This window comes from Lachnoclostridium sp. Marseille-P6806 (genome assembly GCF_900625025.1).
Lineage (GTDB): Bacteria > Bacillota > Clostridia > Lachnospirales > Lachnospiraceae > CAG-791.
Genome location: NZ_LR130579.1, coordinates 57,672 through 171,047, shown reverse-complemented (window position 1 = coordinate 171,047; position 113,376 = coordinate 57,672). Strand labels below are relative to the sequence as shown.

Below are 113,376 nucleotides of genomic sequence, written 5' to 3'. Positions count from 1 at the left end.
ACAAGAGAAAACAAAAGATTTTGTCAAGCTTTCACAAAATAAAAAAAGCCAGCAATTACGCTGGTTTGAGAGATATGGCCTCTGAATAAAGTCCTAAACTATTATAGTGCTAAATCCGAAAGACGGGTGGATATGCTGCTGCGCCGCGCGGAGGGGGACAGGCTCTACGCGCCGCAGAAAACCGAGCTGTTCGTTACGCTGAAGGAGGGGGAGTCCGTCCGGGATCTGCGGGAGGAAGCGCAGCAGCGGTCGGAGAGGGAAAGGCTCTGCGGATGGTGATGAAAAGCGAAAGGCGCGTTTTGACGTGCTTCTTTTTTATCCATAAGAACGAAACGATTCGCGCAAAGAAAAACAGACACTGTCCGGTGATAGCAAAGAAAATCCGGTTCTGCATGTAAATTCCAGTCAAAAAGCCATAAAAACATGCCGGAAAAGATAAAAATATCACAATAAGTCCTGACAGCATATGGCATAATGCTCAAAAAAGATGGGATAAATTCGCAATATTATACAATTGACAGAGCGAAACGTTTATAATAGCATAAGTCTATCAAAACTTACGCCTGTGCGGGCGCTCTGCACACGGAGACGGCGGGGTGCGGCGGTGAAGGGACTGGAGGGTATTGTGGATAAGATAAAGCAAAATCCGATCGTCAGAAAATTGGGATTCAACCGGATCATCCTGTTTTTTGTACTGATCCTGATGTACATTCTGTTCTCGGTCGCCATACCGGGCTTTTCGAGCATGGCGCGGGTGCGGGATATTTTCAACTACATATACTTTCTCGGGTTCCTTTCTCTGGGAGTTACCTTCGTCATTGCGACGGGGGGCATCGATTTCTCCATCGGCCCGGTCATGTTCTGCTGTGCGCTGATCTCGGGCTACTGCCTGAATTCCTATCACGTGCCGCTGGCGCTCTCGATGCTGATCTCCATTCTCATCGGCCTTCTTTTCGGTGTATTCAACGGGTATCTCGTCGCCTACTGGCGGGTGCCGCCGTTCATCATCTCCATGGCCTCCATGAACATCGCCAAGGGACTTGCTTCCGTGTTCACCAAGTCCCAGTCGGTCAGCTGGCCGCAGTCAGGCGATGCGGGCGGGGCGGGCGTGTTTCGCAATATTGTCAGTGTAAACGGCTTCCCGACGGGGCTTGTCATCTTCGGCGCGGCAGCACTTCTGTGCGGTATCGTGCTCTATAACACCAAGGCGGGACGCTATATTCTGTGCCTCGGGAGCAACCGTGAGGCGGTGCGCCTGTCCGGTGTTGACACGAAGCGCTGGGAGATGCTGGCATATGTGATCTGCGGAACGCTGGTCGGCATCGCGGCGCTGTTCTTTGTGGCGGCCTACACGACGGTGCAGCCGGGCTACGGGGATCAGTACAACAACGAGGCGATCGCGGGCTGTGTCATGGGCGGCACCTCCATGGTCGGCGGCCTCGCGTCCATCGGCGGAACGGTTCTGGGCGTGTTCATCATTTCGCTTCTGCAGGAGGGAATCCTCGCGTTCGGCATGGGCAAGGATGTGCAGCTCATCCTCACGGGCTTTATCGTCATCGCAGCGGTGTACGCGGACGTGCTGGCGCGCCGCAGGAAGAACTGACGGCGGTGTCTGACAACAGGTGTTTCGGCAGGAACGGAGGCTATATATGGGAGAAGTAATCCTGACAATGCAGGACATCGACAAATCCTTTCCGGGCGTTCACGCACTGGATCATGTCCATTTCGATGTGCGGCGGGGAGAGGTTCACGCGCTGATGGGGGAAAACGGTGCGGGAAAATCCACGCTGATGAAAGTGCTCACCGGCATCTATACCAAGGATTTGGGGAGCATCATCTACGAGGGAAAGGAAGTTGAGTTCCACAATACGAGAGAGGCGCAGGATGCCGGCATTGTCATTGTCCATCAGGAGCTGAACATGGTCGGCGATCTGACGGTGGCGCAGAACATTTTCATCGGGCGCGAGTTCATGAAAGGCTTCCGCATCGACGACAGGCGGATGATCGAGGAATCGAAGAAGCTCTTCGACGAGCTCCATATCGACATCGACCCCTCCACGAAGATGAGCGATCTGACGGTCGGAAAGCAGCAGATGTGCGAGATTGCCAAGGCGATCTCCCATGAATGCAAGGTCATTATTTTCGACGAGCCCTCGGCGGCGCTGACAGAAAAGGAGATCGAGGACCTGTTCGTGATCATCCGTGATCTTCGGGAGAAACAGCTCGGCATTGTCTATATTTCTCACCGGATGGATGAGATCAAGGTCATAACGGACCGCGTGACGGTCATGCGCGACGGAACCTATGTCGGAACGCTGATCACAAAGGACTGCAGCAAGGAAGACATTATCAACATGATGGTAGGCCGTGTGATTTACGAGGAGCCCAAGACGAAGAGCATGTGCCCGCCGGATGCGCCGGTAGTGCTTCGGGTCGAGCATCTGAACGCGGGCAAGATGGTGCAGGATGTGAGCTTTGAGCTGCGCAGGGGCGAGATCCTCGGCTTCTCGGGGCTTATGGGGGCCGGGCGAACCGAGACGGCCCGGGCGCTCTTCGGAGCGGATCCGAAGCAGAGCGGAGATATCTATATCAACGGCAGCAAGGTGGAAATCAATTCGCCGCAGGACGCGGTGAACGCCGGGATCGGCTATCTCTCGGAGGACCGCAAGCGCTACGGCCTCGTCGTGCAGAAGTCCGTTATCCAGAACTCGACCATGGCCTGTCTGGAGGAGTATATCAGCGGCGGCTTCATCAACAAAAAGAAAGAGCGGGATGTCACAGAGAAGTATATTGCCGAACTGGCGACCAAGACGCCGAGCGCAGAGCAGCTCGTCGTGAATCTTTCGGGCGGTAATCAGCAGAAGGTCGTCATCGCGAAATGGCTGGCCAAAAACTGCGATATTCTGATCTTTGACGAACCGACGCGCGGAATTGATGTCGGTGCGAAGAACGAGATCTACAAGCTGATGTCCTCGCTGGCGGCGCAGGGTAAATCCATTATCATGATTTCATCGGAGATGACCGAGATCCTGCGGATGAGCGACCGGATTGTCATCATGTGCGAGGGAAAGAAGACCGGAGAGCTCGGCATCGAAGAGGCGACGCAGGAGCTTATCATGGATAAGGCGACCCGGAACATTGCGTAGGAGGCGGAAATGATCAAGAAGAAATCCAAACTGTTGGCGGATCAGCGCTTCATCGTTCTGCTGGTCATTCTGGGGCTGATCATCGTATACATGATTTTCAGTCAGGAGTTCCGAAAATACTCCTCGGTTCTGAGTATGCTGGACTTTTCCTACTATGATGTACTGATGGCGGTCGGCGTCACCTTTCCGCTGATCACCGGTGGTGTCGATCTGTCGATCGGAACCGGCATGGTCTGCTATTCGCTGCTGGCCGGTACGCTGGTGCGCAATTACAATTGCCCCGTTATCGTGGCCATGCTCCTGTGTGTCATTTTCGGCATGTGCATCGGCCTGCTGAACGGCGTACTGGTGTCGGTTATGGATCTGCCGCCTTTTCTCGCGACGCTCTGCACCTGCATGATCACGCGCGGGATCGGTTCCATGATGACGGCGACGCCGTGGCCCACGCTCAAACAGCCGGGCGGGTGGTTCCATTCCATCTTCAAGCTGACGTTCGGAAGCGGGCGCAGCGCGACCAAGCTCCCGATCGGCTTTCTCTGGATGATTTTGATCGTTCTGCTCATGGAGTTTATCCTCAATCACACGAAATTCGGCCGCTACACCATCGCGATCGGCAGCAACAAGGAGGCGACGCTCCTTTCCGGCATCTCGGTGAAAAAGTATCACATTGCGGTTTATGTTGTCAGCGGCCTGTTCGCGGGGCTTGCGGCCATCGCTTATTCGGCGGTCGTTCCGACCGTGCAGCCCGGCACGGGCGCAGGTCTTGAACTGGATGCGATCGGCGGCGTGTTTGTCGGCGGCGTGTCGGCGACCGGCGGATACGGTTCTGTGATCGGAACGCTGCTCGGCGTTATGGTCATTGTGCTCCTGAAGACGGGTCTGCCTTATATCGGACTCCAGTCGAACTGGCAGCAGATCATCACCGGTTTTGTTCTGATCGGTGCGGTCCTGATCGACATCATCAAGAAGCGCCGGGCGGCTTCCTCCCGGACGAGCTAAGCTCTGGAGCGCGCAGGGAATCGGGTACGGTTATATGCGGCGCAATTCTGCGCCGCTGTAATATACATTTCACAATTTTTCAAGGAGGACAGAAAATGAAAAAGAAAATCCTGTCGATGGTTCTGAGCACTGCCCTTATGGCGTCTGTGCTCGCGGGCTGTGGAAGCGCGGCGGCTCCGACCGCAGATACAAGCGCTCCGGCAGCAGAGGAGAAAGCGGAGGAAAAGGCCGAGGAGAAGCCCGCGGAGGAAGAGGCGGAGGAAGAGGCGGAGCCGGAAGCGGAGACTGCCGAGACGAAAGACGGCGGGAGCGCGACGGGCGGCACGGCGCAGTTTGAAGGCGTTAAGGCCAAGGAGGCCTATAACTTCCCGATCATTGTCAAGTCGTTCCAGTCCACCTACTGGCAGGCGGCCATCAAGGGCATGGATATGGCGGCAGAGGAGCTGGGCGTCACCTATTCGGCACAGGGACCCAACTCCGAGTCTGATATTGCGGATCAGGTCAATATGATCAACAGCGCGATCAACGGCAAGCCGGCCGGTCTCGGTCTGGCGGCCTGTGATACCAGCTCGGTTCTCGACTCTCTCAAGACCTGTGCAGAACAGGGCATTCCGGTCGTCGCCTTTGATACGGGCGTAGCGGATGCGCCGGAGGGCTCCATCGTCTGCACGGTTGCGACAGACAATACGCAGGCCGGTGAGGTTGCGGCAGAGAACATGTATGCGGCGATCAAGGACGTCATCGCGGCGGCAGACGCGCAGGTCCGTATCGGTGAGGTCAATCAGGACGCGACGGCTCTGAACATCCAGCAGAGAGGGCTCGGCTTCGTCAACAAGATGATCGAGCTGATCACGGCGGACGGCAAGACTGTGGCGGTTACCGGTAACGAGTTCTATGTTAACAAGTGCAAGGACAAGGGCGACGAAGCCAGCGCGGATGTTGTGATCGAGGTGAGAGTCCCGGCGCAGACCACCGTTGAGCTCTGCTCCACCGAGGCACAGGCGGTTCTTTCCAAGGAAGACACCATCGCGATCTTCGGCTCCAACCAGACGGCGGCAGAGGGCGTTCTCGCAGCGGATGCGAACCTCTCCGTTCTCGGCACGGATGCGGCGGCAGGCGATGTGATTGCGGTCGGCTTTGACGCGGGCTCCACGATCAAGGGCGCGATCTCTGACGGAACCATGTACGGCGCGGTTACCCAGTCTCCTCTGATGATGGGTTACTACACGCTGTACGCTCTGACGATGGCGGCGAACGGCGATGCGCTGGAGGATGTTCCCACCGACGGCTACTGGTACGATGCGAACAATATGGGCGACGACACCATCGCGCCGAACCTTTACGACTGATCGTTCTGCGGTTCATGCAGGGCCCGCAGTGACATGCGGGCCCTTTTTATCATCCGGTGCGCGCGGCATGATGCGGCACAGGAAAGGCTTCCGCTTCATGAGCTTCTTGTGAAGCGGCGGCAGAAGTTTTATTATCAGCACAACAACAGTATTGGAGGCATAGCTATGGCAGCAAACAGGTACATCGGCGATTATCCTGTCATTGGAATCCGCCCCACGATCGACGGCCGGCGGGGCGTGCTCAAGGTCAGGGAGTCATTGGAGGAGCAGACCATGAATATGGCGCGGTCTGCGGCGAAGCTCTTTGAGGATAACCTGAAATATTCCAACGGAGAGCCGGTCAAGGTCGTCATTGCGGATATGACCATCGGCCGTGTGGCAGAGTCTGCGGCCTGCGAGCAGAAGTTCCGCAGGGAGGGCGTCGCGATCACGCTCACGGTCACTCCCTGCTGGTGCTACGGCGCGGAGACCATGGATATGAACCCGCTCACCATCAAGGGGGTGTGGGGCTTTAACGGAACGGAGAGACCCGGCGCGGTCTATCTGGCGTCGGTTCTTGCGACCCATGCGCAGAAAGGACTTCCGGCGTTCGGCATCTACGGCCATGACGTGCAGGAGGCGGACAGCACCGAGATCCCTGAGGACGTCAGGGAAAAGCTCCTGCGCTTCGGACGGGCGGCGGTTGCGGCGGCCTCGATGAGAGACAAGTCCTACCTGCAGATCGGCTCCGTCACCATGGGCATCGGCGGTTCCATCATCGACCCGGCATTCATTGAGGAGTATCTCGGCATGCGCGTGGAGTCCATTGATGAGGTGGAAATCATCCGCCGCATGGAGCAGCACATCTACGACGAGGAGGAATATCAGAAAGCGCTCGCGTGGACAAAGGAGCACTGCAAGGAGGGCTGGGACAAGAACCCTGACTTTATCCGCAGGTCTCCGGAGCAGAAAGAAAAGGACTGGGAATTCACCGTCAAGATGATGTGCATCATCAAGGACCTCTACAACGGCAATCCGAATCTGCCGGCGGGCTGCGAGGAGGAGGCGGTCGGACACAATGCGATCGCGGGCGGCTTCCAAGGGCAGCGCCAGTGGACGGACTTCTATCCGAACTGCGACTATCCGGAATCGCTGCTCAACACCACCTTTGACTGGAACGGCGCGCGAGAGCCGTACATCCTCGCGACGGAGAACGACTGCCTGAACGGTCTCGGCATGCTGTTCATGAAGCTGCTGACGAACCGCGCGCAGATGTTCGCCGACGTCCGCACCTACTGGAGCGAGGAGGCGGTGAAGAAAGCGACCGGCTATCAGCTTGAGGGCAAGGCGCTCGAGTCGGGCGGCTTCATTCATCTCATCAACTCCGGCGCATGCTGTCTTGACGCCTGCGGCGAGGTCAAGGATGCGGACGGCAACGGCATCATGAAGGAGTGGTACGACATCACCGAGGAGGATATCGAGACGATCACCTCCCACAGCGAGTGGTGTGCGGCGGATAACGGGTATTTCCGCGGCGGCGGCTTCTCCGCGCGCTTCCTGACGAGAGCCGAGATGCCGGCGACGATGATCCGCCTGAATCTGGTCAAGAACCTCGGCCCGGTGCTGCAGATCTGCGAGGGTTGGACGGTCAATCTGCCGGATGCGGTCTCGGATCAGATCTGGAAGAGAACGGATTATACATGGCCCTGCACATGGTTTGCGCCCCGCGTCTCCGGAAAGGACGACGCGTTCCGCACGGCCTATGACGTCATGAACAACTGGGGAGCCAACCACGGCGCCATCAGCTACGGCCATATCGGCGCGGATCTCATCACGCTGGCCTCGATTCTCCGCATTCCGGTGTGCATGCACAACGTTCCGCAGGACAAGATCTTCCGCCCGGCGGCGTGGAATGCGTTCGGAATGGACAAGGAGGGGCAGGATTACAGAGCGTGCAAGGCGTACGGCCCGATGTACAAGACAATCCGGTAAGATTTTTCAGTAACGCTTTTTTTCCGGCGGCGGGGTCAGAGTGACCGGGCGGGATTTTTGGGGGTCCCGCAAGAGCACTCTGCCCCGGACGCCGGTTCCGGCATCAGACACAACGAAAACAAAAATACCGGCTTCAGAACAGAAAGAAAAGGGGCGTCTGTGCTGCCGGCGCGGGCGCAGAAAGGCAGATTATGTTAAAAAATATTCCGAAGATCCTTTCGCCGGAGCTTCTCAAGGTGCTCTGCGAGATGGGGCACAGCGACCGGATCGTGATTTCGGATGGAAATTTTCCGGCGGAATCCATGGGGAAAGATGCCATCGTGATCCGCGCGGACGGGCACGGTGTTCCGGAGCTTCTGGATGCGATTCTCACGCTGTTCCCTCTGGACAGCTATGTGGAGCACCCGGTCAGTCTGATGGAGGTCATGCCCGGAGATCAGGTCGAGACACCGATCTGGGATGAGTACAAAAGGATCGTCAGCGCACACGATGAGCGCGGCGAAAAAGCGATCGGGACCATTGAGCGCTTCGCGTTCTACGAGGAAGCGAAAAAGGCCTACGCGATCATCGCCACGGGAGAATCGGCGCTTTACGCCAATATTCTCCTGCAAAAGGGCGTAGTGACGGATTGACAAATGAAAAGAGAGGCCTGCGGCACGGCCGCAGGCATTTTGCGTTTCAGCGGCGCGGAGGGCGGAGCATATGAACGAAACGAAATATTATCTGGCGGTCGATATCGGGGCCTCCTCGGGGCGCCATATTCTGGCGCATATGGAGGACGGCCGCATGGTTCTTGAGGAGGTACACCGCTTCTGGAACGGGAGCGACAAAGCGGAGGTGAACGGAAAGACGCACCGTGTCTGGGATACGGACCGGCTGCTTCGGGAGATTATCGCCGGCATGAAGAGCTGTGCCGCGATGGGGAAAATACCGGTTTCCATGGGAATTGATACATGGGGCGTCGATTACGTTCTGCTGGGAGCGGACGGAAAGCGTCTGGGGAACTGCTATGCCTACCGGGACGACCGGACGCAGGGCATGGAGGACGAGGTGTACCGCCGCGTTCCGGCGGAGGAGCTCTACCGGAGAACCGGTATTCAGTTTGCGATCTACAACACGATTTTCCAGCTTGCGGCGCAGGAATCGGAGGAGCCGGAGCTCCTTGCGCAGGCGGAGTTTCTGCTCATGATGCCGGACTATTTCCACTATATGCTGACCGGCGTGCGCAGGCAGGAATATACGAATGCGTCCACATCGCAGCTCCTGGATGTCAGGACGGGGGACTGGGACAGAGAGCTGATCGGCCGGCTCGGCTTCCCGCAGAAGCTGTTCGGACCGCTCTCCATGCCGGGAACGACGGTGGGCGAGCTGCTGCCGGAGATCGCGGAGGAAGTCGGCTTTTGCTGCCGCGTGGCGCTGCCCGCAACGCATGATACCGGGTCCGCCGTCATGAGCGTTCCCTCGGAGGCGGAGGATACCCTCTACATTTCCTCCGGGACATGGTCGCTCATGGGCTGCGAGCTGCAGGAGGCGAACAGCAGCGAGGCGGCACGGCAGGCGAACTTTACCAATGAGGGAGGCTACCGGAAGAGATACCGCTTCCTCAAGAACATCATGGGTCTCTGGATGATACAGTCGGTGAAAAAGGAGCTGGAGGAGGGCTATCCCTTTGAGGGGCGCACCGGAGACGAGGATTTCTCATTTGGAAATCTGTGCGACAGGGCATCCCGGGAGAGCATCGCATCCCTCGTGGCGGCTAATGACCAGCGCTTTCTCGCGCCGGTCTCGATGATCGAGGAGGTGAAAGCGGCCTGCGCCGAGCAGGGAATGCAGGTTCCGCAGTCTCCGTGGGAGCTCGCCCGCGTGATCTACCGCTCGCTTGCGGTGTGCTACCGCGAGGCGGCGGAGGAGATCGAAGCGCTGACCGGGAAGCATTTTGACGCGGTCAATATCGTGGGCGGCGGCTCCAACGCCGTGTGGCTCAACCAGCTCACCGCGGCGGAGACGGGCCGGACCGTGCTCGCCGGTCCCGGCGAGGCGACCGCGATCGGGAACCTCGGCGCGCAGATGATCGCGGACGGCGTCTTTGCCGATCTGACGGATTTTCGCAGGACGGTGTACCGCTCGTTCGGGGTGAAGGAGTACCGCTGAGCGGCAGACTCGCCTCGGTAAGAAAAGACAGAAGACGGCCGGCAGGCCATGACATATGCCCGGATTTCCGGGGATATGTCAGAGCTGCCGGCCGCTTTTGGGTTTTGCGGTGGATTACAGCTGTCAGATGATTCGGTTCTTCAAGTGAATGCCCTGCATTCCTCCCCGATTACCAGCTCCGCGCCTGCGAGCTCGTCGCAGCGCGCGGTAATATGGAGCGGCCTTTGCGGGGAGCTCCGGCGGACGTAGGCGATAAGGCGGCCGTGAAAGCTGGCGCGAACCGGGCCGGTGTAGTCCGTGACATCGGCAATATCGCCGTTTTCAAGACCAAGGAGCGTCCCGCCCTGAACCTCAACGGAAATCGGATATGCGCCGGAGAGGATCAGGCTGCCCTCGGAGTCGCAGACAGAAATTTCAATCTGTTCGATCGGAGCATCCGGATCAGAGCAAGATTCTGCGGGGACTTCAAAGCGTTCAAGCCGCAGCCTTGTCGGAAGCGAGGCGGTGCGGAGAGAATCGAAGACTTCATACTCCTTTGTTCCGCGAACAGCAGGCGGGAGCGTCGTGAGCAGTCCAAAGGCCCGGACGGAGAGCGTGCCGGGGGCAAAGGGCAGGATAAAGGAGATGGAATCCTCGTCGTCGCTGCGCTCTCCTGCGGCGATCAGGGCTCCGTCGAGAAACAGCTCGGCGCGGGAGAGATTGGTGTAGACGAAGACCCGGACATCCTCGCCGGGACAGTAGTTCCAGCTCTCGGAAAAGAAATCCGGACGCACGCCGCTGTCGTGTCGGAGGCGGGCAGTGGCAAGGTGCGCCATGGGCTCTGCGGACCAGAAGCTCCGGCGGCGGTAATAGCCGGTTTTTTCATATCCCGCGAGGGTCATAAGCCCGGCGCCGGAGGCGCGGATGGGCCAGCCGCGGGCCTCGCCCAGATAGTCGATGCCGGTCCAGAGGAACTGCCCGCAGATATATTCACGGTCGCGGACGACCTTCCATGCCTCCCAATCGTGTCCGTTTTCGCTTCCGAGGAAAGGGAGCGAGGGAAAGCGGGCATGGCTTTCCTCATACAGCTGCTCCTTGTAATTGTAGCCGGCGACATCCAGAGCGTCGAGGAAGCCAAGCCGGGCCGAGAGCTCCGGAAATGCCGCGGCAAGTGTCACCGGACGGCTGGGATCCATGCGGCGCACCTCTCCCGCAAGCATGGCGGCGAGGGGCGCGAGCCGCTCCGCGTTCGGCCGGTCCGGGCTGTACATGCGCTCGGCGGCGGGCTTGTCGGCATCGTTGTTGCCGGTCATCTCGGTGAACAGCGGATGACAGTAGGGGTCGTTCGGATAATCGATTTCATTTCCGATGCTCCAGAGAATCACGCAGGGATGATGGCCCGCGCGGCGCGTCATGGCGCGCAGATCCTCCTCATGACAGGCCGGGAAATCGTGGTAGTAGCCCTCGTGGCGGGGCGGGTAGACATTGTGGCCCGTGCTCCACTTGTTCTTGGGCCCCTCCCATTCGTCAAAGGCCTCGTCGATCACGAGGAAGCCCAGCTCATCGCAGAGATCATACAGTTCGTCCATGTGGGGGTTGTGGCTCATGCGGACGGCGTTGCAGCCGGCCGCCCGAAGCTTTGTCAGGCGGCGGTACCAGATCTCCTTGGCGGAGGCGGAGCCGAGCGCCCCGCAGTCGTCGTGCAGACAGACGCCGCGGAGCTTCATATTTATGCCATTCAGCGAAAACCCATAGTCCGGATGGAAAGCAAAGCTGCGGATGCCGACGCGCTGCTCATCGGCAAGGTATTCAGGACCGCCGTTTACCGAAAGAAAGGTGCGCAGAAGATAGAGCTGCGGTGTCTCCGGGCTCCAGAGACGCGGCGCGGCGAGCGGGACGGCCTCGGCGGAGAGAGAGGCGTGCTCTCCGGGCTTCAGCTCGGCCACAGTGGAGGAGACCTCCAGAGTCGGCGTGGAATCTTCGCAGGACAGCTGCCAGCGGGCGGCGACTTCGGCAGGCGCAGGGCTGTCGTTCACAACCCGGGAGAGGAAGCCGAGCTCGGCGCAGGCAGCGTCGGCATGGAGAACGGTAAAGGAAAGGCCGTATTCTTCGCAGTGCACCGGGGCCTCTTCGATCAGCCGGACGCGCCGCAGGAGGCCGGAGCCGGTGAACCAGCGGGAATCGGCGATATCCCTGTGATCCACCCGGACCGCGATCACATTGTCCGCATTGCCGAAGCACACGTCGTCCGTGATATCATAGGCAAACGGCGTGTAGCCGTTTGCATGAAAACCCTTGTAATAGCCGTTTACCCAGACCTCGGAATGCTTGTATACGCCGTCAAAGGACAGGCGCAGGCGTCTTCCGCGGCTCTTCTCGGGGAGCCGGAAGCGTGTGCGGTACCATCCGATGCCGCCGCATACGTAGCCGGTGCCGGAAGAATTTTCGCGGGAAAAGGGATAATGCACGGACCAGTCGTGAGGGACGGATACGGGAGAAAATTTGCTTTCATCGCAGCTTTTCTGCCAGCTTTCCGGAAGCTCTCCAAGATGGAAAAGCCAGTTTTTTGAAAGCGTGTTCACAATTGTATTTTCAGTGTTTTCAGGCATTTCTTTACCCATGTCGAGCTCCTTTTCATATCCTATCCGTCTGTGGGATGAAAGCCGGCGGACGAACGTGCTTCTGGTGCGCGGCGCGGTCAGTCCGCGGCCCGGCTCCCTGTACATCATTATAGGATAAAAAAGGCGGAAATCCATGGAAATCAGAGTCATTTATGGTAAATGAGCGACTCTGTAAAAACGATGCCCCGGTCCTGTACAGAGATGCTCCTCAGGGGCGCTTGCCTTTGAGAGCGGAAAGCCTTATGATGAAACAGATTTTATGAAAGTGCTTTCAACAGTGCGGTACAAGGGGGGGGAGGTATGAAACGGGGGATCAATATTTATCAGATTGCCAGCGAAGCCGGGGTGTCATCGGCGACAGTATCCCGCGTGATGTCGGGGAATCCGCATGTGAGCGAGGAAAAGCGCCGCAGAGTGGAGGAGGTGATCCGCCGCTATGACTACCGCCCGAACGCGCTGGCGCAGGGGCTTACCATGGCCCGGACAAGGATCATCGGTGTGGTGGCGGCGGATGTGCAGAATCCGTATTATGCGCAGATTGTCGCCACGCTGGGGCGGCGGATCGACGAGCTGGAGTACAGCGCGCTGATCTTCAATACTTTTGGCAGCGCGGAGCTGGAGGTCAGAGGGCTCCAGAAAATGTTCGATATCCGGGCGGACGCCATCATTCTGATGGGCGGGAGATCGGACCGGCTTGTCACAGACCCCGATTATGCCGACCTCATCAATCGGATTTCGGATACGGTGCCGGTCGTGACCACCGGCAAGGTGGACGGCGCCCGCGTTCATCAGGTGTGCATCGACGAGATGCTCGGTGTGGATCTTGCGATGGAACATCTGTTCTCGCTGGGACACCGGCATATCGCCATGCTCGGCGGCCGGTCGGATGTGAAGTCGACTTATGAAAAGCGGGCCCGATACCGCAGTGTCCTGCGGAGCCGCGGAATCACCTACCGAGAGCGTTATGTGATTGATTCGGACTATAACATGAGCGGCGGCTACCGGGGAATGAACGAGCTGTTTGCCTCGAACATTGGCCGCACCATGCCGACAGCGATCATGGCGATCAATGACTTTTCGGCCGTCGGCGTCGTGCACGCGATCCGGGAGCGCGGGTTGTCTGTTCCGGAGGATATGGCGGTGCTCAGCTTTGACAATACCTTTCTGACGGAAACGGCTCTGCCGCAGCTTACGAGTGTGGGTTATGACTATGAGGTGTTCGGTCGGGCGCTTGCAGACACCGCGATCGATCTTGTGGAGGGGCGGGAGGTTCCGGCATCTCGCGTCATCTCGTCCGGCCTGTATGCGAGGGCCTCGACCAAGGCGAACACACCGCCGATGTTCTGAAAATAAGGAAATAAGAAGACAAAGAAAAAGCAATACAACAGAATACAGCAGCGAGAGAGTGTGAAACAATTTTCATGATTCCCTGCGGCTGTATTCTGTTGTGCACAAAAAAATGCGGCAAAAAATGTGCACATGGACGAAACCGGGCGATAAGAAAACAAAATAGTTGAACGCCGCTCGTCATAGTGCTTTAATAATAGTGATGAAAGCGCTTACAATAAGTGGGTTTTCACGATCGACACAGAGACGCGCCGGCAGAAGACAGAAAAGACAATCGATGGATGATAGAGAGCAAATAGAGTAAGTGAAAGAGCAGGCGGCAGTGAGAGGGTGATTCAAAGAAAGACGGAGCGCGGCAGCGCTCTGCCAGGGGGGATTCGCATGAAAGATATTTCCGCAGGACCTTTGGGAAAAAAGAAGACATGGTATCAGGTCTTCTGGCGTTATCGTGTTCTGACGCTGATGTGCATACCGGCGATCCTGTTTTTCTTTTTCTTCAGCTATATGCCGATGCCGGGGATCTGGGTGGCCTTTGTCGACTACAAGTACCGGAAGGGCGTTTTTGGAAGTCCTTTCGTGGGGCTGCGCAATTTTGAGTTTCTGGCGCAGTCGGGCAAGCTTTGGACGTTGACGCGCAATACGATTCTGTACAATCTCGCATTCATTATTCTGGGAAATCTCTTTGCGGTGTTCATTGCGATTCTGCTGAACGAGATTCAGTCGAGGCGCTTCAAAAAGCTGTCGCAGACGATGATGTTCCTGCCCTATTTCATCTCACAGGTTCTGGTCGGAATTCTGGTATTCAATCTGCTCAATTATGACACGGGCTTCGTGAATGAGGTTCTGCGGGCGCTTGGCAAGACACCGTGGCAGCCGTATTCCAGCCCCGGGGCATGGCCGGTACTGATGGTCATTATCTATCTCTGGCAGCAGACCGGCTACAATTCCGTGGTCTATTTCGCCTCGATCTGCGGTATTGATGCGGAGATTATCGAGGCCGCCAGGGTGGACGGGGCGAACGCCTTTCAGAAGATCCGCTATATTCTTCTTCCGATGCTGAAGCCGACGATCGTCATTCTCCTCCTGTTTGCGCTCGGTGGGATTGTCAAGGGAAATTTCGGCCTGTTCTACAACGTCATCGGCCAGAATCCGATGCTCTACGACACGACGGATATCATTGAAACTTATGTGTACCGGTCCACCATCGCGGACTTTAACTTCTCGAGCGCCTCGGCGGTCGGCCTGTATCAGTCCATTGTCGGGTTTGTGATCGTTCTGTGCGCGAATGGAGTCATCAAGAAGATAGAGCCGGATTACTCGCTGTTCTGAGAAAAAGCGATGTGCGGCGCACGGATGCGCCGGTATGGAGGAAGGCTATGAGTTCCAGTACGAATATGACAAGACAGGAACGGAAAAGAGAGGAAAAGCTCGAGGCGATGAGCTCGGCGGCCAGAGTGAAGCTCGGGGTGTCCGATATCATTGTCCGGACGCTCGGCTATGTGATCGTGAGCTTCTATGCGCTGTGCTGTATTTTCCCGTTTCTTCTGATCGTCGGCACTTCTTTTTCGGACGAGGCGGTGATCCGCCGTGCGGGCGTGCAGCTCATTCCCCGCGGCTTTACGACGAGAGCCTATCAGATGATCATCAGCGGCGGCACGATATGGAAATCCTATGCACTGACAATTACGCTGACGGCGGTGGGAACTTTTCTGGGGCTGGCGATCATCTCCATGACCGGCTATGCGCTCCAGAGAAAGGATTACCCTTACCGCAACGTGATTTCTTTCTACATTTATTTCACCAGTCTTTTCTCGGCGGGGCTCGCGCCTTACTACCTGATGATGGTGCAGACCTATCGGCTCAAGGATAACTATCTGGCGGTGCTGCTTCCGCTGATGATGAGCCCGTGGCTGATCATTCTCATGAAGAACTTCGTGAAGCAGATTCCGCACGAAATCACAGAGGCCGGCAAGATCGACGGCGCGGGGGACATGACGGTGTTCACACACCTGATCCTGCCCATGATGAAGCCGGCGCTCGCAACCATCGGACTGTTTCTGGCGCTGGGGTACTGGAACGAGTGGTATCAGTCCTCGCTGTTCCTCTCATCCAAGGTGGAGGTGAAGCCGCTCCAGTATACGCTGTACGAGCTGGTCAACAAGATTGCGGCGCTCAAGAACTCGGTGGCGGGACAGTATATCGCGCTGTCGGATTTCCCGCAGGAGACGGTGAAGATGGCGAACGCCGTCATGGCCACGGGCCCCATAGTCCTTTTGTATCCTTTTGTACAGAAATATTTTATCGGGGGCATCACTGTCGGCGCTGTCAAGGGCTGAGCGCGGAAACCGGCGAGCGGAACCGGCGGAATGTTCTGCCGGGGAAAAGATGACAGCTGTCCTCGCCGTTTCGGCGAGGCTGTTATATAAACACTGCAAACACAGAGATTGGAGGACTTTTATGAAGAAGGTACTAGCGGCATTTCTTATCACCACCATGGCGGCGTCTCTTGCGGCCTGTGGCGGCCAGGGGGGGCGCACCGCGCCGGACGGAAGCGGTACGGAGACGGATGCTGCCGTAGACGGCGGAGCAGCGGCATCCGGTGATGAAGCGGCGGCGATCGACACGTCGGAGCATGTGGTGATCAACTACATGGTGACAGGCGATCCGCCGGAGGGAGAAGCGAAAGAAAATCTGAACAGGATGATGGAGGAGCTGAACGGCATCCTTACGGAAAAGGTCAATGCGGAGCTGCAGATTTACTACATTCCGTGGACGGACTGGCTTGCGAATTACAATCTGACGCTGGCGCAGATGGACGGCTCGGTGGATCTTGTCGGCACGGCCTCCGACTGGCTCGACGCATGGCCGAACGCCAAGGACGGCGCGTTCCTTGAGCTGAGCGAGAACATGCTGAAAACCTATGCACCCAAGACATGGGCGAGCGTTTCTCCGGAGCACTGGGAGCTCTGCAAGTACAACGGCGAAATCTATCTCATGCCCGAGGACAATTATGCACAGTGGACCAATCACGGTTTCATTTACCGCGCGGACTGGGCGAAAGAGGCCGGTCTTGACGAGGTGAAGAGCTGGGAAGATATGACGGCGTATTTTGCCTATGTCCGTAAGGCATATCCGGATATCATGGCGTGGGATTCCGACGGAACGGCTTACGGGACGCTGGCAGGCGGCTGGACGGCGTCGCACAGCGATTTTGTCGCCATTGACGGCATCACGGCTAACGCGCTCTGGGGAGGAACCAAGTCGGATCCCTACACCATCACGGTTCCTCAGTATGACGATACGGATATGATGGTCGCGTTTGCAAAGGAAATGGCGAAGTGGGATGAAATGGGCGTCTGGAGCACCGACGTTCTGAACAAGACCACGACGGCAAACCGCGACGACTATCGGATCGGTAAGGTCGCGGCAGAGCAGCATCACACGCAGACATGGACGGATCTTTGCTCCCACACGGACAACAACAAGATCTACACGGACGACAGTGACGCGGAATCCGGCTTCTTCTGGTTCGGCGAGGAGACGGGAAATGTGGTCCGGCTCAGCATTACGCACGGCGCGATGGCAGTTTCCGCGGCATCGGAGAATCCGGAGCGTGCGCTGATGGTGTACGATCTCATCCGCAACGATCCGGACTGCTACCGCCTGTTCAACTATGGAATCAAGGGCGTTTCATGGGATGTCAATGAGGACGGCCTGCGCATCACACCGGAGGGTTACAATCCGGACACGCAGAATATCAACGGGATGACCAACTACTGGTGGGGCCGGAACGACGATCTGGAGATCCGGGACGCGTCCAGAAACTGGGATGTTATCGAGCCGATGTATGAGGAGCTGGATGCGGCGGCGATCGATTATCCCTACGGGCAGTTTGTGCCGGATGTGGATGCGATTCAGGCGCAGATCAACAACGTCAACGAGGTCTATACCAATGATATGAAGCTGATTGCCTACGGCAAGTTTGATGATCAGGGCATGACGGCGGAGGAAGCGGTGCAGAAGCTCCATGACGATCTGCAGAAAGCCGGGATCGAAACGGTCACGGAGGAGCTGCAGAGACAGTTTGACGAGCTGTACAAATAGGCGAAAGGACAGGTCATGACGGCGGAACGGAAACAGGAGAGCAGCTATTATCTTCTGAACAGCGGGGTGCTTCCCGCGGTCCGGCTGATCGGAGAGGAGCACCTCGAGCCGCCGTACATTCACAGAAGAAGACGCCCGGGAGAATATATCCTGTATTTTCTGACGGCCGGCTCCATGGAGCTGGAGGAGGACGGCGTCCGCTTTCATCTGAAGCCGGGTGATATTCTGATTCTGGATCCGGACAAGGTGCATGTCGGCAGAAGAGCGACGGCATGCACCTATTTCTATGTCCATTTTATGTGGGAGGGCATCGAAAAAAGGAGAGAAAGCCGCGAGAAGCTCTGCGAGCGCATGATGCGGGCCCGGACGGAATCGCTCCGGAGCGACCCCTGCGACGTTTCGTCTGAGCTGTGCCCGCGTCTGCTTCTTCCGAAGTATGCGAACTACGCGGGCGGTGTGGGCTTTTCCGAGCTGAAAAGCCGGATCGGAGAAGCGCTGTCTGTTCATCGCGATCGCCGAGAGGGTTACAAGGCGCTCGTGGCCTGCGAGTTTCTTGCTGCGCTGATTCTTGCGTCGCGACAGTATCTGAGCCTTGCGGCAGAGACGGCCGGGGGAGAGCCGATCCGGCGTCTGCACAGCCTGATCAATTACCTCAATACGCACTACGGAGAGGAGATCAGTGGCGCGGGGCTGGAGGAGCGCTTCGGAGGAAGCTTCGATTACATGAACCGCCAGTTCCGGAAAGCGACGGGGAGGACGATCTTTGCCTATCTCTGCACGATACGGATTGCGGGAGCCTGCGAGCTGATGAAGACGGGATCGCTCCGCATCTCGGATATCGGGGAGAGCGTCGGCTTTCATGACAGCAGCTATTTCAGCAAGGTGTTCCGGAAGCGTGTGGGAATGTCGCCCTCGGAGTACCGGGAGCAGGCGGGAGTCTGATTGACAGTCCGCGGGGATGTGGTACGCTGTGAGTAAAGAGCCGGCGGGGACAGAAGAGGGATTTCTGACAGGAAGAGTTCCGGCAGGAGGTGTCCATGAGAGTACTGGAATCGAAGTTCGTCAACGACTTTATCGACATGGCGCAGGAGGGCTATGAGCAGGGGTGGCATGAGCGGAACGGGGGAAATCTTTCCTACCGGATCCGGGCCCATGAGGTAGAAGCCATCCGGGAGCGCTTTCAGGAAAACGCCGCATGGTCGCCGATCGGCGCGGCGGTGCCGGAGCTTGCCGGGGAGTTCTTTCTTGTCACGGGAACGGGGCGCTTTTTCCGCAATATCAGACCGGATCCGGAGGCCTGCCTCGGGATCATCGAGATCGACGGCACGGGCGAGAACTACCGTCTCTGCTGGGGCTATGTGGAGGGCGGAAGACCCACCAGCGAGCTGCCGACGCATCTTCTGAACCATCAGGTCAAAAAGCGCGTGACGGGCGGCCGGCACCGGATCATCTATCATGCGCACACGACGAACATCATCGCGCTGTCCTTTGTCCTGCCGCTGAAAGATGAAATTTTTACGAGAGAGCTGTGGGAGATGGCGACGGAGTGCCCGGTGGTCTTTCCGGAGGGCATCGGCATGATCGACTGGATGGTCCCGGGAGGCCGGGAGATCGGCGTTGCAACGAGCCACCTGATGGAAAAATACAATGCAGTCATCTGGGCCATGCACGGCATGTTCTGCTCCGGCGCGACCTTTGACGAGACGTTCGGCCTGATGCACACGATCGAGAAATCGGCGGAGATTCTTGTCAAGGTGATGTCCATGACGGATAAAAAGCGCCAGACGATCACGCCGGATAACTTCCGCGCGCTGGAAAAGGGCTTTTCGATTACGTTGGACGAGCGCTTCCTGTTTGAAAAGAACGGCGGGGCGGACTGATGACGCGCGTTCCATGCTTGTCAGGCGCCATTGAGAACCATCTCCGGATGCCGGTTCACGATCAGCTCCTCCGGGTATTGCAGCTCGCGGACCAGCGCCTCGGCCAGGGGCGCCTCCCCGATGTGCCTGTTCCCGTGGGAATCGCTGGAAATCAGTATTTTCACCCGCTGCTCCCGGCAGAGCGCAAGCAGGCGGCGGTAATTGTCTTCGTTGGAGATGCCGGGAATCTGGTGCCAGCCGCCGGGGATGAGGGAGGCGTTGTTGATCTCCATGATGACGCCGTTTTTGGCGGCGGCGGAGACGATGCGCTCATAGTCCGCGGGAAACTGTGAATTATCGCAGTGGCCGATGACCCGCACGAAAGGGTTTTCCATGGCTTTCAGGTAGTCGGCGGTATTGCTCTCCGCGGTACCGGAGGTCAGAGAGCCGCGGGATCTGCGGCGCGGCGGCATGTGCATGGAGGCGATCACGTAGTCGAGGCGCGCCAGCACGGAATCGGGCAGGTCGAGCGCGCCGCCCTCCAGAATACTGACCTCCGCGCCGTACAGAACGGCGACGCCGCAGCGCTCTCTGGGGGCGCTGCCAAGATTCATAAAGTAAGATGCAGAGGCGGCCCCGCAGGTGGCAGGCCCGTGATCGGTGATTCCGAGAACGGCCATTCCCCTTGCGGCGGCTGCCTTTGCCATGTCGGCGATGGTGTCGCGCGTGCCGTGGCCGCTGGCAATCGTATGCGTATGCAGGTCGACAATCATATCCATATCCCCAGTCTGTCTGTTCCGGAAACTCCGGTTCAAAATGCCGGTCCGAATCCATTCTCTCACGCGGAATAACAAAATTCAACAATGCAGGCGGCAAAAAGCCCAAAAACGGCACAAAGCAACACGAAATAACGACAATCTATGTTGACTTATGACGGATTGCTTTCTATAATAAAGCGGAAGACAACACAAAACCACAACCCGTCGATGCGCACAGCGTCATCGATTTTGATCACAGAGAAGAATTCGCCTGCGCGGAATTCTCCTCGCGAGTGCCGCAAAGGACGCGGCAAAGGGGTATGCGAATGAACAGGTATTATTCGACAGAGCTGCCGAAATCCGGACGCATTGCGGAGCTGGTTTCCGATCTGTTTGCGAAGATGCCGGAGATCGAGTCCGCGAGAGCGGTCCTTCTTACAGAGTCCTATCGTGCGACAGAGGGGAAACCGATTGTCCTCCGCCGCGCCATGGCGCTGCACCATATTCTGAAGCATCTTCCGATTGTCATTCGTGACAGGGAGATGGTGGTCGGCTCCACAACGCTGGCACCCCGCGGCTGCCAGACCTATCCCGAATTTTCGTGGGAGTGGCTGGAGGCGGAGTTTGATACGGTCGAGACGCGCGAGGCCGACCGCTTCCGCATTTCGGAGCAGACGAAGCGGGAACTCCATGAGGCGAACGCCTACTGGAAAGGAAAGACCTCCAGCGAGCTGGCGGACGCCTACATGACGCCGGAGACGCACAAGGCGATCGAGCACAATATTTTCACAACGGGAAATTATTATTACAACGGCATCGGACATTATACCTGCCAGTATGAAAAGGTACTGAACGCGGGCCTGCGCGGGATCAGCGACGAGGCGGCGGGGAAGCTCGCGGCCATGCAGCCGGGCGATCAGGACTATGTCCGCAAGTCTACTATGCTGCAGGCGGTCATCATTTCCTGTCAGGCGGTGATCGAGTATGCGCGGCGCTATGCGGCGCTGGCTTCTGAGCTGGCGGAAAAGACCGCGGATGCGGCGCGCCGGACGGAGCTCATGACGATTGCGGAGAACTGCCGGCGCGTTCCGGAATACCCGGCGCAGAGCTTCGGGGAGGCCTGTCAGAGCTTCTGGTTCATTCAGCAGGTGCTTCAGATCGAGTCCTCGGGACATTCCATTTCGCCGGGGCGTTTTGACCAGTATATGAATCCGTTCCTGCAGCGTGACCTCGAGGCGGGGCGGATCACCAGAGGGGCGGCGCAGGAGCTGATCGACTGCATCTGGGTCAAGCTGAACGATCTCAACAAGTGCCGGGATGCCGCGAGCGCCAAGGGCTTTGCCGGATATTCCCTGTTCCAGAATCTCATTGTCGGCGGGCAGACCGGAGAGGGGGAGGATGCGACGAACGACGTTTCGTTCATGTGCATCACCGCGTCGAAGCATGTGTTCCTCCCGATGCCGTCGCTGTCGATCCGCGTCTGGAACGGCTCTCCGCACGACCTGCTGATGCACGCGGCGTCGCTCACGCGGACGGGCATCGGACTGCCGGCCTACTATAACGACGAGGCGATCATTCCGGCGATGATGGACCGCGGCATTTCTCTCCGCGAGGCGCGGAATTATTCGATCATCGGCTGCGTGGAGCCGCAGGTTCCGGGCAAGACGGACGGCTGGCACGACGCGGCGTTCTTCAATATGTGCAGACCGCTGGAGCTGGTGTTCTCGAACGGCCGCGATCTGGGAGAGCAGATTTCGATCCGGACCGGAGAGGTCGAGGAGATGCAGTCGTATGACGAGTTTTTCCGGGCATATCAGGAGCAGATGAAATATCTGATCAGCCTCCTCGTCAATTCCGACAACGCCATCGACGTCGCGCATGCGACGCTGACGCCGAACCCGTTTGAATCCTGCCTGATCGACGACTGCATGGACAAGGGGCTCTGCCTCGAGGAGGGTGGCGCGCACTTCAATTTCACAGGGCCGCAGGGCTTTGGCATCGCCAACGTGGGGAACGCGCTCTACGCGGTGAAAAAGCTCGTCTTCGATGAGAAGACGGTGACGATGAAAGAGCTGAAAAAGGCTCTGAAATTCAATTTCGGGCAGGGGCTTGACGCCGACGGCGCGGCGGCACTTGCGACCGAGGCGATCCGCGATATGCGGGCGCAGGGGCAGAATGTTTCCGAGGAGAGTATCCCGGCGGTCGCGGCCGCGATCCTGCGGGAGGGTATTTCCGAGGAGGAAAAAGCGCGATTCACGGAGATCTGGGAGATGATCAAGGCGCTGCCAAAATTCGGCAACGACGACCCGGAGGTGGATGCGTTCGCGCGGGAGGCGGCGTACTGTTACTCGAAGCCGATCGAAACGTTCCGGAACCCCCGGGGCGGTCAGTATCAGGCGGGGATGTACCCGGTCTCGGCCAACGTTCCGCTGGGGGCGCAGACCGGAGCGACGCCGGACGGGCGCCTCGCGCACACGCCGGTGGCGGACGGCGTTTCGCCCTATGTGGGAACGGACGTGAACGGCCCGACGGCGGCCTGCAATTCGGTGGCGAAGCTCGATCACATGATCGCCTCGAACGGCACGCTGTTCAATATGAAATTTCACCCGTCGGCGCTGTCCGGAGAAAGCGGGCTGGATAATTTCATCAATATGATCCGCGGCTTTTTTGACCAAAAGGGTTTCCATATGCAGTTCAATGTCGTAGACCGGGACACGCTGCTGGACGCCCAGAAGCACCCGGAGAATTATCAGCATCTGGTGGTTCGTGTCGCGGGGTACAGCGCGCTGTTCACCACACTCTCGCGCTCGCTCCAGGACGATATCATTTCCCGGACGGAGCAGGCGTCGACGGAATAGAGAAGCGAAAGGGCGAACATGGCCGAGGATTACTTACAGACAAAGGGCCGGATCTTCGACATACAGCGGTATTCGATCCATGACGGGTACGGAATCCGGACGATTGTGTTCCTGAAAGGCTGCTTTCTCCGCTGCCGCTGGTGCTGCAATCCCGAGTCGCAGCACTACGATGTCGAGACGATGACGGTGCAGGGAAAGCCGAAGACCATCGGCCGGGACGTCACCGTCGAAGAGGTGATGGAGACGGTGCAGAAGGACCGCCCCTATTACCGGAGAACCGGCGGCGGACTCACGCTGTCGGGCGGGGAGATGCTGTTTCAGCAGGAATTTGCAAGGGATCTGCTCCGGGCGTCCAAGTCCGCGGGAATCAGCACGGCGGCGGAGAGCACGGCCTTTTCGGAGTACCGGGCGATTGAGGAGCTTCTGCCGTATCTCGATCAGTATCTTCTGGATATCAAGCACATGGATTCGGCAAAGCATAAGCGCTTTACGGGTGTTCCGAACGAGCGGATCCTTGAAAACGCGAGACGGATCGCAAAGTCCGGGATGACGGAGCTCTCGATCCGGGTGCCGACAATCCCGACATTCAACGACAGCCCGGAGGAGATCCGGGCGATCGCGGAATTTGCGGGGAGTCTCCCGAATGTGGCGAGGCTCCATCTTCTGCCGTATCACCGGCTGGGCCTCGATAAATACGCGGGGCTGGGGAGAGAGTACGGACTTCCGGATATTTCCCCGCCGGACAGGGAGCACATGCTGATGCTGAAAAAGATCGCGGAGGCCGGCTCGGGACTGGAATGCCGGATCGGAGGGTAACGCTATGGCGGCATTTGACGTAGAAGACCGCAAGCAGCGGATCATACAGGAGCTGGTGCCGGGAAAGCAGATTACGCTGGCCCACATCATTGCGAGTCCGGATGAAACGCTCTATATCAAGCTGGGGCTCGACCCCGCGGAGGATCACTCCCGGTCGGCGATCGGCGTCATGACGATTTCACCGGCCGAGACGGCTATTGTGATCGCGGATGTTGCGACCAAGGCCTCGGGCGCGTCGCTTGGCTTCGTCGACCGCTTCAGCGGTTCGCTCATCATCACCGGGACAGTTTCCGAGGTGGAGGCCTCGACAAACGCGGTGCTGGATTACTGCAGGGAACGGCTGGGCTTTGCGGTCTGTCCGGTCACGAAAACCTAGAGGAGCGCTGCTTGAGGAAGCTGATCCTGATCGGTCGGAGCGAAGCGGGCAAGACCACGCTGATGCAGGCGCTGACCGGCCGGAAAACGGAATATCAGAAAACGCAGTATGTACAGCTGCACGGCGCTGTGATCGACACGCCGGGCGAGTACGCGCAGACCGCGCGGCTGGGGCATGCGCTCGCGGTCTATACCTATGAGGCGGACGTTGTGGGGCTCCTGTGCTCCGCAAAAGAACCCTACTGCCTCTTCCCGCCGCTGTGCACCAGCACGGCGAACCGGGAATGTATCGGGATTGTCACACAGATCCATGACAGAAACGCAAGGCCCGACAGGGCCGAGCGCTGGCTCCGCCTTGCGGGATGCCGGAGAATTTTCCGGGTCGACTCCGTGAGCGGGGAGGGAATCGGCGATATTCTGGATTATCTGCAGGAACCCGGAGAACGGCGGGCGCGATGATCCGGTTATCCGGACGGCACAGCGGCACACGGCGCGCCGTCCCTGAATATCAGTGCAAAACATATTGGCAGCCGTAAGGAGGGCAACAGGAAATGGTCAACGAGTATGAGATCAAAAAACAGATCTGTGACATCGGCAAGAGAATCTACAACCGGAACATGGTCGCGGCGAATGACGGAAATATCTCCGTCAAGCTGAATGATCATGAGTTTCTCTGCACGCCGACCGGTGTTTCCAAGGGCTTCATGACGCCCGACTACATCTGTAAGGTCGACGAGAACGGAAATGTCATTCAGGCGAACAAGGGCTTCCGTCCCTCATCGGAGATCAAGATGCACATGCGTGTATACAAGCTCCGTCCCGATGTCGGGAGCGTTGTGCACGCGCATCCCGTCTATGCGACCAGCTTTGCCATCGCGGGCATTCCGCTGACCCAGCCGATCATGCCGGAAGCGGTCATCGCCCTCGGCTGCGTTCCGATCGCCGAGTACGGTACGCCCTCCACGAACGAAATTCCGGACAGACTGGAAAAGTATCTTCCCTACTATGATGCGGTTCTCCTTGAGAGCCACGGCGCGCTGACCTGGTCCACGGATCTGCTGGCGGCGTATCTCAAGATGGAGTCAGTCGAGTTCTACGCACAGCTCCTCTATCAGTCGAAGATGCTCGGCGGCCCTAAGGAGTTTGACCAGGCCACGGTGCAGAAGCTCTATGAGATCCGCCGCCAGATGGGACTTCCCGGCAAGCACCCGGCCAATCTGTGCCTCAACAAGGACCGCATGAACTGCCACAACTGCAGCGGAGGGTGCAGCGCGGAAAAGGCGCCGGGCATGCCTGCGGGCACATCTTCTGTACACGGCACGACAGATATGCATGTGGACAACAGAGCGCAGAGCCCGGAGGTGATCGCGGAGATCACGCGCCGCGTTCTGGAGCAGCTTGGAAAGTAATTACGGACAGAGGAGTGCAGCATGGAAATCAATGAAAGCATGGTGCAGGACATCGTAAGAGAGGTTCTGGCCAAAATGAATATTTCCAGCCCCTCCGCCGGGATGCACGGCGTCTTCCGGACCATGGAGGAGGCAATCGACGCGGCTGAGGCGTCGCAGCGGATCGTCCGCGGCCTGTCCATGGATCAGAGGGAGAAGATCATTTCCGTCATTCGCAGAAAAATACGCGAGAACGCGGAGATCATCGCGAGAATGGGCGTGGATGAAACCGGCATGGGAAATGTCGGCGACAAGATCCTCAAGCATCATCTGGTCGCCGATAAGGTGCCGGGAACGGAGGATATCAGGACGGAGGCCTACTCGGGCGACCGGGGGCTTACACTGGTGGAAATGGGGCCGTTCGGTGTGATCGGAGCGATCACCCCCTGCACGAATCCATCGGAGACGGTGCTGTGCAATACGATAGGCATGGTGGCCGGCGGCAATACCGTCGTGTTCAATCCCCATCCGCAGGCGATCAAGACATCTATCTTTACGGTGAACATGGTGAACGAGGCCTCTCTCGAGGCCGGCGGGCCGGACAACATCGCCTGCACGGTCGAGAAGCCCACGCTGGAGACGAGCGGCATCATGATGAAGTCGCCCAAGATACCGCTCCTTGTGGCAACGGGCGGCCCCGGGGTCGTCACGGCGGTGCTCTCAAGCGGCAAGAAAGGGATCGGAGCCGGAGCCGGCAATCCGCCGGCGCTTGTCGACGAGACGGCGGATATCCGCAAGGCGGCGCAGGACATCGTCAACGGCTGCACCTTTGACAACAATCTCCCATGCATCGCGGAAAAGGAGATCGTCGCGGTGGATTCCATTGCGGATGAGCTGATGAACTGCATGATCAGCGAGCAGGGCTGCTATCTGGCGTCAAAGGAGATTCAGGAGAAGCTCGTGCACACGGTCATGGATGAGAAAGGCCGTCTCAACCGTAGGTGCGTCGGGCGCAGCGCAAAAAAGCTCCTCGCCATGGTCGGTGTCGAGGTTCCGGACAACATCCGCTGCATCGTGTTTGAGGGCCCGAAAGAGCATCCCCTGATCACAGAGGAGCTGATGATGCCGATTCTCGGAATGGTCCGGGTCAGGGATTTTGACGAGGCTCTGGAGACGGCGGTCTGGCTGGAGCACGGGAACCGCCATTCCGCGCACATCCATTCCAAGAATGTGGACCGTATCACGCGCTATGCGCGGGCAATGGACACGGCGATCCTTGTGAAGAACGGCCCCTCCTACTCGGCGCTGGGCTTCGGCGGAGAGAGCATCTGCACCTTTACGATTGCGAGCCGCACCGGCGAGGGACTGACGAGTGCCAAATCGTTCACGAAAGCGAGACGCTGCGTGATGTCCGACAGCCTGTGCATCCGCTGAGGGGCGCAGCCGGATCAGAAGAAAGGAGAGATCCATGGATCAGCAGAATATAGAACAAATTGTAAGGGCGGTTCTGGAGAGCATGCAGGCTCCTGTGCATGCCCCGTCCGCGGCGTCCGCCCCGGCAGGCGGCGTGCCGGCGGTGCCGAAGACGGCGCATGTCGCGGTGCTGACGTCCACAGGACACTTTGACATCAAGGAATACCCTGTTCCTCCGCTGGGAGATGATGATATTCTGGTAAAGGTAGAGGGCACCGGCGTCTGCGGCACGGACGCCCATGAGTTCAAGAGGGATCCTTTCGGGCTCATCCCCGTGGCGCTCGGCCATGAGGGCACCGGCACGATTGTGGCGATGGGAAAGAACGTCCGGAAAGACAGCGCGGGCAAGGAGGTCAAAATCGGCGACAAGATCGTGACCTGCATGATCTTCAAGGACGATCCGGAAATCACGACCTACGACCTCAATCGGAAGAATGTGGGCGGCGCGGACGTTTACGGACTGCTTCCGGACGACGACGTTCACCTCAACGGATGGTTCGCGGATTATATTTTCATCCGCGGCGGCGCGTTCGGCTCGACGTTCTTCAATGTCAGCCATCTGGATCTGGATTCGCGCATCCTGATCGAGCCCTCGGCGGTTCTTGTTCACGCGGTGGAGAGGGCAAAATCGACCGGGATTCTGCGCTTCGCAAGCCGCGTGGTCGTGCAGGGCTGCGGACCCATAGGGCTGCTCTGCATCGCGGTGCTCCGGACGATGGGCGTCAACCAGATCGTGGCGGTCGACGGAAATCCCGTAAGGCTCGACTTTGCAAAGCGCCTCGGCGCGGATGCGGCGGTCAATTTCGCGGATTTTCCGGATGGCATTGAGCAGCTCACGGAGGGCGTGCGCGCGGCGTTCGGCGGACAGCTCGCCGATTTCGGCTTCCAGTGCACCGGCAATCCGAAAGCGCATTCCAACATCTATCACTTTATCCGCAGCGGCGGCGGTCTGTGCGAGCTCGGCTTCTTTATCAACGGAGGCGACGCCACGATCAATCCTCATTTCGATATCTGCTCCAAGGAGCTGACCATTGTGGGATCATGGGTGTACACGCTGCGGGATTACGTCAATACCTTTGCTTTTCTCGACAGGGCGAAGAAGATCGGGCTTCCGGTCACGGAGCTGATCACGCACAAGTTCCCGCTCGAGCGGATCAACGAGGCTCTCGAGACGAACCTGGCGCAGAAAGGACTTAAAATTGCGGTCATGAGCGACCCCTCGCTTGCCGACCGGTAAGCGGAGGAGGGGCGCGCAGCGCCGCGGAGGCACAGCATGGGGAACGAAGCGGTAGGCATCATTGAGGTATACGGACTGGTCACAGCGTTCTGCTGTGCGGACGCCGGCGTCAAGGCGGGCAATGTCTGGCTGGAAAAATTCGACAAAAACAAGCCGAAGAATCCCGATTCGCTGCCGGTGCCCCTGCTGGTATGTGTGAAGTTCCGCGGAGAGGTCGCCGATGTGACGGCGGCCATGGAGGCGGCGATGGCAAAGGCAGAGGAGATGGCCGGGTACGTGCAGCATTACATCATCCCCAATCCGACGGATGATACGCTCAAAATGCTCGGGATCAGCGCCTTTGACAAGCGCTAGGCGGTAAGCGTTAGAAAAGCGGCGGGACGAAAAGGCCCGTCAGAAGCAAATGTTCTGCGGATCATGCCGCTCTCCGCGGCAGACATCCGCTGACAGCATAAAAAACAAAACGAACGGTGTATAAGGCTTTCACAAGAGGAGGAAAGAAACATGGGATACGAAGCACTGGGAATGATTGAGACAAGAGGTCTTACCGCGGCGATCGAGGCGGCGGACGCGATGACCAAGGCGGCCGAGGTCAGACTGATCGGCACCGAGAAGATCGGCTCCGGACTGGTGACGGTCATGGTGCGCGGCGATGTCGGCGCGGTCAAGGCTGCCGTCGAGGCCGGCGCGCAGAGAGCGTCCTCGCTCGGCGAGATGGTCGCGCAGCACGTCATTCCGAGACCGCATCAGGATGTGGAGAAGATTCTTCCGACCATCGGATAAGACACGGAGACAGCAATGGGAAGATCCTACGGATTGATTGAAATAACGGGGGTGGTCGCTGCCGTCGATGCGCTGGATATCATGTGCAAAGCGGCGGACGTCACGCTTGCGACATGGGAGAGACGCCTCGGCGGACGGCTGGTCACGCTGATCGTCGAGGGTGACGTCTCGGCCTGTACGGAGGCGGTGGCGGCGGCAGAGGCCGGGGCGATCAAAAAACCGGTGGCCTGCGGCGTCATCGCGAACCCGCATGAGGAGATTGTCCGAATGGTGGAATTCAGCGCGCAGCGCTGGAAGAAGCAGTACGCCGCCCGTGAGGAGCTTCGCGGCGCGGCCGAGCGGGAAACAGGAGATCCGGAGGCGGACAGCTACCTGTCGCAGGTGTGACGGCGCCGCGGACGGGAGCGGACATTGCGGAAGCAGATTCATTAAGAAGCAAATGCAAAAGGCTGGATTTTATTCAAAAAACCCAAGGAGGGTAAAAGCATGACACAGGAAGCATTGGGATTGGTCGAAACCAGAGGTCTTGTCGCGGCGATCGAGGCGGCGGATCAGATGTGCAAGGCGGCGAACGTGACGCTGATCGGCACCGAGAAAATCGGCTCCGGACTGGTGACGGTTATGGTCCGCGGTGATGTCGGCGCGGTCAAGTCGTCGGTTGAGGCCGGCGCAGGAGCGGCCGGAAGACTCGGCGAGCTCATTGCGACACACGTGATTCCTCGCCCGCACAATGACGTCGAGATGATTCTTCCCAAACTGAGCTGATCGGTGTGACCGGCAGGCGGCCCTGCGCTTTGGGGCTGCCCGCTGTCGTAAGAAAAAATAAAGGATCGCAGGAAAAGAGAGCAGGTGGGGGCATTGCAGACGACATTGCAGACAAATGAGATTGAGGCCATTACAAGAATGGTTCTGGAATCCATACAGCAGAAAGAGGGAGAGGGGCAGGGTTATATCGTTCCGATCGGCGTGTCTGCCCGCCACATTCATCTGACGCAGGAGGATGTGGAGACACTGTTCGGCGCGGGGTATCAGCTCACGAAGAAAAAGGAGCTCATGGGCGGGCAGTTTGCCGCCAACGAGCAGGTCACAATCGTGGGCCTGAAGCTCCGGGCCATTGAAAATGTCCGTATTCTCGGACCGGTCCGCCGGCGCTCGCAGGTTGAGATTTCTGCGACGGATGCGGTGAAGCTGGGGATCAAGGCTCCGGTCCGCGAGTCCGGCGACGTGGCCGGAAGCGCGCCGATCGCGGTCGTGGGGCCGCAGGGTGCTCTGTATTTGAAAGAGGGCTGCATCATCGCGGCGCGGCATATCCACATGAATCCCGCGGATGCGGCGGCGGCCGGAGTGCATGACGGCGATTATGTCTCGGTGCGGGTGGACAACGACCGGGGGACGGTATTCAACCGTGTGAAGATCCGCGTGGATCCCGCCTTTACGCTCGAGATGCACATTGACACGGATGAGGCGAATGCGAGCCATATCGCGCAGGGCGATACCGCGGTCATCGTAAAGGATATTCTGTAACAGAGCAAATAACCCCTGATCGCAATCGCAAAACCGCCTGCGCGGACCTTTCAGCAAGCGAAAAATGCTGTCAGGTGGAGGGATGGCATGAGCCGCAGAGCGGCTCGGCAGCCTGCGCGCCGGTGCAGGGTGCTTTTGCGTTGCGTGCCTCGCCGGGGAATGCTTCGTCATTGGAGAATACCATGATAGTAGGAAAAGTGGTGGGAAGTCTGATCTCGACCCGCAAGAGCAGCAACCTTGTCGGCAGCAAGTTTGCCATTGTCGAGGCGCTTGACGTTATGCACAGCGGCGGTCAGCGCATGGTGGCGGTCGATACGATCGGCGCCGGCGTGGGAGAAATGGTTCTTGTGGCTACCGGAAGTGCGGCGCGCATCGGCTGCGGGCAGGACACATCGCCGATTGATGCGGCAATTGTCGGCATCGTCGATGAGGAGAACGGTCTGGGATAATCATGGACATCAGAGAACTGAGCGGAATCATGAGGGAGAACGGCGTCGTCGGAGCAGGCGGAGCAGGCTTCCCCAGCTATGCCAAGCTGAACGCGGAGGCCGACACGATTCTCCTGAACTGTGCGGAGTGTGAGCCGCTTCTGAAGCTCCATCGGCAGCTCTTCGGAGCCTATCCGGAGGAAATACTGGAGACCTTTTCGCAGATCGTGCAGGCGGTCGGTGCGAAAGAGGGCGTCATCGGCATCAAATCGGAGTACCGGGAAACCATCCGGGCAGTCCGGACGCATATCGACCGGTTCCCGGAGCTTCGGATTCACGAGCTTCCGGGCGTCTATCCCATGGGCGACGAGGTCGTCCTGATCTATGAGTGCACCGGCCGGCGCATCCGCCCGGGGGGACTTCCGATCGAGCAGGGCGTCATCGTATATAATGTTGAGACGGTGTTCAATGTCTGGCGCGGAATGCGGAAAGCGACGCCGGTTGTGGACAAGCTGGTCACGATCGTCGGCGAGGTGAAAAAGCCCGTCACGCTCCGTGTCCCGCTGGGCACGCCGCTGTCGGAGCTGGTGGAGAGGGCAGGCGGCGCGCTGGTGAAGCGCCCGGCCTTTCTCGTCGGCGGCCCGATGATGGGGCGCTTCGGCAGTCCCTCGGACCCCGTGACCAAGACGACGAACGCGCTTCTTGTGCTGCCGGAGGAGCATTATCTCATTCAGCGCATGAAAGCGCCGGTCTCCATCGATCTGAAAAGGGCGGCGTCGATCTGCTGTCAGTGCCGGATGTGCACGGATCTGTGCCCCCGCCATGCGCTGGGGCATCCGATCGAGCCGCATCTGTTCATGCGCAGCGCCGCGAATCAGGACTATCAGCAGGCAGAGGTGTTTCTGAATACGTTTTTCTGCTGCTCCTGCGGCCTGTGCGAGCTGTATTCCTGCCCGCAGGGACTGGCGCCCCGAACCCTCATCACGGAGTATAAGAACCGGCTGCGCGCGAAAGGCGTTAAGGCGCCGCAGGGTGTTCAGCCCGGACCGGCAGACAGCGCGAGGGAATACCGGAAAGCCCCGGAGAAGCGGCTGGAAGCGCGGCTCGGGCTTTCCCGCTACGATGTGCCGGCTCCGCTCGAGGACGAAACGATTCGGGTGAAAAAAGTTTTGATTCCGATGGCGCAGCACATCGGAGCGCCGGCAAAGCCCTGCGTCGCGGCAGGCGACACGGTGCTTCGCGGCCAGCGGATCGGGGAGCCGGGGCAGGGACTCAGCGTGCCGGTACACGCCTCCATCAGCGGCCGGGTCGCTGAGGTCACGGAACGCGGTATTGTCATTACGGAAGAGGTGCGGTGATGAGCAGAGCCATCGGGATGATTGAATTTAAGACGACGCCGTCGGGAATTGCGGCGGCGGATCAGATGGTTAAGACGGCGGCAGTGGAGATACTGGAAGCACAGACCGTATGCCCGGGCAAGTATATCGCGCTGATTGCCGGAGAGCTGTCTGCGGTAAAGTCGGCGGTCGAGGTCGGGAGCCGGAGCTTTTCCGAGCACTACATCGACAGCTTTGTGCTGGGCAACCCCCACGAGTCGATCTTCCCGGCGCTTTACGGCGCGGCGGATATCGGCAATGTGCGGGCTCTGGGAATACTGGAAACCTATGATGTTGCCTCGATCATCGTGGCGGCGGACGCGGCGGCCAAGACGGCGGTCGTGGAGCTGATAGAGCTGCGTGTGGCAAAGGGAATGTGCGGCAAGTCATTCCTTGTGCTCACGGGAGAGGTGGCGGCCTGCGAGGCCGCGATTGAGAAAGCGAAGCAGTCCGCAGCGGAGAGCGGCATGTATCTCGATTCGGTCGTCATTGCGAATCCGGATGCGCAGATCTGCGAGCGGATCATCTGAGGCGGCGCGGAACCGGAGCAGAAGAGTATGCTGGCATTGGAGAGAAGAAATCAGATCATAAGCATTCTTCAGGAACAGAGACGGGTATATGTGGGCGATCTCGCAAGGCAGTTTCAGGTATCGGAGGAGACGATACGCCGGGATCTGGACCGGCTTGACCGGGACGGGATCGCGACGAAGAGCTACGGCGGCGCGGTGCTGAACAACATGGACAGCATCGATCTTCCGTTCAATGTCCGACGGAAAAACAATGTCCCTGGAAAGCTCCGGATTGCGGGGATCGCAGCGTCTCTGATCGAGGACGGCGATCATATTTTTCTTGACGCGAGCACGACGGCGGTCTATGTGGCCAAGGCGATCCGGGAAAAGAGGCGTCTCACCGTGGTCACCAACTCCATTGAGAATATACTTGAGCTCGCGGACATCCCCGACGGGGAGATCATTTCCTCCGGCGGGCGGGTAAAGGAGGGGTATCTGGCGTTTACAGGCCCGAAAGCGGTCGAGGGGCTCGCCTCCTTTAATGCGGAAAAAGCGTTTGTCTCCTGCAAGGCGCTGAGCCTTGAGCGGGGCATCATGGAGGGCAATGAGGAGGTTACGCAGACCAAACTCGCTATGATGACTCATGCGGAGAAAACCTATCTGATGGCGGATCTGTCCAAGTTTGATAAAAAGGCGTTCTCCCGCGTATGCGGCCTCGACGGAATCACGGGGGTAATCACGGACGAGATGCCTTCGGCCGCATGGCTCGCCTGCTTTGCGGCAAACGGGATCCGACTCTACTGTCCGGAGGAGAACGGGACGCTGTCCGTGTGAAACAGGGGGCGCTGTGGATGAGCAGACGGAATACGACGGTCATATGCTTTGCGAACAACAAGGGCGGGAGCGGCAAATCGACCTCCTGCGCGAACCTTGGAAGCGCGCTCTCGCGCGCGGGAAAACGGGTGCTGCTGATCGACGGGGACATGCAGCTCAATCTGTCGCTGTCTTTTTTTGATGAGGAGCGCGTGCTGGAATATGCACAGGGCGAGCGCAACCTGTATGAGGCGCTGGTTCACGGGAGCGCTCTGGCGCCGCTCATTCTGCAAAGCGGGGCGGAGCGGCCGGACGTGATCGTTTCCTCTATGCGGATGAGCGGGATTGAGACGAAGCTTCCCGCGAAGCGGAGGAGGGAGCTTGTTCTGAGGGAGCTTCTCCGGCCCGTCAGGGAGAGCGGAGAATATGATTATATCCTGATCGACGCCCCGCCGACGCTGGGAGACTGGGTGACGAATATCCTGCTCGCCTCGGATCGTGTGATTATTCCGGTGGAGGCCACGCCGTGGGGACTCTTCGGTCTCGCGAACATGATGGATTTTCTGCATAAGATACAGAGCATGGATCCGACGGTGCAGGTTCTCGGCATTCTTGTCACCAAGGTCGACGAGCGCAAGAATTATTATCATCAGACCATGGAGACGCTGGCGGGACTGGACGACGTCCCGGTATTTCGTCAGGTGATTCACGTGGATTCGGCGGTCGAATGGGCGCAGGACGCGAGTATGACCGTGATCGAATACCGGCGGTCCGGCCGGAGTGCGAAAGAATATATGGAACTGGCAAGGGAGGTGGAAGCGTTATGTCAGTAGGAAAGGGGTCTCTGAAGCGGGTACAGGGAAAGACGGCGGCACAGCCGGCCGTACAGCCGGAGGCGAAAACCGTGAAGTCGGAAACGAAAGCCGTGAAACCGGGGACGGCGAGGAAGACGCGCAAAGGGCGCAGGCCGGCGGAGGCGAACGGCAGCGAGGCGGCGGCAGCGGTGCTCACACCGTCCGGCGGCGCGGAGCAGGTAATCTCACATCTGATCTGCGAGCTGCCGACCTATCTGCTCTGAGGGGCTCTGTTTGCCCTGCGAGGCTCTGTCTGTGCTGAGAGGCGCGCCGGAGATCATTCGCCGGGAAGAAGAATACCCTTTTCCCGGAGCGCGTCCGTGACGCGCCGAAAAGCGTCCTCGTCAGGACAGAGAATGGTATGCAGATGGATGCCCTCCGTGAGAAGAGAGAGGGGAGCCGCACTTTCGCTCCGGCAGCGGCGCAGAAATTCCTCCGCGTCGAAGCGGCTCGCGAGATGCAGCGAGCCCGTGAGCTCGCCGTAGATCGGATGCTCGACAATGACATCGAGAACCTGACAGCCGTAGTCGATGATGGTAAACAGCTCCTCTTTCATCTGCTCGGAGCGATGGCGGCAGGCGATGCGGAACGTTTTTCCCTGCGCCGCGCTGCCCGCGGGGAGCGTATAGCCGCGCGGCGTGGCGATGATTTCCGTCCCTGCGGCGCGCAGGAGCGCGACGTCTCCGACAATGATCTGACGGCTTACGCCCAGCTCTCCCGCAAGCCGTGACGCGCTGATCGGCATCCGGCTGCTTTGGAGAGCGTTTTTTATTCTGACACGGCGGTTTTCTGCGTCCATGGGAACCTCCTTATGATGAACAAAGCATACCGAAAAGAAGCCGCGCGGGCAAGCTTCTTCATCCGTGGGATGAGAAAGGGGCGAGGGAGAGCGCAGAGCACCCGAAAAGCGACGTGTGGGGAGCATTTGATGAGGCGGGGCGTCTGATATCGGCTGTTTCAACGCTGCGGCATACGATGACCTATGAGAGAGCTGTTTTATCCTGCGGCGAGCTGCACATGGTAGGAACGCTTCCGGAAACGAGAGGGAGCGGAGCCGTTCGCAGCCTGATGGGGGTTATCCTGCGGGAATACAAGGATAACGGTGATCTGTTCGCCACACTGATCCCTTTTTCCTTTGCATTTTATCGTAAATTCGGATTTGAAGCGGCTTCTGAGATGGTAGAGCAGAAGGCGGACATACAGCAGTTTTCCTCTTTCAAACAGACATTCGCGGTTAACCGGATATTGTCCCAGGAAGCGGTCGACGAGGCGCATGCGCTTTATATGAATTTCATCCGGGACTATAATCTGGCGGATACCGGGACGGATGAAAAGTGGATCTGAGCGTATTGCTGCCGGAGTGCGACAGTCTGGATCGAAAGCTGTGCGGCCATTTTACCGCCCGCGCTCTCAATATTGATAAAATTCTGTCTGTGATGCGTCATGCCTGCCGGCAGGGACAGTACAGTATTCATGTTGCAGATTATTTTCTTCCGGAAAATACGGGCACATATACCGTGATTTTTGACAGCGGGAAAGTGTTGTCCATTGTGCGGAATGATGCGGATGCCGATATGGATGTGACGGTGGAAACGTTCTGCCAGCTGGCTGTCGGGCGGATCGATCGGGATATGGCACGGTATCGGGAGGGAACCGTGCTGTACAGCAATGAGGCGCTTCTCAGAGAACTGTTTGTAAAGAAACCGGTGCTGCTGAAATGATGTCATGAGAGGAAAATTCTGAATACGGATATTTTAAGCAGAGCTTCAAAAAGAGACCGGACGGCTGATTTTTCTTTGCCGCGGATAAAACAGAAAAAGCGGATAAAACGAATAAAATGGAAAAAGCGTCTTTCCCTGCCGGAGGCGCTTCTTCTGTGTGTCCTGCTCTGCCTCCCGGTGCTGTCTTCCGGATGCGGCGCGAAGCCGTCACAGGAATACGGGGTATTTCTCGGCATCGGAGGCGAAGAGGCGGAACGCCTGCAGGATTATCGCATGGTAGTCATTGAACCGTCGGAGTTTCGGGAGGAGCAGCTCCGGGAGCTCCACGAGGCGGGAAAAACGGTATACGGTTATCTCAATATCGGAGCCCTTGAGGAATACCGTCCCTATTACAACCGTTTCCGGGATATGACGCTCGGCGTCTATGAGGACTGGCCGGATGAGCGCTGGGCGGATGTTTCCCGCCCGGAGTGGCAGCGCTTTGTTGCCGGCGAGCTGGGCGGACAGTATGCGGAGATGGGCTTTGACGGCCTTTTTCTGGACAACGCGGACGTCTATTACCATTACCCGGCGGACAGTACGTTTCAGGGACTCTGCGCGATTCTGCAGGAGCTGAAAGTCTATGATATTCCACTGCTTATAAACGGCGGCGATACGTTTGTCAAAAGGTGCATGGATGAGGGAAGCGCCCTCTCCCTCTTTGAGGGAATCAATCAGGAGAGCGTCTTTACGGGCATCAATTTTGCGGACGGAAGCTGCATAAGGCAGCAGGAGGCGGAAACGCTTTATTTTAAGGATTATCTCGCAAGAGCAAAGGACTGCGGCCTGTCGGTATATCTTCTGGAATATGGCGCGGCCCCGGCGCTCGCCGGAGAGATCGAGAGCTATTGCAGGGAAAACGGCTTTCTGTGGTATAACGCGGAAGGGCCGGCACTTCGGTGAAGAGGGAGGATGGAAATGAAGACGGTTCTGCTGCACGGCTTAGGGCAGACAGCCCGGGACTGGGATCATGTTATCATGCGGACCCTGGCCATGGATGCGGAGCGCCCGGAGCTGTTCGACGCGGGCGGCTACGTGGACTATTTCTCGATTCTGAACCGTTTGGAGCAGAGGTATGCGGATGCGGCAGAGCCTTTTCGTATCTGCGGTCTTTCGCTGGGAGCGATTCTTGCAATGGATTTTGCGATCCGCCACAAGGATAAGACGGCTTCGCTGATCCTGATCGGAGCGCAATATAAGATGCCGCGTCATCTCATCAATTTTCAGAACATCCTGTTCTGGTGCATGCCGGACCGGATATTCCGCGGCATGGGGCTTTCAAAGAACGATGTGATCAGGCTGACCCGTTCCCTGCGGTCATTGGATTTCAGAGATGCCCTGCATGAGATCGTGTGTTCGGTAACGATTCTGTGCGGAGAAAGGGACAGGGCAAATTTGAAAGCATCACCAGATTCTGTCCGCGACCTCGTGGGCATATTTCCAAGTCTCCTCATTCTTCATGGACATGGCCGTGCGGTATCCATAAACGGAGTTGATGCTGCGCGGAGGGCGCTTTGTGAATGCTCTGCCGAAGCCGATCATGACCAGCGGACAGATCAAATCCGAGATAAGCATGAAGATCTAAAAGCCCGTGGCGTCAAAGCTCCTTTGTCAGAAAATAAATGACAGCATATATTGGCAAGGCTATTGTAGCATACAGAATTAAGCGGTTGACCCTCACGCTGCGTCATAGATTAAAGTGGTCTTATCAGGAACGGGAGGGGAGGTTACGAACTTGAGAACGGCAAAGGAAATATCCGATATGGCAGGGGTCAGCGTGCGGACGCTTCATTATTATGATGAGATCGGATTATTGAAGCCGACCGGAAGAAGCGGATCGGGATACCGGCTTTATGATGAGGCAGCACTGGAAACGCTACGGCAGATTTTGTTTTTTCGTGAATTCGATCTTCCGCTGAAAGAGATCAAAGCGGTGATAGACAACCCGGCTTTTGACAAAAATCAGATTTTACGGATGCAGCGAAGCATGCTGGCTGCAAAAAAAGAGCGAATGGAACGCCTGATCGCCAGCATTTCACTGAAAGCGCGGGCGGTGAAGCGGCGCAGAAAAATTTCCGGAAAGCCGCCGAGTGGTACGGCGGGAAAGAGCAGGCGCTGGAAGCAGCGCAGCACCCGAACCGTCAGGAGGACTTTTCCAATCACCAGAAAGAACTTGAAGCAGTCATAAAGAAGCTGGCGGAAATGAGAGGGGCCGATGTTCTTTCCCCCGAAGTGAGAGCATTGGCAAAGGAATATGATCACATAACAAAACAGATGTTTCAGCTTCCGGATGAGATGGATATGGTTCTTGAGATGGCTTCGGCCTATCGGACAAATACAGAAATTCAGATCGCTCAGGATCGCATTTACGGCGATGGGACAACCGAGTTTGTCGGGAGGGCTATCGAAGCCCTTTATAAAAAATGACGATAATGAAATATCAGCCCCCATTGGCGACTTCGTCCGGCAGGAGATCGGAAACGATTTCCTGCTTTTTCTTATCCGGAGCGCTGCGCCTGCTTTTGCGGACGGATTGCCGGGAATGGTCATAATTTATTGGCGGCTCTGTGTTATGATGACTGCAAGTATATATGAATTGCAGGATTATTTCGATTCCATCCGGCTGGATATTGCTGAAGCGGCAGAAAGAATTACGGAGGAGACAATGTATCTGACGCTGAATTTAGCAAGAGTGCTTGCGTATAAAAGTGAAAAAATTATTTTGTCCAAAAAAGAGGGAGGAGAGTGGGCGCTGAAGAACTTACCCTCCGAATATTACCCGTTGATTGGGAGCGCCTTGCAGGAATCCATGGAAGCCGAAAAGGTTATTTATGATAAAGAGTATGCCGTAAAATATGCGGAATATATGCTGAGCGAGATTGCGAAAGGATAAACGGTTACACTCTCCGGGAGTGCTTTGGTATGGAGATGAAAATGAATCAATATTTGCAGGAAACCGGAATGCTGGATTTTTCAAATCCGGACATTCAAAAACTGATAGAGCGGAAGCGTTGGAAAGAACAGAATGAATTTGATCGCATCAAAGCCATTTATAACTTTGTAAGAGACGAGGTTTTATTTGGATACAATGCAGATGACAATATTTCGGCGTCTAAGGTCCTTGAGGATGGATATGGCCAGTGCAATACAAAGGGAACCCTTTTTATGGCATTGCTTCGTGCCTGTGAAATTCCTTGCAGGGTTCATGGATTTACCATAGATAAAAAACTGCAAAAGGGCGCGATGAGTGGATTTGTTTATAAAAATGCACCTCAGAATATATTGCACAGTTGGGTCGAAGTGTACTTTGAAGATAAGTGGTATGAACTGGAGGCATTTATACTGGATCAAAAATATTTGTCAAAGCTGCAGAAAAAATTTGCAAATTGTAACGGTTCTTTCTGTGGTTATGGTGTGGCGGTAAAGGATTTTCAGCACCCGGTCATTGATTTTGACAGAAACAGCACCTACATCCAAAGCGAGGGAATCACGCAGGATTTCGGAGTATATGATTCGCCGGACGAATTGCTGGAAAAGCACCGTCAGGAGTTGTCAGGCGTCAAAGCCTTTGCGTATAGACATCTGGGAAGACATTTGATGAATTGCAATGTAAGGAAAGTAAGAAATCGCAGCTGAGGCGGTCTGCGCTGACCATATTCTCGCGGCACGCATATACTTTAAAGTAAACTTTGAATTTTGGGAGGAACCGATGAATCTGGGTAAAGAAGACGAATATCGGGAGTTCAAGGAGAGTCTGGGACAACTGGATAAAGGTTTGAAATCCATTACCGCTATGCTTAACAAACACAATGAGGCGACGGTGTATTTTGGAGTAGATGATAATGGAGACATATGCGGCCTGATGATCGGCAAGAATACACTGAGGGATATTCGGAATCGGATTCGGGATAAGATAGAGCCGCGTGTCTATCCGAAAATTGAAGCGTGCAAGGAGCAAGGGAAGAGTTATATTAAGGTTTCAGCAGCAGGATCCGATATACCGTATTCCTTTGATGGCAGATATTATATCCGTGTCGTTTCAGCAGATGAGCAGGCGGATAATACGATCTTGCGAAAAATGCTGGCATCATCTGACGCAGATATTATCAGTCAGAAAGCTGCACCCGAGCAAAAGCTTAAATTCAGATCTCTTTTTGCGTTACTTACGGCCAAAGGGTATCATCCGAATACTTCTGAAGATTTTCTGGGTAATTTTGGATTGTTGAACAAAAAGGGAAAATATAACCTTAATGCCTATCTGCTGGCAGATCATAATGAGACAAGGATTACGGTAGTTCAATTTGATGGGACAGATAAAACCGTAATGTCTAGCCGGACCGAATACGGAGGAAAATGTCTTCTGGCATCCATCGAGGAGGTAATGCTGTATTTTTCTGCATTAAATGTGACAAAGGTTGATGTAACCCAAACAAAAAGACAGGAAACGTCACTGGTTGATTACCCTAGTTTCCGTGAGGCGTGGATTAATGCCTGCCTGCATAATGATTGGAACAATGGGATTCCTCCATCAATCCATGTTTTTGATGACAGAATGGAAATTATTTCCTATGGCGGGTTACCGTATTCGCTTTCATTGGAAGGATTCTATCAGGGAACGAGCGTGCCGGTGAACAGAAATCTTCTGAGAATTTTTATCGCGGCAGGGCTAGCGGAACAAAGCGGACATGGAGTACCTACCATTGTTTCCAGGTATGGGAAGGATGCGTTTTCTTTTGCTGACGGAATGTTGGTTGTTACCATACCCTTTGCATTCGAACGTGACGATGTGCGTTTAAGGAAACGCATCTCGCTGAGTAAGAACGGCCTCAGTGATAATCAGAGGCTGGTATACGAGATTCTGCAGAAAGATGGCAGTCTTAATCTGCAGGAAGCTGCAGACAGATGTGGATTAAGTCTGAGCGGTGTGAAGAAAATATGCAGGGTGTTGCAGGAACTTGGCTTATTAAAGAGAAGAGGTTCAAGAAGAAACGGATATTGGATGGCAGAGTGAACTATACGTGTACTTTGAGTGAACTATAAGTACACTTCTGACAACGAATGCATGATCTGTTGAGGTATCGCAGCCATGGAATTATTTGATCGTGTACCGGATAAATTATTCACGATTTTGGGTTCTGCCAAGAAGTCGCTGTATGTTCAGGCGCTGTTCGTTCTACGGGAGGCTTTTCAGACAGAGCTGCAGATCTGGAAAGAGGATCTGACGGCGATGATGATGAATTCGTTGGAGAGCAGTATGCTGGAGGCAGATTTTACCGAAGAGGCAGAGGAGGAGAATGAGGATCAGTCCGAGGCAGTGGATATCTCCGGAAAGGCCCGCCTGCTCCTGAGAAAGCTGAAAGTCACCGGCTGGATCGATACCGAATATGCACGGGGGAGTTTTGATGAGTACATTACCATTCCGGACTATTCCATTGCGATCATTAATCTGCTTTACAGCCTCACAGAGGAGAGAACCCGCGAGTACAACAGCTACGTGTATGGAACCTATGCCGTACTGGAGAATGCAGAGAGAGGCAAGAGCAATTACCTCTTTGCCTTGCAGCAGGCCTATCATAACACCAATCAGCTGGTCATCGAACTGAAGACACTGTTCAACAATATCAAACGATATTTCCAGCTGGTAGAGAGGCCCGATCAGGATGTAAATTTGCTCCTGCATGAACACTTTGACGAATATAAATCCAAGATTATTGATGCCGTCTATTATCCCCTGAAGACGATGGATTCCGTTCCGCGGTTTAAGAATTCGATTCTGGAGATCTTGAATGAATGGATGGATTCGGAAACGATCCGGGAGCAGATAGTGTCAGATGGCATGAAACGGCATGTGTTTGATTCTGTTGAGACGGGAAGAGGCGAGACGGAACGGATGCTGGCCTCGGCCATTGATATCTATGATGAAATCGAGGACATGATCCGTGAGATCGACAGGAAGCATAATGAATATACGAACGCATCCGTCGACAAGATCCGTTATCTGATCAACACCGATCAGAGTGCGAAAGGCAAGCTGATTGATCTGTTGAAGAACTCTGACAATCCCAAGGTTCTGAGGGATATGTCAGAGGGTCTGCGCATTTATCAGCACAGTTATGCGGACATTCAGTCTCTCTATGAGCAGGCAAGGAGAACCCGCCGCGGTGAGGGTAAACCTCTTCCGATAGCTGAGCCACAGACCAATCCGGCACTGGTTGGTGATTTTCTCTCTGATATCCGCAGACAGTATACGAATAAGAAGATTGACCGCTATATACTGGATTCCCTGAGCAGTCGGAATGAGATGCAGACGGAGGATTTTATCATAACCGGTTCGGAAGACTTCATCCTCTTCCTCCTGGCTACCCTGCGCGGCAGGGAGCAGAACAGCCCCTATACCGTGACATTCCATGAGGGCAATACGGATGCGGATGGATGGAATCTTCCGAATTTGAAATTTACGAGAAAACATAAGGAGCAATCCGCTCATAGTACTGTGCATTGACACAGATCTTCCGGGAGTAACAGCAATGTTTGAAGAAAAATATGAGAAGCTCAACATGACCGACAAGGAGAATTTCCGCAGACTGGTCAACTATCTGCTGGGGCACAGCTTTCTGGTATCGGCAGACTTCGATTTTGAGGATAGCATCCGCAGATCGAATCCGGATTACCTGTTCATGGAACGCCACTTTGAACTGTTCGAGGAGTATCTGTCATTTGCAGGCTTCCATCTGATCAGGGATACGGGATATGGTGTCATTGCGCTCTCCAGTGAGTATGAATACAATCACTATAAATTTGATAAGATGACGACGCTGTTCATCTACTGTCTCCGCCTCATCTACGAGGAGGAGCGGGAGAAGCTGTCCCTGGCTCAGGAGGTATTCACGACAACGGGAGAACTGGTCCATAAGCTGCTGTCCGTCAATGCGGTGAGCAGGAAACCCGCCAATGTCCAAATTCGTAATTCGCTCCGGACCATGGCGAGATTTCAGATTATCAGCAAGGTAGACGGCCTGTGGGAAAGTGCGGATACACGCATTCTGATCCGTCCCACTATCCTGTTCATTGTCTCCAACGAGAGAATCGGCAATATGCATAAGCTCATCGAGGATGATACAGACGGTGTTGATGCCGGTGAGCCAGGGACAGTGGAAGAAGAAATCGAGCCGGAGAATGAAGATGTAACGGAGGGCGAGGGAGAATGAGACAGATAGAGCGCCTGCTGCTCATCCACTGGTACAGCTTCGATAAGGAACTGATTGAGTTCGGAAATGTCAATTTCCTGACGGGAAAGAATGCCAGCGGCAAATCCACGATTATTGATGCGATGCAGCTCCTCCTGCTGGGAGACTCTGCGGGCAGTTATTTCAATAAGGCGGCGAATGCCAAGTCGGTCAGAACCCTTAAAGGGTACCTTTTCGGAGAGACGGGAGACGATGGGGATACCGGCTTCCAGTATCTGAGGAAAGGTCCCTTTACCAGTTATATTTCTTTGGAATTTCTGGACACGGATAAGAAAGAACGGTTTGTCACAGGATTTACGGCAGATTGCTACAGTGATCTGACTTTCAAATTCCGCTGGTTTATTCTCAGGAAGACCGGTCTGCCCGAGAATCTGTTCATTGACCCGAAGACCAGAGTTCCTTACAGCATGGCGCAGGATTTGAAGCCTTTCCTGAATCGCACCGTTGGCAAGAACCGGTATGACTTTTACGATACCAATCATGCCTTTCAGAATGCCCTTCTCGGTGTGTACGGGCAGGTCAAGAGGAAGTATTTTATGCTCCTCAGGAAAGCAGTCCCCTTTACCCCCATTACCGATATAGAGCAGTTCATCACAGAATCGATCTGCGACATCAAGGGTCGGGTCAATGTCGAAGATATGCAGAGTGAGATCCGACAGTATAAGCGTCTGGAAGACGATGCCGCCAGGATCCGTACCCGGATCGACAGACTGGGTCAGATTCACTCCGTCAGCGATCGATATGAGCAGCAGAAAGAAACCCGCCGCCAGCAGAAATACATCGCAGACCGTGCCGAACAGGTAGAAAAACAGTCAGAGAAAGAGCGGCTGGAAAGAGATTTGCGGTGTTTACAGGATAAAATCGCAGACAATCAGGGTCAGGCGGAAAATCTGCAGAAAGAAGCAGAGAATCTTAAGACAGAAATCGATGAACTGAACAATACCTATCTTACCTCGGATCTGCGTCAGCGCCAGAAAACACTTGAGCAGAAGAGCAGCGAATTGACGGCCCGACGGGACGAATTGCTGCGCCGCCGTGATAAGGTAATTGAACGGATACGCAGTTGTGGAGAGGACTGGGCGCATACCGCAGATGAGCTGGATCAGCTGTCGACCGGATCGGATGCGGGAGGGGCTCTGTGCACCGCTGATTCGGCTGTGAAGAGCAGCATTCGGCAATTACGATCGGTAAATACAGGCACACTGACCTCTGTGCCGATTCGGGAATCCATGCAGTGCCTTTCAGATTTGAAAGAGCAGATGGCGAATACCGCCTCCGATCTCCAGGGCGGTGTACGGGCGCTGAAGAATACGATGGATGACCTGTCGGAGCGTGTTGACAAACTGCGGAGAGGGATCAAACCCTACCCCAATCATGTCGTGAGGGTTAAGGCACTGCTGGAGAGACAGCTCATGGAGCAGTCCGGCAAGACGGTCCCGGTTCATATTCTGGCAGATCTTTTGGAAATCCGTGATCTCTCATGGCAGAACGCCATTGAGGGATATCTGGACAAGCAGAAATTCTATCTTCTGGTGCCGGCTGAATATTATCGGGATGCCTTGGTAATTTACGACCATGCGAAACGGGAACAGGGCGTCTATGATGCCGGGCTCGTGGATATCGGTTCGCTTAGAAGAGATTATGAGCAGAAAAGTCGGCAGGCTCTAACCGATCCGAAAGGCTCCCTGAACAGTACGGGCAAGGCCGGCGCCCTGTCGGAGGAGATCGAAACGGACAATCCGGATGCGAGGCTCTATGTGGATCACCTGCTCGGAAACGTGATGAAGTGCGGGGATGTCATGGAACTGAATCGCTACCGTACCGCGATCACCAGATCGGGCATGCTGTATAAGGGCTATGTATCCAGGAAGATCAATCCCAGTCGATATGAGAATCCTTTCATCGGACGGGAATCCATCAAGCGGCAGCTGCAGCAGCTTCAGAAAGAGCTGAACCAGAATAAGGCTCTGTATGAACGGCAGGACAGCCTCTTTTGCACGATGAGAGCCCTGAGCCGGACCGAACTCATGTCGGACTATGAAATTACTGCGCATGAGCAGTCAATTCAGGACAGCGCCGCAATTCCGGAGCTGCAGAAAGAACAGGATGCTGTCAGAAGAGAGTATGACAGTATTGATTTCACCTATCTCGAAAGATTGAAGCGGCAGAGGGATGAGAAAAAGCAGCTCTATGACCGAAAGTCTAAGGAAAATCAGGCTCTGTTGAAGGAGAACGGCGGTCTGGAAGAGAAAGTCCGTCAGATCCGGGATGAGAGATTGCCCGAAGTGCAGCAGTCTCTTGAGACCATTGCGGACAGAATCCAATCCTGCTACGACCGGAAATGGATGGAAGCAGCTGGAGAAATCCGGTTCCAGAAAGAACTGGAGAATGAAAGAAAAGGGACAAGAGGCTCACTCTCTCTGCGTGAGAGCTTCAGCAGGGCGGCAGAAGCGACAAAGACGATCATCTCACAGGCGGAGCAGGAGAGGAGCAGACTCAGAGCCGCTTATAATGCGGATTTCAAGATGCCTTACGATATCAGTCTGGAATCCAACAGGGAATATGACAAGGAACTGCAGAAGCTCAGTGAAAATGAACTGTCCTCCTATGTGGATAAGATCAGAGATTCCCGGGAAAAAGCCTACAACCAGTTCCGGGATGACTTCATTGCGAAACTGAAGTCCAATATAGAAGATATTAAGAAGCAGATCCACGAGTTGAATGACTATCTGCGGAATAATTGTTTTGGGACCGATCGATATCAGTTCATTGTGGAGCCGCGGGCAGAATATAAGCGCTACTACGATATGATTATGGACCCGCTCCTGATGGATACCGGCGGATGGAACATTGCTTCGGAGAGCTTCAATAAGAAGTATCAGAAAGAGATCGACGAACTCTTCCGGATTCTTATCCTCTCCGACGAGGATACTTCAGAGGCCAGACGGCAGGAATATGAGAGGAACATTGAGAAGTTTACGGATTACCGCAGTTATCTGGTATTCGACATGACCGTCACCAATGAACAGGAAGAGACGCAGCGCCTGTCTAGAATGTTGAATAAAAAGTCCGGCGGCGAGACGCAGGTCCCTTTCTATATCGCGCTGCTGGCCTCGTTTTCACAGGTGCTCCGTATCCGGTCCAAGCAGAACAACACCATCCGCATGATCATTCTGGATGAGGCTTTCAGTAAGCTGGACGGCGAGCGGATCCGGCAGTGTGTGCCTCTGCTGAAGGAATTCGAGTTGCAGGCGATTTTCTCGGCTCCCACAGATAAGATTCCGGAAATCGCACCTCTGGTGGACAGGAACACTGCGGTGTACAAGGATGGTCATCATTCTTTCACCAGACATTTCGATCCGAGGGAGATCGGGGATGATCCGGATGAACGTTCAGATACGGAGTAGACACAGATTGCGTGTCAGGCTGAGTATAACGGGGGAGGCGTGGTGCAATGCCGGCTGAACAGAATTGGACGAAGTTTCTGCTGAATCAGCTGTTGGATGTGTACGAACGCAGCAGCTACTTCCGGACGGGCATATACAGCCGCCGGCTCCTCTACAAGGCGTCAACAGCGGATGACCTGATGCGGCGCATGGAGGATCCGGATGAAAAGCGGAACTTCCTGCTGATACTGAGGGAGCTGAAAGAGCGGGGCATCCTGGATTACTCATGGATGAAGTACGAGGAGGGTAATATCGTAGAAGCAATCTGGCTCTCTCCGGATGAATCATCCATCCAGGCGGCTTACGGAATGGCCGGCCGCAGACCAATGAAGTCGGTCCTGGAGAAAGTGGAAATCCTGCTGTCAGAGAACATAGAGATTCTGCTGCGACAGAAAGAGGATACGCCGCTGCCCCGGAGAGAAAGCATCCTGCACTATCTGGAGACGCAGCAAACAGCTCTTGTTCGGAAGAAAAAACTGCCTTATATTTTTACAGAAGACCTGGACTATGATGCCAGGCTGATCCGATTTCTGATGCTGCTCTCGGACAATCAGGATCTGCAGATGGAGCGTGTGATCAGCGCGAAGCTGTATGGGGACAGCAAATACTTTGAACGCCAGATGAAATCCAGGGTAGTCAGCATTCTGCGTCGGATCAGGAAGGAACGCCTGAACAAAACAGACAGCGCAGAGCTTGACGGGGGAACGTCAGAGAGCTCCGGCGACGAACTGTCGGATGAGGACCTCCTGCTGGAGTATGGGATCAGCCGCTGGCCTGAAATTTACGAGCTGTGCGGGAATCTGTCTGTTGAACTGGACAATGGTTCCGTGCTGTCTTATGAGAATGAGAAATATGGCGCGTATCTCAATTCAGATACGGTCAGGCATATCAGGAGAGTTATCGCCAAAGGGATTTCCAACATTCTGTTCATCGAGAATAAGGCCAATTATGTATGGGTGGTTCGGCAGCTGACGGATCACTCGCGGATGGTGTATTCAGACAACCGGACAGAAAGAGCTCTCGCCGGAATCGGCAATGGGCTGCTCGTGATCTATCACGGCGGCTGTTACAGCCCTATGAAAGGACGTCTGTTCCGTTCCATTGTATTGGCATGCCCTCCCACGACGTCCGTATGGCATTGGAGTGATATTGATGTCGGCGGTTTTCGCATTTTTCTGAGACTGCAGAGCGAAATTGCAACAGGTGTCAGGCCGTTTCTCATGGATCTGGATACCCTGCGGGAATATGAGTCCGTGGCGATGCCGATCACCAGTAACCAATATCTCGCCATTCTTGCTGAGATGCATGCAGATGATGAATATGGAATCTTTCATTCTCTGATAGAGTATATGATTCAGAAGAAAATCCGACTGGAACAGGAGAATGAGATCGATTGAGTGTCAGGACAACTTTCCTGTTGCAAAGCCGCTCTTTCTCAGGGAAATTGGAAAGAGAAGCTGCCTTGCCTGGTTTCGCGGCATATCCGGTTTACGATCTCTGATTTTTTGATTCAAATCATGTTTGCGCTGTCCTTTTTCTGATAAGATGCACACAGAGAAAAAGAGCAGCCAAACAGAGCAGCCCGGGGAGGCGGACATGAGAATTGCATTTTATGACACAAAGGCTTATGACAAGGAGTATTTCGACAGAGAGAACAGCCGGCACGGCTATGAGATCGTCTATCACGAAGAGAAGCTGAATCCGAAGACGGCGGTTTTTGCGAGAGGCGCGGAGGCGGTCTGCGCGTTTGTCAACGACGACCTTGGCGAGAAGACGCTCCGGGCTCTGGTCGAGAACGGCGTTCAGCTTGTGGCGCTCCGCTGTGCCGGTTACAATAATGTGGACTTCCGTTATGCGTACAACCGGATCCACGTCGTCCGCGTGCCCGCGTATTCGCCGTATGCGGTGGCGGAGCACGCCGCGGCTCTGCTGCTGACGCTGAACCGGCATCTCAACCGCGCCTACAACAGGACGCGCGACTTCAATTTCAGTCTGGTCGGGCTCACGGGCTTCGATCTTCACGGCAAGACGGCCGGGGTCATCGGAACGGGCAAGATCGGGCGCTGCTTCATTGACATCATGAAAGGCTTCGGCATGAACGTTCTCGCCTACGACCCCTATCCGGCAAAGAACAGCGATCTGCATTATGTCGGTCTGGATGAGCTGCTGGCGGAATCAGATGTCATCTCAATCCACTGTCCGCTGACCAAAGATAATTATCACCTCATCAATGCCGAAACCATTGCAAAGATGAAGCCCGGCGTTTATCTTGTGAATACCTCCCGCGGCGGGCTGATCGACAGCGAGGCTCTGCTGGACGGCCTGCTGTCCGGAAGAATCGGCGGCGCGGGCCTCGATGTCTACGAGGAGGAGGCGGATATGTTCTATGAGGACAATTCCGGCAAGATCATCGCCGATGATGTGCTGGCGCGTCTCCTTTCGCTCCCGAATGTACTGCTGACTTCGCATCAGGCGTTCCTGACGAGGGATGCGCTTGAGAACATCGCGGGGACGACGCTCGGGAACATCGACGATTTCTTTGCGGGCCGGGCGCTGGCGAACGAGGTCTGCTACAAGTGCGATCAGGAGCCGGGGGCCTGTACGCATGAAAAGAACGGCAGATGCTTCTGAGATAATATGCCGTGAGAGACACCGGCCGGGGACGGCCGGGGCGGGCGCCTGCCGCAGAATACAGAGGGAAAGGAAATTATGTTTCTGGTGCTTCCGGGACTTGTGATACTGGGGATTTATCTTTCGGCAGCGGTGCTTCCGGCATTGGCGCTGCTCCTTTACATTTACAGACAGGACCGGGTCGAGCATGAGCCGGTCGGCCTCATCGGAAAGCTCCTGTTAGGGGGTGTTTTCGCGGGACTCTGCGCCATTGTGCTCGAAACGATAGGGGAGGCGATACTGCCGCGGCTGATCGATCCGCAGCGGCCGGCGTATACGATCGCCCTCGCCTTTCTTGTCGTCGCGGGCTCGGAGGAGGGCAGCAAATATTATTTCATGCAGCGGCAGACATGGCGGAGCAGGGAATTCAACTACCGCTTTGACGGCGTGATCTACGCCGCGGCGGTTTCGCTGGGCTTTGCCGCGTTTGAAAACATCGAATATGTCTTCGGCTACGGACTCTCGGTCGCTCCGATGCGGGCGCTGCTGGCCATCCCGGGGCACCTGAGCTTTGCGGTGTTCATGGGGACGTTCTACGGCCGGGCAAAGTTCTGGCACGATCTCGGGGATGAGCGGCGGGCGAAACAGAGCAAGCGGTTCGCCTGCCTCAGTGCCATTTTCTTTCACGGCTTTTACGATGCCTGCGCCATGATCGGCACCGGCCTCTCGACGCTGGTGTTCCTCATCTTTGTCGTCGTCATGTACGTTCTGGCGTTCCGGCTTGTGAGGAGCGGGGCGGCGACGGACACGTCAGTGTAGATTCCGGAGCCCTTTTTATTCCCCTGTCTCGGTGGAGAGCAGGATCCGGTCGTTGTTGAATGCCGCGCCCGAGCTTGCGGCAAAGCGCTCGAGAAGATCATCCACGCACATGCCTCTGCGCTCCTCCCCGGAGACGTCAAAAACGATGCGCCCGGCATCCATCATCAGTGTCCGGCTGCCCAGCTCCAGCGCCTGATTCATGTTGTGCGTCACCATGAGGCAGGTGATGTGCCGCTCGGCGACGATGCGCTTTGTGAGATCCAGCACCTTGACGGCGGTGGCGGGGTCCAGTGCGGCCGTATGCTCGTCGAGGAGCAGGATTTTCGGCGTCACCATGGTCGCCATGAGAAGCGTCAGCGCCTGACGCTGTCCGCCGGAGAGGAGGCCGACCGGATTTTTCATGCGGTCCTCGAGACCCATGCCAAGGAGCGCGAGCTGCTCCCGGAAGAATGCGCGATCCCGGGCGGAAATGCGGCTGATAAAGGAGGTGTGGGCGGAAGCGCGCAGGTACGCGATCGCCAGATTTTCCTCGATTGTCATGTGAGGGGCGGTGCCCATCAGCGGGTCCTGAAACAGACGTCCGATGTATTTGCTGCGGTTATGCTCGCGGACAAAGGTGATGTCCTGTCCGTCCAGCTCAAGGAACCCCTCGTCGGGGTAAAAGGAGCCGGCAATCGCGCCGAACAGGGTGGATTTTCCGGCGCCGTTGCTTCCTACGATGGTGGCGAAGTCTCCGTCGTGCAGAGTGAGGCAGACGTGATCCAGCGCGCGCTTCTCATTGACGGTTCCGGGATGGAATGTCTTGCTGATGTGATCGATGGTCAGCATGCGGCTCACTTCCCCTTTCTCTGTGCGCGTGCGCGGAGCTCTGCGGAACGCTTTCTCTGAATGGAGAGGAGCGCGCGGAGCTGCGGCGCGGCAATGGCGACGGCGACGATCAGGGCGGAAACCAGCTTGAACGCCTCCGTGGGGACGTTCAGACGGAGCGCCAGCGAAATGATGAAGCGGTAGAGCATGGAGCCGATCAGAACGGACACGAGCTTCCAGAGCATATGAATGCTGCGGTTCGAGAACGTCTGACCGATGATGAGCGAGGCCAGAGCGATTGTGACCATTCCGGTTCCCAGATTGATGTCGCTCATCTTGTTGTACTGTCCGATGAGAGAGCCGGCAAGTCCGGTCAGACCGCCGGAGATGCAGAGCCCTACGACGATCATAAACCCGGGGTTGATCGAGGATGCCCGCACCATCGGCGAGGAATCGCCGGTCGCGCGGATGGAGAGGCCGAGCCTTGTTCCGAGGAAGAAATGCAGAACAAGGACGAGGAGCGCCGCCAGCAGAAGCAGGAGGATCAGGGCCGACCACTCCTGCCAGAAAGCACCGTCCGACAGACCTTTCCAGAGGGAGAACACGGTGGGCGTCCCGAAGATCGCGATGTTGGACTTAAAGCCCATCACAGCGAGATTGACGGTGTACAGCCCCGTATTGACAATGATCCCCGCAAGGATGCTCTGCACACGGAACGTGGTCTGGAGAATACCGGTGATGAAGCCGGAGAGAACGCCGGCCGCGATCGAGGCGAAGACGGCGAGAACCGGATGCCCCGACAGCGTCACCAGTGCGCCGACGGCGCAGCCCAGCGTGTAGCAGCCGTCCGTCGAAAGGTCACAGACGTTCAGAATGGTAAAGCTGATGAACAGCGACAGTGCGACCAGTCCGTAAATCAGACCGGTTTCGAGCGCTGTCTGAATAATCCCTGCGGTGAGAAACAAGATGCCCTCCCTCTTTGGTCTGCGTGTCCATCCGGGTGAAAAACCTCCGGAATGAAGAAGCTCAGTCAAAGTTCTGCTTGGTGGTGGTTTCAATGATCTGCGTTGCCAGCGGCCTGAATGCCGTCTTCACGGCGTCAAGGTCGAGGCCGAGGGCCGCTGCGGTTTCGGTGTTGATGGTGACGATGCCGTTGTCAAAGGTCCGGACCGGGGTGGAGGCCGGGTCGGCGCCGCTCAGAAGAAGCTCCGCGGCCATATCCGCGGTCTCGGCCCCCAGCTTGGCGTAATCGACGCCGTAGCCCGCGAACGCGCCGTTCAGCGCGAAAGAATCCGCTCCGCAGTAATGCGCGATGCCGGCTTCGGCGAGCTTTTCATAGATGGCGAGCTCGGCGGTCATGATGGTGTTGTCGGTGGGGGTGAATATCGCGTCGACGCCCTCGGCGATCAGCGCGTCGGCCGCCGCGGAAACCTCGTCATTGGTGGTCCCGGTCTTTTCAATGAAGCGGACGCCCTTTGCCTCGAGGAACGCTTTTGCGTCGGCCACCGGCTGTGTGGAGGCGTCCTCGCTCGAGGAATACAGGATGCCGATATAATCGGCGTCACGCTGGGCGGCGAAGATCAGGTTCATGATCGCCTCGGTGTTCAGCGCGTCGGAGGTTCCGGTGATGTTGCCGCCGGGAGCGTCCATGCTGGCGGCGAGCTTTGCGCCCACCGGATCAGATACGGCCGAGAATACGACCGGGATCGGATGATCCTCCGTGGCGGCCTGCATGATCTGGGCGGTGGGCGTTGCGATCGGGACGATGACGTCCACGCCGTCGGCAATCAGCTCCGAGGCGATCTGCTGGAGCACGGTGCCGTCCGCCTGCCCGTTGTAGGTATAGTCCGCATAGTCGAAGACCACGCCGTTTTTCTGTCCGAGCTCGTCGAGACGGGACTGAATGTTCTGCTGGATCTGATTCAGCGAGGCGTCGTCTACATACTGAACGATACCGACCTTGTAGGTCGTGCCGGAGCCGGCTTCCGGGGACGCGCTTTCTTCTGCCCCGCTCTCATCTGCCGCGCCGCTCTCCTCTGTGCCGCTTTCCGCTGCGGTATTTTCCGCAGTGCCGCTTTCCGCCGCCGCGCCGTCCGCTGTGGACGGCGCGGCCGTTCCTCCGCAGGCTGCGAGCGACAGAGCCGTGATCCCTGTGAGAGCCATAGCCGCAAGTCTGTTCTTCATCATTGTGTTTTTCCTCCTCGCCGAAGCGTCGTGCAGCGCGCAGACCGTATCTGCCGCTGCTGTCGTGGGCGGCTGCCTGTGATGGCGGCCGGAGTCTGTCCCCCGCAGAAATAAAAAAGCAGCTTAAGTCCCGCTATGGGACAAAAGCCGCTGCTTCTGCGATACCACCCACATTGACGAACCCGTCTGTGCATTCTCCCGGATGTATTCCGGCACCGTGCCGTGATTCGCCCACTCTGTTTACACACCATCATGTGCACCTGTCTGGTAACGGTCAGGAACCCGTCGGAGCCTACTTAGAGCCGTGGTTGTCCAGAACTGCCGCTCTCTGTTCGGTCCGCCCTCAGAAGTCCATTCGCCCAAGTTCCGCCTGCTGCAATCACACCGCCTGCAGCTCTCTGTGAGGTTTCCGGAGGGTTACTGCTCTTCCTCAAAAGTTTAAGGAAATAATACGCATCATCACGGGACTTGTCAACAGCATTTTGAAGAAAAAGTAGCGTGTACGGTGCGTTTTTCTTACCGCGTTGACGGCTGCCCGGCGTACCGCGCCACGATGTCATTCATCTGCGTCCACTTGCGTTCCATATCGCGCACCAGAGCGATCTGCGTCCGGGCGCGGACCAGATTGTGCTCGGGATAGGCCGTGTGGAAATAGACGTCTCCGTTCAGATAATCGCCGAGGAAGCGCATGCCGCATTCATAGGTCATGAGCTTCGCGCCCCATGAAAGCTGTCGTACCTCCGCCGGCGTGAGGATGCCTCCGCAGCCGGTGAGGAAGCCGCGGACATAGCTCTCATACAGAGGGAGCGACAGACCCGCAAGAGAGGCGTCCGGCTCGTCCTCCCTCGCCGTATTGGCGCCGAAGCGGATCGAATCGCCGAAGTCGTTGACGGAGAGGCCGGGCATGACGGTGTCCAGATCGATGACGCAGATCGCCTCCCCCGTGCGCTGATCCAGCATGATGTTATTGAGCTTCGTATCGTTGTGCGTGACGCGGAGCGGGAGCTCGCCGGCCTGCTGGAGACGGACGGAGACACCGCAGTCCGCCCGCCGGTCCGCAAGGAAGCGTATCTCCTCCGCGCAGGAGGCGGCGCGCCCCATGACATCCTCCTGAACCGCGCGCTCGAAATCGCGGAAGCGGCTGGGCGTGTCATGAAAATGCGGAATCACCTCCGTCAGCGTTTCGCTCGGAAAGTCGTGCAGGAGGCGCTGGAAGTTCCCGAACGCCACGGCGCTGTGATAGAAGTCCTCGGGGTTCCTCGCGGCGTCGTAGGTGACGGCATCCGTGATGAAGAGGAACATGCGGAAAAAATTGTTCTCCCCGTCGATGTAATGGAAGCTGCCGTCCTGCGTCGGAATCAGCGTCAGCGTCTCGCGGTCCGGGTCGCCGCCCTGCGCCGTGATCTTCTCGCGGAGAAAGAGCGTGACGCTCTCGATGTTCTTCATCAGGGCGAGCGGCTCGTGAAATATTTCGGTGTTGAGGCGCTGCAGAATATAGGGGCGCGCACATTCCACGAGGTAAGTATCGTTGATGTGGCCGCTGCCGTAGCGGCGGACGCTGCGGGGGCTGCCCTGTGTGAGAAAGTGCCGGGCGGCGTCCATCACTGTCTGTTCGCGTAAGGCTGTCATGAAAAATCTCCGTTTCTTAAGTCAAATACCCCGCAGCAAGCTGCGGGGTATGACCAGCTTGTTTCTGATTTGTACGTCCCAAGGGACGACTGCCATGGGAATAAATTACTGCAGCTCCCTCAGCTTTTCATTGACGCGGTTCCGGAGGGTCTGGATTCCACCGGCGCTCATGGGATAGCGGTCGATTGCCAGCTCGTTTCCGGGATCCAGAACGGCGACAGCCTGTTTCCGGCCGATTTTTTCGGCGAGGAGGTGCAGCGCGCAGTAGTCCGAGAACGCCGCGTCGATCAGCATGAGGCGCAGGGAATCGATCGGCTTTCTGTCCGGCCCCGGATAGACCAGAAAGGGATCGCCGGAGGGGAATGCGCCGCCCGCGTCCGTGCAGGAAAAGGGGTCGATCGGGTAGAACGAGTATTCGGAATTGTAGAAATTGTAGGCCCACTGCAGGAAGCCGTCGATGTTCTCCTTAAAGAGCTGCATGCCGAGTACCCGCGTGCGGTATCCGGGCTGCGCGATGAAGCGGTTGGATACCTTCTCCCACTGCGCGGTGCAGTAATAGGCGAAAAGCCTCGGCGGGCGCTTCGCAAGGAAAGGGGCGATATGGTTGGTGGCACAGATCGGCGTTTCCACGAGCCCCTTTTCGTAGAAGCTGTAATCCGAGAGTGCGTCCATGATGTGGCAGCCCGCGAGCTCGCGGCTCACGCCCTCGTAGGCGAGGCGGTAGGACTCGAGCTGCTCCATCGAAGGCTCGTCGGAGATATGGAACCAGCAGTCCTCCAGCACGCCGAGGGAGCTGAGCTCCGCCCGGAGCGCCGGGAGAAGCTGATGCAGGAAGCTGCGGTATTCCGGCCCGGCGGCATCGGTGTCCCAGCCGAAGAGCTGGCAGAGTGCGCCGTCCTTTTCGCCCATGATTTTGGGAGCCGCGACCGCGCCCCACTGGCTGAAAAGATGAGAAATCTCAAAGTAGCGGAAGCCGAGGCCGCGGCAAAGCGCGATCCAGCGCCGGAGCCTGTCGAAGCCGAAGTGATAGCTGTCGGAGCCGGTCACGGCGACATCCACGAGCTGAACCGTGCGGCGCTCGCCGCCGAACGCCGTGTCGAGCGGGGGCGTGAAAATCGGCGTGAGTATCATATTGCAGTGATGATCCGCCGCCGATTTGAGAAAGTTCTCAAGGATTCGCCAGTGCTCCTCGGAGAAAACCTCGACGCCGTAGTAATTGGCAAGGCAGTCGCAGTGGAACCACTCGGTGTGAGGAATGGGGAGGGCGGGGAGGACGTGCCGGAGCACCTCGTACTGCAGCTCTATGCTTCCGAGCGGTTCGCCGGCATCCCCGCTTTGGCGCAGATCGGGCAGACGGCGGACATCAACGCGGGCCGAGTGCAGTCCGGGCTCGGCGTCCGCGGGCACGGCGATATCAACCCAGAGAGCCCCCCATGAGCAGGAGAGCATCGGGAAGCCGCAGGCCGGGACATCCCGCAGAATATCGGGATAAAGACCGGGTTTTTCCGAGAGATAATCGCTGTCGGTTCTTCCGCCCGTGTGGCAGGGATAAGCGCAGGGCACCGAATCCACATAGCGGACGCGGACGCCCGCGGAGGCCTCTGCCGCGCCGCGAAGCAGGGTCATTCCGTCGTGGAAGTACGCGATCTGAAAGGAGATCGTCTCCCCCCGGAGGGCCGTCATATGGCCGGAGAAGCCCTCGCCGGAGGGCCTGCGGTCAGTTAAAACCTTTTCCATACATGATACGGGAATTAAGTGATACATAGCGTTCTCCTGTTCTTGTCGGTGAAATGAAAATTGTCTCAATGGCTTAAAACCATTGTAATGAATCTGCGCGGAACGTACTTGCACGATTGTTTTGATTCCTTGCAGAATTGTATCTTTATTGAGAAATATGCCTCATAATAAAGTAAAAGTCAGGAAAGGAGGCGCAGGTGAGTTATATCGGAACAAGGCTCCCGACGCTCTTCGGGGTCGGGCGGCTTTACAGCGTGCACTATTTTGAATATGCAAGGAATTTTTCCTTTGACGGGGAGAGGCATGATTTCTGGGAATTTATTTATGCGGATTCCGGGTCCGTGCGGATTACGCAGGGAGAGGCGGCGCATGTTCTGGAGCGGGGGCAGATCGCCTTTCATCAGCCGATGGAGTTTCATGATGTGCACGCGACCGGCCGGAGCGCCCCGAATCTGATCGTGGCGTCCTTTGCCTGCCGGAGCGCCGCGATGAAATATTTTGCGGGGAAAATCCTCACGATCGACGCGGAGGAAAAGCTGCTTCTGGCGTCGCTGATCCGCGAGGCGGCGGGCTGCTTTTCCTCTCCGCTGGACGATCCCTATCTGGAGAATATGTCCCTTTCTTCTTCCGTTCCTCCGGGGGCGCTGCAGCTGCTCCGCCTTTATCTTGAGGAATTTCTGATTCATATTTACAGGAGGTATCACGCTCCGGCAGGCGTGCCGGCTCCGGACGCCGTGCAGACGACGATGCAGGCCAACGACCGGGAGCGGCAGTATGTCTGCATTCAGGAGTATCTCCTCGGCCGTCTGGGGCAGACGCTCACGATCCGCCAGATCTGCCATGACAATATGATCTCGCGCTCGCAGCTCTATAAGCTGTACCGGGAAAAAGCGGGATGCGGCGTGATGGATGCGTTCGTGCAGATGAAGATCCGCGCGGCGCGCCGCATGATCCGGGAATCGGACCTGCAGTTCCAGCAGATCGCCGAGGCTCTCGGGTACAGCTCCCTCGCCTACTTTTCGCGGCAGTTCCGCGCTGTCTGCGGGAAATCGCCGTCCGAATATGCGACCTCGGTGAAAGCGATGGCAGACAAACGAGAGCAATAAAAGCGAAATCGATTACAAATGAAGATGAAGAATGTCGTTTTTGAAACCGCCTGAAAATATGAAAAGTGCACAAAAACTCCGATGAAAATTCGATCAATTATACAGTTGAACCAAAACAGAGCAAATATTAAAATGGAAGCAGTGAAAACGATTACACAAATACAGGCAGCAGGATGAACAGGAGAGGACATGATCGACGAGTCGAAATGGGAACCGATTTACCGGGAGCGCTTCGACCGCTTCCGCAGTGAGCTGCAGTGGCTTTACGGCGAGCTGTACCACGGGGATGAGCAGGCATTTGATTATTTCTGCGAGATGCTTCACCGCTGCTACACGGAGCGGCGCAGGAGTCTGCGCGAGCTGGACGAGGCCCGCGAGGTGGTGCCCGACTGGTATAAGGACGGAAGCCTTACCGGGATGCTGATGTACACGCAGTGCTTTGCCGGCACGCTGGAGGGGATCCGGAGCCATCTCGATTATGTCGGGGAGTGCGGCGTGAACTACATTCATCTGATGCCGCTCCTGCAAAGCCCGGCGGGACGGAGCGACGGCGGCTATGCCGTCTCGGATTACCGCGCCGTGGAACCCTCGCTCGGCAGCATGGAGGATCTGGAGGCTCTGGCGGACGACTGCCATGCCCGGGGAATGAGTGTATGCCTCGACTTCGTCATGAATCACACGAGCGAGGATCATGAGTGGGCGCGGCGGGCCCGCGCCGGAGAGCGGGAATATCAGAGCCGCTATTTTTTCTTCGACAACTGGGATATTCCGAATCAGTTTGAACAGACGGTGCCGCAGGTGTTTCCGCAGACGGCGCCCGGAAATTTCACGTGGTGCGAGGAGGCGGGCAAGGTGGTCATGACCACCTTTTACCCCTATCAGTGGGATCTGAACTACGGCAATCCGACCGTGTTCAACGATATGACGGAAAACATGCTCTATCTGTGCAACCGGGGCGTGGACGTCGTCCGCCTTGACGCGACGCCGTATATCTGGAAATCGCTCGGAACCACCTGCCGGAACCTCCCGCAGGTGCACACGCTCGTGCGCATCATGCGCATGGCCTGTGAGATCGTCTGTCCGGGGACGCTGCTGCTCGGCGAGGTGGTGATGGAGCCCTCCAAGGTCGTTCCCTATTTCGGGACGGTGGATAAGCCGGAGTGCAACATGCTCTACAATGTCACGACCATGGCGAGCACATGGCACACGGTCGCGACCCACGATGTCCGTCTGCTGAAGCACCAGCTCGGAACGGTGTTTGCGCTTCCCCGCGAGTATACGTTCCTCAATTACCTGCGCTGTCACGACGATATCGGCTGGGGGCTTGATTATGATTTCCTGAAGCAGTTCGGCATGGAGGAGGTCGCGCACAAGCGTTTCCTGAACGATTATTTCCGCGGCTTTGTCTATGGCGGAGACGCAAGGGGCGAGCTCTATAATGACGACCCGCGTCTCGGCGATGCGAGACTGTGCGGAACGACGGCCTCTCTGTGCGGGATTGAGGCGGCGGAATTCGAGCAGAACGCGCAGAAGCTGGACGCGGCGATCCGCCTCGATGTCATGCTCCATGCATTCCTGTTCACGCAGAGCGGCATCCCGGTGCTGTACAGCGGCGACGAGATCGGGTTCCTGAACGATTACGGCTACCATGAGGATCCCCTGAAGCGGGACGACAGCCGCTATATCCACCGCGGGAACCTCCCGTGGGAGGAGGCGGAGAAGCGCAGGAATCCCAAGACGCGGCAGGGGCGCATCTTTTCGGCGATCCGTCAGATGGAAAGTCTCCGGGAGAAGCACCCGGTTTTCCACGGGAGCGCGGACATCTGGCTGGTGGAGACGTGGAACGATCACGTGCTCGGCATCGGACGCTACTATCAGGGGGAGAAGCTGATCGCCCTGTTCAATTTCAATAACTATGACGAGACGGCGTGGATCGACGAGCATGAGGACTATGTGGATCTTATGACCGGCGAGGCGAGAGCGGCGAGAGCGGTGGGAATTCCGGCGAACGGCTTTGTATGGCTCCTCACGGATTTCCGCGGGAAGCCGGCCGGGATAGCGCCGGCAGCGGAGGCCGGAGATAAGCCGGAGGAGGCGAAAAAACCGACGCGGCGCAGAGCGGGGAAGCAGACATGACGATAAAGCAGGTGGCAGAGCTTGCAGGCGTCTCCTCCGCGGCAGTCAGCCGCTATCTTAACGGCGGTTCGCTGAGCGATGAAAAGCGGGAGCGGATCCGCCGGGCGATCGAGGAGACGGGCTATCATCCGAGCGCGGCGGGACAGATGCTCCGGACCGGCCGGGTGAATCAGATCGGCGTGATCGTGCCGCGGATCAATTCGACCGCGGTCGGGCAGGTCACGGCCGGCATTGCCGAAAAGCTCCGGAGCACGAGGTACATGATGGTGCTGGGGAGCTGCGACGGAAACGAGCAGACGGAGCTGGAATATCTTGCGTCCATGCAGGCGAATCATGTGGCGGGGATCATTCTCATGGGGACGACGTTCACGCCGGCGCATGTCGAGGCCTTTCGGCGCTGTCGGGTGCCGCTGGTGATCACGGGGCAGCGGTTTTCGGACACGCACTGCGTCTATCATGACGACATCGGGGCCGCGCGTGAGCTCACGCGCCGGATGATAGCCCGCGGGCACAGGAAAATCGGCTACATCGGCGTCAGCGAGCGGGATGCGGCCGTCGGACAGGCGCGCCGGCGGGGCGTCGAGGAGGCCATGCGGGACGCGGGCCTTAACCCTGCAATGATGCCGCGCGTATCGGGTGAGTTTGACCCACAGAGCGGCGCGGCGGGTATCATGCACCTCATCACGATGCACCCGGAAATCGACGGCGTGATCTGCGCGACGGATGTGATTGCGCTGGGCGCCATGATGCGTCTTAAGGAGCTGGGACGGAGAATACCGGAGGATGTCGCCGTGGCGGGCTTCGGCGACAGCTGGGCCGGCACCATTGTGGATCCGATGCTGACGAGCGTGCACCTCTATCACGGGCAGTGCGGCGCGGAGGCGGCGGGCATGATTCTGGAGCTTCTGGAAAACGGAGACAGGTCTCCTGTCCGGCAGACAAAGCTGGGCTATACCGTAGTGGAAAGGGGCTCTCTATGAGCGGATCGGAGCAAAGACTGATTTTTGTTGATATTGACGGCACGCTGACGCCGGCGGGGAGCAATGTTCCTCCGGACAGCGCGGTCGATGCGATCCGCCGTGCACAGGCAAACGGGCACCGCGTGTTTCTCTGCACGGGGAGGAATCCTGCGCTTCTTCGCCCTCTTCTTCGCTACGGCTTTGACGGCATGGTGGCCTGCGCCGGCGGCTATGTGAGCTGCGGCGGGCAGGTTCTCTTTGACTGCCCGATGACGGAGGAGCAGAAGCAGCTGGCGATGGACGTTCTCGAAAGAAACCACGTCTTCCGGACCATCGAGGCGCTGGATGCGACTTACGGGGACAGCGGGCTCAGTGATATCCTTGCGGCGGCTTCCGAGGGCAACAGCGAGCTGGAGCGCTGGCGGAGAACGCTGGCGGAAAACTTCGGGATTCTTCCCATGGAGGAATACGATGGCCGGCCGATCTATAAAATCGTGATCATGTGCCTCTTAGAGGAGCAGCTCACCGAGCCGCGGCGGCTCTTAGAGGAAGAATTTGAGTTCTGTCTCCAGCATGTGGCGCAGCATGCGAATTGTCTGAACGGCGAGCTCATCAACCGCCGCTTCGATAAGGGCACCGGCGTCCGGCGGGTCTGCGAGGCCCTCGGCGTTTCCGCGGACGCGGCGATCGGCTTCGGGGACAGCATGAATGATCTGGCGATGATGCAGATGGTGGGGACGAGCGTGTGCATGGCGAACGGGAGTCCGGAGCTGAAAGAGATCAGCGACATCATCTGCCCGGCGGTCACGGAGGACGGCCTCGCGCAGGCGTTCGGGCAGCTCGGACTGATCTGAATACAGCGGAATATTCTTCCGGCGGAAAGGCCTCGCCGGATCAATAGATAAGTAGAGAACAGAGTGGTTTCTTAAATTATCAGGCAAGGAGGGAAGTTATGGCACTGGATTACAGCAAGTGCGCCAGAGAGATCAGCGAGGTGATCGGCGGCGGGAAAAATGTCGTCAGCGCGGCGCACTGCGCAACGAGGCTTCGTCTGGTCATTGCCGACAACAGCAAGGTCGACAGAAAGAAGCTCGAGGATGTCGAGGGCGTCAAGGGCGTATTCGAGTCCAACGGACAGCTCCAGATCATCATCGGCACCGGTACGGTGAACAAGGTTTATGAGGAGTTTCTTTCGTTCAACGGCCTCACGGCGGCGACCAAGGACGATGTCAAGGCGGCTGCGGCGCAGAGACAGCCGGTATGGAAGCAGATGCTCAAGGCGCTGGGCGACGTGTTCGTCCCGATTCTTCCGGCGATTGTGGCCTCCGGCCTGATGATGGGCATTGTCGAGGCGCTGGGCAAGGCGGTCCCGGGCTTCGCGCAGACGGACTGGTATGCGTTTCTCGACACGGTATCGAATACCGCGTTTGCGTTCCTGCCGGTCATTGTGGCGATTTCGGCGGCGCGGGTGTTCGGCGGGAATATTTTCCTCGGCGCGGTCATCGGACTTCTGATGGTGCACACGGCCTTTATCAACGGCTGGAGCGTCGGCAGCACCGAGACGATCAACAGCTTTTTCGGCGTCACGGACGGCGTGGTTCCGAAGTGGCATCTTATCGGCGATGTTGTCACCATCCGCCGCGCGGGCTATCAGGGGCATGTCATTCCGGTCATTATCGCGGTATGGCTGATGTGCCGTATTGAAAAGTGGCTCCATAAGCATGTGCCGGAGATGATCGATCTCTTTGTCACGCCGCTGACGACGGTGTTCACCACCGCGCTTCTGGCGCTGTGGATCATCGGACCGATTTTCGCGCAGCTGGAATCGTGGGTTCTCCTCGGCGCGGAGATTCTTGTGAAGAATCCGATCGGCGCGGCGGTGATGGGCGCGGTCTACCCGTGGACGGTCGTCATGGGACTGCATCATATGTATAATGTGATCGAGGCCGGCATGCTGGCGTCGGTAGGACTGAATACATGGATGCCCATTGCCTCGGCGGCGAACTTTGCGCAGTTCGGCGCATGCCTCGCGGTCGGCATCAAGGCGCATAACAACAAAACCCGCGTCATCGCGGTTCCGTCCTCGATGTCCGCAGCTCTCGGCATCACGGAGCCTGCCATCTTCGGCGTGAACATGCGCTTCTTCAAGCCGTTCATCTGCGCGATGATCGCCGGCGCCGTCGGTGCGCTGTTCGGCGCAGTCTCAAGGATCGGTGCGACGGCCTACGGCGTCACCGGCATTCCGGGGTACCTCACAATCGACAAGCCGCTCCAGTACACGATACTGCTCCTGATCTCCGGAGGCCTTGCGTTTCTTCTCGTGTGGTTTATCTGGAAAGAGGGGGATGCCGGAGCGAAGCAGGAGGCAGCCGCCGGCGCAGAGGGAGATGCCGCGGCGGCCCCTGTATCGGAAGTTGCGGCGGACGCTGCGGAGCAGGATGCCCTCGGCGCGATGGAGCTGCGCGAGGTTATGACTTCTGAGGCGGGAGCGCTCTATGCTCCGGTGAGAGGACGGGTGATTCCCGCGGAGCAGATCCCGGATGAAACCTTTGCCGGAGGCGTTCTGGGACAGGGCGTCGGCATTGAGCCCGAGGAGGAGACGGTGTATGCCCCCTGCGACGGCACCATCAGCAGCGTCGCGGAGACGGGACATGCGATCGGCATTTCGGCGGCGGGCGATCAGGAGCTTCTGATCCACGTAGGCGTCGATACGGTCAAGATGGGCGGAAAGGGCTTTCGTACGCTGGTTGCGGAGGGAGATGCCGTGAAGCGCGGACAGAAGCTCCTGACCTTTGACCGGGCGGCCATCCGTGAGGCCGGTTATCCCGATGTCGTGGTCTTCCTGCTCACGAACAGCGACGACTACAAGGGCTTTAAGGTAACGGGAGTCTGAGCGGCCGCATGACCACAGGCAGGCGGCGTCTCTGCGCTCTTGGCAGGGACGCCATAAAACAGCAGGGAATACAGCAGAAAAGGAGAACAGCAATAATGAGAGAATTCAATTTTACCGTAAGCGATCCCGATGGAATCCATGCCCGTCCCGCAGGGCTTCTTGTCAAGGCGGCCAAGGCCTTTGAGAGCACCGTCACCGTATTCGCCGGGGACAAAAACGCCGACATGAAGAAGCTCCTTGCGCTGATGGCGCTGGCGATCAAGCAGGGGCAGACCATCACCGTTAAGGTGGAGGGAGCCGATGAGGACGCGGCGGCCGAAGCGGTCGAGAAGTTCCTTAAGGACACGTTCTGAATGGAAAGCGCGGCGGAGAGCTGCTCTGTATCGGAGAAACCGCAGCAGCGGTTTTCGCCTCAAAAATGCCTGCGGCAGAGCTGCGGGCGGAAAGGAAAGAATGCAGGTAGCAACCGGAAAAAGTATTCTGAATGGAATCGCGATCGGCAAAATCAAGGTATACCGGGCGCCCCGGCTCGTGATCAGCGATGCGATGGTGAACGACGTCGAGGCCGAGCTTGCGCGCTTTGAGAGCGCGAGGGAAAAGGCAGTCGCGCAGCAGAGCGCACTGTATGACAAGGCGCTGGTGGAAGCCGGCGAGGAGAATGCGGCGGTGTTCGAAATCCACGGCATGATGCTGGAGGACGACGATCTGATTGACGCCATCTGTGAGATCATCCAGAAGCAGCAAAAAAACGCGGAATATGCCGTCAAAACCGCCTGCGACAATCAGGCAAGAGTTTTTGCGGAGATGGATGATCCCTATATGAATGCGCGCAGCGCCGATATTGACGACATCGGCCGCAGCATGCTGGATTTTCTTATGGGAAACGACCTCAGCTCTCTGCAGGGGAGTGAGCCGTCCATTCTCGTTGCGGAGGATCTGGCGCCGTCCGAGACGGTGCGGCTCGATAAATCGCTGCTTCTCGGCTTTGTTACGCGGGAGGGGAGCACAAACAGCCACACAGCGATCCTTGCCCGCAGCATGAACATTCCGGCGCTTGTGCAGTGTGGGGAGGCGAGCGCTGACTGGGATGGGAAAACCGCCATCATCGACGGCTATAACTCCTGCATCTACATTGAGCCGACGGAGGACCTTATGGCGTCGCTGAAGAAGCGGCGCGAGGAGGATCAGGCCAAAACCGCTCTGCTGCAGGAGCTCAAGGGCAAGGACAATACGACCATCGACGGAAAAACCGTTAAGGTCTATGCCAATATCGGCGGCCCCTCGGATATCGGCGCCGTTCAGCAGAACGACGCCGGCGGCGTCGGACTGTTCCGCACGGAATTTGTTTATCTGAACAGCAAGGAGAGCCCGACGGAGGAACAGCAGTTTCAGGCATACCGCCATGTGCTGGAATCGCTTGCACCGAAGCAGGTCATCGTCCGCACCTGCGATATCGGCGCGGACAAGACTGTAGACTACATGAAGCTCGATGCGGAAGAGAATCCGGCGCTGGGCTACCGCGCAATCCGCATCTGCCTGACGCGGAAAGAGTTCTTCCGCACGCAGCTCCGCGCGCTTCTTCGCGCGTCTGCCTACGGCAATATGGGCATCATGTTCCCCATGATCATCAGCGTCCGCGAGCTCCGCGAGGCCAAGGAGATTCTCGAGGAGTGCAGACAGGAGCTCCTCGGGGAGGGAGTGAAGGTCGGAGAGTATGAGATCGGCACCATGATCGAGACGCCGGCGGCGGCGATTCTTGCGGATGAGCTGGCGGAGGAGTGCGATTTCTTCTCGATCGGGACGAATGACCTGACGCAGTACACTTGCGCGATCGACCGGCAGAATGCAAAGCTCGAGCCGTTCTCCGACACACATCACCCGGCGGTTCTGCGCCTGATCCAGATGACCATTGAGGCGGGGCACCGCCATGGAACATGGGTGGGCATCTGCGGCGAGCTCGGCGCGGACCTCAGCCTCACGGAGACATTCCTCCGCATGGGCGTCGATGAGCTCTCGGTCAATCCGAAGAGCGTGCTGCCGCTGCGAAAGACCATCCGCGGGATCAATCTGAAAAACGATCCCTGCGGCTGCGGTGGAAGCTGAGACTGCGCAGGAAATAAAACAGGGAACGGGGCAGGTATGCAGCGGGCTTGATCTTTCGGAAGCGGAAAATCAAGCCCGCTGTTTTTGCGTCAAAGAGACGGCGCCGCGCCTGCCCGGCAGTCCTCTGCGTTTGCGCAAGCCGTGTCAATCAAGAGAACAAATAGGGGAAACCAGTCGTCTCCGGAACTCATTATAATCAGGAGATGTAAGGGAACAGAGAAGGGGCAGGGCGGGGAAATTCCGGAGCGATGAAAACGTACAGGGTCATGGTGATCGGATGCGGCTATATCGGGCGGCAGCATCTGGAGGACATTTATTACAGGGACAACATCTGTGTGGAGGCAGTGGCCGATCAAAATCCGGCCGCGGCGAGATTTGCCGCGGAAAAGTACCGCGCCGCCCGCTGGGGCACGGATTACCGGAAGCTCCTTGCGGAGGCGAGGCCCGATATCGCTGTCATTGCGACAAATGCGGATTCGCACCTCTCCATACTTCGGGACTGCCTGCAGGCAGGCGTCCATGTGCTGTGCGAAAAGCCGATTGCACGCACGCTCTCGGACGCCGGAGAATTCGCGGAGCTGGTGCGCCGCGCAGAGGCGTGTGTGCTGGTCGGGCATATTCTGCGCCATAACCGGACGTTTATTCGGGCGGGCGAGCTCATCCGCGCCGGAGCCGTGGGCATGCCGCTGGTTATCCGGATTGTGAAAAACCAGCATGCGCTTGATTGGGCGCGCTATCGCAGGCTTCTGCGGGATTGTCTGCCCGTGACGGACTGCGGCGTGCATTATTTTGATATCATGGAATGGTACACGGGGGAGCATATTACGGAGCTGTCCGGCATTGGGGCCGTGACCGAGCCCGACGTGCCGGAGGGCAGATATAATTACACATTGTCTGCGGTCCGACTTTCCGGAGGGTCCGTCGGATACTTTGAGGCGGGCTGGGGAAGGAGCATGGCGCAGTCCAACGTAAAGGAATTCATCGGACCGAAGGGACGGCTCGTGATTGAGCTGGCGGCGGACCGGGGCGCCTTTCGCGAGGAGGGGGATCTCATCACGATATATCATTCGGATACCGGCGAGTATCAGAGCATCAGCAGCCGATCCTCCTATAAGCCGATGTATGCGCAACTCTCGCATCTTATTGCGATGATTGAGGGACGGGCCGGGGCCAACCCCTCGATGGAGCAGGTGATGGCGAGCCACCGGGCGGCCGACGCCGCGGCGCGGGCGATATACAGCGGTCAGCCGGTGCGGCTGACCGGTTGAGGAGAACAAATGGCATCAGATATTCTGTCCGGAGAAAACTTTCATTTCGACAACAGTTACATTGCTGCGCCGCGGCGCTTTTCGTTCGGCGAGCTTGTGCAGGCGGGAGAGCTTTGCTGCGAGAAAGGCTACGGTGTGCCGCCGCACAGACAGCAGTATCTCGAAATCAGCTACATTGTTTCCGGGAGCGGCGTGTTCGGCGTAAACGGGAAAAGCTGTGAGGTTCACGAGGGGGACATTTTCATCAATCAGCCGAACGAGATTCATTCCATTCAGGCGTCCGCGCAGGAAAACCTCTGGTTTCTGTATGCGGCGTTTGTGCTGGGCGAGGATGAGACGGCTGTCATGGAGGAGCTCCGGGCCTTCTATAACAGGCCGATTCCGCAGCGGCTGGCGCACGACAGCTTTAATGTGAAGGAGCCGTTTATGAAGATTCTTCAGGAGATCTACGCCGCGGATTCCACGTCGGAAGCGATGATACAGACCTGCCTGCTGCAGATGATTATTTTAACCTACCGCACATACACGAAATATGAGGGCCTGCAGTACGTTCCGCCGCAGTCCGCGGGCAGGTCCGACGCGGTGATTTACAGTATCCTGCGCTATGTGGATTCCCACATTGAGGAGGTCCGGAGCGTTTCCGGCATCGCGGATGCGCTGGGGTACAGCAGCGCCTATCTTTCACATCTGTTCCGTGACAGAACGGGCATGACGCTGCAGAATTATGTCGCTTACAGGAAGATCGAGTGCGGGCAGCGTCTCATCGAGAAGGGGAGGTACAGCATCACGCATATCTCGGAGCTGCTGCATTTTGAATCGGTTCCGTCCTTCAGCAGGGCCTTCCGGAAGGTGGTGGGCGTGTCGCCGTCCGCCTTTCAGAGAATGTGCTCGCCGGAGGACGGCAGGAGACACGAAACCAATGGAGGGAAGAGACGATGAAGGTAGCGGTGATCGGCTGTGGGACAATTGCCACAAATCAGCATATTCCGGCGTATATGAAGAATGAGAGGACAGAAATCAGATATTTCTGCGATATTCTTCCGGAGCGCGCGCGGGCGGCGGCGGAAAAGAACGGCGTGGGAACTGTCGTGACGGATTACAGGGAGGTGCTCCGCGATCCGGAGGTGCAGGCGATATCCGTATGCACGCCGAATCATATGCACGCGCAGATCTCCATCGACGCGCTGCGTGCCGGCAAAGATGTGCTCTGCGAAAAGCCGGCGGCCCGTTCTTACGAGGAGGCGCTTGCCATGCAGCGGGCCCAGCACGAGACGGGAAGAATCCTGAATATCGGTGTCGTCAACCGCTTTAATGACGCCGTCAACATGGTCAAATCCTTTATTGACGATGGAAAACTCGGAGAGGTCTATCATGTCATTGCGCATTTCCGGGCGCACAGAAGCATTCCGGGACTGGGCGGTCCGTTTACGGACAAGGCGATTGCGGGGGGCGGCGCGCTGATCGACTGGGGCGTCCATTATCTTGATATTGTCATGTACTGCTGCGGGGATCCGGCGCCCGTCACGGTCAGCGGGGAGACCTACTGCCGTCTGGGACGCGACATCAGGAACTACGCCTATGAGACAATGTGGGCGGGACCGCCGAAATATGACGGCGTGTATGATGTGGACGATTCCGTGTCGGCGCTGATCCGTACCGAGGGGCCGGTGATTTCCGTGGAGGGCGCGTGGGCGCAGAATATCGGCCCTGCCGAGACTTATATTGATTTCATCGGCGATAAAGGCGGCATCCGCCTCGATTATGGGGCGAAATTCACCTATTATTCGTCGATGCCCGGTGGGGAGCACGGTGCTCTGCTTGAGCTGCGGCCGGAATTTCATATGAGAAACCAGTTTGAGAATGAGATCAACGCCTTTGCAGACGCGGTGGAGAACCGCAGGCGGATGCCGTCGCACATTGATACCTTTATCCTCACGCAGAGGATCATGCAGGCGGTCTATGATTCGGCGGAGGCCCACAGGGAGCTTGTTCTTGCAGGAGGACGGCAATGAAGCTTGGATTTATTGATTATTTTCTGGATGAATGGCATGCGAATCACTATCCGGCATGGATCCGCGAGCTTTCGGGGGGCGAGATCGAGACGGCCTACGCGTGGGCGCTGCGGGATGCGCCGTCCGGAGGGCTGACCACGACGGCGTGGTGCGAAGCGTTCGGAGCGGTCCGCTGTGAGACGCAGGAGGAGCTGATCGGGAACTCGGACGGCATCCTTATCCTCGCGCCGGACAACTGTGAGCTTCATGAGTCGCTGAGTCGGCTGGCGCTGCGCTCGGGCAAGCCGGTGTATGTGGATAAAACCTTTTCTCCCGATGCGGCGGCGGCCCGGAGGATGTTTGCTGCCGCAGAGACCTCCGGCACACCGTGCTGGTCGGCCTCCGCGCTGCGTTTTGCGGAGGAATACGCGGCGCTGCGGGAGGGATGTTTCCATTCGGTAGTCAGCTCCGGACCCAATGACTTTGAGACGTATTCGGTGCATCAGCTGGAGCCGATGCTGATGCTGCTGAAAAAGAGGGCACTGACCGTGTCGGCGGTAAGGTCGGACAGCTCCTATTCCATTCAGTTCAGCTTTGAAGGCGGCGCCTTTGCATCGCTGACGGGCTATGCGGCCGGAGCGCCCTTTGCGCTGATAGCGGATGACGGCAGGCGTGTGACGCGCGTTGAAATCACCTCGGATTATTTCCGCCGCTTCACGGAGGCTCTTGTGAATTTTTTCCGCAGCGGAACGGAGCCGGTCGCGCACGCGGACACCATTGCGGTCATGGAGCTCAGAGAAGCGGGGATGCGGGCGCTGGCAGAGCCCGGGACGGTTGTCCGGCTCGCATAGACGGGCAGGGAGGGGGGTGGTGCCCCGGCGCATCCCGGCGAGCCGCTTCGGAGAGGAGGATATATGAGCAGATTTTCTATTGGCATTATGGCGGACAGCCTGAGAATTCCTTTTGCTGAGGCGGCGAGGGTGGCGCACGCACTCGGCGCGCGTGGCGTCCAGATGTATGCGGTTCAGGGGGAGTTTTCGCCCGAGCGGCTGACGGAGGAAAAAAGAGCGGAGATCAGAAGAATCCTGAACGAGAATGCGCTGGTGGTTTCTGCGCTGTGCGGCGACCTCGGCGGAGGCGGGTTTGTCAGTCGGGAAACCAACCCGGCGCGCGTGGAGCGGTCAAAGCGCATCGTGGATCTGGCGCTGGAACTGGGAACCAATATTGTCACCACGCACATCGGCGTCGTCCCGGAGGACGCGGAAAGCGAGCGCTATCAGGTGATGCAGGAGGCCTGCAATGCACTGGCGGAGTATGCCGCCTCCTTGGGGGCCTGCTTTGCGGTGGAAACGGGACCGGAGCCTGCGGACAGACTGAAGCGTTTTCTCGACAGCCTTTCGTCGAAAGGGGTCGCGGTCAACATGGATCCCGCCAATATGGTGATGGTGACAGGGGACGACCCGGTGAGAGCGGTGTACACGTTGCGTGAGTATATCGTGCATACCCATGCCAAGGACGGTGTGATGCTGCGGCCCTGCGTTCCTGAGGAGGTGTATGATCGCTTTGCGGGTATCGGTCCGGAGGGGCTGGATGTGAACGACTATTTCCGCGAAGTTCCGCTGGGAGAAGGGAGCGTGGATTTTCCCGCATGGCTGAACGCGCTGGAGGATATCGGCTACCATGGCTTTCTTACCATCGAGCGCGAAACAGGGGCGCAGCCCGAGGAGGACATTCGCAGGGCGGTTGCTTTTCTGCGCGGCATCATATAGGCTGATTTTGTGACCGGGCGGAACAGAAACAGAACAGGCAGACTTTAAGAAAGAGATCGGATAGGGCGTCGGGGCGTTCTATCCGTTTTTTGAAGCTGTTTTCGTGGGGAGTGTCAAAACAGATTCGGGAGGGAATATGGCAAAGGTTCTGATCGTGGAGGATGAGCTGCTGGTCGGTGTCGGGATCCGGAATCTGATCAGCTGGGAGAAGCTCGGCTGCGAGGTGGCCGGCATGGCGAGAGACGGGAAGGCGGGGCTTGTGCTTTACCGGCAGAGCCGGCCGGATATTATTCTGACGGACATCAAAATGCCGGAGATGAATGGACTGGAAATGATTGCCGCGATCCGGCAGGAGGATCCGGAGACGAGAATAATCATTCTGACGGCCTATGATGAATTTGATCTGCTCCATGAGGCGATGCGCTTCGGCATCACGGACTACCTGCTCAAATGGAAGCTGTCGGCGAAGGAGCTGGAAAGAGTGGCGGAGAAAGCGATACGTGAACTGTGTCAGCTTCGACCGGGGTGTTGGCAGGAATCCGTCGGAATGGAGGTGATACCGCGGAAAAAGGAGCTGCTGGAGAGCTTTGTGCTGACCGATGCCATGACGGAGGAGACGTTTGCGCGGGCGGCCGCGGAGCAGGCGCTTCGTCTGCGCCCGGAGAATCTGTACTTCTGCCTGATGGAGTTCCGCCGCGGGGGCCAGCCGCCGGATTCTGCACGGCGGCAGAAGCTCTGGAATGAGATTCCTGAGCTTCTGGAGGAACTTCTGCAGACTTATCGCAGGGGGGAGACGTTTCTTTCGTCAGATGCGCTGTACTGGTTATTGGTGAGCTTTGAGGATGTCGGGCAGGAGCAGGAGAGAGAGGCGAAGCTGACGGAAATGCTGCGTCATGTTTCGTACCTGATCCGCAGCTATGGCAATTCCGGGGTGCGGTTTGGCATCAGCGGCTGCAGGAGCGGATATTCGTCGCTGAAGACACAGTATGCGGAGGCCCTGGAGGCACTGCGGGCGCCGGAGGCGGCGGACGGTGAGCTGCACTGGTACAGCTCGGAGGAGACGGAGACGGCAAGGCCGGAGGTGAAGGACTGCAGCAGAAAGGTCAGAGAAATCTGCCGCTATATGGAGGAGCACTATCGGGAGGATATTTCGCTGCACACGCTGGCGCAGCAGGTCGCCCTGAGTCCGAATTACACGAGCAATCTGTTCAAGAAGGAGACCGGCGTCAATTATTCGGAATATCTGAATATCGTGCGGATCGAACGGGCCAAGGAGCTGATGCGGACGACGCATCTGAATGTCGCGGAAATTTCCGACCGGGTCGGCTTCTCGGAGGTGAGCTATTTCAGCCGTACGTTCATGAAATATGCGGGCATACGTCCCAAGAAATACATGCAGGCGGAGAGCGGGGAGAAAGGGGGACAGCTGTGACGGGGAAAAGGCCGCGGCGCGGCCGGAGTCTATCCGCCCAGCTGACGGCGGCTTTTTTCCTGCTGTTCGCCGTGCTCGTGATGGTCGCGTTCGTCATGACTTTTGTGATTGTGGAGAGGGTTATCCTGAACAATCAGCAGAAGTATACGGTACAGCAGTTCCGGCAGATTGACAGCAGCATCGGCGAGCTGTGCAGGCGCGTTGATCTGCAGTCGAGATCGATTGCGGGCGGCACGGGTGTGCAGAGGGTCCGCGCGTACAGGAGCATGTCCTCCTCCGAGAGGACGTACTGCGCCTACGAGATGTTTCGTCTGTTTCAGAACAGCATGAAGGAGTGCCCGCAGATCGCCGCGGTCAACTATTTTGATGCAGACGGCATTGTTCTGGGAACAGGGGTGATGGAGAACTATTACCATCTGGGCGAGGGCGCGCCGGAGGCGTGGTTCTACGGGTCGGAGCTGTATCAGGGGGCGCTGGCCGGAAGAAGAACACTTGTCTGGGAAGGGGCGCACGACAGCAGGGAATTTTCGGAGATAAGGGATGCGGAAAAATACAATCAGCCCGTTGTCCTCTGTGCGCGGCTCGCCGGGCACGGCGTGCTGGTCATGTCGGTGAAGACCTCCTCCTTTGCGGAAACGTTCCGAGGCCTGACGGAGAATCAGGGAAGCCGCATGTTTCTGGTGGATCAGAGCGGAACGATTCTTGCAGCAAACCCGGACGAAAGAATCGGGGAGCACTGCGAGCTGTTCGACGACTGCGGGGGAAGCGGGATCAGCGGCACGGTCAGGGACACGGCGGACGGCAGAATGCAGGTGGTCTGCTATCCGCTGACCGATTTTCCGGGCATGATGATCTGTGAGGTGCCGTTTCACGCGCTTATGGCCGATATCTTCCATATCCGGAACATTCTGCTTCTTCTTGTGGTGCTGTGTACCGCCGCGGCCTACTTTCTTTCCCGATTGTTCGTCGCGCGTTTTCTGCGGCCGCTGAACGTGCTGGTGGACGCTATCAACCGGACCGGCGACGGCAATCTGGGCTGCACGGTACCGGAGAAATCCGCCAACGAAATCGGGATTCTGGAACGGACCTTCAACCGGATGTCGCTTCGCATCCGCGAGCTGTTCGAGCGGGAGCAGAGGGTGGAACGGGAAAAACGGCGAACGGAAATCGACGTGCTTCGCTACCAGCTGAATCCGCATTTTATATACAACACGCTGAACACCATCAAGTGGATGGCCATGATCGAGGGGGAGGAGAGCATCGCGGACTGCGTTACTGCGTTCGGGAGCTTCCTGGAGCCGGTGTTCCGGAAAAGCGGCGCGTTCTGCACCCTTTCCGAGGAAGAGGAGCATATTTCCCATTACATCAAGGTGATGAATTACCGCTTTGCCGGGAAGTTCGAGTTTGAGGATCAGATTCCGGAGGAGCTGGCGCAGCTTCGCGTGATGCGGTTTATCCTGCAGCCGATCGTCGAAAACGCGCTGTCGCACGGTCTCAGCAATCAGGCGCAGGGCAAGGTCGTTCTGGGGGCGCGGCAGGAGGGCGGCGACCTGTTCGTGACGGTGTCGGATACCGGCAAGGGGATTGATGAGGCCACGCTGCTGGAGCTGCGGGATAAATTAAACCGCGGAGCGGAGGACACGGGGCGGCAGATCGGGATTCTCAATGTGCACCACCGGCTGCGGCTGCAGTACGGCAGAGCATACGGCCTGCAGATCGAAAGCGCGCCGAACGAGGGGACGCAGGTCGTTCTGAGGATGCCGTGCCGTGCGGAGGAGGACGGCGACCATCCGCCAAAGCCGGATGACATCTGCCGGCAGGCGGAGAATATATGTAATTAGTACAAAAAAGAGGCGCGAAGCGTAGAATTATACAAAAAATAGGTGTTAATTGCATTCATTCCGCGGAAATTATTGAATAAAATATACAATAAAGAAAGGAAAAATAAGAGAAAAAGCAAATAAATGACTAAAACCGTGCCGGAGATACGGCAGAAAGGGGAATATGAACGGGAAGCCAGTGCGAAAGTGCCGCCTCAACGGAAAAAAAATACGGGGTTATGAGTATCTGCTGCTGTCGATCCCCTTTCTGCTGCTGGTCATTGCTTTTGCGTATGTGCCCCTGTTCAGCTGGCTCTATGCGTTTGTGCATTACCAGATCGGGCACAGGCTTTCGGACATGCCGTTTGTCGGTCTCGCGAATTTTGCGAAGCTCCTCAGACAAAGGAAGGAAATTGCCAGAGTGCTCCGGAACACGCTGGCCATGAGCTTTCTGAATATTATCTGCACGCCGCTCCCGATGATTTTTGCGATCATGCTGAATGAGACGCGGCGCGTGAAGTTTCGGAAATTTGTGCAGACCATGACGACACTTCCCAATTTCATCAGCTGGTTCGTGGTGTTCGAGCTGGCCTCGGCGCTCTTTGCCTCGAACGGTCTGCTTCCGCTCCTCGAGGGAAAAATGGGGATTGTCCGTGAAGGCGGAAATATCATGGGCAATAATGATATGGTATGGATTTTCCAGCTGCTGCTGGGTATCTGGAAAGGGCTCGGATGGCAGGCGATCATTTATCTGGCAGCGATTGCAGGCATCAACGAGGAGCTCTTCGACGCGGCGCGGGTGGACGGGGCGAGCAAGCTGCAGACCATCCGTCATGTGACGGTTCCGGGCCTGATGCCAACCTACATGGTGCTCCTTCTTCTTCAGGTCGCAAATCTTCTGAACAACGGTCTTGATCAATATTTTGTCTTTTACAACCCGTCGGTGTCGGATCGCATCGAAGTTCTGGATTATTACGTATACAAAGTGGGGATTCTCGTCAACGACTACTCCTTTTCCATTGTCATCGGAATGCTTAAGACGGTGATCAGCGTGATTCTTCTGTTTACCGTCAACGGGATTTCCAGAAGGCTGCGCGGCGAGCCGCTGGTGTGATGTGCCGTAAAGCTGCGCGGGCAGCCCCCTGGGCGCATGAAAACGCGAGGAAATCAGAACAGGAAGCATGGGAGGGAAAAGAAATTGAGCGCTGTCAGAATCAAAAGCTCGCCGCAGGAGGCGCTGCTGCGCGTCGTGAATATCGGCCTGCTTTGCCTTATCACGCTGTTGTGTACCTATCCGTTTTACTATGTCGTCATCGGGTCGGTTTCCAGCGGGGACGCATTGGCGGACGGCGTGTTTCTGCTCCCCCGGCAGATCACCTTTTACACCTACAACAGAGTGTTTGCCAAAGGGGATATCGGACATGCCTTCCTCGTCTCGGCGGCGCGGGTGGTATCGGGAACGTCCGTCTGCCTGCTCTGCTCCTCTTTTTTTGCCTATCTCATGACGAAACGGGAGATGGTGGGGAGAAGAATCGTGTACCGGATCGTGATTTCCACGATGTATATCCATGCCGGTCTGATTCCGTGGTATCTGACCATGAAGATGTACGGCCTGAAAAACCATTTCCTACTGTATATTCTCCCGGGGGCGGTCAGCGCGTACTACATTATTCTGATGAAAACCTTCATCGAACAGCTCCCGGCCTCCATGGAGGAATCGGCGGCACTCGATGGAGCCGGGATTTTCAGGACGTTCTGGTACATCATTCTTCCGCTGTCGAAGCCGATTATCGCAACGATTGCAGTCTACTGTGCGGTCGGCCAGTGGAATGCGTGGGCGGACAACTATTTCCTTGTGACGGATCCGCGGTTGCAGACGGTGCAGCTGATTCTGTACAACTATCTGAGGCAGGCGGAGCAGCTTGCAAGCAGCATGCGCTCGGGCATGCTGGGCAACAGCGTGCTGGAAAATGCGATCAGTCCGACGGGGGTCAGAATGGCGATCACCGTCATCACGGTGATACCGATTATGTGCGTCTACCCGTTTCTCCAGAAATATTTTGCGAAAGGAATCATGATGGGCGCCGTGAAGGGCTGAAAACAGAACCCGTATTCAAGGGGCATCAAAGAGGAAAACATTAAGTAAGATGGGAGGGAAACACATGAAACACAGAAAACTGTTCACAGGACTTCTGTCCGCCGCGCTGACGGCGGCGCTGATCGCGGGCTGCGGCAGTACGGCACAGAGCCCGACCGCAGGGGGAGACGAGACGGTGCAGGCGGCCGGAGGCGACGCGCAGGAGGCGGGCGAGCGCAGTATGGAGCCCGTCACGCTGACGCTGGGCATCAACGCGCTGGATGAGGGCGAATGGACTGGCGGTATTGCTGATAAGATCCGCGAGGAGCTGGGCATCACCATTCAGGTGGTTAAGGTCGACAACGAAAAGGTCAAGGTGCTCGCCGCCGGCGGTGATCTTCCGGATATGCTGATTCTGCCGGAGCTCTACATGCAGGATGTGCAGAACATGATTTCTGCGGGACAGTTTGCACCGCTTGATGAACTTCTGGAGAAGTACGGGCAGAACATCATGAAGAATGAGCCGGTTGCCATGCGGTATTCCAAGGAGGTGGTCGGGAACGGAACGACATATATTATTCCCTGCGCCGTCAAAAAGGCGGACATGAATACGCCGCTGAAGAACGGTTTTGTCGGGTTTTTCTCAAGATATGATTTCTATAAGGCGGTTGGCTCTCCTGAAATCAACGGCGAGGACGACTATCTGGAGGCGCTGCGGCTGATGCAGGACTACGCCCAGTCACAGCGGACGGACGGAAAGAAAGTATACGCGCTGTCCGGCTGGACGGACTGGGGACTGTGGCCTTACACCATCGCGTACCCGTTTTCGCATGGCTATACGAACCTTGCGGGCAATTTCACGGGCAAGGATGACACCGGAGAAGTGGAGAGCCAGTTCCTGGATGAGGATGGCGTTTTCTGGAGAGGGCTGAAATTCATGAACAAGGCCCACAGGATGGGGCTGTATGATCCGGAGGCTCTGACGCAGAAATGGGAGCAGTATGTTGACAAGGTCAAGAACGGCACGCTTCTGACACAGATCCTGATGCCGCCCGACCATTCGACGGCCGCGGCGGACAATGCGGTGATGACGCTGCTTCCCGGCGCATTCCCTGTTCTTCCGGACATTTATAATTACGATCTGGCCTGCGGCTATCAGGTCAACGATTCCCGTGCCATTTCCGCGAACTGCAAATATCCGGAACGGGCGATGCAGTTCATGAATTATCTCGACAGTGACGAGGGCGCCCGTCTGATCATGAATGGCGTGCAGGGCAGGGACTGGGATTATGTGGATGGCGTTCCGCAGATCATCGGGGAGCGTCTGGCGGCCTTTGAAAACGGGACCAACAGCGACTATGATCTGGATCACGGCGGCATCGCGCAGCTTCAGTACTTCTATTCCGGCGCCTGCCAGCCGGCAGACGGTTATCCCGTCAATCTTCAGGAGTCCGAAGACTGGATTGTCTCTCATCTGAGTGACGGCGAAAAGATGTTCGCACAGGACTACGGCTGCGAATATCCCGGAAAGGTGTATGATCAGTGGATCAAAGACGGCCTGGCGACCACGCAGTCCTCTGTCGCCGTAAGTCTCCAGATCATCGGCCCATGCTCTGACGAGAACGCGCAGATTCAGTCCAATGCGGATCAGTACATGAACGCGAACATCGCCAAGGTCATTCTGGCGGAGAGCGACGAGGAGTTTGCCTCGGCCAAGGCCGCCATCATTTCTGATCTGAAAGCGATGGGCGCGGACACGGCGGATGAGGAGTTCAGACAGAATGCGGAGGAAGCGAGAGCGCTCGCGGCTTCCTTTGCGGAGTAAGTGATCACGGAATACGGGTGGGGAAGCTTCACCGGGAGGGATACATGAGAATGTGGACGGCAGAGGACAGGGCGGCGGTAATGGTGCCGGACAGACAGGCCGTCTATCACTTTACCGGCTCTGTGGAACGCGCGATGCGCTACGCGGAGCAGAAGCAGCTCATGGATCCTTCTCTGTGGAAGCGGTTTGTGGAGCAGTACAGGTGCAGACCGGACGGCGCGGACAGGGGATGGCGCGGAGAGTATTGGGGGAAAATGCTTCGTGGGGCGGCGACGGTCTGCGCATGCACGCGGAACGAGGCGCTGTACCGGATCCTGGAGGATACCGTGCGCGATATGCTGTCCACGGCGGAGCCCGGCGGGAGAATCAGCAGCTATGCGGCATCCTGCGAGTTGGACGGCTGGGATCTGTGGTGCCGCAAATATGTACTCCTCGGGATGGAATATTTTCTCGGCCTGTGCAGGGATGACGCGCTGGCAGAGGAGATCGTCCGGAGTCTGTGCCGGCAGGTCGACTGCATCATGGAAAGCATCGGCAGCGGCGAAAACCGCAGGCCGATCACGTCAGCCTCGCACTGCTGGAGGGGACTGAATGCAAGCTCGATTTTAGAGCCGGTCATGCGGCTTTATTGTCTGACGGGACGGCGGAAATATCTGGAGTTTGCGGAGCACATTGTCGCATGCGGGGGGACGGCGGTCGCGAATCTGTTCGAACTTGCTCTTGCAGACAAGCTCCCTCCCTATCAGTATCCCGTCACGAAAGCCTATGAGATGATCTCCTGCTTTGAAGGACTCCTGGAATATTACCGGGCAACCGGGGAGGAGCGCTGGAAGCAGGCGGTTCTGCATTTTGCGTACCGGCTGCTGGATACCGATTTTACGGTGATCGGCTGCGCCGGCTGCACGCATGAACTGTTCGATCACTCGACCGTCCGGCAGGCCAATACGACGAATCATCCGCTGATGCAGGAAACCTGCGTCACGGTCACTCTCATGAATTTTTTCCGGCGGGTCATGCTTGTGACGGGAGATCCGGTCTTTGTCGACGCGTTTGAGCGCTCGTACTATAATGCATATCTCGGCGCATTCAATACGCAGGGCTTTGAGGACGACCGATCGGAGCGGATGCAGGGCATTGTTCATATGGGACTGCCGTTTGACAGCTATTCCCCGCTCACGCCCGGCAGGAGAGGCATACAGGCGGGGGGCTTTCTTGTCATGCCGGACGGCTATGCCTACGGATGCTGCGCCTGCATTGCCTCAATGGGGGTAGGCCTCGTTCCGGAAATGACCCTCATGAAATCACCGGCGGGCGTGTATCTGAATTTGTACGAATCGTGCAGCATCCGGGGCGTCCGTGTCTGCGGAGGGGAACTTGATCTTTCCGTGGAGTCGGATTATCCGCGGGTGGGGCGGATCCGGATCCGCATCGAACGGGCGGCGGGAGCCGGTGAAATGCTGCTTGCGCTGCGCATTCCGGGCTGGAGCCGGAGGACGGAGCTCTCGGTAAACCGCGGAGAAGCGGAGCGGCTTCCCTTCACGGGAAAGGCCTTCTACCGGAAGCTCAGGAGGGTGTGGAGTGCCGGAGACGTCGTCGAGCTTTCACTGGACATGCGCACCTTTGCGATTCATCCGATTCCTTACGGACATGATATTCTGGTTAACGACATGCGCTTCGGACTGGATTATGAGGTGCTTCGCTATGACGAAGAGGACCCGGAGGCACGGTTTCACATTGCGCTGCAGAGGGGGCCGCTGATGCTGGCTGCGGAGGATTCTCTGGGACGCCCTGCCGACCGGCCCGTATCCATCCGGGAAAACAGGGACGGCAGCGTCAGTGCGGCGATTCCGGAAAAAGAAACCGCGCCGTATCCGCATCTGCTGGAGCTCAGGGTCGAGACGGAGGACGGCGGGGTGACGCTGACCGATTATGCCTCCGCGGGCAAGGACAAGCGGCGGCATATGGCGGTATGGATCCCGGCGGCTCACTCTCCGGGCTGATCGCCGAGCTTCGCCGTGACGCGCTCCTCTATGCTCTGCGTAAAGCGGCGCAGCGTCTCAATCTGCGCGTGGGCCTCTGCTTCGCTCCGTATTTCTCCGGTGCCGTTTTTCAGCCAGCCCACGATCTTCCGGTTGATGTCGGGAGAAAAATGCAGGGTGTCCATGTACTGATCGAGATCGGTCACAATCTCCTCCCGCCCCATGAAGCTGTAAACGCGCACGTTCGGGTGTCCGAGCAGCGCCTTCATCGTCTGCAGTTCATTCCAGAGCACGGCGTCGCGCTGACCGCTCCGGGAAATGTCGTCCCACCAGAGAATGGAATAGGGAGGAAAGAAGAAATAAAACTGCGTTTCAGGGTGCGCCTCGGCCATCCCTGTGAGCAGGGCAATATTGGCGGTGAGATTTTTCCGGTCATGATCCTCGGGGAGAATCTCAGCCGCTTTTTTTTGCCGCTCGTAATGAGACAGCGCCGCGGCTTCTCCGAAGATCTTGCCATCCTGCCAGTTGTAGGACGTTCCCTCGTCGTAGCCGGCGAGAGAGCGGGCGATCATGTAGGGAATCTTTTCAAATAAAACGTCCTTATTGAACCAGTAGGCGAAATCGTTCAGAGGATTCCTGTCATAGAGGTAAGTGGGGCAGCCGGTGGCCGTGAAGGTCGTTTCGGGCGCGGCGGACAGAGCGGCGGGATCGATGTTGTAGAACACCTGCCGGAGCGGGTGCTTCTCATAGGCGATGGAAAGAAAGCGGCACAGATCGGCCGTCCCGCCGTAGGAGCGGACAGCCTTGATCGTCCGTCCGCCGAACGCCTCGTCAAACCACGCGTTGTTGTAGTTTTCCGCAACGGACGAGCCGGCGATCAGACTGTCATACTCAAAATGACGCAGCGTCCCGACACACTGGTATTCCTTGTCGGTGAGCACCGCGCGCAGGCCGAACCACGGCCGGTGATAGTGAAAAAAGGGATCAATGCAGACGACGAGAAGAATCACGGCGCCGAGAATGAGCGCCGTGATTCCTGTGAATTTTCGGATGAAGCCTGCGGGAGTGGGAGATGTCATAATCGTAGAGGCCTTTCTTTTGTGCGGTGGCTTTTATCCGATTATGGCATTTTGCGGAGAGAGCGTCAAAATTTATTTCCGCCTGGATCATGCCCCGTAGCTTGCTGCGGGGTGTTTGTTCGAGAAGAAAGTCCTCCTCCCCGAAAAGACGCCCCTCCGCAGCTTCAAGCCCGTACCGTCGGAGCGCGGCGGAATCCATCTGCAGGGACGGGATTTCGGCGCTGCCTGTCTCCGGCTGTCCGGCCCCCGCCGAGTAAAACGGCATACCGGCGCTCTGCTCCGTGCTCCCTGGCGCAAAGGGCTGCGCTATCCTCACGAGCACGCAGGACAGGGCGAGGAGCGCACCGGATGCCGCCGCTGCGGCTGCGATCAAAGGCAATTTGTGTGCCCATAGCCAGAAAGTATCGTTGTTTACTGAAAAAATACTGTATTAACATAAATTTTTTGTTAATTGTATTCTTCATATATTATAGGATTTTTCAGCAAAAAGCAATTTTTGCAAAATCAGACAAGAGAGTACTCAGCATATCTGGTATATTCAAAGGCGGTGTTCGCCGGTGCGCCTCCGGCGGGTGAGAACAAACCCGCCGACCAAGGCGGTAAAGGGCGCGACGGTCACCAGAGCAAAGCTGCCGACGAGAGTTTGAAGAATTTTGCTGGCGATCATTTCCAGATCGATTTCATAGTATTTCGAGTGGCTGGGTTGATGGCAAAAAAACGCGGCGGGGGTCGCGTGGCTGAGGTTCACGCTGGAGATCACGCCGATGCGGTAGCCGAGCTGATCCCGGAGCTTTTCGGAAATCGTCTCGTATTTCACCGTTCCGCTCTCATCCATGTTGATGGTGCCGGAATAGGTTTTGTGCCCCGTCGACAGGGAGGTCGCCGTGGAGGCCGAACCGGGGCAGAACGAGGTGGAATCATAGGTCTGGGCGGAGCCTGCCACGGGGAAGCTGAGGGCATCCGCATTTTTGACCAGCGTTGTGCCCTGCTCCTTATCGCCCATGGAGCTGCCGTTTTCCACGGCGGTCAGGTAATTCGCCGTTTTTTGGTATCTACGAGCGATTCTGGGAGATCAGTGTAAAGCGGAACGTCATTCCGGCATCAAATTCATGTTAAACTTTTCCGTTCGGGGCGCGGAGGCCCACACATTAGAATTCAGAAATTGAAATAAAGAAAGGTGCTCACGCCGGACAGGGAAATCACGGACCAGACAAAGAGAAGCGGAAGGACAAAACAGACCCGCCGCGAGGAAACGGCGGTTTCCGCGATCTCGGGAGCGCTTCTGCGGGTGAAGATGATCCATGCCGAGAGGAGCAGGAGCAGAAGCCATCGGATGAGCGCCGCGGGCTGCGCCATGGCGGGGAAGCGCTGCGCGATGAGCTTGTTTATGACATATAGCTCCGCGGGCATGTAATTCTGCGCGGTCAGACAGAGATAGCCGGGGAAGCGGAAGCGGAGCAGCGTCCGGAACATCTCGAGGGCGGCGGCCATGCTCTCCGAGCGGAAAAAGATGAGAGAGAGCATGAAGAAGAGCATGGTGAGCGCATTGCCGAGGCCCCTTGGAATGACGAGAAGCGGCGCATGCCGAAGAAAATACCGGGGACGGCGCTTCGCTTCGCCGGACTCTGAGGGAACCATGATGCCGAGGCCGTCCCAGATCGTGAGGAGCCCGTGCATCAGTCCCCATGCGAGAAAGGTCCACGCCGCGCCGTGCCACAGGCCGCTGAGCGCAAAGACGATCAGGATGTTCCGTATGGTGCGCGCCGTGCCGCCGCGGCTTCCACCCAGCGGATGATAGACATAGCGCGTGAAGAAGCGCTGGAGCGTCATGTGCCAGCGCTGCCAGAATTCCCGTATGCTCGCCGCGCGGTAGGGCGAGCGGAAATTCAGGGGGAGGGTGATGTTGAACATGGCAGCGATGCCCATGGCCATGTCGCAGTAGCCGCTGAAATCAAAATAGAGCTCAAAGGTGTAGGACAGCAGCACCAGCGCCGTTGTGAGCGTGTCCATATACCATGTCATGGCAAAGCCGTAATTGGCCGGGACGGCCAGCGCGTCGGCGAGAAGAACCTTTTTTGCGAGCCCGATCACGAAAAGGACGATGCCGCGCGCAAAGCTCTGCGGACAGAAGCGCCGGTTCCGGAGATCGGCAAACTGCGGCATCATCTCGTCGTAGAGGACGATGGGGCCGGCGATGAGCTGAGGAAAAAAGGTGACAAAGGTCAGATATTCCGGGAAAGGGTAGTGTTTTGCCTCGCCGCGGCAGCGGTCGATCAGAAAGGAGAGCTGCTGAAAGGTAAAGAAGCTGATGCCCAGAGGCAGCAGGATGTGCCGGAGCGGGTAATCGGTGTGAAAGACGGCGTTTATGTTTTCGAGGAAGAAGTCGAAGTATTTGAAATAAAAAAACAGCGCAAGATTGAGACCGACGCCGCCGACCAGGACGACGCGGCGAAAGAGCCCTGCCGCGGGGCGCGTCTCCAGCGCGGCGAGCAGGCCGCTCAGTGTGTAGTTTACGGCGATGGAGGCGAGGATGATGAGGAGATAGGAGGGATTGAAGTACGCATAGAACCAGAGCGACATCGCGGAGAGAAAGAGGAGAGCCGCGGAATGCAGCCGCAGATGGTTCAGAAAATACCAGCCGCCCAGTGCAAGAGGGAGAAACAGAAAAAGAAAAATGTAGGAGTTGAACAGCATAGGTGACCTCGGAAAGCGGCGGCAGTGATATATACCTCAATATATGTACCTTTGTATTTTACCTGATCCTCCGGAGGATGACCAGACAGTGCGCCCGGGGCATCTGCCGGAGGCGGAGCGGTCCGTTTCCGGGATGCTTTTGCTCATTCCGGAACTTGTTCATGCCGGAGAGTGCGTTTGTATATAACGCTTCTGTGCGGCGGGAGAAATTTTGTTATAATAATACATTAAACAAAAGGGCGCGGACACAGACTCAGGCGGGATGATCGGAAACCTATGCAGACACCCATCGAATTCGGAAGAAGCTTTCTAAACGCATATTATCGGAACCGGGATACGGAGGAATGCCTCGGGTATCTCGGGGAGGATATCATTTGGGTCACGCCGGGGGATGCGGTTCACCTGCGGGAGCGGGAGGAAATTTCCCGTTTTGCAGGGGCGCAGATCGAGGCCAATGAAGAGCCTTATTATGTGGACGTGGCGGAGACGATGTCCGATCCCGTCGCAGAAAACATCCGGGCGCTTACGTATGTCTGCGCGCTGGTGCCGAAAGATCCGAGCCGCGCGAAGCAGATTCGGGTGACGCTGGTCATCCGCGGGGATGCGGAGGGCATGGCGATCACAAGTCTTCATATCTCACGCCGCTATCGGCAGTCGGACACCTCCGCCTTTACGGAGTTCCTGGAGCGCCTTCCCGATGAGCACATGGTTGTGCAGAGCCGCAGCGGACAGAATCTGAAGCTTCTCTCCTCAAACCGGAGACTGATGGAGGAGCTGGGATATCCGGAAAAGGAGTACCGTTCCCGCTCGAAAAAGGATCCCTTTTTCATGTTCCGCGAGCAGGACAGAAAGAGAATACGCAGAACGTTCTCGTCTCCGGCGGAGGGCGAGCGGAGATTCCGCGTGACGGCGAGGGAAAAGGGAGGCAGGCGGCGCGGCTATGAGCTGATCGGGCGCCTTGGCCCCGAGGAGGACGGGCGGAGAACCGCCTATCTCATCTTCTTCGATGTTACGGCGCAGAACGAGGAGCGGGCAAAGCTCGGAAGGACCATCTCCACGCTCTCGGAAATGGCGGATCATCAGCCCTGCGAGACGGCGGTGGTGCGCTGCGCTGCGGAGAAGGATGCGGAGGCGGGCGGCGCATATGCGTGCACGCCCCTCTTCCTCAGCCGGAATCTTCCGGCGCTTTTCGGCCTCGAGGCGGCGGCGTTCGAGCAGGAGCTCCGGAAAGACATGTTTTACGGGCTGGAGCTGCAGGAGGTCACAAAGGAATATTATCTCCGCCGTGCGACGGCCGGAGCGGACCGGGAGGCGGAGCTGGAAAAAACCGTCTGCCTGCACCGCGGAGACGGAAAGCCGGACCGCCGGGTGCGCCTTTCGGTATACGGCTGCGAGAGCCGGGACGAGGCGCCGTCTTCGGACGGTGGCGCCAAGGAGAGCGAGAGCCGCCCTGCATACACGGTCTGCCTCTATTTTGTCGATGTGACAGAGGACGAGCAGGAGAGGGAGCGGCTGGAATTTGACGCGAAGCGGCGGGTCCGTGCGGCGGAGGTCAGAGAACAGGAGGAGAAGCAGGCGGCGCTCCGGGCCGCAGAGGAGGCCGGGAAGCAGATCGAGGAGGCGAAGCGCTATACCACCGGGCGGCTGGCGGAGCTGGAGGAGATGCACGCGACGGAGACGGAAGCGAACCGCGCGCGCTTTGAGGAGGAGCTGGAAGCGGCGCGGCAGCAGTGCGCCCGGCTTCAGGAGATCGCCGGGACGCTACGGACAGAGAAAAAGGCCGCGGAGACAGAGCGGGATGGAGCGAAAGAGGAGGCGGAGCGCGCGCTCCGCAGCCGGGGGGATTTTCTTAGCAGAATGCACCGCGATCTCAGAGCGCCGGCGGCCGCGATTCTTTCGCTTGTGAAAACGGCGGGGGAAGCGGAGGACGAGGCGGCTTTCGCGGCCTCCATGGGAAAGATCCGGGAGGCGGCAGGGGTCATGCAGCGGCAGGTCGATCGTCTCCTTGAGATGGCGGAGCTGGAGGCCGGAGAGCGGGAGCTTGCAGAGGAGGAATTTGTCTTCCGGGATCTTATGCGGGAGCTGGAGGAGCGGGCTGCCGAGGCCTGCGGGACGGCAGGCATTGAATTTCACGCGGAGCAGGATGAAGCGATTCCCGAAATCATGCTCGGCGACCGCGCGGCGATCGCCGAAGTTCTGACGAATCTGCTCGATAATGCGGTGAAGTTCACCGGCCGGGGCGGGCAGGTGCGGCTCCGGGCCGAGCAGGGACAGCCGCAGAGCGGCCGGATCCCGCTGCGTTTTTCGGTGATCGATACCGGCATCGGCATCCGGGAGGATCTGATGCCCGTCCTGTTTGACCCGTTTGTCAGAGGAGAGCGGGCGGACGGAACGAACGAGGGCTTCGGACTGGGGCTGGCCGCGGCGGAGCGGCTTGTCCGGATGATGGACGGCGGGATCGGCGCGAGCAGTACGCCGGGCGTCGGATCGTATTTTACGGTGACGCTTTCCCTGAAGCCGTCCACGGCAGAGAGCGGCAGAACCCGGACGGCCAGAGAGCTGCGTCTTCGGCAGGCCGCGGAGGGCGCGTCCCGCCGCGGGGACGGCCTTGCGGGCCGGCGTGTTCTTCTGGCGGAGGACGATCCGCTGAATATAGAAGTGATACGGCATCTTCTTGAAAAGAAAGGCGCGATCGTGGACAAGGCGGCCGGAGGGCGCGCCGCCGCCGCGGAATTTTGCGCCGCGGAAAAGGACTATTATGATGCGGTTCTTGTGGACTATTCCATGCCGGGGACGGACGGCCTTGCGGCGGCGAGGCAGATCCGCGCGGCAGAGGCGGAGCGGGGGGCGGAGCATACGGTTCCGATCGTTGCGCTGACCGCAAATTCCTTTGAGGAGGATATGGCGGCCTCGTTTGCCGGCCTGATCGATGCGGGGCTGGCGAAGCCGGTGGAGCCGAAAAAACTGTTCGAGCTGCTGCGCGCGCTGCTGCGGCGGGGCACGGCGGCGGAAAGCGGAGAGCGAGGATGAAAGCGCAGGCGCCGGATCGCGTCCGCGGCGGCGCTTTCGGAAAGGAGGGCGACATGACAGGTAAAAAAGAAAATCATGCGGCGGGAAGAAACGGAAAAGCCATAAAAAACAGGAAAGAGACAGAAAAGACGCGCGCGGAACGGAAAAAGAGACTTCTGGGTCTTGCCGGCTGCTCGCTGGGGCTTGCCGGACTGGCGGCGACCGGAGGCGCGCTCGGCGCGGCGCAGTATTTTTACGAATTTTCGCTGATTCCGAAGAAGCATGATCCCCGGAATGACGATACGCCGTCCGAAATACCGTACCGCAGCGGACGGCTCTGGATGCAGGAGCATGTGCTCCGCGAGGACCGCTACCTCACCTCTGCGGACGGTCTGCGCCTCCATGCGAATTTCATTGCGTCCGCGGACCCGACCTGCCGGAGGTACGCGATCTGCGTACACGGCTACGGCGACGCGTCGGAGAGTATGGGGCTCTATGCCCGGCATTACTATGAGGAGCACGGGATGAGCGTCCTGCTCCCGGATCTGCGGGGACACGGCGAGAGCGAGGGGAATTATGTCGGGATGGGACTGCGGGATTCGGAGGACATCGCGCTCTGGATCCGCATGATCGTGGAGTACGATCCCGAGGCGGTGATCATTCTGCACGGGATTTCGATGGGGGCGGCGACGGTGTTGCTTGCGACGGGGCGCGGGCTGCCGGAGAATGTGCGCGCGGCGATTTCGGATTCGGCCTACACCTCGGCCTATGAGGAGTTCCGCGATGTGTACCGCACGCTTCCCGGCGCGGTGCTTCCGGCGGACATTATGCTGGAGCTGGTGCGGGGGATTGCCCGTGTGAGAGCGCACTATGATCTCAAAGAGGCGTCGCCGCTTGCGGCGGTGCGGCAAAGCGAAACGCCGACGCTGTTCATTCACGGCGACGCGGACGACTTTGTGCGTCCGGGGATGATGCCGCGCCTGTTCGAGGCGGCGTCCTGCCCCAAGGAATTTGCGTGGTTTGCCGGCTCGGGGCACGTGCAGTCCGTCGTGGACGACCCCGAGTGCTACTGGAACCGGGTGGACCGGTTTCTTGACCGGGTGAGCCCGTGGATACTGCATAAGAATCTGCGGAGCGACGAGGAGGTCTGAGCCGGCATGCGGATCGTGCCGGCGACAGCCGGGAAGCCCCGTTACGCCTGCTGCGTCAGCAGCGTGACCGAGCTCCCGTTCACCTCCACGGAGTGGATGTTGCGGTTGAGATAGACGTTGAAGCGGGTGACGCCGCTGCGCCGTATGGTCGCGTTCAGGTTGGGATTGAGCTCGGTGAGCTCCTCCTTTAAGAGTCCCAGATTGAGCTCGTTTGTTCTGTGCCGGTCGAAGATCCGGTGAATCTGCTGTTCGATGTCGCTGTCGGAGGAACCGTTCAGCGAGACGTACACATGATTATTGTGCGTCGTGACGCACAGAGAGGCGAAATCCTTTACAAAGTTCATCAGCTTGGAATAGCCGTAATTCTGCGCGTCAAATTCCGGGAATACGCTCTGGAGGCGGGAACCGATCTCGCCGAGGCTGGTATCCTTTCCGTCGGCGCTGTTGTCGGTGATCATGTCGATGATGGCTTTTTCGACCACGGCCTTATCGGTGAACGTATGCTCCGCGCTGCTCTCCTCGTCGGTGCCGTCCGCTCCGTCAAGGAGGAGAGCGCCTGCGCCGGAATGATACAGGTCGTGCTCCCGTGCGGCGGAAGCCGGCGGCTCATTGAGCGCGGCTGCGGCGGGAGCAGCGGACGGCAGAGAAGAGGCTGCGGCGGAAGTCCCGGAGGCGGATGCTGCGGCAGCGGGAAGCGGCGCGGCGGTTCCGGTTTTCTTTCCGCGGGCCGTCGTCGTCTTTTTTGTTTTTGCGGAAGACGCGCTGCTCCTGCGGTCGCGGGAGGAGGGGGCGGAAGCGAGCTCTTCGTCGCTGTCGCCGCCGTCCACATCGAGGAAGATGAAGCGCTCGCAAGAGGCGCGGAACGATTCGGGCGTCTTTTTCTCCCCCATGCCGATGACCATTTTTCCGGATTCGCGGAGGCGCTTTGCGAGCTTGTTGAAATCGCCGTCGCTGGAGACGATGCAGAAGCCGCCGACCGTGTTGCGGTAGAGAATATCCATCGCGTCGATGATGAGGCCGATGTCGGAGGCGTTTTTGCCCGGGGTGTTGTTCATCTGCATGATGGGCTCCAGAGAATAGGTGGCGGAGCGGTTCAGCCACGGGCGCAGGCGGTCCTGCGACCAGTCGCCGTACATGCGGCGGATCGTGATCTTGCCGTACTTCGACAGCAGGCTCAGAATACTGGTGATGTATTTGGCGCTGACATTGTCGGAATCGATGAGGAGTGCGAGATTGATTTTCTTTTCTTCGTCTTCCATGGAGTGACCTTTCCAAAAGTATGCAAATCAAGTAAAATAGGGTGAAAATTCACGCGGATGCGCTGACTCTTTCCGCAGTCGAAAGGTGCTGCTGTCAGGCAGAGGATATGAGACCAGTATAAAGGAAAAACGTGAAAGATGCACGAACTTCCCGTGGGCGGAGGCAAAGCCGCCGGAGCGCGGGAGACGGGCCGGAAATATTCTTATTACAGAGGCAAGGAGACGGATATATTTATGAAAGAGCTTAAAGATTACGTGCGCACCATTCCGGATTTTCCGGAGGAGGGCGTTATGTTCCGGGACATCACGACGGTGCTGAGCGATGCGGATGGGCTGCGCCTTGCCATCGATCAGATGGAGTGGCTGGTAAAGGACGTCGCATATGACGTGATCGTCGGCGCGGAGTCCCGCGGCTTTGTCTTCGGTGCGCCGATGGCTTATAACGAGCACAAGCCGCTCGTGCTGATTCGTAAGAAAGGCAAGCTCCCCTCGAAGACCATCGCGGTCGATTATGATCTTGAGTACGGCAAGGCGACGCTGGAGATGCACAAGGATGCCATACAGTCGGGCCAGAAAGTGCTGATCGTGGACGATCTGATTGCGACCGGCGGCACGACAAAGGCGATGATTCAGCTGGTGGAGCAGCTTGGCGGCGAGGTGGCCGGGTGTCTCTTCATGATGGAGCTCGCCGGACTGAACGGGCGGAAGCAGCTTGAGGGGTACCGGGTGTTTTCGGCCGTGACCTACGAGGGCAAGTAGATTTGCAGGCTTCGGAAAGACGGACAAGAGGAGCTGCTTTGAAGTATATATCATGGAATGTGAACGGCCTGCGGGCCTGCATATCGAAAGGGAGCTTCGACGAGCTCATGGCGGCGGAGCAGCCGGACGTTCTCTGTCTGCAGGAGACAAAGATGCAGGAGGGACAGGGCGAGGCGGAGCTGCCCGGTTATCACGGATTCTGGAATTATGCGGAAAAAAAGGGCTATTCCGGAACCGGCATTCTCACGCGGCAGGAGCCGCTGGATGTCCGCTATGGAATGGGAATCGAGGAGTACGACCACGAGGGGCGCGTCATCACGCTGGAGCTTCCCGAGTGGTATCTCATCACGGAGTATGTGCCGAACGCCAAGGAGGAGCTGAAACGGATCGACTTCCGCTGTGCGTGGGAGGACACGTTTCTTCGTTATATCAAAGCGCTGGATGAAAAAAAGCCGGTGATATTCTGCGGCGATCTGAATGTCGCGCACGAAGAAATCGACCTGAAGCATCCGAAGCAGAACCGCGGACACGCGGGCTTTTCGGACGAGGAAAGAGGAAAGTTCAGCGAGCTTCTGGCCGGCGGCTTCACCGATACGTTCCGCTATTTTTATCCGGATGCGCGGGACCGCTATTCGTGGTGGTCATACCGGATGCGCGCCCGCGAGAACAACGTGGGATGGAGGATCGACTATTTCGTGACCTCCGACCGCCTGCGGCCGAGACTGAAAGACGCGCTCATCTATGACAGGATCGGCGGCTCGGATCACTGCCCGGTAGGACTGATTATCGAATGACGGATGATTGAATAAAGAACGGATGATAAGGAGAAGAGGAATGAGTGAGAACTGCAATCATGACTGCAACAGCTGCGGGGAAAACTGCGCGTCGCGCGACCCGAAAAGCTTTATCAAGCCGCAGAACAAGGGATCAAACGTAAAGAAGCTGATCACGGTGGTCAGCGGGAAAGGCGGCGTCGGCAAGTCTCTGGTCACGGGCCTTGCCGCGGTGGAGTCGCGCCGGAGCGGATATTCCACGGCGATTCTCGACGCCGACATCACCGGACCCAGCATCCCGAAGATGTTCGGCCTCGGCTGGCAGGATGTCAGCGGGACGGAGGACAGTCTTCTGCCCGCCGTGACGAAGACCGGCATCAAGGTTATGTCCATGAATCTTCTGATGGAGAATCCGGATCAGCCCGTCATCTGGCGGAGCCCCGTCATTACCGGCGCCCTGACGCAGTTCTGGACGGATGTGGCATGGGGGGATGTGGACTATATGTTCGTCGATATGCCCCCGGGAACCGGCGACGTGCCTCTCACCGTGTACCAGTCTCTTCCGGTGGACGGAATCGTCATTGTCACGACGCCGCAGGATCTCGTCGGCATGATCGTGGACAAGGCGGTCGGCATGGCGAACACCATGCAGAAGCCGATTCTCGGCCTTGTGGAAAACATGAGCTATGTGAAATGCCCCGACTGCGGCCGTGAGATTCGCGTATTCGGCGACAGCCACGCGGAGGAGCTGGCGGCGAAGCACGGCTTCCCAGTGATCGGGAGAATCGCCCTGGATCCTGCGCTGACGGCGGCCTGCGACGCGGGAGAGATCGAGTATTATGACGGGGAATATCTCACGGAGCTGAAAACGATTCTGGAGAGCTTATGACGGAACTTTGCGGCTTCGGCAGGCGGATACGGCGTTTGATCATACCGGTACTGGCGATCTTTGCCGGAGCGGCGGCGCTTCGAGCGCGGACGGAGCCCGCTCATGCGGCGCAGGCGGCGGGCGGGAGCGTCGTTCTTGCACTGGATCCCGGGCACGGGGGCCCTCTTTCGACCTCCGATCATCTGGGGGCGCAGTATGCGCCGTATTCCGAAAAGGCGATGACGCTCGAGCTGGCGCAGCGCATAGAGAAAGAGCTTTCCGTCTATGACAATGTGAACGTGGTGCTGCTCCGCACGGCCGACCGGCCGCTTTCTCTGGCGCAGCGGGCGGCGGATGCGCAGGCGGCGGGGGCGGATTTTCTGATCAGTCTTCATTTCAACGCAAGCCTGCAGCACCTCTCCTACGGGACGGAGGTGTGGACCTCTGCGTTCGGGAGCAATTATTCCGCAGGGGCGTCTTTCGGACGGGCGGTGCTGGAGCAGACCGCAAAGCTGGGCTACTATGACAGAGGCGTGAAAACCCGTATTGGCTCGCACGGCGATTATTACGGCATTATCCGGGAGAGCGCCGCGCGCGGCATTCCCTCGGCGCTCATCGAGCACTGCTACCTTGACAGCAGCGCGGACCGCCTGTCGCTCGGCGGTGCAGGAGATGTGGAAGCGCTGGCAAAGGCGGATGCGGCGGCGATCGCCCGATATTTTCATCTGCGATCTTCGGCGACCGGCGAAGACTATACAGATTATGTCCGGCCCGCGGCTGTCCCTGCCGGGGCGGCCGGCATCCCGCAGGATCAGACACCGCCGGATGTCTGCCGGCTTGAACTTTGCGGACGCGATGCGGCGGGGCAGGTGATTTGCCGTCTGACGGCGCGGGATACGGATTCGGTTTATCCGGTGCTCTATTATTTTTACAGTGTGAACGGCGTCCCGACGGCCCTTCTGCCTTTCCCGCGGAATGGGGAGGCGGTGGTCTTTACCGTCAGCGCGCCGCCCGGAGCGGAGATTGTCGCCGCGGCGGTGAACAGCTATGATCTTGTCAGCGTGAGCCGTCCGGTGACGGTGCGCTGACGCCTGACGCTCCGGGTGCGCTTCGTAGGCGCTGCGGGGGCCGCAGAGAACGCGGCAGAGGAGATACCTATGGCGGAAGAATTGGTTCTTGCAATCGATACCGGAAATACGCATACCGTGCTCGGCTGTGTCCACGAGGACGACAGCATTTCGCCGGTGCTTCGCCTTGAGACAAATGAGCGCCGCACGGAGTTTGAGTACGCGGCGGATATCTCCCGCATTCTTGAAATCAGCGGGGTGAGACTCCCCTCCATCGGGGGCTGCATCATCAGCTCCGTGGTTCCTCCGCTGAACGACACGCTGTCCCGCGCGGTGCGGATGATCACCGGCATCGATCCGATGATTGTCGGCGCGGGGCTGAAAACCGGTCTGGATATCGGCCTTGACGACCCGGGGACGATTGCGGCGGATCTTGTGGCGACTGCCGTTGCGGCCAAGGAGCGCTACCCGCTGCCCTGCTTTATTGTCGATATGGGCACGGCGACTACGATTACCGCGGTAAGCGCGGGCGGACGCTATCTGGGCGGCGCGATTTATCCCGGGCTGGGGATATCGCTGAACGCGCTGGTGCAGGAAACCTCGCTTCTGCCGAATATTGCCGTCGCTCCGCCGAAGAAAGCGGTGGCGACGAATACGGTCGAAGCGATGAAATCGGGGATGTTTTACAGTACGGTCGGAGGACTCGACGGTCTTCTTGACCGCTTTGAGGAAGAGCTCGGGGAGCCGGCGTCCATCGTGGCGACCGGCGGGATTGCGGCAAGAATTACGCCGCACTGCAGGCACCGGATACAGATGGCGGAAAATCTCCTGCTGGAGGGGCTCGCCATCATTTACCGGAAAAACCGGAGAATGGCGAAGAACAGGCGTCCGGACGAAGCAAAGAGACGCGTGTGAGGATGGGACAGAACGTGGAGAATAACAACGACAGAAACCGTCAGAGCGGCGGCAGCGGCGGTCAGCCGCCCCGCCAGAACATTTTCATCTTTCTGATCGCGGCGCTGGTCACGCTCCTGAGCGTCAGCTTTTTCATGAGCAGCTTCGGAAAATCAACGCGCCGGGAGATCACCTACAATCAGTTTATCCAGATGGTGGAGAGCGGAAAGGTCGAGAGCGTGGTCATCACCTCGAACGACATCCGCATCACGCCGAAGAAGTCCGCGGAGAGCACAGAGGAGGCGATGGCCGGCCTCATCTACTACACCGGCAAGGTGGAGGAGGATGAGACGCTGACAGCGCGGCTTCTTGCAAACAATGTGGCGGTCTCCGGCGAGGTGGCCGACGGGTCGGGGATGATTTTCAGCATTCTTCTCGAATACGTTCTTCCGCTGGTTATCTTCTGGGTGCTGCTGAGCTTCCTGTTCCGCCGCATGAATAAGGCGGGCGGCGGCATCATGGGCGTCGGCAAGAGCAATGCCAAGGAATATGTGCAGAGAGATACAGGCATCACGTTCGGCGATGTGGCGGGAGAGGACGAGGCCAAGGAGTCGCTGGTGGAGGTGGTCGATTTCCTTCACAACCCCCAGCGCTATGTGGCAATCGGCGCGAAGCTCCCGAAAGGCGCTCTGCTGGTCGGCCCTCCCGGGACGGGCAAGACGCTCCTCGCCCGGGCGGTTGCAGGGGAGGCTCACGTCCCGTTTTTCTCACTCACCGGCTCGGATTTCATAGAGCTCTATGTCGGCGTGGGCGCATCCCGCGTGCGCGATCTGTTCCGGGAGGCGGAAAAGAACGCCCCCTGCATCATCTTCATCGACGAGATCGACGCCATCGGGCGGAGCCGCGACAGCCGTTTCGGCGGAAACGAGGAGCGGGAGCAGACGCTGAATCAGCTTCTTTCCGAGATGGACGGGTTCGACGCGCAGAAAGGAATTATCGTCCTCGGCGCGACCAACCGCCCCGAGATTCTTGATAAGGCGCTGCTCCGGCCTGGACGCTTTGACCGCCGGATCATCGTCGACCGTCCGGATCTCAAGGGGCGCGTCGCGATTCTCAAGGTGCACAGCAAGGACGTCAAAATGGACGAGACCGTCGATCTGAACGAGATCGCGCTGGCAACCAGCGGCGCGGTGGGCTCGGATCTCGCCAATATGATCAACGAGGCGGCGATCAACGCCGTCAAGAGCCACCGGGAGTTTGTCAGCCAGAAAGACCTCTTCGAGGCGGTCGAGCAGGTGCTCGTCGGCAAGGAGAAAAAGGACCGGATCATGAGCGCCGGGGAGCGGCGCATCGTGTCCTACCATGAGGTCGGCCATGCGCTCATCAGCGCCGTGCAGAAAAACTCCGAGCCGGTGCAGAAAATCACGATCGTGCCACGCACCATGGGCGCGCTGGGCTATGTCATGCACGTGCCGGAGGAAGAGAAATATCTCAACAGCGAGGCGGAGCTGCGGGCTATGATCGTTGGGCTGCTCGGCGGCCGTGCGGCGGAGGAGCTCAAGTTTGAGACGGTGACGACCGGCGCGGCAAACGACATCGAAAAGGCGACATCCATCGCCCGCAATATGGTTACGATGTACGGAATGAGCCGGAAATACGGTCTGATGGGACTTGCCACCGTGGAGAGCCAGTATCTGGAGGGACGCTCCAGCATGAACTGCAGCGATGCGACGGCGGCAGGCGTGGACGAGGAGGTCCGTCTCATCATCGAAGAAAGCTATCGGGAGGCGAAACGGATTCTGTCCGATAACCTCGACGTAATGGATCAGCTTGCCGCGCATCTGATTCAGAAAGAAACGATCACCGGCAAGGAATTTATGAAGATATACCGCGAGGCAAAGGGGATCCCGGAGCCGGAGGCGGCGGAGGATGCCTCGCAGCAGCCCGAAGTGCCTGCGGGGGCGGACGGAATGCCGTCCGGGAAGCAGGCTGAGGAGCCGCCGGCAGAGCAGCCGGAGGAAAAGCCGGCAGAACAGCCGGAGGAGCAGCCGGAGAACAATGCGCCGTCCGCGGGCTCTCCCCGCGGGATATTTTCCGGAGCGTCCCGCGAGGAGCTCGGGAAAAAGAACTGAGAGGGTCGTGAACACACCGTGCGGAGCGCAGAGGCAGCATGCCATGCGCTCCCGTTTCTATTGAGGAATATCAGACGTTATGCCGAATCAGCCGTCGCCAGCCACTAAAATTCACTTTGTCGTCGAGGAGGAGCTGAAAAAGCTCCCGAAGCAGCCGGGCGTCTATCTTATGCACGGCTCGGACGATGCCATTCTGTATATCGGCAAGGCGGTCAACCTCAGCAACCGCGTGCGCTCCTATTTCCGCAGGATCGTGGGACGAGGCCCCGCCATTGATCAGATGGTGCGCCAGATCTCCTATTTTGAATATATCGTCACGGACAGCGAGCTGGAGGCCCTGATTCTTGAGAACAATCTGATCAAGGAGCACCGGCCGAAGTACAATACGATGCTGGTCGACGACAAGACCTACCCCTACATCAAGGTCACGGTGAATGAGCCCTACCCGCGGCTGGTGTTCTGCCGCACGATGAAAAAGGACAAGGCGCGCTATTTCGGACCGTTCACCAGCGGGGACGCGGTCCGCGATACCATGGAGCTGCTGAACCGGATGTTTCAGCTCCGCGACTGCCACCGCGTCCTGCCGCGCGACTGCGGAAAGGAAAGGCCCTGCCTCAACTACCATATGAAGCGCTGCTGCGCGCCCTGCATCAAGGGCGAGGTGTCGGAGGAGGCCTACCGCGCGCGGATCGAGCAGGTTCTGGCGTTTCTCTCCGGGGATCATCAGTCGGTGATCCGGGATCTGACGGAGCGGATGACTGCGGCGGCGGCGGCGCTGGATTTTGAGGAGGCGGCCCGCCAGCGGGATCTCATTGCCAGCGTCCGGCAGGTCACGCAGCGGCAGAAGATGTCCGAGAGCATCGGGGAGAACCGGGATATTCTGGGCGTCGCCAAGGAAGAGGAGAATTTCGACGCGGACGCGGTCGTGCAGACGTTCTTTATCCGGGACGGCAGGCTCATCGGGCGGGAGCATTTCTATATGACCCATGTCGGGAGCGTCTCCCGCGCGGAGATTCTGTCGGATTTTATCCGGCAGTTCTATGCCGGCACGCCCTTTGTGCCGAAAGAGATCGTGCTTCCGGAGGCGATCCGGGACCGTGAGATCATCGAACAGTGGCTGAGTCAGGTGAAAGGGCAGAAAGTCTCCCTGATCACGCCTCAGCGGGGGAGCAAGGAGAAGCTCGTCGCGCTGGCGGAGGAGAATGCCCGGCTCATTCTCAGCAAGGACAGGGAGCGGCTGAAACGGGAGGAGGGGCGCACGATCGGCGCAGTCCGTGAAATTGAGGAGCTTCTTTCCATCCCCCGCGCAGAGCGCATGGAGGCCTATGATATCTCCAATATCAGCGGCTTCGCCAATGTGGGCTCCATGGTCGTCTATGAGAAAGGAAAGCCCAAGCGCAGCGATTACCGCAAGTTTTCGATCCGGACCGTTTCCGGACCGAATGACTACGCCTGCATGCACGAGGTGCTGACGCGGCGCTTCCGGCACGGGCTGGAGGAGCACTCCGGGAGCCCGGAGCGGTCGACCTCCTTTTCCAAATTTCCGGATCTGATTCTGATGGACGGCGGACGGGGGCAGGTGAACATCGCGCTGGAGGTGCTCGCGGAGCTGGGACTCTCGATTCCGGTGGCGGGCATGGTCAAGGACGACAATCACCGGACCCGGGGACTGTATTACAATAATGTCGAGGTGCCGATCGACACGCATTCCGAGGGCTTTAAGCTGATCACGAGGATTCAGGACGAGGCGCACCGCTTTGCCATCGAATATCACCGGTCGCTGCGGAGCAAGGCGCAGACCGATTCACGGCTGGATGCGATTCCCGGCGTGGGGCCGGCCCGCCGCAAGGCGCTGATGCGGCACTTCCGCTCCATTGCGGAGATCGAGGCGGCGGATGTGGAGGCGCTGGCCGCAATACCGGAAATTCCGCGCTCCGCAGCGGAGCAGATCTTCGCGTATTTCCGGAAGCAGAACAAGTGATTTTGCAGTACCGTTATGTTAGACTGATGCTGAGCAGCCGCAGCGGCGGCAGAAAGGCAGCCTATGTCCAGCATTCTTCTCAGTAAAATTGTGTCACAGATGAAGCTTGAGAATCTGACGCCCGACATTGATATATCGGGGATACGGATCACGCAGCCCGACATCAACCGGCCGGCGATCCAGCTCACCGGATATTTCGAGCACTATGAAGCAACGCGCATGCAGATCATCGGCTTTGTGGAATATTCCTATATGGAAAGCATGCCGCAGGAGCGCAAGGAGGAGATCTACGACAAGCTCCTCTCGCTGGGTTCGCCCTGCGTGGTGTTCTGCCGGGAGCTCCGGCCGGACGAGGCGTTTGTCCGTTACGCGAAAAAATATCAGGTTCCGCTGATGATGACAAAGAAAGCGACCAGCGCGTTTATGGCCGAGGTCATCCGCTGGCTGAACGTCAAGCTGGCGCCCTGTATCAGCATTCACGGCGTGCTGGTGGATGTCTACGGCGAGGGGGTTCTCCTCACCGGAGAGAGCGGCATCGGCAAGTCGGAAGCGGCGCTCGAGCTGATCAAGCGGGGCCATCGTCTGGTTTCGGACGATGTCGTCGAAATCCGCAAGGTCAGCGAGGAGACGCTCATCGGCTCGGCGCCGAATATCACCAAGCATTTTATCGAGCTGCGCGGCATCGGCATCATCGACGTCAAGACTCTGTTCGGCGTTTCGAGCGTCCGTGACACGCAGAACATCGATCTCGTCATTCAAATCGAGGACTGGGACAAGGACAAGGAATATGACCGGCTGGGACTCGAGGAGGAATATACGGAGTATCTCGGGAACCGGGTTGTCTGTCACCGGATCCCGGTGCGCCCCGGGCGGAATCTTGCGCTGCTTTGCGAGTCGGCGGCAGTGAACCACAGACAGAAGAAGATGGGCTACAATGCGGCGCAGGAGCTGTATAACCGTGTGCAGAAGTCTCTCACGAGACGGCGCGGCGAGGATGAGGACGACGAGGAATAAGAGAGCACCGGGCGGATGTCCCCGACCCGGGCGGCGCGCCCTGCGACGGGAGCGCAGAGACTTTGGGTTCCTAATGTGAGGCGTTGCTCAGGCAGGAGCCTCGTTTACCAAGGGAGAAAAGGGAGAGGAGTGTGAAAAATCACGCCGGCGCAGAGATTTCACACGGCTATTGGTACCGAAGCCCAAATAGCTTTTGATCGCAGCTGCAAAATCCGCGCAGGCGGTTTTGCGGCGCGTGCCTCGCACAAAGTGCTTCGGCAGGGAGATGATTATGAACTGTGTTTTTGGAGTGGATGTAGGCGGCACGACGGTCAAGATCGGGATGTTCGACAAGGACGGGAATAAGCAGTCCGTGTGGGAGATCCCCACGAGAACCGGCGATCAGGGGATTCATATTCTCCCGGATATCGCCGAAGCGATCAGCGGCAAGCTGGAGAAAGAGGGGCTGGACAAGGAGGATGTCATCGGCATCGGCATCGGCGTTCCCGGCCCGGTCGACAGCACCGGTACGGTGCACCGCGCGGTCAATCTCGGCTGGGGCACGTTCAACATCCGCGAGACGATGGAGGGACTGACCGGCATTAAGACTGCGGCGGGGAACGACGCGAATGTCGCGGCCCTCGGCGAGTGCTGGAAAGGCGGCGGCAAGGGCTACCGCGATATGGTCATGGTCACGCTGGGCACCGGCGTCGGCGGAGGCATCATCATCGGCGGAAAGCTGGTGGCGGGCGCGGACGGAGCCGGCGGAGAGATCGGGCATCTTCATCTGGAGGATGACGAAAAGGAGGCCTGCAACTGCGGGCATTACGGCTGCTTTGAGGAGTACGCCTCGGCGACCGGCGTCGTCCGGATCGGCCGGCGTATTCTGGAAAAATCGAAAAAGAAGAGCGTGCTCCACGGACTTTCAGAGCTCAGCTCCAAGGACATTTTTGACGCTGCGGTGAAAGGGGACGAGGTTGCGGCGGAGATTACGAAGCGCTACGGCTATTATCTCGGCAAGGGTCTGGCCGTGGTTGCATCGGTGCTCAATCCGGAAATTTTCGTTCTCGGCGGCGGCGTATCCAAGGCCGGGGACAATCTGATCTTCCTGCTGAAGCCCTCGTTCAAAGAGTATTGTTTCCCAGGCGCGGCAGATGTCCGGTTTGCGCTGGCGACACTGGGAAATGATGCGGGAATGTACGGCGCGGCGAAGCTGGTGCTGTAAGAACAACACGGGGAACAGATACGGAACACGGATGAACAACACGGAATTGACAGACGCTCTGCGGGATTTTCTCGCAGACGGACAGATACTCGCCGGGGAATCGATGAGCGCGCACAGCTCGTTTCGGACCGGCGGACCGGCGGAGCTTTTCATACAGGTATACACGGCGGCGGAGCTGCGGCGCACGCTGGCTCTGCTCGCCGGAGCGGGGATGCCGGTTTTTCTCCTCGGAAGAGGGACAAATATTCTTGTCGGGGACGGGGGCTTTCGCGGCGCGGTTGTCTCCGTGGCGTCGCGGAGCCCGTATTCCCTGACGGATACTGTCGATGAGCAGCGTCTGCCGGCAGCGGCGGCACGGGGGACGCAGGGTGCGTCCTCCGGCGGAGACGGGGAGCTTCTGCTTCCGCTTCCCGCAGAGCTGCCGCGGCTGGATGCCATCCGGGTGTGCGGCCGGAGGATCTGCTGCGGGGCAGGGGCGTCCCTTGCGGGCGTCAGCGCGGCGGCGCGGGATCACGGTCTTGCGGGACTCGAATTTGCCGCGGGAATCCCCGGCTCTGTCGGCGGCGCGCTGGTCATGAACGCCGGAGCCTACGGCGGAGAGATGAAAAGGGTTGTGGAGTCGGCGGACATGCTCTGTCCGGACGGGCGTGTGCAGACCTGCTCCTGTGAGGAAATGGAGTTCGGCTATCGCCGCAGCATCCTCCGGGGGAGCGGCGCGGCAGCGCTGGGGGCAGTGTTTGCCCTCACGGAGGACGAGCCGGAGCGCATCCGGGAGAGGATGGAGGAGCTCGCGGAAAAACGGCGCGCCAGACAGCCGCTGGAATTTGGCAGCGCAGGGAGCACGTTCAAGAGACCGGAGGGGCATTTTGCCGGACAGCTCATCGAAGAGGCGGGCCTCCGGGGCTTTCGGATCGGGGACGCGCAGGTTTCGGAGAAGCACTGCGGATTTGTGATCAACCGCGGCAGGGCCACGGCGGCGGAGCTCCGCGCCGTGATTGAGGCCGTGCAGAAACGGGTGATGGAGAACAGCGGGATTTCGCTCGAACGGGAAGTGATTCTGCTGGGGGAGTTTTGACGTATGCAGATCGTAGTAGTGACGGGAATGAGCGGCGGCGGAAAAATGACGGCCATCAAAATGCTGGAGGATCAGGGCTTTTACTGTGTAGATAATCTTCCCGTCCGCCTGATCGACAAATTCATGGATCTGATGGCGGCGCCGGGCAGCGAAATCACGCGGGTCTGCATCGGCATCGACGTGCGCTCGGACGGCTCCTTTGATTATGTGCTGGATGTCCTGAACGCGCTGAAAGAAAAGGGTTATGACTACCAGATTCTGTTCATGGACGCGAGCGACGAGGTTCTGATCAAGCGCTATAAGGAATCCCGCCGCGCGCATCCCGTCGCGCCGAACGGGCGCGTGGAGGAGGGCATTGCGCGGGAGAGGGAAATTCTCCGCGTCATCAAGGAGCAGGCGGATTATGTGTTCGACACATCCAATCTGCTGACCCGGGAGCTGAAAGCGGAGCTGATCAAAATTTTTCAGGAAAACAAGGATTACAATTCCCTGATCGTCTCCGTCATGTCGTTCGGCTTCAAATACGGGATCCCGGCGGACGCCGATCTGGTCTTTGACGTGCGTTTTCTTCCGAACCCCTATTATATTGACTCGATGAAGCATCTGACCGGGGACGACGCGCCGGTCAGGGACTATGTTCTGTCCTTTCCGCAGACGCAGGAGTTCCTGCACAAGCTGATCGACATGATCCGCTATCTGATCCCCTACTATGTCAAGGAGGGGAAAAACCAGCTTGTCATCGCGGTGGGCTGTACCGGCGGGCAGCACCGGAGCGTCACGCTGGCGAACGAGCTGTACCGGGAGCTCAAGGACCACGGGGCTTATGGTCTGAATCTGTTTCATCGGGACGAGAAAAAACATTCGTAGGTGGTCTATGTCTTTTTCAGGAGAGGTGAAAGCGGAACTTCTTTCGGTGATTTCTCCGGACCGGGCGGGGAGGCTCGCGGAGGCCGCCGCCATTTTCCGCAGCGAGGGGGAGTCTGCGCCCGGAACGTCGGGAAAACCGTGCATTTCCCTGCGCTCCGGAGGAACGGAGGCGGTCAGAAAGGGCTTTACTTTGCTGCAGAAAGCCGGTATTATCAAAAAAGTGACGGCGGCTCGGCTGAGCGAAGCGCTTTCGGGCGGACTGCGGCGGATCGGTCCGGAGAACCTTGCAGAGTGGGCGGCTGTCCGGGAGGCGCTGTGGACTTCCGGTTCCGGCCTGCCGGAGGACGGGGGACGGCCGCCGGGGACGGAGGACGCACGCCGCGCCTTTCTCCGGGGATGTTTTCTCTGCATCGGCTCCATGAGCGATCCGGGGAGGGAATATCATCTTGAGTTTGTGTGCGCGGAGGAGCGGCAGGCGGAAGAGCTGACCGGTCTTCTGGCACGGGAGTCGCTTCACGCGAAAACGGTGCTGCGGCGCAGCAGTCAGGTGGTCTATCTGAAAGAGTCCGAGGCGATTGCCGATCTTCTCACCATGATGGGCGCGCATCGGAGCGTCATGGCGATGGAAAACCTGAAGATACGAAAGGAAATCGCCAACCAGATCAACCGGCAGGTCAACTGCGAGACCTCGAATCTGATGAAGACGGTAGCGGCATCCGGGCGGCAGATTACAGATATCCGCTATCTGAAAGAGCACGGCGGCTTCGGATCGCTTCCGGAGGTTCTGCGTCAGACCGCTGAGAACCGGCTGCGGTATCCGGATGCGACGCTGCTGGAGCTCGGAAATATGGCGGTGCCGCCGGTGGGAAAATCAGGAGTGAATCACAGACTGCGGAAGCTCTCCGAGACGGCACAGGAGCTGCGCAGGCAGTCGGAATCCTTATGAGACTAATGTGTTGGGGGGCAATACATTGGTTATCAGTGGTAAGGAGGAGATTATGATCAGTAAATCGATGACGGTGGGGCTTCCCGGCGGGCTCGATGCACGCCCGGTGGCAGAGCTGGTACAGGTGGCAAGCCGCTACGCAAGCAATATTCATATTGAGTGCGGCACGATTAAGGTCAATGCCAAGAGCATCATGGGGATGATGACGCTGGACCTTGACAAGGGGCAGGCGGTCACAATCGAGGCGGACGGCAGCGACGAAAAGGCTGCGCTGGAGGGCTTGGAGGCCTTTCTGAAAGGTCTGCTCTCGGCAGACGGAAGTCTTTGAAGCTTTGAAGCAAGGTAAAACAGTATAAAAATCATCATGCCGAAGCACTTTGTGCGAGGCACGCGCCGCAAAATCAGCGCATCAGCGTAATTTTTCACGCTAATCCCTCTCTGCATCCCGGCAGTTCACACCGGAAATAGAGAGGGATTTTTTCTGCCCGGAAATCAAAAAACGGATGAGTCCGTATCTGCTGCCTGCAGCGGGGCATCTGACGTGTCTTCGGGAGCCGGATCCGGCCGGAGGAGGCGGTACCGGCAAAGCTGTCCCTGCGCGGAGGGGACGGGATGGAACCCGAGCTTTGCAAGGAGAGCCCTTGACGGAAGATTCCCGGGGCGGGTGCAGGCCTCGACCCGCCCGAGGGCAAGCTCCCGGAACGCAAAGCGCAGAATCGCGCGGCAGGCCTCCTCGGCAAAGCCGCGCCGCCGCATGTCCCCGGCAATGAGATAGCTGAGCTCCGGGCAGGAGACAGCCTCGGAAGCGGAGCTGTTCTCCGGTGGAAAGGAGAAACCGGCGAGGCCGATGGGGCGCCCGCCCTGTTTTCTTTCAAGCATCCACAGGCCGTAATTGTAGAGCGGATAGATGTTTTGGATATAGGCGCGCAGAAAGTCCCGCGCGGCATCGGGCTCCGCCGGATCGCAGGGGAGAAAACGGCGCGTCTTGGGATCATGGCAGAGCGTGAGAAGCTCCGGGAGATCCCGATCATCCGCCTCGCGGATGATGAGGCGCCCGGTTGTGAGCACGGTCCATGGGATGCCGGCCGTCCGGGCGTGGATGCGCCGAAATTCGGAGGGCCACATATTCCCTGCCTGCGCCGCGATCTCCTGTGCCGAGGAGATCGCGGCGCAGGAATTGTACTCGTGCAGGAGCCCCGCGCATAAAAAGCCCTCGTTCCGGAGGCGCCGCAGGCCGGCGTCGCTGTCTGCGAGGAAGAGCGCTTCGGCGGCGGTCTCCCGGTCTGGCAGCGGCGAGGACAGGAGAAAAATCTCCGATCCCTCAAAATCTTCCCGGACAGAGTCGCGCGCCGCCGTGACAGCGGACAGCGTTTCCTGTAATATAGTGGAAGTGCAGGCCGAATCATCGACCAGAAAATGTACAAAACGAAGCATGACGTTATCGTAACACGCAGACAGAACAAATGGGAGAAAACAATGGAAGAGAAAACGCTCAGAATCACAATCACGATGAAAGACGGAGGCGTGATGGCCGGGGAGCTGTACCCCGATACGGCGCCGCTTACGGTGGAGAATTTCAAAAAGCTGGCGGATTCCGGCTTTTATAACGGGCTGATTTTTCATCGGATCATTCCCGGCTTTATGATTCAGGGCGGCGATCCGGAGGGAACCGGAACCGGCGGCCCGGGCTGGACGATCAAGGGTGAGTTTGCGGGCAACGGGGTCAAGAATGATCTGAAGCATACGCGCGGGGTTCTGTCCATGGCGCGCACCATGGATCCCAATTCCGCTGGCTCTCAGTTTTTTGTCATGCATGCGGACGCGCCGCACCTCGACGGGCAGTACGCCGCGTTCGGCAGGATCACCGAGGGGCTTGATGTGCTCGATCGGATCGCGGGGACGAAAACGGACTGGAGCGACCGGCCGTATGAGGATCAGGTGATTGCAACCATTGCGGTGGGATAAAAGCGGACGGGGCCGGTTGCGGCGCCGACGAGTCTTCGCAGGAGGGGGTATGGATGGTTCCCTCCGACACGTCGATGGCCTTTGATATGGTTTCGACGATCTCATATCCGTAACGGTTTCTTCTGCATGTCAGAGCCGGGTGGTCGTTTTCCCTTGCGTACAGAGTGCGGTACTTGCTGGGGGAGCAGCCGGTGATCTGCCGGAAGACGCGGTTAAAGCTCGAGATGCTTTGAAAACCCGACTGAAACGCGGTGTCCGTGATGGAAAGAGACGGATAAGACAGGAGCCCCACTGCCTGTTCAATTCGTTTTCGGGAGAGATATTCCTTGAAAGTGGAGCCCGTGTAGGTGCGGAATATACGGGAAAAATAATAACGTGACAGGCCTGCGATCTGCGCGATCTCTTCTTCAGAAAGGTCTGTCTGACAATGCCTGCTGATGTATGAGCAGGCATATTTTATTTTGATGAAAGCCTCGTTAGACGAGTTGCGGGGGGACAGGGCACTTTGCGGGTCTTCCATAGCGTTCCGTGCGAGGGCGAGGAGGATGGATATGATGCGCTGCTTGATTTCTGTCTCGATAAAAGGATCGCCGGAGTAATAAAAGGTTCGTATCTCCTGGAGCAATACGGAAATCTCCCTGTTCAGCTGCGGGAAATCTGCGCGGGAAATCAGATGATATTTGGTGAGCTGACGCAGATACATGGAGAGATCGTGGTGCTGGTCAAGGATCTGGGGACTGAACTGGAGAATCAACTGTTTTCCTTTGGGAGCACTGTCGGTAGAATGGAGTTCTGCCGGCCAGACAAGCAGGATATCGCCCTGACACAGGTGGTACGGGGTTCCGCCTACAGTGTCTATGCAGCCGTCGGCCAGCGCCTGCACAAATTCAGCGGAAACATGCCAGTGCGTGGGAAAGGAACCGGGGGATTTATCTAAGGCGACATTGATTTCCGGATGATCGAAACGGAGGACTTCTTTGTTGTTCAGCTTCATGTCCGGACTCCTTTTGGGCAAAAAACAGGAACTGAAATCTGAAAAATTTATACTGGATACAGCAGGAAATGCACAGAATCACGAAAAACAAAGCATATATATTCTAAAAATATCATAATTACACATAGAAAGAAAGAAAAATCAGAGATAATAAAAAAAGATAATGGGATTTTGGCAAAAAATAGTAAAAATAATGCAATAACTGATGAGACTTATTATTTGCCTCTATTTAGTATGAAAACAGACCCGCTGCGGATGATGTGGAATGAAAGGAGGACAGACGATGAAAAATAGAAAGGGACTGGCACTGGTTACGGCATCAGCGCTGTTTGCCACTGTTTTTTCGGGCTGCGGGAGCACGTCGCCGGCAGCGGAGGTGCCGGCCGGAGAAGCGCCTGCGTCAGAGGCGGAAAAGAGCGCTCTGGCAGACGCAAAGACGTCGATAAAGACCGTGACAATGGGAAATTCTCAGATTGAGGTGGAAGTGACGGATCCGGGTTTCTCTGGCTCCTTTACCTACTGGTCTGCCTTTACGGGGGACTCGGCGGACTGGGATCAGACACGGGTGGACGCATTTAATGAGGCATACCGTGACCTCGGCATAAGTTGTGAGGTGCAGTATGTCCCGGACGGCGCCGGAATCAATAACGGTAAGCTGCTATCGGCGATCGCGGGGGGAACGGCTCCGGATCTGCTGGTGACAGACAGCCCGGTGAGTGCATATCAGTATGCGGCGGAGGGATCGTTCATGCCGCTGGATGAGAAGCTGAAAGCAATCGGTCTTGATACCTCATCGTTCTTTGCGGGCTGCAGGGATGTGATGTATTACAACGATAAAATCTATCTTGTTCCGCAGGATACGAATGTCATCATGCTGTATTACAATCCGGAGATTGTGCGCGAGTGCGGGATGGATCCGGAGAAGCCGCCGAAGAATCTGGAGGAGCTGAATGTGTGGGCGGATGCGATGACCATACAGACGGCGGATGGAAGCTATACGCGTTTCGGTCTGATTCCGTGGCTGGATTCGGGGAACGATGCGTTTACTCTTCCGTATCTGTTCGGAGCAAATCCCTATGAAAAGGAGACGAACAGGATCAATCTGACCAGCGATGCCATGATCATCTATATGAAATGGATCCGGGATTTTGCAGCAAAGTATGACGCGGAAAGGATCAATGCGTTTTCCTCGGGGCTTGGCGGGATGTTTTCCCCGGATCATCCGTTCATGACGGGGAAGGTCGCCATGACGATTACCGGCAATTGGTTTTCGGAGGCTCTCCGACGGTATGCGCCCGATGTGCCATACGAGGTGTGCCCGGTCCCGGTTCCTGAGGGAGGAAGAGCAGAGTCGACGACGTTCGGCTGCAATGTGTTTGCGATTCCGCAGGGAACATCCCCGGAAAAATCGGAGCTGGCGGCACTGTTCATCAAGTTCTGCGAGCAGGGTTCGGTCAATGAGGACAATTTTGCGCAGTGGCGTTCCATTCCGGTTATTGACGCGGCGTTTGATGATGTAAGTCTTACAAAGAACGGGGATGAGATGTATGCGCTCGAACGCAGAATTGCCAATTCTCCCGAGAATGGCATTCCTGCACTGTGTTCGGTATCTGCGGAGCTCGCCTCTCAGTTCCAGACGGTCCGTGACAACGTGGTTTATCAGGGGGCGGATCCTCAGACGGTTCTGAAAGAGCTGGAGGACAACATGCAGAGAACAATGGAGACAAAGTAGTATCCGACTGGATGCCGGTCTGCGGACGCTCTGTTTTTGCAGGCGTCCGCAGGATATTTGTCCTGGGAAGTGAGGCGATATGACGAAGAATATAAATCTTTATAAAGCGGGTGTCGCTTTCCGGCGGGGGCTGATTTATCTGCTGCTTTTTCTGTTCGCCATGATATTCCTGCTTCCGTTCCTGTTTCTTCTCACCGGCTCATTCAAGACGACCAGTGAGCTGTTTTCTGTACCGTTTCACTGGCTGCCGGAGAAATGGACGTTTGACAACTATTATGCGGTATTTCATAATATCCCGTTTTTCCGCTATCTGCGGAATACGCTGATCATTGTAGTGTTTAATATCATTGCGGCTCTTGTGTCCAATTCTCTTGTGGGCTACGGCTTTGCGAGACTCCGCTGGCCGGGACGGGACAAGGTGTTCATGATTGTAATTGTGACTATGATTCTGCCGTATCAGGTCACGCTGATTCCGGTCTACATGATGTTTACAAAGCTTCGCTGGATCGGTACCTTTCTGCCGCTGACGGTTCCCGGCTTTTTCGGGAATGCATTTTATATTTTTCTGATGCGGCAGTTTCTGGCAGGAATCCCGCGGGAGATCACGGAATCGGCTCGGATTGACGGGGCAAATGAGCTGCAGATCTATGCGAGGCTGTTTCTGCCGATTTCCAAGCCGGTTCTCGCAACGGTTGCAATTATGTCGTTTATGCGGGCATGGAATGATTTTCTCGGACCTCTGATCTTTCTCGGCAGTGACCAGCGCTATACGTTGTCTCTTGCGGCCTCAATGCTTCGGTCAAATCTGGACCCGAACTGGGAGCTTCTTCTGGCGCTGGGGGCGGTCATGGTTATTCCGGTGCTGATTCTGTTTTTTCTGCTGCAGAGGTATTTCATACAGGGGATCACCATGAGCGGCATCAAGGGGTGACGCGGTGATCCGACGGAGAAAGGCGGTTTGCCCCGAGAGGAGGGTGCGTATGACACGCAGAGAACGAAGGGAGGCGCGCAGCGGTCTGCTGTTTGTGCTGCCGTGGATGCTCGGTTTTCTGATTTTCACGCTGTATCCGATTCTGTGCTCGCTGTATTACAGTATGTGCAATTATTCTGTGATCGGTGCGCCGAAGTTCATCGGTGCAGCGAATTATATCAATCTGCTCCGGGATAGAACATTTCTGGCGTCCTGCTTTAATACGGCGTACATGATTCTGATCGGCGTTCCGGTGACGACCGTCATTGCCGTGACGGTTTCTGTTCTTCTTAATTACCGCAAGCTCCGGGGAACGGGCTGGATGCGGGTGGTTTTTTTCGTTCCGACGCTGGTGCCGACCGTGGTGGCCTGTCTTCTTTGGATCTGGGTGATGCAGCCGGACAGCGGGATTGTCAATACCCTGCTTGGTTATATCGGCATCCGGGGACCTGGTTGGCTCTCGAGCCCGGCATGGGCGAAGCCGGCATTTCTCCTCATGATGATATGGACTTGCGGCAATGCGGTCATTATTTATCTGGCGGGGCTCCAGGATATCTCTCCGACCCTTTATGACGCGGCAGCGATCGACGGGGCGGGCTTTGTCCGACAATCTTTCTACATCACGGTACCTCTTCTGCGGCCGACCATTCTCTACAATGTGGTGACGCTGATTATCGGTGTGTTTCAGTGGTTTGCGGAGCCCTATATCATGACGGAGGGAGGACCGAGCAACGCGACGATGTTTTATTCCCTGTATCTTTATCAGAATGCGTTCACCTTTTTCAAAATGGGCTATGCGTCGGCACAGGCATGGATCATGCTGTTGATGGCGATGATCATTATTGCGGCGCTGTTCAAGGGTTTCCGTTTCGGAGAGACCGAGATGGGTTAACGCAGGGGTACACAGAGCAGGCGGGGCCTGCAGGAAAGGAGCTTTGTGAGGCGGGTCGGAGTGGGAATCATAGGGTGCGGAGTGATCAGCAGCGTCTACCTCCGGGATCTGCAAAGGCTGTGGGAAAAGGAGCTCTGCATCCGGGCTGTCGCGGATGCGGTGGAGGAGCGGGCACGGGAGCAGGCGGAAAAATTCGGGATCGCGCAGGCCTGCAGTGTGGAGGAACTGCTTTGTGACGGGAGCATTGAGCTGGTGATCAATCTGACGCCGCCTCGCTCTCATACGGAGCTGAATCGCCGTATTCTTGCGGCAGGCAAGAACCTGTTCTGTGAGAAGCCGTTTGCTTTGACTCTTGAGGATGCGCAGGGGACGCTTGCCCTCGCGGAGGAGAAAGGGCTGCGCATCGGCTGTGCTCCGGACACGTTTCTTGGAAGCTCTTTCAAAACCTGTCGCAAACTCGTGAAAGACGGCTGGATCGGGAAGGCGCTGTATGTCAGTGCCAATATGATGAACAGCGGAGTGGAGACATGGCATCCGGAACCGTACAGTTATTACCGGGAGGGCGGGGGGCCGATCTGTGATATGGGCGGTTACTATTTTGCCGCACTGGTGTCGCTGTTCGGCGAGGCGGCCTCGGTCTATGCGGTGTCCGGAACCGGATGGCAGGAGCGGGAAATTTTTTCGCAGCCGCATTTCGGCGACCGGATTCCGGTCGAGACGCCGACGTTTTATTCGATTGTGCTTACGATGCGGAGCGGCGTTCTGGTCACGATGAATTTCAGCTTTGACATCTGGCACAGCAGTCTTCCGATGTTTGAGATTTACGGCACGGACGGGACTCTGAACGTCCCGGATCCGAATATGTATGGAGGTGTGCCGCAGATCTACCGAAAAGAGCAGAAGCTTGCCGGAAGCTTCGGGGGAACGGATACGGGAAACGGTGAGCCGCTCCGCCTGCCGGAGCTCTTTCAGGATGTGGGAGAGTATGTGCGCGGGGCGGGAGTGGCTGAGCTTGCCCGGGCGATTGCGGAGGATGGAATGAATGAGTCGAATGGCATGCTGGGAGTTCATGTCGTGGATATCATGACAGGGATCATGCGGTCGGCGGAAACCGGCAGACCGTATGAGCTGGTGACGCACTATGAGACGGCAGTGGCCGTAAAATAACGTTTTTCTGTCAGTATAAGAAAAACATACCGGAAAGGAGACTGTCACAATGAGACTGGGACTTTCTTCTCCGCTCGCGCACGAAACGGCAGGGGAATGGGCTGCAAAAATGAAAGAACTGGGCTGCGGCTGCGTCAATTTCCCACTGGATTTCACCGCGCCGGAGAATCAGATCGCGGATTATGTCAACGCGGCGCGTGCGAACGGACTGGTAATTGCGGAGGTGGGGATATGGAGGAACGTTTTTGCCGTTAATCCGCAGGAACGGCGTGAGGCCCGTGAACGTGCGGAGGGACAGCTCCGGCTCGCCGAGGCAATCGGCGCGCGGTGCTGCGTCAATATAGCGGGAACATGGGGCGGGCCGGTCTGGGACGGCGGCTACCGTGAAAATTTTTCCGGAGAGTGCTGGGACCGGACGGTGGAGTACATCCGGGAGCTGATCGATACGGTCCGGCCGAAGAATACCGAGTTCAGCATCGAACCGATGCCGTGGATGATCCCCACGGGGCCGGATGAGATTCTGAAACTCTGTGAGGCGGTCGATCGGGAGGCGTTCGGCGTTCATTTGGATATCGTGAATATGATCAACTGTCCGGAGCGATATTTCTTTTCGGATGAGTTTCTGGAGGAGTGCTTCGACAAGCTCGGGGACCGGATCTGCAGCTGCCACCTCAAGGATATCCGGCTGCGGGAAGAACTGACGTTCCAGCTGGAGGAGACACGCTGCGGAAACGGGACGCTCAATATCGAGAAGTATATTCGCCTCATGAATGACGTGGATGAGGACATGCCGGTTCTGATTGAGCATCTGAAAACGGACCGGGAGTATCTTGACAGCCTTGCTTATGTAAAAGAGAGACTGCGGCGGGAAGGAATTGCGGTGACAGTATGACGGCGAAATGCGGAAAGGGAGACACAGATGTCGATAAGAACGAAGAAAGCGGTACACATTTCCTTTGTGGCTCGCGACATTGAAAAGCTCACGGCCAACTGGGCGGAGTTGTTGGGCATCGAAAAGCCTGCCATATGGAAGATTCCCGGGCCGGAGGTCGCGCCGGTGCTGACGGATGGGAAACCGGAACAGTATGAGAACTGCCTTATATCTGTTATACAGCTCGATAATCTGGTGCTTGAGCTATGCCAGCCGGATGATGGACCGAGTCCTTGGAGGACTTTTCTTGAAAAGCATGGTGAGGGCTTTTGCCATATTGCGTTTCTGGCACCGGACGAGGCGGAGGCGGAGAAGACGATACAGAAGCTCACCGGAAGCGGGACGCCGTATCACATTGGCTTTTATCCGGAGCAGTCCTATGCGTTTTACGACACGTGGGAGGCACTGCGGAGTGAGATCAATCTCAAGGTCGACAGGGACAATTCTGCGAGAATAGCGGAAATCCGGAGTCGGATGGACAATTCGGAACAGGAGCAACAATTATAACATTATAAGATAGAGACGGCAGGTGATGTGATAGTCAGTCGTCGGGAAAGGGGAACAGAATGGGTCTGGAGGGAATTCTCAAAAGAAGTAATTTCGCACAGGTGGCAATGGTGGTGGAAAACGTGGATGAGGTGAAGAAGAACTGGGCGTCGCTTCTCGGTGTGCCGGTGCCTCCGACTCAGCCCTGCGGGGAGTATGAGGTGTGTAAAACAAGGCTGTACGGAAAGGATGCGCCGCTTGTGAACAGCAGTCTGTGCTTCTTTGAGCTTCTTCCTGGCCTGCAGCTTGAGCTCATCGAGCCGAACAAGGAACATTCTGTATGGCGGGACGAGATGGAGAGGATCGGAGAGGGCCTGCATCATGTTGCGTTCAATGTGGATAATGCCGATGAGGTCGTGAAGCAGCTTGTGGAAGAGTACGATGCTGTTGTGGAACAGGAGGGCTTTTATGGAGACGCCAGCGGGAAATATGTTTACTTGTCTCTTCACAGGACGCTGAAATGCCGGATCGAGCTTCTGGAAAGCTTCCGATAGGTCGTCTGGCCCGGCGGTCTTCTGTGAAAGTTTCGTATAACAGAGAAAAGCAGCTGTTACACAGCCGCGGATGTTATAATAAAAAAAGGGCATGAGGCTCTCGGAACGGCGCAGGCGAGGATCTGCTACCGATCCGCTGAGCCTCTGGGCGCGGCGCTCGAAAGTCCGCTGGCGTAAGGCAGACAGGCGGACAATGCACAGCGCCGTAAATCAGACGATGGAATCAGTCGATTGAAACAGTTGATTGAATGGGGAAATGGAATCGGGCAATTGAATCAGGCAATCACATGCTATGGATAGGATTCTAAGTTATGTCCTCCGGCAGGAAGACCTCGCGTCTACTGCCGGGGGACTTGTCAATCTGATTTTGAAAAACTGCATCGGTGTCACCGGTCACGAGATCAGGCACGCCAAATTTACGCCGGGCGGCATTACGGCGGACGGCCGCTCCGTCACGGTGAAAGACCGCATTCTCCCGGGTCAGACGCTCCGGGTGGTGCTCGCGGAGGGGAGCGACAGCCGGGTCGTTCCGTCCGACGGGGCTCTGGATATCCTTTTTGAGGACGAGGATGTGTTCGTGCTGAACAAGCCGGCCGGC

103 protein-coding genes (1 of these 103 cut by a window edge) are annotated in these 113,376 nt (G+C 57.6%); 89 read left to right on the top strand and 14 right to left on the bottom strand.

All coding sequences use genetic code 11. The features are described 5' to 3' along the window. The first annotated feature begins 126 nt into the window (after nt 1-126). The 8 genes from E0E20_RS13935 to rhaB all read left to right on the top strand — a co-directional run bounded on the left by E0E20_RS13935 (nt 127) and on the right by rhaB (nt 9,616). A complete protein-coding gene (locus E0E20_RS13935; RefSeq protein ID WP_165444043.1) occupies nt 127-279 on the top strand; it encodes a hypothetical protein in 153 nt (50 codons plus the stop codon). 346 nt (nt 280-625) lie between these two features. Beyond that, the gene (locus tag E0E20_RS08785; RefSeq protein WP_130837827.1) at nt 626-1,603 is read left to right on the top strand and encodes an ABC transporter permease; all 978 of its coding nucleotides are present in this window, start codon (nt 626-628) and stop codon (nt 1,601-1,603) included. Between the two features lie 46 nt (nt 1,604-1,649). After that, entirely contained in the window at nt 1,650-3,146 is a 1,497-nt protein-coding gene (locus E0E20_RS08780; protein ID WP_130837826.1) for a sugar ABC transporter ATP-binding protein, read from the top strand. A gap of 9 nt (nt 3,147-3,155) precedes the next feature. Beyond that, nucleotides 3,156-4,145, top strand: coding sequence for an ABC transporter permease (locus E0E20_RS08775; protein WP_130837825.1), 990 nt, complete (start codon nt 3,156-3,158; stop codon nt 4,143-4,145). 95 nt (nt 4,146-4,240) lie between these two features. Then, nucleotides 4,241-5,494, top strand: a complete 1,254-nt coding sequence (locus E0E20_RS08770) for a substrate-binding domain-containing protein (protein WP_130837824.1) — start codon at nt 4,241-4,243, stop codon at nt 5,492-5,494. A gap of 165 nt (nt 5,495-5,659) precedes the next feature. Continuing rightward, the gene (locus tag E0E20_RS08765; protein WP_130837823.1) at nt 5,660-7,465 is read left to right on the top strand and encodes an L-fucose isomerase; all 1,806 of its coding nucleotides are present in this window, start codon (nt 5,660-5,662) and stop codon (nt 7,463-7,465) included. A 191-nt stretch (nt 7,466-7,656) separates the two neighbouring features. After that, nucleotides 7,657-8,097: an L-fucose mutarotase gene (gene fucU, locus E0E20_RS08760; protein ID WP_130837822.1), complete on the top strand. Its 441-nt coding sequence runs from the start codon at nt 7,657-7,659 to the stop codon at nt 8,095-8,097. Nucleotides 8,098-8,167: 70 nt separating this feature from the next. After that, nucleotides 8,168-9,616 carry a rhamnulokinase gene (gene rhaB, locus E0E20_RS08755; RefSeq protein WP_130837821.1) on the top strand — a complete coding sequence of 483 codons (1,449 nt, stop codon included), beginning with the start codon at nt 8,168-8,170 and terminating at the stop codon, nt 9,614-9,616. Nucleotides 9,617-9,756: 140 nt separating this feature from the next. Here the strand turns inward: rhaB and E0E20_RS08750 are convergent, their stop codons facing one another. Further along, the gene (locus E0E20_RS08750; protein ID WP_165444042.1) at nt 9,757-12,216 is read right to left on the bottom strand and encodes a sugar-binding domain-containing protein; all 2,460 of its coding nucleotides are present in this window, start codon (nt 12,214-12,216) and stop codon (nt 9,757-9,759) included. 300 nt (nt 12,217-12,516) lie between these two features. Here E0E20_RS08750 and E0E20_RS08745 point away from each other — a divergent pair, with 300 nt between their 5' ends. From E0E20_RS08745 to rhaD, 6 genes are all read left to right on the top strand, one after another. After that, nucleotides 12,517-13,563, top strand: a complete 1,047-nt coding sequence (locus E0E20_RS08745; RefSeq protein ID WP_130837819.1) for a LacI family DNA-binding transcriptional regulator — start codon at nt 12,517-12,519, stop codon at nt 13,561-13,563. A 381-nt stretch (nt 13,564-13,944) separates the two neighbouring features. Then, entirely contained in the window at nt 13,945-14,892 is a 948-nt protein-coding gene (locus tag E0E20_RS08740) for an ABC transporter permease (RefSeq protein ID WP_130837818.1), read from the top strand. 47 nt (nt 14,893-14,939) lie between these two features. After that, nucleotides 14,940-15,899: a carbohydrate ABC transporter permease gene (locus tag E0E20_RS08735; protein WP_242622734.1), complete on the top strand. Its 960-nt coding sequence runs from the start codon at nt 14,940-14,942 to the stop codon at nt 15,897-15,899. A gap of 121 nt (nt 15,900-16,020) precedes the next feature. Further along, nucleotides 16,021-17,667, top strand: coding sequence for a DUF3502 domain-containing protein (locus tag E0E20_RS08730; protein ID WP_130837817.1), 1,647 nt, complete (start codon nt 16,021-16,023; stop codon nt 17,665-17,667). Nucleotides 17,668-17,682: 15 nt separating this feature from the next. Then, nucleotides 17,683-18,609, top strand: a complete 927-nt coding sequence (locus tag E0E20_RS08725; protein ID WP_130837816.1) for an AraC family transcriptional regulator — start codon at nt 17,683-17,685, stop codon at nt 18,607-18,609. 95 nt (nt 18,610-18,704) lie between these two features. Then, nucleotides 18,705-19,547, top strand: a complete 843-nt coding sequence (rhaD, locus tag E0E20_RS08720) for a rhamnulose-1-phosphate aldolase (RefSeq protein ID WP_130837815.1) — start codon at nt 18,705-18,707, stop codon at nt 19,545-19,547. Nucleotides 19,548-19,567: 20 nt separating this feature from the next. Here the strand turns inward: rhaD and E0E20_RS08715 are convergent, their stop codons facing one another. Further along, a complete protein-coding gene (locus E0E20_RS08715; RefSeq protein WP_242622733.1) occupies nt 19,568-20,299 on the bottom strand; it encodes a PHP domain-containing protein in 732 nt (243 codons plus the stop codon). Nucleotides 20,300-20,604: 305 nt separating this feature from the next. Between E0E20_RS08715 and E0E20_RS08710 the strand changes: the two genes are divergently transcribed. The 18 genes from E0E20_RS08710 to E0E20_RS08625 all read left to right on the top strand — a co-directional run bounded on the left by E0E20_RS08710 (nt 20,605) and on the right by E0E20_RS08625 (nt 34,942). Next, nucleotides 20,605-23,142, top strand: a complete 2,538-nt coding sequence (locus E0E20_RS08710) for a glycyl radical protein (RefSeq protein WP_130837813.1) — start codon at nt 20,605-20,607, stop codon at nt 23,140-23,142. An 18-nt stretch (nt 23,143-23,160) separates the two neighbouring features. Continuing rightward, nucleotides 23,161-23,958 carry a glycyl-radical enzyme activating protein gene (locus tag E0E20_RS08705; protein ID WP_130837812.1) on the top strand — a complete coding sequence of 266 codons (798 nt, stop codon included), beginning with the start codon at nt 23,161-23,163 and terminating at the stop codon, nt 23,956-23,958. A gap of 4 nt (nt 23,959-23,962) precedes the next feature. Beyond that, nucleotides 23,963-24,334 (top strand): BMC domain-containing protein, encoded by a 372-nt coding sequence (locus E0E20_RS08700; protein WP_130837811.1) that lies wholly within the window; start codon nt 23,963-23,965, stop codon nt 24,332-24,334. A gap of 11 nt (nt 24,335-24,345) precedes the next feature. Beyond that, a complete protein-coding gene (locus E0E20_RS08695) occupies nt 24,346-24,792 on the top strand; it encodes a EutP/PduV family microcompartment system protein (protein WP_130837810.1) in 447 nt (148 codons plus the stop codon). A 92-nt stretch (nt 24,793-24,884) separates the two neighbouring features. Beyond that, on the top strand, nt 24,885-25,742 hold the full coding sequence (locus E0E20_RS08690) for a class II aldolase/adducin family protein (RefSeq protein ID WP_130837809.1): 858 nt from the start codon (nt 24,885-24,887) through the stop codon (nt 25,740-25,742). A gap of 21 nt (nt 25,743-25,763) precedes the next feature. Continuing rightward, complete coding sequence (locus E0E20_RS08685; RefSeq protein ID WP_130837808.1) at nt 25,764-27,155, top strand: aldehyde dehydrogenase family protein; 1,392 nt, start codon at nt 25,764-25,766, stop codon at nt 27,153-27,155. Nucleotides 27,156-27,189: 34 nt separating this feature from the next. Further along, the gene (locus E0E20_RS08680; protein WP_130837807.1) at nt 27,190-28,431 is read left to right on the top strand and encodes a zinc-binding dehydrogenase; all 1,242 of its coding nucleotides are present in this window, start codon (nt 27,190-27,192) and stop codon (nt 28,429-28,431) included. A gap of 36 nt (nt 28,432-28,467) precedes the next feature. Then, nucleotides 28,468-28,785 (top strand): BMC domain-containing protein, encoded by a 318-nt coding sequence (locus tag E0E20_RS08675; protein ID WP_130837806.1) that lies wholly within the window; start codon nt 28,468-28,470, stop codon nt 28,783-28,785. A gap of 150 nt (nt 28,786-28,935) precedes the next feature. Next, nucleotides 28,936-29,214, top strand: a complete 279-nt coding sequence (locus E0E20_RS08670; protein ID WP_130837805.1) for a BMC domain-containing protein — start codon at nt 28,936-28,938, stop codon at nt 29,212-29,214. 15 nt (nt 29,215-29,229) lie between these two features. Further along, nucleotides 29,230-29,601 carry a BMC domain-containing protein gene (locus E0E20_RS08665; protein ID WP_130837804.1) on the top strand — a complete coding sequence of 124 codons (372 nt, stop codon included), beginning with the start codon at nt 29,230-29,232 and terminating at the stop codon, nt 29,599-29,601. Between the two features lie 99 nt (nt 29,602-29,700). Next, on the top strand, nt 29,701-29,979 hold the full coding sequence (locus tag E0E20_RS08660) for a BMC domain-containing protein (RefSeq protein ID WP_130837803.1): 279 nt from the start codon (nt 29,701-29,703) through the stop codon (nt 29,977-29,979). A 138-nt stretch (nt 29,980-30,117) separates the two neighbouring features. Continuing rightward, nucleotides 30,118-30,738 carry a phosphate propanoyltransferase gene (gene pduL, locus E0E20_RS08655; protein ID WP_130837840.1) on the top strand — a complete coding sequence of 207 codons (621 nt, stop codon included), beginning with the start codon at nt 30,118-30,120 and terminating at the stop codon, nt 30,736-30,738. A gap of 182 nt (nt 30,739-30,920) precedes the next feature. Then, entirely contained in the window at nt 30,921-31,187 is a 267-nt protein-coding gene (locus tag E0E20_RS08650; RefSeq protein WP_130837802.1) for a EutN/CcmL family microcompartment protein, read from the top strand. A 2-nt stretch (nt 31,188-31,189) separates the two neighbouring features. Next, entirely contained in the window at nt 31,190-32,524 is a 1,335-nt protein-coding gene (locus tag E0E20_RS08645) for a 4Fe-4S dicluster domain-containing protein (protein ID WP_130837801.1), read from the top strand. Continuing rightward, nucleotides 32,524-33,072: a BMC domain-containing protein gene (locus tag E0E20_RS08640; RefSeq protein WP_130837800.1), complete on the top strand. Its 549-nt coding sequence runs from the start codon at nt 32,524-32,526 to the stop codon at nt 33,070-33,072. The genes E0E20_RS08645 and E0E20_RS08640 overlap by 1 nt, the downstream gene beginning before the upstream one ends. A gap of 27 nt (nt 33,073-33,099) precedes the next feature. Beyond that, nucleotides 33,100-33,885 carry a DeoR/GlpR family DNA-binding transcription regulator gene (locus E0E20_RS08635; protein WP_130837799.1) on the top strand — a complete coding sequence of 262 codons (786 nt, stop codon included), beginning with the start codon at nt 33,100-33,102 and terminating at the stop codon, nt 33,883-33,885. 17 nt (nt 33,886-33,902) lie between these two features. Beyond that, the gene (locus E0E20_RS08630; protein ID WP_130837798.1) at nt 33,903-34,697 is read left to right on the top strand and encodes a ParA family protein; all 795 of its coding nucleotides are present in this window, start codon (nt 33,903-33,905) and stop codon (nt 34,695-34,697) included. After that, nucleotides 34,688-34,942 (top strand): hypothetical protein, encoded by a 255-nt coding sequence (locus E0E20_RS08625; protein WP_130837797.1) that lies wholly within the window; start codon nt 34,688-34,690, stop codon nt 34,940-34,942. Before E0E20_RS08630 ends, E0E20_RS08625 begins: the two co-directional genes overlap by 10 nt. A gap of 53 nt (nt 34,943-34,995) precedes the next feature. Here the strand turns inward: E0E20_RS08625 and E0E20_RS08620 are convergent, their stop codons facing one another. After that, the gene (locus E0E20_RS08620) at nt 34,996-35,517 is read right to left on the bottom strand and encodes a transcription repressor NadR (protein ID WP_130837796.1); all 522 of its coding nucleotides are present in this window, start codon (nt 35,515-35,517) and stop codon (nt 34,996-34,998) included. Here E0E20_RS08620 and E0E20_RS08615 point away from each other — a divergent pair. The 15 genes from E0E20_RS08615 (at nt 35,508) to E0E20_RS08545 (ending at nt 50,600) form a co-directional block, all read left to right on the top strand. Beyond that, nucleotides 35,508-36,062 (top strand): GNAT family N-acetyltransferase, encoded by a 555-nt coding sequence (locus E0E20_RS08615; protein ID WP_130837795.1) that lies wholly within the window; start codon nt 35,508-35,510, stop codon nt 36,060-36,062. The two genes, E0E20_RS08620 and E0E20_RS08615, sit on opposite strands and share 10 nt — an antisense overlap. Continuing rightward, nucleotides 36,053-36,439 carry a sterol carrier protein domain-containing protein gene (locus tag E0E20_RS08610; RefSeq protein WP_130837794.1) on the top strand — a complete coding sequence of 129 codons (387 nt, stop codon included), beginning with the start codon at nt 36,053-36,055 and terminating at the stop codon, nt 36,437-36,439. Before E0E20_RS08615 ends, E0E20_RS08610 begins: the two co-directional genes overlap by 10 nt. A gap of 75 nt (nt 36,440-36,514) precedes the next feature. Then, nucleotides 36,515-37,381: an endo alpha-1,4 polygalactosaminidase gene (locus E0E20_RS08605; protein ID WP_242622732.1), complete on the top strand. Its 867-nt coding sequence runs from the start codon at nt 36,515-36,517 to the stop codon at nt 37,379-37,381. A 15-nt stretch (nt 37,382-37,396) separates the two neighbouring features. Further along, nucleotides 37,397-38,104: an alpha/beta fold hydrolase gene (locus tag E0E20_RS14770; RefSeq protein ID WP_442911476.1), complete on the top strand. Its 708-nt coding sequence runs from the start codon at nt 37,397-37,399 to the stop codon at nt 38,102-38,104. A 136-nt stretch (nt 38,105-38,240) separates the two neighbouring features. Then, a complete protein-coding gene (locus E0E20_RS14595; RefSeq protein WP_334295341.1) occupies nt 38,241-38,666 on the top strand; it encodes a MerR family transcriptional regulator in 426 nt (141 codons plus the stop codon). Continuing rightward, complete coding sequence (locus E0E20_RS14590; protein WP_334295340.1) at nt 38,594-38,905, top strand: TipAS antibiotic-recognition domain-containing protein; 312 nt, start codon at nt 38,594-38,596, stop codon at nt 38,903-38,905. Before E0E20_RS14595 ends, E0E20_RS14590 begins: the two co-directional genes overlap by 73 nt. A gap of 145 nt (nt 38,906-39,050) precedes the next feature. Then, the gene (locus tag E0E20_RS14225; protein WP_242622731.1) at nt 39,051-39,371 is read left to right on the top strand and encodes a DUF4111 domain-containing protein; all 321 of its coding nucleotides are present in this window, start codon (nt 39,051-39,053) and stop codon (nt 39,369-39,371) included. A gap of 29 nt (nt 39,372-39,400) precedes the next feature. Further along, nucleotides 39,401-40,114: a transglutaminase family protein gene (locus E0E20_RS08580; RefSeq protein WP_330508894.1), complete on the top strand. Its 714-nt coding sequence runs from the start codon at nt 39,401-39,403 to the stop codon at nt 40,112-40,114. A gap of 73 nt (nt 40,115-40,187) precedes the next feature. After that, nucleotides 40,188-41,489 carry an RNA-binding domain-containing protein gene (locus E0E20_RS08575; protein ID WP_130837792.1) on the top strand — a complete coding sequence of 434 codons (1,302 nt, stop codon included), beginning with the start codon at nt 40,188-40,190 and terminating at the stop codon, nt 41,487-41,489. A gap of 75 nt (nt 41,490-41,564) precedes the next feature. Then, nucleotides 41,565-42,980, top strand: coding sequence for a Wadjet anti-phage system protein JetA family protein (locus E0E20_RS08570; protein ID WP_130837791.1), 1,416 nt, complete (start codon nt 41,565-41,567; stop codon nt 42,978-42,980). Nucleotides 42,981-43,005: 25 nt separating this feature from the next. Then, nucleotides 43,006-43,686, top strand: a complete 681-nt coding sequence (locus E0E20_RS08565) for a DUF4194 domain-containing protein (RefSeq protein ID WP_130837790.1) — start codon at nt 43,006-43,008, stop codon at nt 43,684-43,686. Continuing rightward, nucleotides 43,683-47,132: an ATP-binding protein gene (locus tag E0E20_RS08560; RefSeq protein ID WP_130837789.1), complete on the top strand. Its 3,450-nt coding sequence runs from the start codon at nt 43,683-43,685 to the stop codon at nt 47,130-47,132. The genes E0E20_RS08565 and E0E20_RS08560 overlap by 4 nt, the downstream gene beginning before the upstream one ends. Nucleotides 47,133-47,179: 47 nt before the next feature. Then, the gene (locus E0E20_RS08555; protein WP_130837788.1) at nt 47,180-48,568 is read left to right on the top strand and encodes a Wadjet anti-phage system protein JetD domain-containing protein; all 1,389 of its coding nucleotides are present in this window, start codon (nt 47,180-47,182) and stop codon (nt 48,566-48,568) included. 199 nt (nt 48,569-48,767) lie between these two features. Further along, nucleotides 48,768-49,802, top strand: a complete 1,035-nt coding sequence (locus E0E20_RS08550; RefSeq protein ID WP_130837787.1) for a 2-hydroxyacid dehydrogenase — start codon at nt 48,768-48,770, stop codon at nt 49,800-49,802. A 78-nt stretch (nt 49,803-49,880) separates the two neighbouring features. After that, on the top strand, nt 49,881-50,600 hold the full coding sequence (locus tag E0E20_RS08545) for a PrsW family intramembrane metalloprotease (protein WP_130837786.1): 720 nt from the start codon (nt 49,881-49,883) through the stop codon (nt 50,598-50,600). A gap of 15 nt (nt 50,601-50,615) precedes the next feature. Here the strand turns inward: E0E20_RS08545 and E0E20_RS08540 are convergent, their stop codons facing one another. The 5 genes from E0E20_RS08540 to E0E20_RS08520 form a co-directional block, all read right to left on the bottom strand. Then, on the bottom strand, nt 50,616-51,428 hold the full coding sequence (locus E0E20_RS08540; protein ID WP_130837785.1) for an ABC transporter ATP-binding protein: 813 nt from the start codon (nt 51,426-51,428) through the stop codon (nt 50,616-50,618). Nucleotides 51,429-51,433: 5 nt separating this feature from the next. Beyond that, nucleotides 51,434-52,372 carry an ABC transporter permease gene (locus E0E20_RS08535; protein WP_242622730.1) on the bottom strand — a complete coding sequence of 313 codons (939 nt, stop codon included), beginning with the start codon at nt 52,370-52,372 and terminating at the stop codon, nt 51,434-51,436. Nucleotides 52,373-52,433: 61 nt separating this feature from the next. Then, a complete protein-coding gene (locus E0E20_RS08530) occupies nt 52,434-53,594 on the bottom strand; it encodes an ABC transporter substrate-binding protein (protein ID WP_130837784.1) in 1,161 nt (386 codons plus the stop codon). A 513-nt stretch (nt 53,595-54,107) separates the two neighbouring features. Continuing rightward, nucleotides 54,108-55,220: a phosphotransferase enzyme family protein gene (locus tag E0E20_RS08525; protein ID WP_130837783.1), complete on the bottom strand. Its 1,113-nt coding sequence runs from the start codon at nt 55,218-55,220 to the stop codon at nt 54,108-54,110. 105 nt (nt 55,221-55,325) lie between these two features. Further along, the gene (locus E0E20_RS08520) at nt 55,326-56,984 is read right to left on the bottom strand and encodes a DUF4091 domain-containing protein (protein ID WP_130837782.1); all 1,659 of its coding nucleotides are present in this window, start codon (nt 56,982-56,984) and stop codon (nt 55,326-55,328) included. 170 nt (nt 56,985-57,154) lie between these two features. On the opposite strand from E0E20_RS08520, the gene E0E20_RS08515 reads away from it, so the two are divergent. The 18 genes from E0E20_RS08515 to E0E20_RS08430 all read left to right on the top strand — a co-directional run bounded on the left by E0E20_RS08515 (nt 57,155) and on the right by E0E20_RS08430 (nt 80,336). Further along, entirely contained in the window at nt 57,155-58,063 is a 909-nt protein-coding gene (locus E0E20_RS08515) for a helix-turn-helix domain-containing protein (protein WP_130837781.1), read from the top strand. A 189-nt stretch (nt 58,064-58,252) separates the two neighbouring features. Further along, nucleotides 58,253-60,199 (top strand): alpha-amylase family protein, encoded by a 1,947-nt coding sequence (locus E0E20_RS08510; protein ID WP_130837780.1) that lies wholly within the window; start codon nt 58,253-58,255, stop codon nt 60,197-60,199. Next, the gene (locus E0E20_RS08505; RefSeq protein WP_130837779.1) at nt 60,196-61,179 is read left to right on the top strand and encodes a LacI family DNA-binding transcriptional regulator; all 984 of its coding nucleotides are present in this window, start codon (nt 60,196-60,198) and stop codon (nt 61,177-61,179) included. The genes E0E20_RS08510 and E0E20_RS08505 overlap by 4 nt, the downstream gene beginning before the upstream one ends. Beyond that, nucleotides 61,176-62,012: an HAD family hydrolase gene (locus E0E20_RS08500; RefSeq protein WP_130837778.1), complete on the top strand. Its 837-nt coding sequence runs from the start codon at nt 61,176-61,178 to the stop codon at nt 62,010-62,012. Before E0E20_RS08505 ends, E0E20_RS08500 begins: the two co-directional genes overlap by 4 nt. Before the next feature lie 98 nt (nt 62,013-62,110). Continuing rightward, on the top strand, nt 62,111-64,051 hold the full coding sequence (locus tag E0E20_RS08495; RefSeq protein ID WP_130837777.1) for a PTS beta-glucoside transporter subunit IIBCA: 1,941 nt from the start codon (nt 62,111-62,113) through the stop codon (nt 64,049-64,051). 95 nt (nt 64,052-64,146) lie between these two features. After that, nucleotides 64,147-64,404, top strand: coding sequence for an HPr family phosphocarrier protein (locus E0E20_RS08490; RefSeq protein ID WP_130837776.1), 258 nt, complete (start codon nt 64,147-64,149; stop codon nt 64,402-64,404). Between the two features lie 100 nt (nt 64,405-64,504). Further along, nucleotides 64,505-66,154: a phosphoenolpyruvate--protein phosphotransferase gene (gene ptsP, locus E0E20_RS08485; RefSeq protein WP_130837775.1), complete on the top strand. Its 1,650-nt coding sequence runs from the start codon at nt 64,505-64,507 to the stop codon at nt 66,152-66,154. Between the two features lie 248 nt (nt 66,155-66,402). Then, on the top strand, nt 66,403-67,422 hold the full coding sequence (locus E0E20_RS08480) for a Gfo/Idh/MocA family protein (RefSeq protein WP_130837774.1): 1,020 nt from the start codon (nt 66,403-66,405) through the stop codon (nt 67,420-67,422). Between the two features lie 9 nt (nt 67,423-67,431). Further along, nucleotides 67,432-68,361, top strand: a complete 930-nt coding sequence (locus E0E20_RS08475; protein WP_130837773.1) for an AraC family transcriptional regulator — start codon at nt 67,432-67,434, stop codon at nt 68,359-68,361. Beyond that, nucleotides 68,358-69,434, top strand: a complete 1,077-nt coding sequence (locus E0E20_RS08470; RefSeq protein ID WP_130837772.1) for a Gfo/Idh/MocA family protein — start codon at nt 68,358-68,360, stop codon at nt 69,432-69,434. The genes E0E20_RS08475 and E0E20_RS08470 overlap by 4 nt, the downstream gene beginning before the upstream one ends. Next, the gene (locus tag E0E20_RS08465) at nt 69,431-70,264 is read left to right on the top strand and encodes a hypothetical protein (RefSeq protein ID WP_130837771.1); all 834 of its coding nucleotides are present in this window, start codon (nt 69,431-69,433) and stop codon (nt 70,262-70,264) included. The genes E0E20_RS08470 and E0E20_RS08465 overlap by 4 nt, the downstream gene beginning before the upstream one ends. A 63-nt stretch (nt 70,265-70,327) precedes the next feature. Then, a complete protein-coding gene (locus E0E20_RS08460; RefSeq protein ID WP_130837770.1) occupies nt 70,328-71,182 on the top strand; it encodes a sugar phosphate isomerase/epimerase family protein in 855 nt (284 codons plus the stop codon). A gap of 136 nt (nt 71,183-71,318) precedes the next feature. Continuing rightward, nucleotides 71,319-72,614, top strand: a complete 1,296-nt coding sequence (locus E0E20_RS08455) for a response regulator transcription factor (protein ID WP_130837769.1) — start codon at nt 71,319-71,321, stop codon at nt 72,612-72,614. Continuing rightward, on the top strand, nt 72,611-74,455 hold the full coding sequence (locus E0E20_RS08450; RefSeq protein WP_130837768.1) for a cache domain-containing sensor histidine kinase: 1,845 nt from the start codon (nt 72,611-72,613) through the stop codon (nt 74,453-74,455). Before E0E20_RS08455 ends, E0E20_RS08450 begins: the two co-directional genes overlap by 4 nt. A gap of 163 nt (nt 74,456-74,618) precedes the next feature. Continuing rightward, nucleotides 74,619-75,548 carry an ABC transporter permease subunit gene (locus E0E20_RS08445; RefSeq protein WP_130837767.1) on the top strand — a complete coding sequence of 310 codons (930 nt, stop codon included), beginning with the start codon at nt 74,619-74,621 and terminating at the stop codon, nt 75,546-75,548. Nucleotides 75,549-75,632: 84 nt separating this feature from the next. After that, nucleotides 75,633-76,532, top strand: coding sequence for a carbohydrate ABC transporter permease (locus E0E20_RS08440; RefSeq protein WP_242622729.1), 900 nt, complete (start codon nt 75,633-75,635; stop codon nt 76,530-76,532). Nucleotides 76,533-76,596: 64 nt separating this feature from the next. Beyond that, nucleotides 76,597-78,336 carry an extracellular solute-binding protein gene (locus E0E20_RS08435; RefSeq protein ID WP_165444040.1) on the top strand — a complete coding sequence of 580 codons (1,740 nt, stop codon included), beginning with the start codon at nt 76,597-76,599 and terminating at the stop codon, nt 78,334-78,336. Nucleotides 78,337-78,380: 44 nt separating this feature from the next. After that, nucleotides 78,381-80,336, top strand: a complete 1,956-nt coding sequence (locus E0E20_RS08430; protein ID WP_130837764.1) for a beta-L-arabinofuranosidase domain-containing protein — start codon at nt 78,381-78,383, stop codon at nt 80,334-80,336. Here E0E20_RS08430 and E0E20_RS08425 read toward each other — a convergent pair. From E0E20_RS08425 to E0E20_RS08415, 3 genes are all read right to left on the bottom strand, one after another. Then, nucleotides 80,321-81,394, bottom strand: a complete 1,074-nt coding sequence (locus E0E20_RS08425; protein ID WP_130837763.1) for an SGNH/GDSL hydrolase family protein — start codon at nt 81,392-81,394, stop codon at nt 80,321-80,323. The genes E0E20_RS08430 and E0E20_RS08425 overlap by 16 nt on opposite strands. Before the next feature lie 538 nt (nt 81,395-81,932). Then, nucleotides 81,933-82,415 (bottom strand): alkaline phosphatase, encoded by a 483-nt coding sequence (locus E0E20_RS14470; RefSeq protein WP_330508891.1) that lies wholly within the window; start codon nt 82,413-82,415, stop codon nt 81,933-81,935. Nucleotides 82,416-82,549: 134 nt separating this feature from the next. After that, complete coding sequence (locus E0E20_RS08415; protein ID WP_130837762.1) at nt 82,550-84,088, bottom strand: MBOAT family O-acyltransferase; 1,539 nt, start codon at nt 84,086-84,088, stop codon at nt 82,550-82,552. Between the two features lie 276 nt (nt 84,089-84,364). Here E0E20_RS08415 and E0E20_RS08410 point away from each other — a divergent pair, with 276 nt between their 5' ends. Together E0E20_RS08410 and E0E20_RS08405 are read left to right on the top strand one after the other, a co-directional pair. Continuing rightward, the gene (locus E0E20_RS08410; RefSeq protein WP_130837761.1) at nt 84,365-87,118 is read left to right on the top strand and encodes an ATP-binding protein; all 2,754 of its coding nucleotides are present in this window, start codon (nt 84,365-84,367) and stop codon (nt 87,116-87,118) included. Continuing rightward, the gene (locus E0E20_RS08405; RefSeq protein ID WP_130837760.1) at nt 87,115-88,248 is read left to right on the top strand and encodes an alpha/beta hydrolase; all 1,134 of its coding nucleotides are present in this window, start codon (nt 87,115-87,117) and stop codon (nt 88,246-88,248) included. The genes E0E20_RS08410 and E0E20_RS08405 overlap by 4 nt, the downstream gene beginning before the upstream one ends. 41 nt (nt 88,249-88,289) lie before the next feature. On the opposite strand, the gene E0E20_RS13930 is transcribed toward E0E20_RS08405, so the two are convergent. After that, nucleotides 88,290-89,507, bottom strand: coding sequence for an NYN domain-containing protein (locus E0E20_RS13930; protein ID WP_165444039.1), 1,218 nt, complete (start codon nt 89,505-89,507; stop codon nt 88,290-88,292). A gap of 234 nt (nt 89,508-89,741) precedes the next feature. Here E0E20_RS13930 and E0E20_RS08395 point away from each other — a divergent pair, with 234 nt between their 5' ends. From E0E20_RS08395 to E0E20_RS08335, 13 genes are all read left to right on the top strand, one after another. Next, on the top strand, nt 89,742-90,266 hold the full coding sequence (locus E0E20_RS08395) for an adenine phosphoribosyltransferase (RefSeq protein WP_130837759.1): 525 nt from the start codon (nt 89,742-89,744) through the stop codon (nt 90,264-90,266). Nucleotides 90,267-90,304: 38 nt separating this feature from the next. After that, a complete protein-coding gene (locus tag E0E20_RS08390) occupies nt 90,305-91,060 on the top strand; it encodes an exodeoxyribonuclease III (protein WP_130837758.1) in 756 nt (251 codons plus the stop codon). A 40-nt stretch (nt 91,061-91,100) separates the two neighbouring features. After that, on the top strand, nt 91,101-91,928 hold the full coding sequence (locus E0E20_RS08385; RefSeq protein WP_130837757.1) for an Mrp/NBP35 family ATP-binding protein: 828 nt from the start codon (nt 91,101-91,103) through the stop codon (nt 91,926-91,928). Further along, the gene (locus E0E20_RS08380; protein WP_130837756.1) at nt 91,925-92,995 is read left to right on the top strand and encodes an N-acetylmuramoyl-L-alanine amidase family protein; all 1,071 of its coding nucleotides are present in this window, start codon (nt 91,925-91,927) and stop codon (nt 92,993-92,995) included. The genes E0E20_RS08385 and E0E20_RS08380 overlap by 4 nt, the downstream gene beginning before the upstream one ends. A 69-nt stretch (nt 92,996-93,064) precedes the next feature. Beyond that, nucleotides 93,065-93,889, top strand: coding sequence for a type III pantothenate kinase (locus E0E20_RS08375; RefSeq protein ID WP_242622728.1), 825 nt, complete (start codon nt 93,065-93,067; stop codon nt 93,887-93,889). A gap of 14 nt (nt 93,890-93,903) precedes the next feature. Next, nucleotides 93,904-96,000 (top strand): ATP-dependent zinc metalloprotease FtsH, encoded by a 2,097-nt coding sequence (gene ftsH / locus E0E20_RS08370; protein ID WP_442911478.1) that lies wholly within the window; start codon nt 93,904-93,906, stop codon nt 95,998-96,000. Between the two features lie 79 nt (nt 96,001-96,079). Further along, entirely contained in the window at nt 96,080-97,981 is a 1,902-nt protein-coding gene (gene uvrC, locus E0E20_RS08365) for an excinuclease ABC subunit UvrC (protein WP_130837755.1), read from the top strand. 63 nt (nt 97,982-98,044) lie between these two features. Further along, a complete protein-coding gene (hprK, locus tag E0E20_RS08360) occupies nt 98,045-98,995 on the top strand; it encodes an HPr(Ser) kinase/phosphatase (protein ID WP_130837754.1) in 951 nt (316 codons plus the stop codon). A gap of 271 nt (nt 98,996-99,266) precedes the next feature. Beyond that, a complete protein-coding gene (locus tag E0E20_RS08355; RefSeq protein WP_330508883.1) occupies nt 99,267-100,199 on the top strand; it encodes an ROK family glucokinase in 933 nt (310 codons plus the stop codon). A 31-nt stretch (nt 100,200-100,230) separates the two neighbouring features. Then, nucleotides 100,231-101,274 carry a UDP-N-acetylmuramate dehydrogenase gene (gene murB, locus E0E20_RS08350; protein WP_165444038.1) on the top strand — a complete coding sequence of 348 codons (1,044 nt, stop codon included), beginning with the start codon at nt 100,231-100,233 and terminating at the stop codon, nt 101,272-101,274. Between the two features lie 3 nt (nt 101,275-101,277). After that, complete coding sequence (gene rapZ / locus E0E20_RS08345; RefSeq protein ID WP_130837752.1) at nt 101,278-102,141, top strand: RNase adapter RapZ; 864 nt, start codon at nt 101,278-101,280, stop codon at nt 102,139-102,141. A gap of 7 nt (nt 102,142-102,148) precedes the next feature. Next, nucleotides 102,149-103,087, top strand: coding sequence for a DNA-binding protein WhiA (whiA, locus tag E0E20_RS08340; protein WP_130837751.1), 939 nt, complete (start codon nt 102,149-102,151; stop codon nt 103,085-103,087). Nucleotides 103,088-103,139: 52 nt separating this feature from the next. Next, entirely contained in the window at nt 103,140-103,415 is a 276-nt protein-coding gene (locus tag E0E20_RS08335; RefSeq protein ID WP_130837750.1) for an HPr family phosphocarrier protein, read from the top strand. A gap of 164 nt (nt 103,416-103,579) precedes the next feature. On the opposite strand, the gene E0E20_RS08330 is transcribed toward E0E20_RS08335, so the two are convergent. Next, entirely contained in the window at nt 103,580-104,521 is a 942-nt protein-coding gene (locus E0E20_RS08330) for a GNAT family N-acetyltransferase (RefSeq protein ID WP_130837749.1), read from the bottom strand. Between the two features lie 42 nt (nt 104,522-104,563). Between E0E20_RS08330 and E0E20_RS08325 the strand changes: the two genes are divergently transcribed. Continuing rightward, entirely contained in the window at nt 104,564-105,052 is a 489-nt protein-coding gene (locus E0E20_RS08325; protein WP_130837748.1) for a peptidylprolyl isomerase, read from the top strand. On the opposite strand, the gene E0E20_RS08320 is transcribed toward E0E20_RS08325, so the two are convergent. Then, nucleotides 104,949-106,046 (bottom strand): AraC family transcriptional regulator, encoded by a 1,098-nt coding sequence (locus E0E20_RS08320; RefSeq protein ID WP_130837747.1) that lies wholly within the window; start codon nt 106,044-106,046, stop codon nt 104,949-104,951. The two genes, E0E20_RS08325 and E0E20_RS08320, sit on opposite strands and share 104 nt — an antisense overlap. Nucleotides 106,047-106,329: 283 nt before the next feature. Between E0E20_RS08320 and E0E20_RS08315 the strand changes: the two genes are divergently transcribed. The 8 genes from E0E20_RS08315 to E0E20_RS08280 form a co-directional block, all read left to right on the top strand. After that, nucleotides 106,330-107,778 (top strand): extracellular solute-binding protein, encoded by a 1,449-nt coding sequence (locus E0E20_RS08315; protein WP_165444037.1) that lies wholly within the window; start codon nt 106,330-106,332, stop codon nt 107,776-107,778. Nucleotides 107,779-107,857: 79 nt separating this feature from the next. Then, nucleotides 107,858-108,709 (top strand): carbohydrate ABC transporter permease, encoded by an 852-nt coding sequence (locus tag E0E20_RS08310; RefSeq protein ID WP_130837745.1) that lies wholly within the window; start codon nt 107,858-107,860, stop codon nt 108,707-108,709. A 49-nt stretch (nt 108,710-108,758) separates the two neighbouring features. After that, nucleotides 108,759-109,640 (top strand): carbohydrate ABC transporter permease, encoded by an 882-nt coding sequence (locus E0E20_RS08305; protein ID WP_130837744.1) that lies wholly within the window; start codon nt 108,759-108,761, stop codon nt 109,638-109,640. A 45-nt stretch (nt 109,641-109,685) separates the two neighbouring features. Further along, complete coding sequence (locus E0E20_RS08300) at nt 109,686-110,807, top strand: Gfo/Idh/MocA family protein (RefSeq protein WP_130837743.1); 1,122 nt, start codon at nt 109,686-109,688, stop codon at nt 110,805-110,807. Nucleotides 110,808-110,856: 49 nt separating this feature from the next. Beyond that, nucleotides 110,857-111,699: a sugar phosphate isomerase/epimerase family protein gene (locus E0E20_RS08295; RefSeq protein WP_130837742.1), complete on the top strand. Its 843-nt coding sequence runs from the start codon at nt 110,857-110,859 to the stop codon at nt 111,697-111,699. Nucleotides 111,700-111,726: 27 nt separating this feature from the next. Then, nucleotides 111,727-112,245, top strand: a complete 519-nt coding sequence (locus tag E0E20_RS08290) for a VOC family protein (RefSeq protein ID WP_130837741.1) — start codon at nt 111,727-111,729, stop codon at nt 112,243-112,245. A gap of 59 nt (nt 112,246-112,304) precedes the next feature. Next, nucleotides 112,305-112,778 carry a VOC family protein gene (locus tag E0E20_RS08285; protein WP_130837740.1) on the top strand — a complete coding sequence of 158 codons (474 nt, stop codon included), beginning with the start codon at nt 112,305-112,307 and terminating at the stop codon, nt 112,776-112,778. A 292-nt stretch (nt 112,779-113,070) separates the two neighbouring features. Continuing rightward, nucleotides 113,071-113,376, top strand: the start of a protein-coding gene (locus E0E20_RS08280) for an RluA family pseudouridine synthase (RefSeq protein ID WP_130837739.1). 642 nt of this gene lie beyond the right edge of the window; the window shows 306 of its 948 coding nt (coding positions 1-306); the start codon lies at nt 113,071-113,073; its stop codon lies off the right edge, out of view.

What these genes read in the sequence shown, in the direction of transcription:
- E0E20_RS08460 (WP_130837770.1), top strand. Translation starts at nt 70,328, where the DNA reads ATGAGCAGATTTTCTATTGGCATTATGGCGGACAGCCTGAGAATTCCT.
- E0E20_RS08320 (WP_130837747.1), bottom strand. Translation starts at nt 106,046, where the DNA reads ATGAAGCTGAACAACAAAGAAGTCCTCCGTTTCGATCATCCGGAAATC.
- E0E20_RS08525 (WP_130837783.1), bottom strand. Translation starts at nt 55,220, where the DNA reads ATGACAGCCTTACGCGAACAGACAGTGATGGACGCCGCCCGGCACTTT.
- E0E20_RS08730 (WP_130837817.1), top strand. Translation starts at nt 16,021, where the DNA reads ATGAAGAAGGTACTAGCGGCATTTCTTATCACCACCATGGCGGCGTCT.
- whiA (WP_130837751.1), top strand. Translation starts at nt 102,149, where the DNA reads ATGTCTTTTTCAGGAGAGGTGAAAGCGGAACTTCTTTCGGTGATTTCT.
- ptsP (WP_130837775.1), top strand. Translation starts at nt 64,505, where the DNA reads ATGCAGGTAGCAACCGGAAAAAGTATTCTGAATGGAATCGCGATCGGC.
- E0E20_RS13930 (WP_165444039.1), bottom strand. Translation starts at nt 89,507, where the DNA reads ATGGAAGACGAAGAAAAGAAAATCAATCTCGCACTCCTCATCGATTCC.
- E0E20_RS08490 (WP_130837776.1), top strand. Translation starts at nt 64,147, where the DNA reads ATGAGAGAATTCAATTTTACCGTAAGCGATCCCGATGGAATCCATGCC.
- E0E20_RS08770 (WP_130837824.1), top strand. Translation starts at nt 4,241, where the DNA reads ATGAAAAAGAAAATCCTGTCGATGGTTCTGAGCACTGCCCTTATGGCG.
- E0E20_RS08665 (WP_130837804.1), top strand. Translation starts at nt 29,230, where the DNA reads ATGGGAAGATCCTACGGATTGATTGAAATAACGGGGGTGGTCGCTGCC.
- pduL (WP_130837840.1), top strand. Translation starts at nt 30,118, where the DNA reads ATGGTTCTGGAATCCATACAGCAGAAAGAGGGAGAGGGGCAGGGTTAT.
- E0E20_RS08650 (WP_130837802.1), top strand. Translation starts at nt 30,921, where the DNA reads ATGATAGTAGGAAAAGTGGTGGGAAGTCTGATCTCGACCCGCAAGAGC.
- E0E20_RS08430 (WP_130837764.1), top strand. Translation starts at nt 78,381, where the DNA reads ATGAGAATGTGGACGGCAGAGGACAGGGCGGCGGTAATGGTGCCGGAC.
- E0E20_RS08305 (WP_130837744.1), top strand. Translation starts at nt 108,759, where the DNA reads ATGACACGCAGAGAACGAAGGGAGGCGCGCAGCGGTCTGCTGTTTGTG.
- E0E20_RS08495 (WP_130837777.1), top strand. Translation starts at nt 62,111, where the DNA reads ATGGCACTGGATTACAGCAAGTGCGCCAGAGAGATCAGCGAGGTGATC.
- hprK (WP_130837754.1), top strand. Translation starts at nt 98,045, where the DNA reads ATGTCCAGCATTCTTCTCAGTAAAATTGTGTCACAGATGAAGCTTGAG.
- E0E20_RS08425 (WP_130837763.1), bottom strand. Translation starts at nt 81,394, where the DNA reads ATGACATCTCCCACTCCCGCAGGCTTCATCCGAAAATTCACAGGAATC.
- E0E20_RS08355 (WP_330508883.1), top strand. Translation starts at nt 99,267, where the DNA reads ATGAACTGTGTTTTTGGAGTGGATGTAGGCGGCACGACGGTCAAGATC.
- E0E20_RS14595 (WP_334295341.1), top strand. Translation starts at nt 38,241, where the DNA reads ATGGCAGGGGTCAGCGTGCGGACGCTTCATTATTATGATGAGATCGGA.
- E0E20_RS08410 (WP_130837761.1), top strand. Translation starts at nt 84,365, where the DNA reads ATGCAGACACCCATCGAATTCGGAAGAAGCTTTCTAAACGCATATTAT.
- E0E20_RS08680 (WP_130837807.1), top strand. Translation starts at nt 27,190, where the DNA reads ATGGATCAGCAGAATATAGAACAAATTGTAAGGGCGGTTCTGGAGAGC.
- E0E20_RS08570 (WP_130837791.1), top strand. Translation starts at nt 41,565, where the DNA reads ATGGAATTATTTGATCGTGTACCGGATAAATTATTCACGATTTTGGGT.
- E0E20_RS14770 (WP_442911476.1), top strand. Translation starts at nt 37,397, where the DNA reads ATGAAGACGGTTCTGCTGCACGGCTTAGGGCAGACAGCCCGGGACTGG.
- E0E20_RS08625 (WP_130837797.1), top strand. Translation starts at nt 34,688, where the DNA reads ATGTCAGTAGGAAAGGGGTCTCTGAAGCGGGTACAGGGAAAGACGGCG.
- E0E20_RS08290 (WP_130837741.1), top strand. Translation starts at nt 111,727, where the DNA reads ATGTCGATAAGAACGAAGAAAGCGGTACACATTTCCTTTGTGGCTCGC.
- E0E20_RS08465 (WP_130837771.1), top strand. Translation starts at nt 69,431, where the DNA reads ATGAAGCTTGGATTTATTGATTATTTTCTGGATGAATGGCATGCGAAT.
- E0E20_RS08715 (WP_242622733.1), bottom strand. Translation starts at nt 20,299, where the DNA reads ATGATTGTCGACCTGCATACGCATACGATTGCCAGCGGCCACGGCACG.
- E0E20_RS08745 (WP_130837819.1), top strand. Translation starts at nt 12,517, where the DNA reads ATGAAACGGGGGATCAATATTTATCAGATTGCCAGCGAAGCCGGGGTG.
- rapZ (WP_130837752.1), top strand. Translation starts at nt 101,278, where the DNA reads ATGCAGATCGTAGTAGTGACGGGAATGAGCGGCGGCGGAAAAATGACG.
- E0E20_RS08415 (WP_130837762.1), bottom strand. Translation starts at nt 84,088, where the DNA reads ATGCTGTTCAACTCCTACATTTTTCTTTTTCTGTTTCTCCCTCTTGCA.
- E0E20_RS08330 (WP_130837749.1), bottom strand. Translation starts at nt 104,521, where the DNA reads ATGCTTCGTTTTGTACATTTTCTGGTCGATGATTCGGCCTGCACTTCC.
- E0E20_RS08315 (WP_165444037.1), top strand. Translation starts at nt 106,330, where the DNA reads ATGAAAAATAGAAAGGGACTGGCACTGGTTACGGCATCAGCGCTGTTT.
- E0E20_RS08565 (WP_130837790.1), top strand. Translation starts at nt 43,006, where the DNA reads ATGTTTGAAGAAAAATATGAGAAGCTCAACATGACCGACAAGGAGAAT.
- E0E20_RS08545 (WP_130837786.1), top strand. Translation starts at nt 49,881, where the DNA reads ATGTTTCTGGTGCTTCCGGGACTTGTGATACTGGGGATTTATCTTTCG.
- rhaB (WP_130837821.1), top strand. Translation starts at nt 8,168, where the DNA reads ATGAACGAAACGAAATATTATCTGGCGGTCGATATCGGGGCCTCCTCG.
- E0E20_RS08435 (WP_165444040.1), top strand. Translation starts at nt 76,597, where the DNA reads ATGAAACACAGAAAACTGTTCACAGGACTTCTGTCCGCCGCGCTGACG.
- E0E20_RS08540 (WP_130837785.1), bottom strand. Translation starts at nt 51,428, where the DNA reads ATGCTGACCATCGATCACATCAGCAAGACATTCCATCCCGGAACCGTC.
- E0E20_RS08780 (WP_130837826.1), top strand. Translation starts at nt 1,650, where the DNA reads ATGGGAGAAGTAATCCTGACAATGCAGGACATCGACAAATCCTTTCCG.
- E0E20_RS08375 (WP_242622728.1), top strand. Translation starts at nt 93,065, where the DNA reads ATGGCGGAAGAATTGGTTCTTGCAATCGATACCGGAAATACGCATACC.
- E0E20_RS08325 (WP_130837748.1), top strand. Translation starts at nt 104,564, where the DNA reads ATGGAAGAGAAAACGCTCAGAATCACAATCACGATGAAAGACGGAGGC.
- E0E20_RS08480 (WP_130837774.1), top strand. Translation starts at nt 66,403, where the DNA reads ATGAAAACGTACAGGGTCATGGTGATCGGATGCGGCTATATCGGGCGG.
- E0E20_RS08660 (WP_130837803.1), top strand. Translation starts at nt 29,701, where the DNA reads ATGACACAGGAAGCATTGGGATTGGTCGAAACCAGAGGTCTTGTCGCG.
- E0E20_RS08510 (WP_130837780.1), top strand. Translation starts at nt 58,253, where the DNA reads ATGATCGACGAGTCGAAATGGGAACCGATTTACCGGGAGCGCTTCGAC.
- E0E20_RS08455 (WP_130837769.1), top strand. Translation starts at nt 71,319, where the DNA reads ATGGCAAAGGTTCTGATCGTGGAGGATGAGCTGCTGGTCGGTGTCGGG.
- E0E20_RS08765 (WP_130837823.1), top strand. Translation starts at nt 5,660, where the DNA reads ATGGCAGCAAACAGGTACATCGGCGATTATCCTGTCATTGGAATCCGC.
- E0E20_RS08500 (WP_130837778.1), top strand. Translation starts at nt 61,176, where the DNA reads ATGAGCGGATCGGAGCAAAGACTGATTTTTGTTGATATTGACGGCACG.
- E0E20_RS08705 (WP_130837812.1), top strand. Translation starts at nt 23,161, where the DNA reads ATGGCCGAGGATTACTTACAGACAAAGGGCCGGATCTTCGACATACAG.
- E0E20_RS08630 (WP_130837798.1), top strand. Translation starts at nt 33,903, where the DNA reads ATGAGCAGACGGAATACGACGGTCATATGCTTTGCGAACAACAAGGGC.
- E0E20_RS08710 (WP_130837813.1), top strand. Translation starts at nt 20,605, where the DNA reads ATGCGAATGAACAGGTATTATTCGACAGAGCTGCCGAAATCCGGACGC.
- E0E20_RS08640 (WP_130837800.1), top strand. Translation starts at nt 32,524, where the DNA reads ATGAGCAGAGCCATCGGGATGATTGAATTTAAGACGACGCCGTCGGGA.
- E0E20_RS08620 (WP_130837796.1), bottom strand. Translation starts at nt 35,517, where the DNA reads ATGGACGCAGAAAACCGCCGTGTCAGAATAAAAAACGCTCTCCAAAGC.
- E0E20_RS08445 (WP_130837767.1), top strand. Translation starts at nt 74,619, where the DNA reads ATGAACGGGAAGCCAGTGCGAAAGTGCCGCCTCAACGGAAAAAAAATA.
- E0E20_RS08470 (WP_130837772.1), top strand. Translation starts at nt 68,358, where the DNA reads ATGAAGGTAGCGGTGATCGGCTGTGGGACAATTGCCACAAATCAGCAT.
- E0E20_RS08550 (WP_130837787.1), top strand. Translation starts at nt 48,768, where the DNA reads ATGAGAATTGCATTTTATGACACAAAGGCTTATGACAAGGAGTATTTC.
- E0E20_RS08575 (WP_130837792.1), top strand. Translation starts at nt 40,188, where the DNA reads ATGAATCTGGGTAAAGAAGACGAATATCGGGAGTTCAAGGAGAGTCTG.
- E0E20_RS08505 (WP_130837779.1), top strand. Translation starts at nt 60,196, where the DNA reads ATGACGATAAAGCAGGTGGCAGAGCTTGCAGGCGTCTCCTCCGCGGCA.
- E0E20_RS08285 (WP_130837740.1), top strand. Translation starts at nt 112,305, where the DNA reads ATGGGTCTGGAGGGAATTCTCAAAAGAAGTAATTTCGCACAGGTGGCA.
- E0E20_RS08750 (WP_165444042.1), bottom strand. Translation starts at nt 12,216, where the DNA reads ATGGGTAAAGAAATGCCTGAAAACACTGAAAATACAATTGTGAACACG.
- E0E20_RS08635 (WP_130837799.1), top strand. Translation starts at nt 33,100, where the DNA reads ATGCTGGCATTGGAGAGAAGAAATCAGATCATAAGCATTCTTCAGGAA.
- E0E20_RS08685 (WP_130837808.1), top strand. Translation starts at nt 25,764, where the DNA reads ATGGAAATCAATGAAAGCATGGTGCAGGACATCGTAAGAGAGGTTCTG.
- fucU (WP_130837822.1), top strand. Translation starts at nt 7,657, where the DNA reads ATGTTAAAAAATATTCCGAAGATCCTTTCGCCGGAGCTTCTCAAGGTG.
- E0E20_RS08530 (WP_130837784.1), bottom strand. Translation starts at nt 53,594, where the DNA reads ATGATGAAGAACAGACTTGCGGCTATGGCTCTCACAGGGATCACGGCT.
- E0E20_RS08700 (WP_130837811.1), top strand. Translation starts at nt 23,963, where the DNA reads ATGGCGGCATTTGACGTAGAAGACCGCAAGCAGCGGATCATACAGGAG.
- E0E20_RS14225 (WP_242622731.1), top strand. Translation starts at nt 39,051, where the DNA reads ATGATGACTGCAAGTATATATGAATTGCAGGATTATTTCGATTCCATC.
- E0E20_RS08740 (WP_130837818.1), top strand. Translation starts at nt 13,945, where the DNA reads ATGAAAGATATTTCCGCAGGACCTTTGGGAAAAAAGAAGACATGGTAT.
- uvrC (WP_130837755.1), top strand. Translation starts at nt 96,080, where the DNA reads ATGCCGAATCAGCCGTCGCCAGCCACTAAAATTCACTTTGTCGTCGAG.
- E0E20_RS08310 (WP_130837745.1), top strand. Translation starts at nt 107,858, where the DNA reads ATGACGAAGAATATAAATCTTTATAAAGCGGGTGTCGCTTTCCGGCGG.
- E0E20_RS08385 (WP_130837757.1), top strand. Translation starts at nt 91,101, where the DNA reads ATGAGTGAGAACTGCAATCATGACTGCAACAGCTGCGGGGAAAACTGC.
- E0E20_RS08335 (WP_130837750.1), top strand. Translation starts at nt 103,140, where the DNA reads ATGATCAGTAAATCGATGACGGTGGGGCTTCCCGGCGGGCTCGATGCA.
- E0E20_RS08560 (WP_130837789.1), top strand. Translation starts at nt 43,683, where the DNA reads ATGAGACAGATAGAGCGCCTGCTGCTCATCCACTGGTACAGCTTCGAT.
- E0E20_RS08520 (WP_130837782.1), bottom strand. Translation starts at nt 56,984, where the DNA reads ATGTATCACTTAATTCCCGTATCATGTATGGAAAAGGTTTTAACTGAC.
- E0E20_RS08670 (WP_130837805.1), top strand. Translation starts at nt 28,936, where the DNA reads ATGGGATACGAAGCACTGGGAATGATTGAGACAAGAGGTCTTACCGCG.
- E0E20_RS08395 (WP_130837759.1), top strand. Translation starts at nt 89,742, where the DNA reads ATGAAAGAGCTTAAAGATTACGTGCGCACCATTCCGGATTTTCCGGAG.
- E0E20_RS08555 (WP_130837788.1), top strand. Translation starts at nt 47,180, where the DNA reads ATGCCGGCTGAACAGAATTGGACGAAGTTTCTGCTGAATCAGCTGTTG.
- E0E20_RS08295 (WP_130837742.1), top strand. Translation starts at nt 110,857, where the DNA reads ATGAGACTGGGACTTTCTTCTCCGCTCGCGCACGAAACGGCAGGGGAA.
- E0E20_RS08735 (WP_242622734.1), top strand. Translation starts at nt 14,940, where the DNA reads ATGAGTTCCAGTACGAATATGACAAGACAGGAACGGAAAAGAGAGGAA.
- E0E20_RS08475 (WP_130837773.1), top strand. Translation starts at nt 67,432, where the DNA reads ATGGCATCAGATATTCTGTCCGGAGAAAACTTTCATTTCGACAACAGT.
- E0E20_RS08580 (WP_330508894.1), top strand. Translation starts at nt 39,401, where the DNA reads ATGGAGATGAAAATGAATCAATATTTGCAGGAAACCGGAATGCTGGAT.
- rhaD (WP_130837815.1), top strand. Translation starts at nt 18,705, where the DNA reads ATGAGAGTACTGGAATCGAAGTTCGTCAACGACTTTATCGACATGGCG.
- E0E20_RS08675 (WP_130837806.1), top strand. Translation starts at nt 28,468, where the DNA reads ATGGGGAACGAAGCGGTAGGCATCATTGAGGTATACGGACTGGTCACA.
- E0E20_RS08380 (WP_130837756.1), top strand. Translation starts at nt 91,925, where the DNA reads ATGACGGAACTTTGCGGCTTCGGCAGGCGGATACGGCGTTTGATCATA.
- E0E20_RS08690 (WP_130837809.1), top strand. Translation starts at nt 24,885, where the DNA reads ATGGTCAACGAGTATGAGATCAAAAAACAGATCTGTGACATCGGCAAG.
- murB (WP_165444038.1), top strand. Translation starts at nt 100,231, where the DNA reads ATGAACAACACGGAATTGACAGACGCTCTGCGGGATTTTCTCGCAGAC.
- E0E20_RS08405 (WP_130837760.1), top strand. Translation starts at nt 87,115, where the DNA reads ATGAAAGCGCAGGCGCCGGATCGCGTCCGCGGCGGCGCTTTCGGAAAG.
- E0E20_RS08775 (WP_130837825.1), top strand. Translation starts at nt 3,156, where the DNA reads ATGATCAAGAAGAAATCCAAACTGTTGGCGGATCAGCGCTTCATCGTT.
- E0E20_RS08725 (WP_130837816.1), top strand. Translation starts at nt 17,683, where the DNA reads ATGACGGCGGAACGGAAACAGGAGAGCAGCTATTATCTTCTGAACAGC.
- E0E20_RS08645 (WP_130837801.1), top strand. Translation starts at nt 31,190, where the DNA reads ATGGACATCAGAGAACTGAGCGGAATCATGAGGGAGAACGGCGTCGTC.